At 67.6% G+C, this 111896-nt stretch carries 99 protein-coding genes and 1 pseudogene (2 of these 100 running past the window's edge); 55 read left to right on the top strand and 45 right to left on the bottom strand.

The genetic code is table 11. The features are described from left to right. On the top strand, positions 1 to 528 hold the 3' portion of the coding sequence (locus AC3B6A_RS27485) for a GNAT family N-acetyltransferase (protein ID WP_488400251.1). Its footprint begins 24 nt before the window's first position; only the last 528 of its 552 coding nucleotides appear in the window; the start codon falls outside the window, past its left edge; its stop codon occupies positions 526 to 528. Between the two features lie 24 nt (positions 529 to 552). Here AC3B6A_RS27485 and AC3B6A_RS27480 read toward each other — a convergent pair whose 3' ends face one another. After that, on the bottom strand, positions 553 to 1926 hold the full coding sequence (locus tag AC3B6A_RS27480) for a M16 family metallopeptidase (RefSeq protein ID WP_488400250.1): 1374 nt from the start codon (positions 1924 to 1926) through the stop codon (positions 553 to 555). 199 nt (positions 1927 to 2125) lie between these two features. On the opposite strand from AC3B6A_RS27480, the gene AC3B6A_RS27475 reads away from it, so the two are divergent. After that, positions 2126 to 3082, top strand: coding sequence for an SDR family oxidoreductase (locus AC3B6A_RS27475; RefSeq protein ID WP_488400249.1), 957 nt, complete (start codon positions 2126 to 2128; stop codon positions 3080 to 3082). A gap of 85 nt (positions 3083 to 3167) precedes the next feature. On the opposite strand, the gene AC3B6A_RS27470 is transcribed toward AC3B6A_RS27475, so the two are convergent. Both AC3B6A_RS27470 and AC3B6A_RS27465 read right to left on the bottom strand, forming a co-directional pair. Continuing rightward, the gene (locus AC3B6A_RS27470; protein WP_488400248.1) at positions 3168 to 4202 is read right to left on the bottom strand and encodes an AraC family transcriptional regulator; all 1035 of its coding nucleotides are present in this window, start codon (positions 4200 to 4202) and stop codon (positions 3168 to 3170) included. 94 nt (positions 4203 to 4296) lie between these two features. Then, the gene (locus AC3B6A_RS27465) at positions 4297 to 6009 is read right to left on the bottom strand and encodes a Na/Pi cotransporter family protein (protein ID WP_488400247.1); all 1713 of its coding nucleotides are present in this window, start codon (positions 6007 to 6009) and stop codon (positions 4297 to 4299) included. A gap of 327 nt (positions 6010 to 6336) precedes the next feature. Between AC3B6A_RS27465 and AC3B6A_RS27460 the strand changes: the two genes are divergently transcribed. Further along, positions 6337 to 6819 (top strand): LEA/WHy family protein, encoded by a 483-nt coding sequence (locus tag AC3B6A_RS27460; RefSeq protein WP_488400246.1) that lies wholly within the window; start codon positions 6337 to 6339, stop codon positions 6817 to 6819. Positions 6820 to 6823: 4 nt separating this feature from the next. Here AC3B6A_RS27460 and AC3B6A_RS27455 read toward each other — a convergent pair whose 3' ends face one another. The 3 genes from AC3B6A_RS27455 to AC3B6A_RS27445 all read right to left on the bottom strand — a co-directional run bounded on the left by AC3B6A_RS27455 (position 6824) and on the right by AC3B6A_RS27445 (position 9358). After that, complete coding sequence (locus AC3B6A_RS27455) at positions 6824 to 7432, bottom strand: SEN1982 family lipoprotein (protein ID WP_488400245.1); 609 nt, start codon at positions 7430 to 7432, stop codon at positions 6824 to 6826. Between the two features lie 75 nt (positions 7433 to 7507). After that, the gene (locus AC3B6A_RS27450; RefSeq protein WP_488400244.1) at positions 7508 to 8269 is read right to left on the bottom strand and encodes a TerC family protein; all 762 of its coding nucleotides are present in this window, start codon (positions 8267 to 8269) and stop codon (positions 7508 to 7510) included. 174 nt (positions 8270 to 8443) lie between these two features. Continuing rightward, a complete protein-coding gene (locus AC3B6A_RS27445; RefSeq protein ID WP_488400243.1) occupies positions 8444 to 9358 on the bottom strand; it encodes an AEC family transporter in 915 nt (304 codons plus the stop codon). A 471-nt stretch (positions 9359 to 9829) separates the two neighbouring features. Here AC3B6A_RS27445 and AC3B6A_RS27440 point away from each other — a divergent pair, with 471 nt between their 5' ends. Continuing rightward, positions 9830 to 10030: a hypothetical protein gene (locus tag AC3B6A_RS27440; RefSeq protein WP_488400242.1), complete on the top strand. Its 201-nt coding sequence runs from the start codon at positions 9830 to 9832 to the stop codon at positions 10028 to 10030. Beyond that, entirely contained in the window at positions 10017 to 11642 is a 1626-nt protein-coding gene (locus tag AC3B6A_RS27435; RefSeq protein ID WP_488400241.1) for a GMC family oxidoreductase, read from the top strand. The genes AC3B6A_RS27440 and AC3B6A_RS27435 overlap by 14 nt, the downstream gene beginning before the upstream one ends. Positions 11643 to 11794: 152 nt before the next feature. Here AC3B6A_RS27435 and AC3B6A_RS27430 read toward each other — a convergent pair whose 3' ends face one another. Beyond that, on the bottom strand, positions 11795 to 12265 hold the full coding sequence (locus tag AC3B6A_RS27430; protein ID WP_488400239.1) for a nuclear transport factor 2 family protein: 471 nt from the start codon (positions 12263 to 12265) through the stop codon (positions 11795 to 11797). A gap of 175 nt (positions 12266 to 12440) precedes the next feature. Continuing rightward, positions 12441 to 13394 (bottom strand): GlxA family transcriptional regulator, encoded by a 954-nt coding sequence (locus AC3B6A_RS27425; protein ID WP_488400238.1) that lies wholly within the window; start codon positions 13392 to 13394, stop codon positions 12441 to 12443. Between the two features lie 222 nt (positions 13395 to 13616). Here AC3B6A_RS27425 and AC3B6A_RS27420 point away from each other — a divergent pair, with 222 nt between their 5' ends. From AC3B6A_RS27420 to AC3B6A_RS27385, 8 genes are all read left to right on the top strand, one after another. Further along, positions 13617 to 14555 (top strand): choline ABC transporter substrate-binding protein, encoded by a 939-nt coding sequence (locus AC3B6A_RS27420; RefSeq protein WP_488400237.1) that lies wholly within the window; start codon positions 13617 to 13619, stop codon positions 14553 to 14555. 69 nt (positions 14556 to 14624) lie between these two features. Then, on the top strand, positions 14625 to 15512 hold the full coding sequence (cdhC, locus tag AC3B6A_RS27415) for a 3-dehydrocarnitine:acetyl-CoA trimethylamine transferase CdhC (RefSeq protein WP_488400236.1): 888 nt from the start codon (positions 14625 to 14627) through the stop codon (positions 15510 to 15512). Between the two features lie 125 nt (positions 15513 to 15637). Then, on the top strand, positions 15638 to 16603 hold the full coding sequence (locus AC3B6A_RS27410; protein WP_488400235.1) for an L-carnitine dehydrogenase: 966 nt from the start codon (positions 15638 to 15640) through the stop codon (positions 16601 to 16603). An 82-nt stretch (positions 16604 to 16685) separates the two neighbouring features. Continuing rightward, positions 16686 to 17159: a thioesterase family protein gene (locus tag AC3B6A_RS27405; protein WP_488400234.1), complete on the top strand. Its 474-nt coding sequence runs from the start codon at positions 16686 to 16688 to the stop codon at positions 17157 to 17159. Between the two features lie 6 nt (positions 17160 to 17165). After that, positions 17166 to 18095 (top strand): alpha/beta hydrolase, encoded by a 930-nt coding sequence (locus AC3B6A_RS27400; RefSeq protein WP_488400233.1) that lies wholly within the window; start codon positions 17166 to 17168, stop codon positions 18093 to 18095. Positions 18096 to 18358: 263 nt separating this feature from the next. Further along, on the top strand, positions 18359 to 18607 hold the full coding sequence (locus AC3B6A_RS27395) for a hypothetical protein (RefSeq protein ID WP_488400232.1): 249 nt from the start codon (positions 18359 to 18361) through the stop codon (positions 18605 to 18607). A gap of 334 nt (positions 18608 to 18941) precedes the next feature. After that, a complete protein-coding gene (locus AC3B6A_RS27390; protein ID WP_488400231.1) occupies positions 18942 to 19703 on the top strand; it encodes a Slam-dependent surface lipoprotein in 762 nt (253 codons plus the stop codon). An 81-nt stretch (positions 19704 to 19784) separates the two neighbouring features. After that, positions 19785 to 21194, top strand: coding sequence for a surface lipoprotein assembly modifier (locus AC3B6A_RS27385; RefSeq protein ID WP_488400229.1), 1410 nt, complete (start codon positions 19785 to 19787; stop codon positions 21192 to 21194). 199 nt (positions 21195 to 21393) lie between these two features. Here the strand turns inward: AC3B6A_RS27385 and AC3B6A_RS27380 are convergent, their stop codons facing one another. Both AC3B6A_RS27380 and gbdR read right to left on the bottom strand, forming a co-directional pair. Further along, complete coding sequence (locus AC3B6A_RS27380) at positions 21394 to 22857, bottom strand: cyclic-di-GMP receptor FimW-related protein (protein ID WP_488400228.1); 1464 nt, start codon at positions 22855 to 22857, stop codon at positions 21394 to 21396. Positions 22858 to 23017: 160 nt separating this feature from the next. Continuing rightward, positions 23018 to 24124, bottom strand: coding sequence for a choline metabolism transcriptional regulator GbdR (gbdR, locus tag AC3B6A_RS27375; RefSeq protein WP_488400227.1), 1107 nt, complete (start codon positions 24122 to 24124; stop codon positions 23018 to 23020). A gap of 123 nt (positions 24125 to 24247) precedes the next feature. Between gbdR and AC3B6A_RS27370 the strand changes: the two genes are divergently transcribed. Further along, positions 24248 to 24415: a hypothetical protein gene (locus tag AC3B6A_RS27370; protein ID WP_488400226.1), complete on the top strand. Its 168-nt coding sequence runs from the start codon at positions 24248 to 24250 to the stop codon at positions 24413 to 24415. An 82-nt stretch (positions 24416 to 24497) separates the two neighbouring features. Here AC3B6A_RS27370 and AC3B6A_RS27365 read toward each other — a convergent pair whose 3' ends face one another. Then, the gene (locus tag AC3B6A_RS27365; protein WP_488400225.1) at positions 24498 to 25874 is read right to left on the bottom strand and encodes an L-serine ammonia-lyase; all 1377 of its coding nucleotides are present in this window, start codon (positions 25872 to 25874) and stop codon (positions 24498 to 24500) included. Positions 25875 to 26215: 341 nt separating this feature from the next. On the opposite strand from AC3B6A_RS27365, the gene AC3B6A_RS27360 reads away from it, so the two are divergent. The 4 genes from AC3B6A_RS27360 to choV all read left to right on the top strand — a co-directional run bounded on the left by AC3B6A_RS27360 (position 26216) and on the right by choV (position 30412). Further along, positions 26216 to 27154: a choline ABC transporter substrate-binding protein gene (locus AC3B6A_RS27360; RefSeq protein ID WP_488400224.1), complete on the top strand. Its 939-nt coding sequence runs from the start codon at positions 26216 to 26218 to the stop codon at positions 27152 to 27154. Positions 27155 to 27395: 241 nt separating this feature from the next. Then, positions 27396 to 28334, top strand: a complete 939-nt coding sequence (locus AC3B6A_RS27355; protein ID WP_488400223.1) for a choline ABC transporter substrate-binding protein — start codon at positions 27396 to 27398, stop codon at positions 28332 to 28334. A 54-nt stretch (positions 28335 to 28388) separates the two neighbouring features. Beyond that, the gene (choW, locus tag AC3B6A_RS27350; RefSeq protein WP_488400222.1) at positions 28389 to 29228 is read left to right on the top strand and encodes a choline ABC transporter permease subunit; all 840 of its coding nucleotides are present in this window, start codon (positions 28389 to 28391) and stop codon (positions 29226 to 29228) included. Positions 29229 to 29233: 5 nt separating this feature from the next. After that, positions 29234 to 30412: a choline ABC transporter ATP-binding protein gene (gene choV / locus AC3B6A_RS27345; RefSeq protein ID WP_488400221.1), complete on the top strand. Its 1179-nt coding sequence runs from the start codon at positions 29234 to 29236 to the stop codon at positions 30410 to 30412. Positions 30413 to 30814: 402 nt separating this feature from the next. Here choV and AC3B6A_RS27340 read toward each other — a convergent pair whose 3' ends face one another. The 4 genes from AC3B6A_RS27340 to AC3B6A_RS27325 form a co-directional block, all read right to left on the bottom strand. Continuing rightward, the gene (locus tag AC3B6A_RS27340; RefSeq protein WP_488400220.1) at positions 30815 to 31822 is read right to left on the bottom strand and encodes an alpha/beta fold hydrolase; all 1008 of its coding nucleotides are present in this window, start codon (positions 31820 to 31822) and stop codon (positions 30815 to 30817) included. Between the two features lie 215 nt (positions 31823 to 32037). Beyond that, the gene (locus AC3B6A_RS27335; protein ID WP_488400219.1) at positions 32038 to 32904 is read right to left on the bottom strand and encodes a helix-turn-helix domain-containing protein; all 867 of its coding nucleotides are present in this window, start codon (positions 32902 to 32904) and stop codon (positions 32038 to 32040) included. A gap of 53 nt (positions 32905 to 32957) precedes the next feature. After that, positions 32958 to 34376: an aminotransferase gene (locus tag AC3B6A_RS27330; RefSeq protein WP_488400218.1), complete on the bottom strand. Its 1419-nt coding sequence runs from the start codon at positions 34374 to 34376 to the stop codon at positions 32958 to 32960. Between the two features lie 93 nt (positions 34377 to 34469). After that, entirely contained in the window at positions 34470 to 35573 is a 1104-nt protein-coding gene (locus AC3B6A_RS27325) for a polyamine ABC transporter substrate-binding protein (protein WP_488400217.1), read from the bottom strand. Positions 35574 to 35721: 148 nt separating this feature from the next. Between AC3B6A_RS27325 and AC3B6A_RS27320 the strand changes: the two genes are divergently transcribed. From AC3B6A_RS27320 to AC3B6A_RS27270, 11 genes are all read left to right on the top strand, one after another. Further along, positions 35722 to 36369 (top strand): TetR family transcriptional regulator C-terminal domain-containing protein, encoded by a 648-nt coding sequence (locus AC3B6A_RS27320; RefSeq protein WP_488400216.1) that lies wholly within the window; start codon positions 35722 to 35724, stop codon positions 36367 to 36369. A gap of 109 nt (positions 36370 to 36478) precedes the next feature. After that, entirely contained in the window at positions 36479 to 37210 is a 732-nt protein-coding gene (locus AC3B6A_RS27315; RefSeq protein ID WP_488400215.1) for a response regulator, read from the top strand. Positions 37211 to 37523: 313 nt separating this feature from the next. Further along, entirely contained in the window at positions 37524 to 38312 is a 789-nt protein-coding gene (locus AC3B6A_RS27310; RefSeq protein ID WP_488400214.1) for an enoyl-CoA hydratase/isomerase family protein, read from the top strand. A gap of 18 nt (positions 38313 to 38330) precedes the next feature. Next, on the top strand, positions 38331 to 39491 hold the full coding sequence (locus tag AC3B6A_RS27305) for an acyl-CoA dehydrogenase family protein (protein WP_488400213.1): 1161 nt from the start codon (positions 38331 to 38333) through the stop codon (positions 39489 to 39491). 10 nt (positions 39492 to 39501) lie between these two features. Further along, entirely contained in the window at positions 39502 to 41589 is a 2088-nt protein-coding gene (locus AC3B6A_RS27300) for an acetate--CoA ligase family protein (protein ID WP_488400212.1), read from the top strand. Positions 41590 to 41701: 112 nt separating this feature from the next. Next, positions 41702 to 43312, top strand: coding sequence for a 5-guanidino-2-oxopentanoate decarboxylase (locus tag AC3B6A_RS27295; protein WP_488400211.1), 1611 nt, complete (start codon positions 41702 to 41704; stop codon positions 43310 to 43312). 116 nt (positions 43313 to 43428) lie between these two features. Beyond that, on the top strand, positions 43429 to 44133 hold the full coding sequence (locus AC3B6A_RS27290; protein WP_488400210.1) for an NAD(P)H-dependent oxidoreductase: 705 nt from the start codon (positions 43429 to 43431) through the stop codon (positions 44131 to 44133). Positions 44134 to 44516: 383 nt separating this feature from the next. After that, positions 44517 to 45452, top strand: a complete 936-nt coding sequence (locus AC3B6A_RS27285) for a LysR family transcriptional regulator (RefSeq protein WP_488400209.1) — start codon at positions 44517 to 44519, stop codon at positions 45450 to 45452. A 182-nt stretch (positions 45453 to 45634) separates the two neighbouring features. Then, positions 45635 to 45829, top strand: coding sequence for a hypothetical protein (locus tag AC3B6A_RS27280; RefSeq protein ID WP_488400208.1), 195 nt, complete (start codon positions 45635 to 45637; stop codon positions 45827 to 45829). A 474-nt stretch (positions 45830 to 46303) separates the two neighbouring features. Beyond that, entirely contained in the window at positions 46304 to 47182 is an 879-nt protein-coding gene (locus AC3B6A_RS27275) for an alpha/beta fold hydrolase (protein ID WP_488400207.1), read from the top strand. Further along, positions 47179 to 47532, top strand: a complete 354-nt coding sequence (locus AC3B6A_RS27270) for a DUF7079 family protein (RefSeq protein WP_488400206.1) — start codon at positions 47179 to 47181, stop codon at positions 47530 to 47532. The genes AC3B6A_RS27275 and AC3B6A_RS27270 overlap by 4 nt, the downstream gene beginning before the upstream one ends. On the opposite strand, the gene AC3B6A_RS27265 is transcribed toward AC3B6A_RS27270, so the two are convergent. Continuing rightward, a complete protein-coding gene (locus AC3B6A_RS27265) occupies positions 47529 to 47978 on the bottom strand; it encodes a DUF3301 domain-containing protein (protein ID WP_488403735.1) in 450 nt (149 codons plus the stop codon). The genes AC3B6A_RS27270 and AC3B6A_RS27265 overlap by 4 nt on opposite strands. Positions 47979 to 48126: 148 nt before the next feature. Here AC3B6A_RS27265 and pdxY point away from each other — a divergent pair, with 148 nt between their 5' ends. Beyond that, positions 48127 to 48996, top strand: coding sequence for a pyridoxal kinase PdxY (gene pdxY / locus AC3B6A_RS27260; RefSeq protein WP_488400205.1), 870 nt, complete (start codon positions 48127 to 48129; stop codon positions 48994 to 48996). Positions 48997 to 49130: 134 nt separating this feature from the next. On the opposite strand, the gene ybaL is transcribed toward pdxY, so the two are convergent. The 5 genes from ybaL to AC3B6A_RS27235 form a co-directional block, all read right to left on the bottom strand. After that, a complete protein-coding gene (gene ybaL / locus AC3B6A_RS27255; RefSeq protein ID WP_488400204.1) occupies positions 49131 to 50834 on the bottom strand; it encodes a YbaL family putative K(+) efflux transporter in 1704 nt (567 codons plus the stop codon). Positions 50835 to 51035: 201 nt separating this feature from the next. Beyond that, positions 51036 to 51515 (bottom strand): acyl-CoA thioesterase, encoded by a 480-nt coding sequence (locus tag AC3B6A_RS27250; RefSeq protein WP_488400203.1) that lies wholly within the window; start codon positions 51513 to 51515, stop codon positions 51036 to 51038. A 152-nt stretch (positions 51516 to 51667) separates the two neighbouring features. Then, positions 51668 to 52426, bottom strand: a complete 759-nt coding sequence (locus tag AC3B6A_RS27245) for an SDR family NAD(P)-dependent oxidoreductase (protein WP_488400202.1) — start codon at positions 52424 to 52426, stop codon at positions 51668 to 51670. A 278-nt stretch (positions 52427 to 52704) separates the two neighbouring features. Further along, positions 52705 to 54072 (bottom strand): glutamine synthetase family protein, encoded by a 1368-nt coding sequence (locus AC3B6A_RS27240; protein WP_488400201.1) that lies wholly within the window; start codon positions 54070 to 54072, stop codon positions 52705 to 52707. Positions 54073 to 54210: 138 nt separating this feature from the next. Next, positions 54211 to 55605 (bottom strand): aspartate aminotransferase family protein, encoded by a 1395-nt coding sequence (locus AC3B6A_RS27235; protein ID WP_488400200.1) that lies wholly within the window; start codon positions 55603 to 55605, stop codon positions 54211 to 54213. A gap of 249 nt (positions 55606 to 55854) precedes the next feature. On the opposite strand from AC3B6A_RS27235, the gene AC3B6A_RS27230 reads away from it, so the two are divergent. Beyond that, positions 55855 to 56520 (top strand): GntR family transcriptional regulator, encoded by a 666-nt coding sequence (locus AC3B6A_RS27230; RefSeq protein ID WP_488400199.1) that lies wholly within the window; start codon positions 55855 to 55857, stop codon positions 56518 to 56520. Between the two features lie 73 nt (positions 56521 to 56593). Here AC3B6A_RS27230 and AC3B6A_RS27225 read toward each other — a convergent pair whose 3' ends face one another. The 3 genes from AC3B6A_RS27225 to AC3B6A_RS27215 form a co-directional block, all read right to left on the bottom strand. Continuing rightward, complete coding sequence (locus AC3B6A_RS27225; protein WP_488400198.1) at positions 56594 to 56806, bottom strand: YgdI/YgdR family lipoprotein; 213 nt, start codon at positions 56804 to 56806, stop codon at positions 56594 to 56596. A 107-nt stretch (positions 56807 to 56913) separates the two neighbouring features. Then, positions 56914 to 57315, bottom strand: coding sequence for an SMI1/KNR4 family protein (locus tag AC3B6A_RS27220; protein WP_488400197.1), 402 nt, complete (start codon positions 57313 to 57315; stop codon positions 56914 to 56916). Between the two features lie 183 nt (positions 57316 to 57498). Continuing rightward, the gene (locus AC3B6A_RS27215; protein WP_488400196.1) at positions 57499 to 58371 is read right to left on the bottom strand and encodes a Tim44 domain-containing protein; all 873 of its coding nucleotides are present in this window, start codon (positions 58369 to 58371) and stop codon (positions 57499 to 57501) included. Between the two features lie 241 nt (positions 58372 to 58612). Here AC3B6A_RS27215 and AC3B6A_RS27210 point away from each other — a divergent pair, with 241 nt between their 5' ends. After that, a complete protein-coding gene (locus tag AC3B6A_RS27210) occupies positions 58613 to 60373 on the top strand; it encodes a cation:proton antiporter (protein WP_488400195.1) in 1761 nt (586 codons plus the stop codon). A 123-nt stretch (positions 60374 to 60496) separates the two neighbouring features. Here AC3B6A_RS27210 and uvrD read toward each other — a convergent pair whose 3' ends face one another. Continuing rightward, positions 60497 to 62677 (bottom strand): DNA helicase II, encoded by a 2181-nt coding sequence (gene uvrD, locus AC3B6A_RS27205; RefSeq protein ID WP_488400194.1) that lies wholly within the window; start codon positions 62675 to 62677, stop codon positions 60497 to 60499. A gap of 175 nt (positions 62678 to 62852) precedes the next feature. Between uvrD and AC3B6A_RS27200 the strand changes: the two genes are divergently transcribed. After that, positions 62853 to 65699 (top strand): EAL domain-containing protein, encoded by a 2847-nt coding sequence (locus AC3B6A_RS27200; protein ID WP_488400193.1) that lies wholly within the window; start codon positions 62853 to 62855, stop codon positions 65697 to 65699. A gap of 9 nt (positions 65700 to 65708) precedes the next feature. Here the strand turns inward: AC3B6A_RS27200 and AC3B6A_RS27195 are convergent, their stop codons facing one another. The 7 genes from AC3B6A_RS27195 to AC3B6A_RS27165 form a co-directional block, all read right to left on the bottom strand. Next, positions 65709 to 66230 (bottom strand): nitrous oxide reductase accessory protein NosL, encoded by a 522-nt coding sequence (locus AC3B6A_RS27195; RefSeq protein ID WP_488403733.1) that lies wholly within the window; start codon positions 66228 to 66230, stop codon positions 65709 to 65711. 20 nt (positions 66231 to 66250) lie between these two features. Beyond that, entirely contained in the window at positions 66251 to 67075 is an 825-nt protein-coding gene (locus AC3B6A_RS27190) for an ABC transporter permease (RefSeq protein WP_343452231.1), read from the bottom strand. Further along, the gene (locus AC3B6A_RS27185; RefSeq protein WP_488400192.1) at positions 67072 to 67986 is read right to left on the bottom strand and encodes an ABC transporter ATP-binding protein; all 915 of its coding nucleotides are present in this window, start codon (positions 67984 to 67986) and stop codon (positions 67072 to 67074) included. The genes AC3B6A_RS27190 and AC3B6A_RS27185 overlap by 4 nt, the downstream gene beginning before the upstream one ends. Then, positions 67983 to 69275: a nitrous oxide reductase family maturation protein NosD gene (locus tag AC3B6A_RS27180; RefSeq protein ID WP_488400191.1), complete on the bottom strand. Its 1293-nt coding sequence runs from the start codon at positions 69273 to 69275 to the stop codon at positions 67983 to 67985. Before AC3B6A_RS27180 ends, AC3B6A_RS27185 begins: the two co-directional genes overlap by 4 nt. A 44-nt stretch (positions 69276 to 69319) precedes the next feature. Continuing rightward, the gene (gene nosZ, locus AC3B6A_RS27175; protein WP_488400190.1) at positions 69320 to 71227 is read right to left on the bottom strand and encodes a TAT-dependent nitrous-oxide reductase; all 1908 of its coding nucleotides are present in this window, start codon (positions 71225 to 71227) and stop codon (positions 69320 to 69322) included. A 28-nt stretch (positions 71228 to 71255) separates the two neighbouring features. Continuing rightward, positions 71256 to 73400, bottom strand: coding sequence for a transcriptional regulator NosR (nosR, locus tag AC3B6A_RS27170; protein WP_488400189.1), 2145 nt, complete (start codon positions 73398 to 73400; stop codon positions 71256 to 71258). Between the two features lie 79 nt (positions 73401 to 73479). Next, positions 73480 to 73791 carry a c-type cytochrome gene (locus tag AC3B6A_RS27165; RefSeq protein ID WP_488400188.1) on the bottom strand — a complete coding sequence of 104 codons (312 nt, stop codon included), beginning with the start codon at positions 73789 to 73791 and terminating at the stop codon, positions 73480 to 73482. Positions 73792 to 73988: 197 nt separating this feature from the next. Here AC3B6A_RS27165 and AC3B6A_RS27160 point away from each other — a divergent pair, with 197 nt between their 5' ends. The 6 genes from AC3B6A_RS27160 (at position 73989) to AC3B6A_RS27135 (ending at position 79615) form a co-directional block, all read left to right on the top strand. Further along, a complete protein-coding gene (locus AC3B6A_RS27160) occupies positions 73989 to 74786 on the top strand; it encodes a CbbQ/NirQ/NorQ/GpvN family protein (RefSeq protein WP_488400187.1) in 798 nt (265 codons plus the stop codon). Further along, positions 74770 to 75363 (top strand): cytochrome c oxidase subunit 3, encoded by a 594-nt coding sequence (locus AC3B6A_RS27155; RefSeq protein ID WP_488400186.1) that lies wholly within the window; start codon positions 74770 to 74772, stop codon positions 75361 to 75363. The genes AC3B6A_RS27160 and AC3B6A_RS27155 overlap by 17 nt, the downstream gene beginning before the upstream one ends. Next, entirely contained in the window at positions 75360 to 75608 is a 249-nt protein-coding gene (locus AC3B6A_RS27150; protein WP_488400184.1) for a cytochrome C oxidase subunit IV family protein, read from the top strand. Before AC3B6A_RS27155 ends, AC3B6A_RS27150 begins: the two co-directional genes overlap by 4 nt. 229 nt (positions 75609 to 75837) lie before the next feature. Then, complete coding sequence (locus tag AC3B6A_RS27145; protein WP_488400183.1) at positions 75838 to 76278, top strand: c-type cytochrome; 441 nt, start codon at positions 75838 to 75840, stop codon at positions 76276 to 76278. A 2-nt stretch (positions 76279 to 76280) separates the two neighbouring features. Continuing rightward, the gene (locus tag AC3B6A_RS27140) at positions 76281 to 77699 is read left to right on the top strand and encodes a cbb3-type cytochrome c oxidase subunit I (protein WP_488400182.1); all 1419 of its coding nucleotides are present in this window, start codon (positions 76281 to 76283) and stop codon (positions 77697 to 77699) included. A gap of 68 nt (positions 77700 to 77767) precedes the next feature. After that, on the top strand, positions 77768 to 79615 hold the full coding sequence (locus AC3B6A_RS27135) for a nitric oxide reductase activation protein NorD (protein WP_488400181.1): 1848 nt from the start codon (positions 77768 to 77770) through the stop codon (positions 79613 to 79615). 216 nt (positions 79616 to 79831) lie between these two features. Here the strand turns inward: AC3B6A_RS27135 and AC3B6A_RS27130 are convergent, their stop codons facing one another. From AC3B6A_RS27130 to nirK, 6 genes are all read right to left on the bottom strand, one after another. Then, positions 79832 to 80014, bottom strand: coding sequence for a protein DnrP (locus AC3B6A_RS27130; RefSeq protein ID WP_488400180.1), 183 nt, complete (start codon positions 80012 to 80014; stop codon positions 79832 to 79834). Between the two features lie 3 nt (positions 80015 to 80017). Beyond that, positions 80018 to 80701, bottom strand: a complete 684-nt coding sequence (locus AC3B6A_RS27125) for a Crp/Fnr family transcriptional regulator (RefSeq protein WP_488400179.1) — start codon at positions 80699 to 80701, stop codon at positions 80018 to 80020. 96 nt (positions 80702 to 80797) lie between these two features. After that, positions 80798 to 81469 carry an iron-sulfur cluster repair protein YtfE gene (gene ytfE, locus AC3B6A_RS27120; RefSeq protein ID WP_488400178.1) on the bottom strand — a complete coding sequence of 224 codons (672 nt, stop codon included), beginning with the start codon at positions 81467 to 81469 and terminating at the stop codon, positions 80798 to 80800. Positions 81470 to 81563: 94 nt separating this feature from the next. After that, positions 81564 to 82292, bottom strand: a complete 729-nt coding sequence (locus AC3B6A_RS27115) for a Crp/Fnr family transcriptional regulator (protein ID WP_488400176.1) — start codon at positions 82290 to 82292, stop codon at positions 81564 to 81566. Between the two features lie 65 nt (positions 82293 to 82357). Beyond that, entirely contained in the window at positions 82358 to 83173 is an 816-nt protein-coding gene (locus tag AC3B6A_RS27110) for an SUMF1/EgtB/PvdO family nonheme iron enzyme (protein ID WP_488400175.1), read from the bottom strand. Between the two features lie 61 nt (positions 83174 to 83234). Further along, on the bottom strand, positions 83235 to 84287 hold the full coding sequence (gene nirK / locus AC3B6A_RS27105) for a copper-containing nitrite reductase (RefSeq protein ID WP_488403731.1): 1053 nt from the start codon (positions 84285 to 84287) through the stop codon (positions 83235 to 83237). A 350-nt stretch (positions 84288 to 84637) separates the two neighbouring features. On the opposite strand from nirK, the gene AC3B6A_RS27100 reads away from it, so the two are divergent. After that, positions 84638 to 86821 (top strand): PA5441 family protein, encoded by a 2184-nt coding sequence (locus AC3B6A_RS27100; protein ID WP_488400174.1) that lies wholly within the window; start codon positions 84638 to 84640, stop codon positions 86819 to 86821. A gap of 5 nt (positions 86822 to 86826) precedes the next feature. After that, the gene (locus AC3B6A_RS27095) at positions 86827 to 87540 is read left to right on the top strand and encodes a DUF3142 domain-containing protein (protein WP_488400173.1); all 714 of its coding nucleotides are present in this window, start codon (positions 86827 to 86829) and stop codon (positions 87538 to 87540) included. Between the two features lie 257 nt (positions 87541 to 87797). On the opposite strand, the gene trhP is transcribed toward AC3B6A_RS27095, so the two are convergent. Beyond that, positions 87798 to 89198 carry a prephenate-dependent tRNA uridine(34) hydroxylase TrhP gene (gene trhP, locus AC3B6A_RS27090; RefSeq protein ID WP_488400172.1) on the bottom strand — a complete coding sequence of 467 codons (1401 nt, stop codon included), beginning with the start codon at positions 89196 to 89198 and terminating at the stop codon, positions 87798 to 87800. A 164-nt stretch (positions 89199 to 89362) separates the two neighbouring features. Beyond that, on the bottom strand, positions 89363 to 90838 hold the full coding sequence (gene zwf, locus AC3B6A_RS27085) for a glucose-6-phosphate dehydrogenase (protein WP_488400171.1): 1476 nt from the start codon (positions 90836 to 90838) through the stop codon (positions 89363 to 89365). A gap of 90 nt (positions 90839 to 90928) precedes the next feature. On the opposite strand from zwf, the gene hexR reads away from it, so the two are divergent. The 3 genes from hexR (at position 90929) to AC3B6A_RS27070 (ending at position 92760) form a co-directional block, all read left to right on the top strand. Next, positions 90929 to 91813 carry a transcriptional regulator HexR gene (gene hexR / locus AC3B6A_RS27080; protein WP_152227592.1) on the top strand — a complete coding sequence of 295 codons (885 nt, stop codon included), beginning with the start codon at positions 90929 to 90931 and terminating at the stop codon, positions 91811 to 91813. Between the two features lie 95 nt (positions 91814 to 91908). Further along, positions 91909 to 92472 (top strand): DUF4240 domain-containing protein, encoded by a 564-nt coding sequence (locus AC3B6A_RS27075; protein ID WP_488400170.1) that lies wholly within the window; start codon positions 91909 to 91911, stop codon positions 92470 to 92472. A 72-nt stretch (positions 92473 to 92544) separates the two neighbouring features. Next, the gene (locus AC3B6A_RS27070) at positions 92545 to 92760 is read left to right on the top strand and encodes a PA3496 family putative envelope integrity protein (RefSeq protein WP_488400169.1); all 216 of its coding nucleotides are present in this window, start codon (positions 92545 to 92547) and stop codon (positions 92758 to 92760) included. Here the strand turns inward: AC3B6A_RS27070 and AC3B6A_RS27065 are convergent. Continuing rightward, a complete protein-coding gene (locus tag AC3B6A_RS27065) occupies positions 92714 to 93649 on the bottom strand; it encodes a LysR family transcriptional regulator (protein ID WP_488403730.1) in 936 nt (311 codons plus the stop codon). The genes AC3B6A_RS27070 and AC3B6A_RS27065 overlap by 47 nt on opposite strands. A gap of 227 nt (positions 93650 to 93876) precedes the next feature. On the opposite strand from AC3B6A_RS27065, the gene AC3B6A_RS27060 reads away from it, so the two are divergent. The 3 genes from AC3B6A_RS27060 (at position 93877) to AC3B6A_RS27050 (ending at position 97893) form a co-directional block, all read left to right on the top strand. Beyond that, on the top strand, positions 93877 to 95292 hold the full coding sequence (locus AC3B6A_RS27060) for an acetyl-CoA carboxylase biotin carboxylase subunit (RefSeq protein ID WP_488400168.1): 1416 nt from the start codon (positions 93877 to 93879) through the stop codon (positions 95290 to 95292). A gap of 10 nt (positions 95293 to 95302) precedes the next feature. Beyond that, positions 95303 to 97111, top strand: a complete 1809-nt coding sequence (oadA, locus tag AC3B6A_RS27055) for a sodium-extruding oxaloacetate decarboxylase subunit alpha (RefSeq protein ID WP_488400167.1) — start codon at positions 95303 to 95305, stop codon at positions 97109 to 97111. 155 nt (positions 97112 to 97266) lie between these two features. Then, positions 97267 to 97893, top strand: coding sequence for a c-type cytochrome (locus tag AC3B6A_RS27050; RefSeq protein ID WP_488400166.1), 627 nt, complete (start codon positions 97267 to 97269; stop codon positions 97891 to 97893). Between the two features lie 118 nt (positions 97894 to 98011). On the opposite strand, the gene AC3B6A_RS27045 is transcribed toward AC3B6A_RS27050, so the two are convergent. After that, positions 98012 to 100993 carry an autotransporter outer membrane beta-barrel domain-containing protein gene (locus AC3B6A_RS27045; protein ID WP_488400165.1) on the bottom strand — a complete coding sequence of 994 codons (2982 nt, stop codon included), beginning with the start codon at positions 100991 to 100993 and terminating at the stop codon, positions 98012 to 98014. Between the two features lie 160 nt (positions 100994 to 101153). Here AC3B6A_RS27045 and AC3B6A_RS27040 point away from each other — a divergent pair, with 160 nt between their 5' ends. Beyond that, entirely contained in the window at positions 101154 to 101495 is a 342-nt protein-coding gene (locus AC3B6A_RS27040; protein WP_488400164.1) for a zinc ribbon domain-containing protein YjdM, read from the top strand. Positions 101496 to 101567: 72 nt separating this feature from the next. Here the strand turns inward: AC3B6A_RS27040 and AC3B6A_RS27035 are convergent, their stop codons facing one another. The 3 genes from AC3B6A_RS27035 to AC3B6A_RS27025 form a co-directional block, all read right to left on the bottom strand. Next, positions 101568 to 102407, bottom strand: coding sequence for an acyl-CoA thioesterase (locus AC3B6A_RS27035; RefSeq protein WP_488400163.1), 840 nt, complete (start codon positions 102405 to 102407; stop codon positions 101568 to 101570). Positions 102408 to 102743: 336 nt separating this feature from the next. Further along, positions 102744 to 103772 carry a DUF5924 family protein gene (locus AC3B6A_RS27030; protein WP_488400162.1) on the bottom strand — a complete coding sequence of 343 codons (1029 nt, stop codon included), beginning with the start codon at positions 103770 to 103772 and terminating at the stop codon, positions 102744 to 102746. 123 nt (positions 103773 to 103895) lie between these two features. Further along, positions 103896 to 104804, bottom strand: a complete 909-nt coding sequence (locus tag AC3B6A_RS27025; protein WP_488400161.1) for a LysR substrate-binding domain-containing protein — start codon at positions 104802 to 104804, stop codon at positions 103896 to 103898. Positions 104805 to 105027: 223 nt separating this feature from the next. Here AC3B6A_RS27025 and AC3B6A_RS27020 point away from each other — a divergent pair, with 223 nt between their 5' ends. From AC3B6A_RS27020 to AC3B6A_RS26990, 7 genes and pseudogenes are all read left to right on the top strand, one after another. Further along, entirely contained in the window at positions 105028 to 105825 is a 798-nt protein-coding gene (locus AC3B6A_RS27020; RefSeq protein ID WP_488400160.1) for a carbon-nitrogen hydrolase family protein, read from the top strand. 187 nt (positions 105826 to 106012) lie between these two features. Beyond that, positions 106013 to 107503 (top strand): aldehyde dehydrogenase, encoded by a 1491-nt coding sequence (locus tag AC3B6A_RS27015; protein ID WP_488400159.1) that lies wholly within the window; start codon positions 106013 to 106015, stop codon positions 107501 to 107503. A gap of 5 nt (positions 107504 to 107508) precedes the next feature. Continuing rightward, positions 107509 to 107630, top strand: a pseudogene (locus AC3B6A_RS27010) (hypothetical protein); the annotation flags it as partial. Next, positions 107627 to 109009: an aspartate aminotransferase family protein gene (locus AC3B6A_RS27005; RefSeq protein WP_488400158.1), complete on the top strand. Its 1383-nt coding sequence runs from the start codon at positions 107627 to 107629 to the stop codon at positions 109007 to 109009. The pseudogene AC3B6A_RS27010 and the gene AC3B6A_RS27005, both read left to right, overlap by 4 nt. 230 nt (positions 109010 to 109239) lie before the next feature. After that, positions 109240 to 110292 (top strand): gamma-aminobutyric acid-binding protein, encoded by a 1053-nt coding sequence (locus AC3B6A_RS27000; protein ID WP_488400157.1) that lies wholly within the window; start codon positions 109240 to 109242, stop codon positions 110290 to 110292. Positions 110293 to 110361: 69 nt separating this feature from the next. Then, positions 110362 to 111753: a purine-cytosine permease family protein gene (locus tag AC3B6A_RS26995; protein WP_488400156.1), complete on the top strand. Its 1392-nt coding sequence runs from the start codon at positions 110362 to 110364 to the stop codon at positions 111751 to 111753. Next, positions 111750 to 111896, top strand: partial view of a histone deacetylase-like amidohydrolase gene (locus AC3B6A_RS26990; RefSeq protein WP_488400155.1) — the 5' end (the start) only. Its footprint extends 966 nt past the window's final position; 147 of the gene's 1113 nt are visible here — the first part of the coding sequence; it begins with the start codon at positions 111750 to 111752; the stop codon falls past the right edge of the window. Before AC3B6A_RS26995 ends, AC3B6A_RS26990 begins: the two co-directional genes overlap by 4 nt.

The following is a 111896-nucleotide window of genomic DNA, read 5'->3' as shown; positions in this document are numbered from 1 at the left end:
CTTGCAGCCCTCGGGGCTGTAGGCGCCGATCACTGGATCGAGACCCTCGACGACGGCAGCCACGTGCTGATCCGCCCGCTGCGTTCGGAAGACCGTGAACGCGAACGCCTGTTCCTCGAACGCCTGTCGCCCTTGACCCGCAAGTTCCGCTTCCATGGCGAGGTGAAGATCGACGAGAGGCTGCTCGACCACCTGATGGACGTGGATTACCAGCAGACCATGGCCTTCATCGCGCTGACCCATGTCGACGGCGAGCTGTGTGAAGTCGGCATCAGCCGCTATGCGGCGGTGGATGGCAAGCAGTGCGAGTGCGCGGTGACCGTCGCCGATGGCTGGAAGCAGATGGGCCTGGACGTCGCGCTGATGCGCCACCTGATCGACGTCGCCAAGCGCAACGGCTTCAGCCAGATGTACTCGATCGATTCCTCCATGGACCGCGACATGCGCGACATGGCCCGCGAACTGGGCTTCCACGCCCAGCTCGATCCGGACGACGCCTGCCAGGTGGTCCGTCGCCTGGCCCTGTAAGAAGTCCCCTGGTCCGGCGGGGCCTCAGCCTCGCCGGCGCCACAACGCAAGGCCCAGCAGCACGGCGACCAGCAGCACGGCCACCGCCGCCAGCGGGTAGACCGCGTCGTCGTCCAGCAGCGGCTTCTCGATGCGCAGGTAGCCGTCGTCCTTGAACAGGCGCTGCGCCAGCTCGTTCATCTGTTGCAGGCTGACCTTCGCCAGGCGCTTGTCCTCGTCGGGGAAGCGACCGTCGTCGAAGTCCGCCAGCGCGCCCCAGTAATAGTCCGCCAGCGTCGCATTGCCCGGCGTGCTCCAGGCCAGCTGGGCACGGGCCACGCGCTGGATGCGGCTGAAGCGCGCCGGGTCCAGCCCGTCGTGGCGAATCCTCTCCAGCACCTCGTGCAACGCCTCGAGCGTGGCGTCCTGGTCGTCGCGCTCGATGTCCGCGTTGAGGCTGAGGAAGCCCTGGTTGGCCCAGGCGCTGCGCTCGCTCCACGGGCCGTACGACAGCTCGCGGCGGACCCGCAGCTCGGTGTAGAGCAAATCGTTGAGGTAGGCCTGCAGGAGGTCCAGGGACGCGCTGTCGGCGTCTTCCGGCTCGGGGAATATCCAGTGCAGCACCGCGCTCTCGCCGAACAGGCTGGTGGTCAGCGTGCGCTGGCGCTCGGCCGGCCCCTTCATCACCGGCAGCTCGCGGCGTTCCGGGGTGGCGTGATCGACCAGGGCGCCGTAGGTACGGCCCAGGTACACCGGCAGGTGCGGATCGAGGTCGCCGACGATGATCAGCGTCATGTTGCCCGGCACGTACCAGTCCTTGCGCAGCTGGTCCAGCTGGGCCTGGTTCAGGTGTTCCACCGGCGGGCGTTCGGCGCAGGCCAGCCCCAGCTCCACGGCGAGCTGCTCCTGGCCGGCGCGGCTGACGTTCTGGTGGTCGAGCCAGCGCTGCAGGTGCGAATAGTGGCCGCCGTCCTCGCGCACCAGCACCTGCTTGGCCGAGGCGATCTTGCGGGCGTCCAGCTGCGTGCGGGTGATGGCTTCGAGCAGCAGGTCGAGCACCTGGCGCTGGGTCGCCGCCGGCGACTCGACGACGAAGGCCGTGTCGCCTTCACTGGTATAGGCGTTCCACTGGCCGCCCAGGGCCTGCATGCGCGCTTCCAGGTCGGCCTCGTCGCCGCCGTCCAGGCCGCTGAAGAACAGGTGCTCCATCAGGTGCGGCAGCTGGCGGTCGTGGCAGGAGAAGTCGCTGAAGCCGACGCCGACGATCAGGCGGATGGAGACGTGGCCCTTCTCGCCGGTGGGTTTGAACAGCACGCCCATGCCGTTTTCCAGCTGATAGGCCTCGACCTTCTGGCGCTGGTCGGCGCACGACCAGCCGGCAAGCAGCAGGGACAGCAGGGGGAACAACAACCAACGCATGAACGGGGAGCCTGGACGCAAAGCGATGAGGATAGCGGATCGGGCGCCCCGAACCTACCCGCAATCCGCTCTGCGGCTGGCTGGCTCCTTGCATCATCGCCCACGGGTTCTATCGTCACTGTGGGCGTTCGCGAGGCGGAATAGCCTCGGGCGACGGACGGCGCTGCCGTTCGCCGGGGATGAGCGATTCGGAGGCACCATGCGTGTGCTGATTACCGGTGCGGCCGGTTTCCTTGGTCAGAGCCTGCTCAACGAGCTGGCCGTGCAGCATCTCGACTGGACCCTGATCGCCGCCGATGTCCGCTGCCTGGGTTCGCAGGGGCTGCGCCCGAACATCGAGCCGCTGCAACTGGACATCAGCGTGCCCGCCAAGGTGCGGCACTGCATCGAGACATGGCGTCCCGAGGCCATCGTGCACCTCGCCGCGGTGATCAATCCGCCGCGCGAAATGTCCGAGGCGCAGCTGCACGCCATCGAGGTCGGCGGCACCCGGACGCTGATCGAGGCCGCCTGCGAGGGGGGCGTTTCGCAACTGATCGTCACCAGTTCCGGCTCCGCCTACGGCTACCACCCCGACAATGCCGAGTGGATCGACGAGAGCCAGCCGCTGCGGGGCCATCCGCGCTTCCTCCATGCCCGCCACAAGCAGGAAGTCGAACTGCTCCTGGCCAGCGCGCGGCAGCGTTATCCACAGCTCAAGCAACTGGTCCTCAGGCCGGGCACCATCCTCGGCCGGCGTGTGCATAACCCGCTTATCGAACTGTTCGGCCAGCGCCGCCTGCTGGGCGTCACCGGCCACCCCAGCCGCTTCGTGTTCATCTGGGACCAGGATGTGGTGAACGTGATCCGCCAGGGACTGGAGCAGGGCAGCGAGGGCATCTACAACCTGGCGGGGGATGGCGCGCTGTCGCTGCGCGAGATCGCCGGGCTGCTCGGCAAGCCATACCGCTCCTGGCCGGCGCCCTTGCTGCGCGCCGGCCTCGGGGTGCTCAAGCCGCTGGGGCTGTCGAAGTACGGCCCGGAGCAGGTGGACTTCCTGCGCTACCGGCCGGTGCTGGACAACCGGCGGCTCAAGGAGGAGTTCGGCTACCAGCCGCGCTACTCCAGCCGCGAGGCGTTCCTGGCGTTCCTCGATGCGCGCGGGATGAACGGCTGACGCCGGGCCTGTGCGCCAGTCTGTGGGCAAGCTGTAGACAAGTTTGTGGAAAACCGCTCCGGCGAGGGGCCGGAGCCGTCTGGCCTCAGCTTTCCGCGTGACGGCAGCGCTGCCGGTATTCGCCCGGCGTCAGGCCCGTCCAGTGGCGGAAGGCGCGGAAGAACACGCTGGGCTCGGAGTAGCCGAGCAGCGCGGCGATATCGGTGGCCGACAGGTTGCCTTCGCCGAGATAACGCTCCGCCAGCTGCCGGCGGGTATCGGCGAGCAGCTGTTGATAACTGCTGCCTTCCTCCGCCAGGCGCCGCTGCAGGGTGCGCTCGCTCAGGCCCAGTTCGCAGGCCAGGGCCGCGCGGCCCGGCTCGCCGTGGGCGAGCTGCTTGCCGAGCAGCGCCACCACTTTCCCGCTCACGCTGGCGCTGGGCAGGCGCGCCAGCAGTCCTTCGGCGTGCTGGCGCAGGAGGTCGCGCAGCGGTGCGTTGGCCTGCGGCAGGGCGGTACCGACCATCGCCCCGGGCAGGCCCAGCGCATAGTCCGCCGCGTCGAAGCGCAGCGGGCAGGCGAAGGCGGTTGCGTAGTCGTCGAGGCATTCCGGCTGGCGGTGCATGAAGCGGCAGCCGGCGAACTCGAGGCCGGGCAGCAGGGCCTTGAGCTGGCGCGCCCAGAAGCCCAGCATGGCCAGCGCGCGGGCGCGGCTGGCGGGGCGTTCGGGGTTGAGCGGGCGGTAGGTGATCCAGACCACCTCGGGCTGCGCCTCGACCGCCACCTGGCCGCCTTCGCCGACCAGGCGCTGGTAGCGCAGGGCCGATTCCAGGGCGTCACCCAGGGTCGTGCTGCTCTGCAGCAGGTAGCCCAACGCGCTGAAGGACGCCGGTGACAGCGCGCGGCCCAGCGCGAGGCCGGGTTCGCGGTTGGGCAGGCGGGCCTGGATCGCGTCCCAGAGCGGTTCGTGCCGGGCGAAGTCGATGCGCGCGTCGGGATCGCCGAGCTGGGCTTCGTGCAGGCCGCTGGCGGCGAGCAGGGATTCGCGGTCGAGGCCGAGGCGGGCCGCGGCCAGCAGCACGGCCTGGGTCAGGCTGACGCTGACCGAGGGCGTGCGGTGTGTTTGAAAGCGTTCGTCCATGGCGGCGGATTCTGCCCTAACCCCGGGCCGGGGGTAACCTGTCGTTCGCGGCTTTGCGCGGCGCCCGGCAAGCGCCGCGCGCAATTTCCCGCCGTCATCCCGCGGCGCGCGAGCCCGGTGTCGGGGGCCGTTGCTCCTGCGCCCGCTGCACTTCCCGTTCGACGAAGTCGTCGTCGCCGTCGGCAGCGCCGGGCTGGGCGTCCGGGTCGTCCAGCACCGCGTAGGCGATGGCGCAGAACAGCGAGTTGAGGCGCTTCATGTCGCTGATCAGGTCCAGGTGCAGCGAGCTGGTCTCGATGCTCTGCACCACCTGCTGGCGCAGGCGGTCGACATGGGCGTGGGCATAGTGGCGCTCCTGCAGGCGGAAGCGCTGCTTGGCGCGCCGCAGGCGCCGCGCGCCTTCCTTGTCGCCATTGAGGAACACCGAGAGGGACAGGCGCAGGTTGTCGGCCAGTTGCCCGTGCAGCACGGTGATCTCCTCCAGGCCGTTGTCGGAGAACGAGCGGCTGCGCGAGGTCTTCTTGTCCTGCACGGCGCCGAGCATGTGCTCGATGATGTCGCCGGCCTGTTCCAGGTTGATCGCCAGTTCGATGATCTCGGCCCAGCGGCGGCTGTCGCGCTCGCCCAGGTCCTCGCGGGGCATGCGCGCCAGGTACAGCTTGATCGCGGTGTAGAGCGCGTCGACGTCGTCATCCTGCTTGCGGATCTGCTTGGCCAGCAGCTGGTCGCCGCTGTGGATAACCCGCATCAGGCTGTTCAGCATCTGTTCGACGATGTCGCCCATGCGCAGCGTCTCGCGCACCGCGTTGACCAGTGCCAGGCTCGGCGTGTCCAGCGCCGCCGGGTCGAGGTGGCGGGGCCGCACGGTGTCCTCGGGGGATTGCCGGTCCGGCAGCAGCCGGGTGCACAGCTGCGCCATCTGCTCCGTGAGCGGCAGGCAGGCGAGGCAGCGGGTGGCGTTGTAGAGCACGTGGAAGGCGATCACCAGTTCCTGGGTGCGGAACGGCCAGTCGTCCAGCCAGTGGGCCACCGGCCCCACCAGCGGCAGCACCAGCAGGCAGCCGGCGAACTTGAACAGCAGGCTGCCCAGGGCCACGCGCCGGCCGGCGGCGTTCTGCGAGACCGAGCTGATCAGGGCGAGGATGCCGCTGCCGAGGTTGGCGCCGACCACCAGGCACAGCGCCACCTTCAGCGAGATCACCTTGGAGGTGGCGAGGGTCGCGGTGAGCAGCACGGCGGCCAGGCTGGAGTAGGAAATCATGGCGAACAGCGCGCCGGTCAGGGCGTCGAGCATCACGTCGCCGGTCAGGCTGGAGAACAGCACCTTCACGCCCTTGGCCTGGGTCATCGGCTCGGCGGCGGTGACGATCAGCTGCAGCGCCAGGATGATCAGCCCCAGGCCGATGAACACCCGGCCGAGCTGGCCGGCGCGGCTCTGCTTGCGGCTGAGGAAGAGGATCACCCCGAAGAAGATCAGCAGCGGCGAGAGCCAGGACAGATCCAGGGTCAGCACCCGCGCCATCAGCGCGGTACCGACGTCGGCGCCGAGCATGATCGCCAGGGCCGGCGCCAGCGCCATCAGGCCGGTGGCGACGAAGGAGGTGGCCAGCAGCGCGGTGGCGTTGCTGCTCTGCACCAGCGCCGTCACGCCGATGCCGGCGGCGAAGGCCAGCGGCCGTTTCCGTACGCTGTGGCTCAGCACGCGGCGCAGGTGGGTGCCGTAGACCCGGAGGATGCCGGTGCGGACGATATGCGTGCCCCACACCAGCAGGGCGACGGCGGAGAGCAGATCGAGCAGTTTGAGCATGTCGGGCCCCCTCTCGCTTTCGGGGTCGCTGACCTCAACGGCCCCCGACGACCTTGCCCGCAACCCGGAAGCGCGGGAGGCCGATAAGGACACGGCAGCGTGCAGGCGTTGTCATCTAACTGTCTTGGTAGACCCCCGTCCGTCCCTGAGGGTTCGCCAAATGCCTGATTCGCTGGGGTTCCTGTGCTTGAGTAAAGCCGATCCGGGCGGGATGTGGCGGCGCGCCAGCGAATTTCCCGCAACCCGCGCGGACGGGATGCCCTGTGGATAGAATCACGGGGAACAGAGTCACTGCCGGGCATGCGGCCCGGCGAGCGAGGAGTGTGCATGGGATATGTGCGAGCGCGCGTTCTGCGGGCCGGCCTGATCGCCCTGCTGCTGGCGCTGGGGGCGTGCAGCAGCCTGTTCGGCCGCGATCCGTTGCGGGTCGACCTGGTCGGGCTGGAACCGTTGCCCGGGCAGGGCATGGAGGCGCGCTTCCTGGTGAAGCTGCGGGTGCAGAACCCCAACGAGCGGGCCATCGACTTCAACGGCATCGCCCTGGACCTGGCGGTGAACGGCCAGCCGCTGGCCAGCGGGGTGAGCGATGCCAGCGGGCAGGTGCCGCGCTTTGGCGAAAAAGTGATCAGCGTGCCGATCAGCATCTCGGCGTTCTCCGCCTTCCGCCAGGCCTGGGGCCTGTCCGGCGGGCCACCGCGCCAGGGCATGCCCTACGAGATCAACGGCAAGCTGGCCGGCGGGCTGTTCGGCACGGTGCGCTTCAACGACAAGGGCGTGCTGAACTGGCCGGAGCCGGTCGCACGCCCTTGAAGGTCTACCAACTGCGGCTGAAATAAATGCCGCGATCAATGGACAACCACGGCGCGCTTACCTTGAAGCCGTCCTCGCCGCGGAGTTTGAGGAGGTTCACGCGCTCAATCTGTGGAGCACTGATCTTTTCCAGTGATGTGCGCTCGGCGCTAGCCAGCAACTCAGGACTTTTCACCCAGTCCTGAAGATTGCGGGGTGTCAGCTCCAAGGTCACCAGCCAGCCTTTTTCTACCGCTGGGCCAAACTCATCTTTGCCCAGCTCCGAGACGTCCTTGATCTGGACATTGAACCCATCGCTATAGCAGAAGCCCTTGTATTCGGGCTTATAGGCGCTCTTGCCGGCTGCCGTAAGGGTATAGGTCAGCCCGTCCTTGTTCAGTAGGCCGACCTTCACGAGGGCATCGAAAGACTTTGCATCGTCTTCGCCTGGCGCACCTTGAGTACCGAGCGTGACGGGGATTTGCTCGAACATCCCGGTGGCGCAGGCAGGCTCATCCAGCTTGAGGGAGGCCAGCTGATTAAGGATTTCATCGTTGGAGGGTTTTCCGCCGGAACAGGCGGCGAGCAGGAGCGATACCGACAGTACGCCGGCTACAGAGAGCTTTCGGGGCATGATCTTTCTCATCCTTGGAAATGAACGCGGCCCTCTATCTCGGGCCGCGCAGATCATAACAGTGGATGAGGCCGGTTATTGGCCGGGGATGTCTTTCCGAAGTTTCACCGGGTCCGCTTCCTTCTTTCCCAGCGCGGTGCGCATGCGGATGTTCAGCGCTTCCACCGCCAGCGAGAAGGCCATGGCGAAGTAGACGTAGCCCTTGGGCACATGGACTTCGAAGGCCTCGGCGATCAGCACGGTGCCGACCACGATCAGGAACGACAGCGCGAGCATCTTCAGCGACGGGTGCTTGTCGATGAAGTCGCTGATGGAGCCGGCGGCCAGCATCATCACCAGCACCGCGGCGACGATCGCGGCGACCATCACCGGCACGTTGGAGACCATGCCCACCGCGGTGATCACCGAGTCCAGCGAGAACACGATGTCGATGATGGCGATCTGGACGATGGTGCCGAGGAAGCCGCCCATCATGCTCTTGGGTTCGCCCTCGGTGTCGTCTTCGCCTTCCAGGCCGTGGAAGATCTCGGTGCTGCTTTTCCACAGGAGGAACAGGCCGCCGAAGAACAGGATCAGGTCGCGCCCGGAAATGCCCTGCTCGAACAGGTGGAACAGGTCGGCGGTGAGGCGCATGACCCAGGTGATCGACAGCAGCAGCATGATGCGCGTGATCATCGCCAGCGCCAGCCCGAAGAAGCGCGTGCGCGGCTGCATGGCCTTGGGCATGCGGCCGACCAGGATGGAGATCATGATGATGTTGTCGATGCCCAGGACGATCTCCAGGGCAGTCAGGGTGAAGAACGCAATCCAGATTTCAGGGCTGGTCAGCCATTCCATTACGGGTTTCTCGAGTCAGTCGTTGAACAGGGAAAACAGGTCCGGCGCCGAGTGCGGGCCATTGCCGGCGTGCGCGGCGGCCTGCGAGAGTACCGGGAGCTCGCCGCGGGAGAAAGCGTCAATCGACGTGAGGCACGTGAGTGGCCCGCCTGTCGGCGGCCAAAGTGGGGCGTTTCAGGCGAGCGCCTGGATCGCCCCCATCACCAGCAGCAGGCTGGCGCCGGCCAGCAGCGTCTGCAGGGTGATGATCCCCGCCATCAGGTGGCTCTCGCCGCCCAGCTGGCGGGTGAGCACGTAGGCCGTCGGGGCGGTGGGCAGGGCGAAGAACAGCACCAGCAGCGCGCTTTCCAGCGCCGGCAGGGCCAGCAGGCGGGCGATGGCGAAGGCCAGCAGCGGCATCCCCAGCAGGCGGACCACGCAGTTCCAGCCCAGCGCCGGGACCTCCGCGCGCAGCTCCTGCGGCTGCAGCGCCGCGCCCACGCAGAGCAGGCCCAGCGGCAGGCTGGCCACCGCCAGCAGGTTGAACAGCCGGTCGCTGCCGCCGGGCAGGCCGATGCCGCTCAGGTTGAGCAGCGCACCGGCCAGGCAGGCGAGGATCAGCGGGTTGCGCACGATCGGCAGCAGCAGCGCGCGCAGGCTGATGCCGCGCTCGGCGGTGAGCGCCCAGACCGACATCACGTTCACCGTCGGCACCATCAGCGCCAGCATCAGCGCGGCCAGGGTCAGGCCGGGCTTGCCGTACAGGCTGCCCACGGCGGCCAGCCCCAGGTAGGTGTTGAAGCGCAGCACGCCCTGGGCGATGGCGCCGAAGCGCGCCGCGCTCCAGCCGCGCAGGCGCTTGGCGATCAGCAGGGCGACCCAGGCCACGCCCAGGCCGAGCATCACCGCCAGCGCCTGGCGGGCCAGGCCCGGGTCGTCCAGCGGCGCACTGGCCAGGCTGCCGGCCAATAGCGCTGGAAACAGGATGAAATAATTCAGTCGCTCGGCGGCGGGCCAGAAGGCCTCGCCGGGGAATCCCCTGCGACGCAGCACATGGCCGCCGACGATCAGCGCGAACAATGGCCAGAGGGCCTGGAACAGAGCGGTCACGGCGACCCCGCGATGGTGGAGGAGCCGGCATCTTGCCTAGTCGCGCGCGCCTGCGGCAAGGTCTGTGGATAATTCCTTGTTCCGCCCTGGCGGGGTTTTCCACCGTGGAATCGCCCTGTGGAAAGCTTTTCCACAGGGCGCCGGGCGCAACCGCGTGGCTGTTCGCATGCAGGCGCCAGGCGCTCCCCGCCCAGCCGCGGCGATCAACCGGCGCGCACGCCCCGGCTGCGCTGCACCGGACGGGTGCGATTTCGCTGGCAAGGCAGCTTTTTCTTATGACGCAACGACATATTTAATAATTTTCCGAGCCTCCCCCTTCGGCCACCATCCCTGGGTCGCATGCCGCCGGCGAGCGCGTTCCAGACGCCTGCGCCACAGAGCCCAAAGCCCGCGCATGTCCCGGTTTCCCCGGCCTCCTGGCCACTGCCGCAGTACATCGACAAAAAAGCCAAACGGCTGTGGGAGTGCTTAATGATCAAGTTCTTGCCCGCGCGCTACAGCGCGGATTCCGGCATGGCCACCGACGCCGTTTCCAACGCGCGGGCCGGCACCCTGTATCCAGCCCGTGACCCGGGCAACGTCAAGGAACAGGCCCGCCGCCGCGCGATGGGCGCTGTGCGGCGCTACCCGACACTTCCCACGCCAATCGGTAACGACCATGTCTTCCACTGAGCAAACCTTCGATTACCTCATCGTCGGCGCCGGCTCCGCCGGCTGCGTCCTGGCCAACCGCCTGAGCGCCGACCCCTCCGTGCGCGTCGGCCTGCTGGAGGCCGGCGGCAGCGATGCCAGCCCGCGCGTGCAGACCCCGGCCGGCACCATCACGCTGTACAAGAGCAAGGTGTTCAGCTGGAACTTCTACTCCGCGCCGCAGAAGCGCCTGAACAACCGCTCGCTGCATTGCCCGCGCGGCAAGGCCCTCGGCGGTTCGAGCTCGATGAACAGCATGATCTACATCCGCGGCCACGCCTCGGACTACGACCGCTGGGAAGCCGAAGGCTGCCCCGGCTGGGGCTGGAAGGACGTGCTGCCGTTCTTCAGGAAATCCGAACGCAACCTGCTCGGCCAGGACCCGGCCCTGCACGGGACCCTGGGCGAGCTGATGGTGGACAAGCCGCGTGACCCCAACCCGCTGTCGCACCTGTTCATCAAGGCCGCCGAACGCCTCGGCCTGCGCCGCAACGACGACTTCAACGGCCGCGAGTTCGAGGGCGTCGGCATCTACAACGTGACCCAGAAGGACGCCAGGCGCCTGAGCAGCTACCGCGCCTTCGTCGCGCCGCTGCAGCGCCCGAACCTCAGCGTGCTGACCGGCCGTCAGGTGGGCCGCCTGCTGCTGGACGGCGGGCGTGTCACCGGCATCGAGCTGCGCAGCGGCGAACGCCTGCAGGCGCGCCGCGAGGTGATCCTGTCCGCCGGTTCCCTCGGCTCGCCGCAGATCCTGCTGGCCTCCGGCATCGGCCCGGGCGCCGAGCTGAAGGCCGCCGGCATCCCGGTCAAACACGACCTGCCGGGCGTGGGCAAGAACCTCCAGGACCATCTCGACGGCCTGGTCACCGTGCGTTCGCCCAGCCCGCTGAGCCTGGGCTTCTCCCTTGGTTCGCTGCCGCAGATTCTGCTCTCGCCGTTCAAGTACCTGCTGGCGAAGAAAGGCTGGCTGACCACCAACTACGTCGAGGCCGGCGGCTTCGCCCGCACCCCGCTGGCGGAGGGGCTGGCCGACGTGCAGTTCCACTTCGTGCCCGGCTATCGCAGCCACCGTGGCCGCCTGTTCGAATGGGGCCATGGCTACGCCGTGCACACCTGCGTGCTGCGCCCGAAGAGCATCGGCGAGTTGCGTGTGAAGCCCGGCGGCGACATCGAGATCGACTACAACTTCCTCGCCAACGAGGAAGACGGCCGCGTGCTGGTGGAAGGCGTCAAGCTGGCGCGCAGGATCCTCGCCCAGCCGGAGTTCGACAGCCTCCGTGGCGCCGAGATGCTGCCCGGCCCGCAGGTGCAGACCGACGAGCAACTGCTCGAACACCTGCGCGAATACGCCGCCACCGTGTTCCACCCGGTGGGCACCTGCAAGATGGGCGAAGACCCCATGGCGGTGGTCGACCTGCGCCTGCGCGTGCACGGCCTGAAGGGTCTGCGCGTGGTGGACGCGTCGATCATGCCGACGCTCATCAGCGGCAACACCAACGCGCCGTGCATCATGCTCGGCGAGCGCGCGGCGGCGATGATCCTGGAGGAGAGCCGCACGACATCTGCCGCACCGGCCCAGGCCGTCCCGGCCTGATATCAAGGGCGCCCTTCGAGCGCCTTTCGCGGACAAGGTCCGCTCCTACGGTTATCCACAGCGCTGGATTGGCTCTCGTAGGAGCGGATCTATCCGCGAACCGACCGGCAGGCCGGTGTCCGTTCCGATAATCCCAGGTTGTGGATAAACCCCTACAACCCCAGCTCGCTCAGAGACGGGTGATCGTCCGGCCGGCGCCCCAGGGGCCAGTGGAACAGGCGCTGGTCCTCGCTGATCGGCAGGTCGTTGATGCAGGCGTGGCGTTCATACATCAGGCCGTTCTCGTCGAACGCCCAGTTCTCGTTGCCGTAGGAGCGGAACCAGTTGCCCGAATCGTCGTGCCACTCGTAGGCGAAGCGCACGGCGATGCGGTTGTCGGTGAAGGCCCAGAGTTCCTTGATCAGCCGGTATTCCTGCTCGCGGACCCATTTGCCGGTGAGGAACTGGACGATCTGCTCGCGGCCCTGGACGAAGGTCGCGCGGTTGCGCCAGCGGCTGTCGGGGCTGTAGGCCAGCGATACGCGGTGGGGATCGCGGCTGTTCCAGCCGTCTTCGGCGAGGCGGACTTTCTCGATGGCGGTTTCCCGGGTGAAGGGCGGGAGAGGGGGACGGACTTCGCTCATGGTGGCCTCCGATAGGCGGGTGGTGAGGAACCTGGTGCCCATCCTCCGCCCGACCCGGCAATGGGTAAATGACGGTGACCCCACAGATATTGCCAATCGCCGCGCGACGCTCTTGCTCGCGAACAGAGTCAACCGGCGACTCAAGAGCTGGGCGGGTTCGCGAGCAAGCTCGCTCCTACAACAGCCTCTTGTGCAATCCGCCCCGGTCCTGGCTCGGGCACACGCCGAACTTCGCCCGGTAGCTGCGCGACAGGTACGAAGGCGTCTCGAAGCCGCAGGCCACGCCAATTTCCAGCACGCTCATGTCGGTCTGGCGCAGCAGCTGGCGCGCCTTGTCCAGGCGCAGGCCGAGATAGAAGTTCGATGGCGTGTCGTGCAGGTGCAGGCGGAACAGGCGCTCCAACTGGCGCCGGGTGACCTGGATGTGCTCGGCCAGTTCGAGGGTGGAGAGCGGCGGCTCGGTGTGGCGCTCCATCTCGCCGATCACCCGCACCAGCTTGCGGTTGTTCACCCCGTAGCGGCTGGCCACCTGCAGACGCTGGTGATCCTGGCGGGTGCGGATGCGCCCGACCACGAACTGCTCGGAGACCTGCACCGCCAGCTCCGGGCCGTGGGCCTGGGCGATCAGGTCGAGCATCAGGTCGATGGACGCGGTGCCGCCGGCGGAGCTGATGCGCCGGCCGTCGATCTCGAACAGTTCCTGGGTCGCCTGCACCTGTGGATAAGTCTCCCGGAAGGCCTCCAGCGCCTCCCAGTGCACCGTGCAGCGCTGGCGCTGCAGCAGCCCGGCCTCGGCCAGCACGAAGCTGCCGGTGTCGATGCCGCCCAGGGTCACGCCATCGCGGTCGAGCCGGCGCAGCCACTGCAGCAGCGCCGGAGTGCAGGCGCGCAGCGGCTCGAAGCCGGCCACCACCAGCAGGGTATCGCCCGGTCCGAGCGCTCCCAGGCCGCCGTCGGCATTCATCGACATGCCGTTGCTGGCCAGCACCGGCCCGCCGTCCAGGCTGAGCAGGTGCCAGCGATACAGCTCGCCGCGGAAGCGGTTGGCCACCCGCAGCGGCTCCACGGCGGAGACGAAACCCATCACGGAAAAGCCGGGCAACAGCAGGAACCAGAAGTCTTGGGACATGGCGGGTACCGTGCGATTCGGGGGCGGCCGGGTGGCGTTCGATTGGCATAGTGCAATTGGCCGGCGCTGGCAATCGGGGTGGTCGCTGCTGTGCAAGAGCTGGTCGCCGCAGTGCGATTCGCCCCGCCTGCGGCTGCGTAACGTGAACACCAGTCCCCGCAAGGGACCGCATGACAAAACAACAACGATAACCAACGCCGCAAAGGCCTTGTGGGAGATGTCATGAAGCAATCGATCAAAGCGCTCTGCTGTGCCGTGCTGTCAGTCGCCGCCAGCACCACCTGGGCCGCCGAGCCCGCGCAGTGCCGGGACGTGCGCATGGGCACGGTGAACTGGACCGACGTGGTGGCCAGCAGCGCCATCGCCGAAGCCGTGCTCGACGGCCTGGGCTACAAGGTCAAGCAGACCAGCGCCTCGCAGCAGATCATCCTGGCCGGCATGGCCGACAAACAGCTGGACCTGTTCCTCGGCTACTGGCAACCGACCATGCAACCGGTCGCCAGGCCCTACCTGGAAAAGCAGCAGATCGACGTCATCACCCCGCCGACCCTGGCCGACGCGCAGTCCACCTACGCCGTGCCGACCTACGTTTACGACGGCGGTCTGAAGACCTTCGCCGACATCGCGAAATTCCGGGACCAGCTGGGCAACAAGATCTACCTGATCGAGCCGGGCAGCGGCTCCAACCGCATCACCGCCGAGATGATCACCCAGGACAAGTTCGGCCTGAAGGGCTTCCAGGTCGTCGAGTCCAGCGAGGCCGGCATGCTCACCGCGGTCAAGCGCGCCATCAAGCGCAAGCAGTGGGTGGTGTTCTTCGGCTGGAAGCCGCACCCGATGAACCTGCAGATCGACATGAAATACCTCACCGGCAGCGGCGACGTGTTCGGCCCCGACGAAGGCTCCGCCACCGTCTCCATCATGACCGCCGGCGGCTACCAGCAGCAGTGCGGCAACGTCGCCAGGCTGCTGCACAACCTGAGCTTCACCAGCGAACAGGTCAGCCAGGTGATGGAGCCGATCCTCGACCGCACCCAGCCGGTGGACGCCGCCAGGGCCTGGCTCAAGGCGCACCCCGAGTCCCTGCAGAAGTGGCTCGACGGCGTGACCACCTTCGACGGCAAGGACGGCCTCGGCGTCGTCCAGGCCTCGCTCAAGTAACTCCCTCTACAGGACACCCTGCGCCTCGCCGCGCAGGGGTTCCGTTCGCCCGCAATAAGGAGTGCCACCGTGAACCATGAAGTCATCGTCACCTGCGCGGTGACCGGCGCCGGCGACACCGTCGGCAAGCACCCGGCCATCCCCGTCACCCCCAAGGAAATCGCCGCCGCCGCCATCGAGGCCGCCAAGGCCGGCGCCACCGTCGCCCACTGCCACGTGCGCGACCCGCAGACCGGCAAGCCGAGCCGCGACGTGAACCTCTACCGCGAAGTGGTCGAGCGCATCCGCGAGAGCGACACCGACGTCATCATCAACCTCACCGCCGGCATGGGCGGCGACCTGCAGATCGGCCAGGGCGAGCAGCCGCTGGAGTTCGGCGCCGGCACCGACCTGGTCGGCCCGCTGGAGCGGCTCAAGCACGTCGAGGAACTGCTGCCGGAAATCTGCACCCTGGACTGCGGCACCCTCAACTTCGGCGACGGCGACTTCATCTACGTCTCCACCCCGGCCCAGCTGCGCGCCGGCGCCAAGCGCATCACCGAGCTGGGCGTGAAGGCCGAGCTGGAAATCTTCGACACCGGCCACCTCTGGTTCGCCAGGCAGATGCTCAAGGAAGGCCTGCTGGAAGACCCGTTGATCCAGATCTGCCTGGGCATCCCCTGGGGCGCGCCGGCCGACACCACCACCATGAAGGCCATGGCCGACAACATCCCCGACGGCCTGACCTGGGCCGGTTTCGGCATCGGCCGCTCGCAGATGCCCATGGTCGCCCAGGCCATGCTGCTGGGCGGCAACGTGCGGGTCGGCCTGGAGGACAACATCTGGCTCGACCGTGGCGTGCATGCCAGCAACGGCCAACTGGTCGAACGCGCCATCGAGATCATCGAACGCCTCGGCGGCCGCGCCCTGACCCCGGCCGAAGGGCGCAGGAAGATGAACCTCAAGCCCCGTACCTGACCGCAACGCTTTTCGTAGGAGCGAGCTTGCTCGCGAACCCGCCCCGCTGTGGGCTCATGTTCGCGAGCAAGGGCTAGGCGCCCCCTCGGTCCTACAGGTAACCCCCATTCCTGCTGGAGTCTTCCATGTCCTTCATCACCCACATCAAGAGCTTCGCCGCCCTCGGCAGCGGCGTCATCGGCAGCGGCTGGATCGCCCGCGCCCTGGCCCACGGCCTCGACGTCATCGCCTGGGACCCGGCTCCCGGCGCCGAAGCCGCGCTGCGCGCACGCATCGCCAACGCCTGGCCGGCGCTGGAGAAGGCCGGCCTCGCCCCCGGCGCCTCGCCCGATCGCCTGCGCTTCGTCGCCACCATCGAAGAATGCGTGCGCGACGCCGACTTCATCCAGGAAAGCGCCCCCGAACGCCTCGACCTGAAATGCGAGCTGCACGCCAGGATCAGTGCCGCCGCCAAGCCCAACGCGCTGATCGGCTCCAGCACCTCGGGCCTGCTGCCCAGCGAGTTCTACGCCGATGCCACGCACCCCGAGCGCTGCGTGGTTGGCCACCCGTTCAACCCGGTCTACCTGCTGCCGCTGGTGGAAGTGGTGGGCGGCGAGAAGACCGCGCCGGAAGCCGTCCAGGCCGCCATCCAGGTCTATGAATCCCTCGGCATGCGCCCGCTGCACGTGCGCAAGGAAGTCCCCGGCTTCATCGCCGACCGCCTGCTCGAAGCCCTGTGGCGCGAGGCGCTGCACTTGGTCAACGACGGCGTTGCCAGCACCGGCGAGATCGACGACGCCATCCGCTTCGGCGCCGGCCTGCGCTGGTCCTTCATGGGCACCTTCCTCACCTACACTCTGGCCGGCGGCAACGCCGGGATGCGCCACTTCATGGCCCAGTTCGGTCCGGCGCTGCAACTGCCCTGGACCTACCTGCCCGCCCCCGAGCTGACCGAAACCCTGATCGACCGCGTGGTGGAAGGCACCGCCGAGCAGCAGGGCACGCGCAGCATCGCCGAGCTGGAGCGCTACCGCGACGACTGCCTGCTGGCGGTGCTCGGAGCGATCAAGGAGACCAAGGCGAAACACGGCTTCGCCTTCGCCGACTAACCTCTTCCGTTCACCACCCGCTCCGAACCACCCCCTCTCCCCCTGGGAGAGGGCCGGGGTGAGGCCTCACGGACACGCCGCCATGCACGCCCTGAAAACCTACGAAACCCCCATCCTCGCCGAGTGGACCGACTACAACGGCCACCTGCGCGACGCCTTCTACCTGCTGCTGTTCAGCTACGCCACCGACGCCCTGATGGACCATCTGGGTCTTGATGCGGACAACCGCGCGGCGACCCACAACTCGCTGTTCACCCTCGAAGTCCACCTCAACTACCTGCACGAAGTGAAGGAAGGCGAACCGGTGGAAGTACGCACCCAGCTGATTGCCCACGACCGCAAGCGCCTGCACGTTTTCCACAGCCTGCACCGCGCCGGCGAAGCCCTCGCCCTGGCCGCCAGCGAGCAGATGCTGCTGCATGTGAACCTGGATGGCGGCGCGCACTCGTCGCCCTTCGACGGCGTAGTGCTGGAACGTGTGCTGGCGCTGGCCGAGGCGCACCGCAGCCTGCCGCGCCCGGAGCATGTCGGGCGCACCATCGGCCTGCCGGGGTGAGCGCCAGTGATGGGGCGCTACCCGCTGTCCGCCGCCATGCAGGCCTTCGTCGCGCAGACCCAGGCCTTCGCCACAAGCGATCCGTCCATCGCCGCCCAGCGCCTGGCCTATGAGCGCATGGCGGTGACCTTCACGCCGCCGCGCCCGCCGGGCCTGCGCATCAGCGAGCTGTGCCTGGATCGCCTGCCCACGGTCCGCCTGTGCCGTCCGGCGGGTACCTCGCCGGACGCCGGCTGGCCCACCGTGCTTTACCTGCACGGCGGCGGCTGGATGCTGGGCGGCATCGGTTCCCACGAGTTCATCACCGCCGAACTGGCGCTGGAGCTGGGCGCGCTGGTGGTCGCGGTGGACTATCGGCTGGCGCCGGAGCACCCGTTCCCCGCCGCGTTGCACGACTGCCTCGCCGTCTGGCGCCGCCTGTACGCCGGCACCCTCGGCGAGCCCGTGGACAGGTCGCGGCTGCTGGTGATGGGCGACAGCGCCGGCGGCAACCTCGCCGCCGCACTCTGCCTGGCCCTGCGGGAGGCGGGCGAGCCGCCGCCCGCAGGGCAGGTCCTGATCTACCCGGCCCTCGGCAACGGCGAAACACCCTCGCGGGCGGCCTGCGCCGATGCTCCGCTGTTGTCGCGCGCGGACCTCGACGCCTGCCTGGCCGCCTACCTGCCCAATGCCGGGGATCGCCGCGATCCATTGGCGCTGCCGTTGCGGGCGGGTGACTTCAGTGGTCTTCCGCAGGCCTTCATCGCCGTCGCCGAGTTCGATCCGCTGCGCGACGACGGCGCGCTCTATCGGGACCGCCTGCGCGAGGCGGGGGTGGCCGTCGAATATTTCCCGGGGGCAGGGCTGGTCCACGGCTGCCTGCGGGCGCGCGACGCGGACGAGGTCGTGCAGCTGCGCGCCGCGCTGCTGGAGACGCTGCGCCGCTGGCTGCGCTGAGGACAAAAAAATCCCCTGGGACGCCCGACGCGTGACAGGGGAGAAAGCGAGCCGATATCGGCCTCTCAGTGTGCTCGAAGCCCGGGCCGGCAAGGCTTCCGGGTTCGGTATGGATTTCAGTCTGCCGATTTGCCTGTGTACGCGATTAGCCGAAAACGACCTGCGCGTGCCCGTTGCGGACATTCCGTCGGCCGGGTGCTTGCCGCCCTCCGCCGGGCTTACCAGAATCGATGGAAACCCAAGCCGTTTCCAGGAGAACCGCCATGATGCACGCCGACCTGATCGACCAGGACGATTTCCGCGAGCGCCTGCAGGCGCTGGGCTTTGCCGTGCCGCCGGACGTCACCGCGGAACAGGCTTGCGAATACGCCGTGCGTGCCCTGACCCCGGAGCGCTCGCTGGCCCTGCGCCGCCTGGTGGAAGAAATGCTCGCCGGCAACGCCACCCTGCTGCCCGCCGTGCGCGAGGCGATCTCCCGCCAGCTGCTGCCGGCGCTGGTGCCCCGGCCGTAACCGTTGGGCGCACGGGAGAGCCGCTCCCGTGCGCCGTTTTCTATCGGGAACGGGAAACGGCCCACGTTCCAGAATGCCCGCGACCAATCCGTGCTGCCCCGGCAGGTATCGGCGTTTCCTTAAAGCATTAGTTTTCCATTTCATTGCAACTATTATCCTGCGTAACAAGCGCGATTTCTTTCCTCTTATTACCTGCGATGTAAGAACTTTCTTTACTGATGGGTGAAGTTATCCATCCGCCCCAAACTCCATTGATTTGATTTCTGACGAGCGGCAAATATTCATATTCGCCGCGAGCATGCGGTTATTTCTGGATAACGGGGAAAGTGAACGAATGGAAATCACGAACTTTGGAAAGTTGTTTGCGGCGGCTGTAGTGACCAGCCTGGTTGTTGGTTGCTCCTCTGGCGGAGGGCATCATAATAATTACACTGCGGCTGCTACCGAAAAGCCTTCCACGAACCCGGGTGACACCGGAAACTCTGGTAGCACGGGAAATACAGGCGGCACTCCCACGGCCATCCCTGTCAGCGCCGCAACCGCAGGTACCGCTTCGGGGCAAACCTATGTAACGCCTGGCGGCGTTACTTATACGCTGACTGGCACTCCGGGTGTCAGCATGAGCAGTGGTTCCAATGGCTCCATGAACTATGCAAGCAATGGCTCCGCCGGCTACGCACGTTATGGCGCGTGGTACTCGAAGGCCCACACGACCACCGTGTACTTCTACACCGGCAATAACCCGACGGAGGCAGGCCAGGTGCCCACCACGGGTACCGCTACCTATGTGGGTAAAGCGATCCGGACCAATACCAGCGATGGCACCTCCGTCACCGGCGGCAGCACGTCGGTCAACTTCAATGTCGACTTCGGCGCGAAGACCATCACCGGTGCGACCGAGAAGAATGCCGTTATCAATGCGGTGTCCATGAAAGGCACCATCAACGGCGGCGGCTTCAGTGGTGGCGCCACTTCCGGCGCGGCGAACGGCAACTTCTCCGGGCATTTCTATGGCCCTGCCGCTCAAGAACTGGCCGGCATCGCCACCTTCAAGGATGCCAAGCAGAATCTGGCGTTTGGTGCAGCCAAACAATAAGCAACTGCGACGTACAGGATGGAAGGGGAAAGACAAGTCTTTCCCCTTCTTTTTTATCCGCATCAGAAATTGCCTGTCTCCATGAATGTAACTCACGTTGCTGCTTGTCTGGCCGCGATTACGCCTGCCGCTGTGTTCGGGGCTCCGCCGGAAAATACTCCCCTCCCGGCCTCTGTTGATATTCACCCGGAGGATCATCGCCAGGTGCAGACCCGGGTCTCCATCAATCCTATTACCAACGAGCAACTCAAGAACGATCCTGTACTGGCCGGTCGCTTTCTCAGCCAGGCCGTGGACGATGAACGATGGGATGTGGTGCGCAGCCTGTTGCCTGTCTATCGGGCCACTCCGCAGCATGACCCGATACTGCTGGCATACGCGGACGGTGCTCTGGCCCGGCAGGATGGCGATTACGCGAGGGCCATCGCTGTATACCGCGAGCTGCTGGCGGCCAATCCGAACCTGACGCGTATCCGGCTGGATCTGGCACGCATGTTGTTCGAAAACCGCCAATATGACGCTGCCCGTTTTCAGTTCGAAAAAGCGAGATCCGAACATCTGCCAGATGCGGTCTCGGAGAACGTACAGCACTATCTGGCGGCGATCGATCGCGCCGCCGGCTGGTCGGGCTCGCTGGAGCTGAGCTATCTGAACGACGACAACGTCAATAACGCCTCCAGTGGAAAGTACATCAGGATCGGTGATCGGCAGCTTGCGCGAAGTGCAGACTCCTATCCGCAACATGGACATGGGCTGGATTACGCAGCGTCATTACTGCGTGATTTTTCACTGGCCGATCATCACGGCATCAGGTTCCAGGGGCAGGTCGCCGGCAGAAGCTATTGGGACAACCATCGGTTCGATGATGTGACAGTGCGAAGCTATCTTGGCTATTCATACTCCGATGCCCAACAGCGTCTGTCGCTCCTGCCGTTCTATGAAAAGCGTTGGTACGGCACGGAGCCCTATTCGGCCGGTGGAGGATTGCGTACGGAATACAGCCGGCTGTTATCGCCGAACTGGCAGTCCGGTACGGCTCTCGAATACCAGCGTCTGCGCTACGACAATCCAGGATATGACTACCTCGACGGGCATGACCTGCTGCTCTCGTCGACGTTGGGCTATGCGTTCAGCAGCCGATTGGCCATTTATGGTGGCGTAGATGCTGGTAAGCAATTTACTCGCTCCGACGCGGACACCAACCATCTTGCGGGAGTCAGATTGGGATTCGAGGCTGAGCTGCCTTATTCCCTGGGGGCATCGCTATCACTCGGAGAACTTCGGCGAGTCTATGAGGCGGAGAATGATATTTTCTCCGTTCGACGCAGAGATACAGAAGAGAACTACCTGCTTTCGTTCTGGCATCGAAATATCTATTTCTTGAGCGTGATGCCGAAGCTGAACTTTTCCTATCGGCGAGTCGACAGCAACATTGGCTACTACAGCTACGAGCAAAAGCGGGTTTATCTGAGTGCTACGCGCTCTTTCTGAAGCCAGGTGTTCGAAAAAGACGAGTAGATCCGGTGACTGCAATGGCTGCGAGCAGTTGCCAGCTATTAATGCCAGCAATGACTCAGGGATCAGTTCATGATCGGGCGTTGTTTGTTCAGTAGCGGTGCATTGCATGAGAACGGGAGGCTGATGGCCTCCCTTTTTCTGTTTCTGGTGCATGAGGGTCGTGAATGCGGGCTCAGGCCGATGACAGCAGGTCGGGCTCCAGTTCCAGTGGGGTGAGCGGGAAGATACCCTCCACCGCCTCACCCAGCAGGGCGACGTAGCGGCGGTCCTGGTCTTCCACCGTCACCTTGCGGCCGCTGTCCAGCGGCAGGGACGGGCAGAGGATGCGCGGCCCGTCCGGCTCCTGCAGCAGCAAGGCGGGGTGGGTGGCGCTGGCTTGGGTCTTGCCGCGCAGGGTGAGGCGGCAGGGGGTTATTTGTTGCGATAGCCAGATGCCGCGCAACTCGCAGTCGCCGCTATCTGTCGTTTCCACACTCGCCACGCGCGCCAGGCACCAGGGCCCGGCGGGAGCCGTGCGGACGCCGAGCCATTCACCGTTGGCAGGGGGAGGCGAGTCGCTCCAGCACCCGCTGAAGTGTCGCTCGGTGGTGCGCACCCATGTCAGCGGGAAGGTTTCCGGCAGCGCGGAAGGGGCCTGGGTGAATTCGATGTCATCCAGATGCGTCAGCGGTTCGTCGAGCCGGTCGCGACCATTGGAATGCCGGGACCAGATGTCGCTCTCCTGCGGCTGGCGCAGGAAATGCCCGGCATCGAGCCTGGTGTCCTGGTGCACGCCGAGGTGGGCGAGCAGGGCCTGGACGCCGCGGCAGATTTGCCAGGGTTCGACGGGGGCGCCGGCTTTGCCTTCCCAGCAGGCGAGCAGGTGGGCATTCAGGTCGAAGCCTTCAGTGCTCGCGCTGGCGGAGGTGAAGCACGTCAGCATGCCGAGGAGTTCGTCCAGTTCCAGGGCGAGGCCGCTGCCGTCGGAGGCGGCTTCGCGGAACGGGCGGTCCTGGTTGTGGGCGAGCCGCCAGAAGCTGTTCGCCTGTTCCGGGCCGATGCGCACGATGGAGGAGAAGGCCTGGGCGGATTCGATCAGCGCCGGCAGGCTGGATGGTGGAATCTCCAGCGGTCGCGAGCCGGCGACGAGCAGGGTGTGCAGGTAGCCGCCGCCGACGGTCTGCTCACGCTGTTCGAAGGACTCGCCGTCGCCCACCGGCAGGTGCTGGACATCGAGGTGGGTGGCGCGCCGGTAGAGCTGGTGGAGCAGGGTCCACAGGCCGGCGGGGGCGTCGTGCTGGTTCAGCAGGCGGCTGAAGTAGATTTCCTGGGCGCTGCGCAGCATGCGCTGCATCAGCAGGGACGTGGACTTGAGCTCGGTCTGCCGGGTCCGCAGGAGGAATCCGTAGCCGATCAGCAGGCGCCGGTGCAGGGCGAGGATGAGTTGCTCGGCCCTGTCCGCGCGGGCTTGTTCGAGGATGGTGCTGCGTTCGGCGAAGAGGTCGGTGAGGTTGCGGCTGACATCGAAGATTTCCGGCCGCAGGCGCTCCAGCTCGCGGTAGAACTGGGTGCCGGTCAGGCGCTGGTGCTCCAGTTCGTCGGCCGTGCGGTAGAGCTTCTGCGTCCGTTTTGCCAAGTATTCAAGGGTGGTGCGCATGTCTCCTGTACCTCTGAAATATGCTGAGCCCAGCGAAATTTCAGAGGCTGCGGGATTACCTGGCGCTTGCGATTAGGATGAGTCTGAAACAGACGGGATGCTGGACGGCGTCACGAAAAAGGGAGGCCGAGGCCTCCCTTTTTACGGTCGCGGCTTGCGCTTACAGCACGCGCACGCTGGCGAAGGTGGATTCGCCCTGGGCCTGGCTGAGGGCGGAAATCGCCGAGGAGTTGGGCATCAGGGCCAGGTCCTGCGGGATGGGCATGACCATGACCGGTTGGCCGATGGGCTGGCCCTGGCGTTCGTCGCGCGGCGGGATGCCGAAGTATTCGCGGTAGCACTTGGAGAAGTGCGGGGTGGAGACGAAGCCGCAGACCGAGGCGACTTCGATGATCGACATGGAGGTCTGCTTGAGCAGCTGGCGCGCGCGGATCAGGCGCAGCTTGAGGTAGTAGCGCGACGGCGAGCAGTGCAGGTACTTCTGGAACAGGCGCTCGAGCTGGCGGCGCGAGACGTTGACGTAGACGGCCAGTTCGTCGAGGTCGATGGGCTCCTCGAGGTTGGCTTCCATCAGCGCGACGATTTCCTGCAGCTTCGGCTGGTTGGTGCCGAGCATGTGCTTGAGCGGCACGCGCTGGTGGTCCTGCTCGTTGCGGATGCGTTCGTAGATGAACATCTCGGAGATGGCGGCGGAGAGTTCGCGGCCATGCTCGCGGCCGATCAGGTGCAGCACCATGTCCATCGGCGCGGTGCCGCCGGAGGAGGTGAAGCGGTTGCGGTCGATGGAGAACAGGCGGGTGCTCATGGCCACGCGGGGGAAAGCTTCCTGCATGGCGGCCAGGCATTCCCAGTGCACGCTGCAGTCGTAGCCGTCGAGCAGGCCGGCGCGGGCCAGGGCCCAGCTGCCGGTGCACACGGCGCCAAGCTTGCGGCCGTGGCGGGCCTGGGCCTGGAGGAAGGTGACGTGGTCGCGGGTGACGCTGCGCTGGATGCCGACGCCGCCGACCACGATCAGGGTGTCCATCTGCGGGGCGCTGTCGCAGGCCGCGTCGGGGGTGATCTGCAGGCCGTCGCTGGCCCAGACCTGGCGGCCGTCGAGGCTCAGGGTGTGCCAGCGGTAGAGTTCGCGACCGGAGAGCTGGTTGGCCATGCGCAGCGGTTCGACCGCCGAGGCCAGGGAGATCAGGGTGAAGTTGTCCAGCAGCAGGAAGCCGATGGACTGCGGAGCTCGGTTTTGCGGCGCAGCTCCGGGGTTGAACGCGTTCATTCGATCACCTCACGCTAGTCACAGTCGCCTCTATGGAGGCGTTTCTTATGCTTGTTGTCTGCTCGGGAAATCCGCCCTGGGCGGTCCCCTGGCTGTTCCTCTACCTATTGCAAGGCAAATGCCATGCCTGCATTGATTGATCGTTCAATAAAAAAAGAAAACGGCATGAATATGCCGTTTTTGAGGGATCGGATTGCGACTTGCCGCAAGTCGCAAATACGCATGGGGAAAGGGCTGGGGATTTTGGTAGCACTCACCGCTCAGCCGGTCGGCGACGCGATGCACCAATAGGTAACGCTCGGCGGGGAGTCGGTACGTGCGTACCGCTGCGCCAGAATGTGGCGTAGCGGCGGCAGCGTGGTCGATTTCGGGCTCAGCATTCGATGCTGCTGACGGCCAGGCCGCCGCGCGAGGTTTCCTTGTATTTGTCGTGCATGTCGGCACCGGTGTCGCGCATGGTGCGGATCACCTGGTCGAGGCTGATGAAGTGCTGGCCGTCGCCGCGCAGGGCCATCTGGGCGGCGTTGATGGCTTTCACCGCGGCGATGGCGTTGCGTTCGATACAGGGCACCTGGACCAGCCCGCCGACCGGGTCGCAGGTCAGGCCGAGGTTGTGTTCCAGGCCGATCTCGGCGGCGTTCTCCACCTGCTCGGGGCTGGCGCCGAGGACTTCGGCGAGGCCCGCCGCGGCCATGGCGCAGGCCGAGCCGACCTCGCCCTGGCAGCCGACCTCGGCGCCGGAGATGGACGCGTTCTTCTTGCACAGGATGCCGACGGCGGCGGCGGCCAGGAAGTAGTCGGTGACGTCGCTCTCGCGGGCGTCGGGGTTGAAGCGCATGTAGTAGTGCAGCACTGCCGGGATGATCCCCGCCGCGCCGTTGGTGGGCGCGGTGACCATGCGTCCGCCGGCGGCGTTTTCCTCGTTCACCGCCAGGGCGAAGAGGTTGACCCACTCCATGGCGCTCAGGGTCGAGCCGATGACGTTGGGCTTGCCGATTTCCTGCAGGTTGCGGTGCAGGCGTGCGGCGCGGCGTTGCACGTTGAGCCCGCCGGGGAGGATGCCTTCCTGGCTGAGGCCGTTGTTCACGCAGTCGCGCATGGCCTGCCAGATGCTCTTCAGGCCCTCGCGGATGTCGGTCTCGCCGCGCCACATGCGCTCGTTGGCCATCATCAGCTCGGACACGCGCAGGCCGTGGCGGCGGCACAGGGTGAGCAGTTCGGCGGCGCTGGAGAAGTCGTAGGGCAGGACGGTGTCGTCCGTATCCAGGCTGCCGGAAGCGGCCTGGCGCTCGTCGACGACGAAGCCGCCGCCGATGGAGTAGTAGGTATCGCCGTGCAGTTCGCCGTCGTTGTCGAAGGCGGTCAGGCGCATGGCGTTGGGGTGGTAGGGCAGGTTCTCGTCGAGCAGGCGCATGTCGCGCACCCAGTCGAAGGGCACGCGGTGGACGCCGGCCAGCGACAGTTCGCCGGATTCGCGCAGGGCCGCCATGCGCGGCTCGATCTGCCGGGGGTCGATGCGGTCGGGCCATTCGCCCATCAGGCCCATGATCACCGCGCGGTCGGTGCCGTGGCCGACGCCGGTGGCCGACAGCGAGCCGTACAGCCGCACTTCGATGCGGCGGGTGCGTTCGAGCAGCTGGCGCTCGCCCAGGACGCCGACGAACAGCGCCGCGGCGCGCATGGGGCCGACGGTATGCGAGCTGGAGGGGCCGATACCGATCTTGAACAGGTCGAACACACTGATTGCCATGCCGGACTCCGAGCGGGCTGCGCATCCTGCGAGGGTGGGGGAAGGGGCGCGTCCCTGCGCCCGTGTTGCCTGCCCATCATCGACTCAAGCGCCTGCGCGGCCCCCTCCGGCACCGACCCGGCCATGTCCAAAAGCGCCGCGGGCGCTCCGCGACGGAGCACGCTGGCGCCGACAGGCGGCGCCGGTGTTCCCATGCCGACGAAGGCGTGCCTGCCCACGACATATCGGGGGCGGACATCGACTGGCCGATAGGCGCGGGAATCCGGCTTGCTCCATGATCCTGGCCCGACGAACGGTATCGGACCGTGCGCGCCCCCTTCCCGCAGTCAGAGGCTGGTCTCATGAAGAGTCTTGTGTCGTCGCTGTTGGCGTTATCCGTGGTACTGCCGGGCGTCGCCCGGGCTGCCGAGCCGGAATCCTGTGCCGTCGTGCGTTTCGCCGACGTGGGCTGGACCGATATCACCGTCACCACCGCGGTCGCCCGCCAGGTGCTCAGCCGCCAGGGCTACCGCACCCAGGTGGTGCGGCTGTCCGTGCCGGACACCTACAGGGCGCTGGCGGAGCAGAAGATCGACGTGTTCCTCGGCAACTGGATGCCGAGCATGGCGGGCGACATCAAGCCCTACACCGACAAGGGCACGGTGGAAACCGTGCGGGCCAACCTCGAAGGCGCCAAGTACAGCCTGGCGGTGCCGCGCTACGCCTATGAGGCGGGGCTGAAGAGCTTCGCCGATATCGCCAGATTCAAGGAGCAGCTGGACGGCCGCATCTACGGCATCGAGCCGGGCAACGATGGCAACCAGCTGATCCGCAGGATGATCGCTGACAAGGCCTTCGGCCTGGGCGACTTCAAGCTGGTGGAGTCCAGCGAGGCCGACATGCTGGCCTCTGTGCGGCGCGCCGGAGCGCTGAAACAGCCGATTGTGTTCCTCGGCTGGGAACCTCACCCGATGAATACGCGTCTTCAGATGATGTACCTGGACGGCGGCGACGACTATTTCGGACCCAACTATGGCGGTGCCACGGTCTTCACCAACGTCAGAGCAGGCTATCTTCAGGAGTGCCCGAACGTCGCGCGGTTGCTGAAGAACCTGAAGTTCGACCTGGCGATGGAGAACCAGCTGATGGACGCGGTGCTCAACGAGCGGCTCAATCCGCGCCAGGCCGCGAAGGGTTGGCTGAAGGCCAATCCGCAGGTGCAGGAGGTCTGGTTGCAGGGTGTCGCGCCCCGTGTTCCCGGCGCTGCGGCGCAGGGCCCGAAGTCAGGCGAAACGGACTGATCGCGACCCGTGCAGGTCGCCTGCGGCGGGCCTTGCGATTGGATGCGACATGCCTGGTGCTGAATGCGACTTCGCCTGCACTGGTTGCGACTTACCCGGTATGCGGCGAATTTTTCCTGTTCCATGATCGATTACGAAATGACAACGAAAGGGCCTGCAATCGGCCCCACCAATAAAACAAGAGACCGTCGCGCCCCACGCGGGAAGCGCCGGCCGCCCCACCCCGCAGAGGAGTACGCTCATGAAAGGTTGCAAGTCTTTGCTGCTGGCTGTGTCCATTTGTGCGCCGCTGGCGGTTCAGGCCGCTGAACCTGAGTCGTGCGGCATGGTTCGCTTCTCCGACGTCGGTTGGACCGACATCACTGTGACCACCGCTACTACCCGCCAGGTGCTCGAATCGCTTGGCTACGACACCAAGGTGACCATGCTGTCCGTGCCGGTGACCTACAAGTCGCTGGCGAACAAGGACCTCGACGTGTTCCTCGGCAACTGGATGCCGAGCATGGCCAACGACATCAAGCCCTACGCCGACAATGGTTCGGTGGAGACGGTGAAGGCCAACCTCGAAGGCGCCAAGTACACCCTGGCGGTTTCCCAGGCGGCCTATGACGGCGGGCTGAAATCCTTCGCCGACATCAGCAAGTTCGCCGACAAGCTGGATCACAAGATCTACGGCATCGAGCCGGGCAACGACGGCAACCGCCTGGTCCAGGGCATGCTCGACAAGAACCAGTTCGACCTGGGCAAGTTCAAGCTGGTGGAGTCCAGCGAAGCCGGCATGCTCTCGCAGGTCGGACGCGCCGACCGCCGCAACCAGTGGATCGTGTTCCTGGGCTGGGAGCCGCACCCGATGAACACCCGCTTCAAGATGAAATATCTCGAAGGGGGTGACGAAGTATTCGGCCCCAACTACGGCGGCGCGACCATCTACACCAACGTGCGCAAGGGCTACGCCCAGGAATGCCCGAACGTTGGCAAGCTGCTGAGCAACCTGACCTTCACCCTGGACATGGAAAACAAGCTCATGGACGCCGTGCTCAACGGGGGTAAGAAGCCCGAAGAGGCGGCCAAAGCCTGGTTGAAGGACCACCCGGAACTGCTCGACGCCTGGCTCGCCGGCGTGACCACCCGTGACGGCAAACCGGCCTTGGCGGCAGCCAAGGTGGCGTTCTCGAAATAAGAGCCGAAGTAATTGCCGTTGGCCGAATCCCTTAGCTTCTGATGGGCCCGCATTATGTTTCTGACTGACCACAAGCTCCCGCTGGGCGAACATATCGCCGCCTTCGTCGATTGGCTCACCCAGCATGGCGCCGCTGTATTCGACAAGATCTCCGACACCCTCGAGTTCCTCATCCACGGTGTCACCAACAGCCTGCTCTGGTTCAACCCACTGGCGCTGATCGCGCTGATGGTCATCCTGGTGTTCTACATCCAGCGCAGTTGGGGGCTGGCGGCGTTCGCCCTGGCCTCGCTGCTGCTGATCCTCAACCTGGGTTACTGGCAGGAGACCATGGAGACCCTGGCGCAGGTGATCTTCGCCACCGTGGTATGTATCGCCCTCGGGGTGCCGCTGGGCATCCTGGCGGCGCACAAACCCTGGTTCTACACAGCGCTGCGGCCGTTGCTGGACCTGATGCAGACGGTGCCCACCTTCGTCTACCTGATCCCCACCCTGACCCTGTTCGGCCTGGGTGTGGTGCCGGGCCTGATCTCCACGGTGATCTTCGCCATCGCCGCGCCCATCCGCCTGACCTGCCTGGGCATCCAGGACGTGCCGGCGGAGCTGATGGACGCCGGCAAGGCCTTCGGCTGCTCGCGCTGGCAGCTGCTCACCCGTATCGAACTGCCCCACGCCATGCCCAGCATCGGCGCCGGGATCACACAATGCATCATGCTGTCGCTGTCGATGGTCGTCATCGCCGCGCTGGTGGGTGCCGATGGCCTCGGCAAGCCGGTGGTCAACGCACTCAACACGGCGGACATTTCCCTCGGCTTCGAGGCCGGTCTGGCCATCGTCCTGCTCGCCATCCTGCTCGACCGGGTGTGCAAGCAACGTTCGCTGCGGGGGAGGTAAGCACTATGTCGGCGATTCGATTCGAACATGTGGATGTGATCTTCGGCACCCACACCAAGGAGGCCCTCAGGCTGCTGGACCAGGGCATGGGCCGCGAGGAAATCCTCAAGCGCACCGGCCAGGTGCTGGGAGTGGAGGACGCCAATCTCGACGTCAACCGCGGCGAAATCTGCGTGATGATGGGTCTCTCCGGCTCGGGCAAATCCAGCCTGCTGCGCTGCATCAACGGCCTCAACCGGGTCAGCCGCGGCAAGTTGCTGATCGAGCACGAAGGCCAGCAGGTGGACATCGCCAACTGCTCGCCGGCCACCCTCAAGACCATGCGCACCAAGCGCATCGCCATGGTGTTCCAGAAGTTCGCCCTGATGCCCTGGCTGACCGTGGCCGAGAACATCGGCTTCGGCCTGGAGATGCAGGGCCGCCCGGCCAGCGAACGGAAGAAGGTGATCGACGAGAAGCTCGAGCTGGTCGGCCTGTCGCAGTGGCGCGACAAGCGTCCGGACTCGCTCTCCGGCGGCATGCAGCAGCGCGTCGGCCTGGCCCGCGCGCTGGCGATGGATGGCGACATCCTGCTGATGGACGAGCCCTTCTCCGCGCTGGACCCGCTGATCCGCCAACAGCTGCAGGACGAACTGCTGGTGCTGCAGCGCCAGTTGCACAAGACCATCGTCTTCGTCAGCCACGACCTGGACGAGGCGCTGAAGATCGGTACGCGCATCGCGATCATGAAGGACGGCCGCATCATCCAGCACGGCAAGCCCGAGGAAATCGTGCTCAGCCCGGCGGACGACTACGTGCGCACCTTTGTCGCCCATACCAACCCGCTCAACGTGCTGTGCGGCTCCAGCCTGATGCGCGGCCTCGACCAGTGCCGCCGCCAGGCCGACGAAGTGTGCTTCGACCAGGGCCGCGACTGCTGGCTCGGACTGACCGAGGGCAACCAGATCAAGGCCGTCCGCCAGGGCAGCAACATCATCGACCTGCAGCAATGGCGCCCGGGCGACCCGGTGGAGAAGCTCAAGCACGAGCCGACCCTGGTGGACGTCAACATCCGCATGCGCGACGCCCTGCAGATCCGCTACCAGACCGGCCATAAGCTGGTGCTGCAGGAACAGAACCGCGTGGTGGGCGTGCTCGGCGACAGCGAGCTGTACCACGCGCTGCTGGGCAAGAACCTGGGCTGACGGGGCCTGGGGCACTCGACGCCGGCTCGCCGCGAGGGGAGCCGGCGTTTTTGTTTGTTCGTTTGCGCAGGCGTGCCCAACGGGCGCACTGATCGCAGGCAAGGCCTGCTTGTGCCGGCGGGGGTCGTGTAGGAGCGGATCTTATCCGCGATGCTCTTGGGCCCGGCGTTGCCGGGATTCGCGGACAAGGTCCGCTCCTACGAGCGCGCGGTGTGGCGGCTTTTCGTAGGAGCGAGCTTGCTCGCGAACGGATTTCCCTGCGGCTCAGGTGCTGGGTGGTTCGCGAGCAAGCTCGCTCCTACAAGGGCCGACGCCCAGCGCCGGGTAGATCGATAAACCGTAGGAGCGGACTCCGTCCGCGCTAGCCCTGCACGGGGTCAGGATCGCGGACGGAGTCCGCTGTCAGTGCTTGAGCTCGGCCAGCCCCTTGAGCAGCGCTTCGTGGAAGCGCTTCGGGTCCTGGATCTGCGGCGCGTGGCCCATGTCGTCGAATTCCACCAGGGTGGCGTTGGGGATCGCCTTGGCGGTCTGCTTGCCCAGCTCGGCGTAGTTGCCCAGCCTGGGCTTGAGCTCCGCCGGGGCGAGGTCCTTGCCGATCGCGGTGTTGTCCCGGGTGCCGATCAGCAGCAGGGTCGGCATCTTCAGCTGGCCGAATTCGTAGACCACCGGCTGGGTGAAGATCATGTCGTAGAGCAGCGCCGAGTTCCACGCCACGCGCTCGTGGCCGGCGCCGTTGAACAGGCCGGCGAGCATGTTCACCCACTTGTCGTACTCGGGCTTCCATTGCCCGGCGTAGTAGGTCGCCTGCTCGTACTGGCGGATGCTCTCGGCGCTGGTCTTGAGCTCGCGCTCGTACCACTGGTCCGGGGTGCGGTAGGGCACGCCGAGGGCCTTCCAGTCCTCCAGTCCGATGGGATTGACCATCGCCAGCTGCTCCACCTGCTGCGGGTACATCAGCGCATAGCGGGTGGCCAGCATGCCGCCGGTGGAGTGGCCCAGCAGGGTGACCCTGCCGACCTTCAGGTGCTCCAGCAGGGCGTGGGTGTTGCTCGCCAGCTGCTGGAAGCTGTACTGGTAGCGCTCGGGCTTGGTGGATTTGCAGAAGCCGATCTGGTCCGGCGCGATGACCCGGTAGCCGGCCTCGCTCAGCGCGGTGATGGTGGTTTCCCAGGTGCCGGCGCAGAAGTTCTTGCCGTGCAGCAGCACCACGGTGCGGCCGTTGGGCTGCTTCTTGGGCTTCACGTCGATGTAGGCCATGTGCATGTGATGGCCCTGGGAGGCGAAGCTGAAGTGATCGACCGGAAACGCGTACTGGAAGCGCTCCAGTTCGGGGCCGTAGGTGGGCCGGGTTTCGGCGGCGTGCAACGGCAGGGCGGCGGCCAGTAGCAGGGCGGGTAGCCAGCGGCGCATCGGGGAATTCTCCAGGTGGTGGGGCACAGGGGGAAGGCAATAGGGTGTCAGATTTTTCGGCCGGACGCCCGCATCGGCAGTCTTCCCGGGTTTTCACCGCGCGATCGGGCCGGAGATGAAGTCGTAGGATGGCATGGAGCGCAGCGATACCCATCGCCCCGCACACCATCAGCATGGGTATCGCTGCGCTCCTCCCATCCTACGCAGAGCAAGGGTCAAGCGGCCGTGACGCCTGCGGTGAGCCAGTCGATGAACAGCGAGAACAGCTCCGCCTGGGAGTTGATCGCCAGCTTGGTGTAGAGGTGCTTGCGGTGCATGCGCACCGTCTCCGGGGAGATGTCCAGCACCCGCGCGCTGGACTTCACCGAATGGCCGCGCAGCAGCAGGTGGGCGATTTCCCGTTCGCGCTCGGTCAGCAGGTCGCTGCCGAAGTTCATGAAGGCCGCGCGGATGTGCCGGTTCAGCGGCGCCTGGGCCGCCGGCGCGCTGCCGTCTCCGCGCCCGGCGAGCAGCAGGTCGAGGCCGCCGTTGCGCTCGAACTGGCGGACCAGCTCGCGCACCAGCGGCAGCGCCGTGGCCAGCAGGTCCAGCTGGGTCTCGCTGAAGCGCGCGCCGCTGTGGCCCTGGTAGAGGCACAGGGAAACCTTGCGCTGCTCGCCCAGGTCGACGATGAAGTGGCAGTCCTCGGTGCAGCCGCACCTGAGGTAATAGGTCTTGTAGTACTCGCTGGCGAAGAAATCGTCCGGGGCGATGTCGGCCAGCGGGTAGAAACCTTCGACGAGGCCGTCTTCCATGGCCAGGCAGAAGGGGTCGAGCAGGTAGCCGCGGGCGTAGTAGCGGTCGATCAGCGCCTCGTGGTGCGCCGGGGCGATGCCGCGCTGGTACAGCGGCTGCGGTGGTTGCCCGCGCTGTTCCAGGCCGAGGATCAGCGATTCCACCGGCACCAGGCAGGCCAGCGCATCGGCCAGGCGCTCGACGAACACCACCTCGCCGACACTGGCCATGGCGCGCGCCAGCCCCGCATGCCAGGCATGCAGGGCCGGTGCGTCGGACGATTCGCTCAAAGCCTGGGGTTCGCTCATGCCCGGCAGTCTAGAGGGCTGCCGGGGGGCAGGCAAAATCCTCGGATCGCTCATCAGTGCCCCGCGTAATCACCGCTGCGCCGCAGGTCCTCGGCGGCTTCGAGGATGGATTCGCGCAGGGTGTCGACGATCTCGTCGACCTGCTCGCGGGTGATGGTCAGCGGCGGCGACATCACGTTCAGGTGCACGATCGGCCGCACCAGCAGGCCGCGCTTCTGCGCGCGCAGGTGGATCTTCTCGCCGATGTTCAGCGCCTCGGGGAACAGCGCCTTGCTGCGCTTGTCGGCGACGAACTCGACGCAGGCCATCAGCTTCTGGCAGCGCACGCTGCCCACCAGCGGCAGGTCGGCCAGCTCCTGCAGACGCCGCTCCAGGTAGGTGCCGACATCGTTCACGTGCGCCAGCAGGTTCTCGCGCTCGATGATCTCGATGTTCTTCAGCGCCGCCACGCAGCTCACCGGGTGCCCGCTGTAGGTGAAGCCGTGGGCGAAGCAGCGGCCCTGGTCGGCCTCGGCGATCACCTTCCAGATGCGTTCGGAGAAGATGCACGCGCCCAGCGGCAGGTAGCCGGAGGTCAGGCCCTTGGCGGTGGTGATGATGTCCGGCTGCATGCCGAACACCTCCTCGGAGGCGAAGAAGGCGCCGAGGCGGCCGAAGGAGGTCACCACCTCGTCGGCGACGTAGAGCAGGTCGTACTTCCGGCACACCTCCCACATGCGCTGGTGGTAGCCCTTCGGCGGGATGATCACCCCGCCCGAGCCCATGATCGGCTCGGCGAAGAACGCCGCCACGTTGTCGGCGCCCAGCTCCAGGATCTTGTCCTCGAATTCCCTGACCAGGAATTCGAGGAAGTCGCCCTCGGTCATCCCCTCCGGCGCGCGGTAGGGATTCGGGCAGGAAACGTGGTGGATGACGTCCTTGAGGAAGTCGAACTCGGCCGGGTGGTCGGCGGCCTTGCCGCCGAGGGACATGGTGAGGAAGGTCGAGCCGTGGTAGGCGTTGACCCGGCTGATGATGTGCTTCTTGGCCTGCTTGCCGCGGCAGTTCTGGTAGTACTGGATCAGCCGGTAGGCGGTGTCCACGGCGGTGGAGCCGCCGGTGGTGAGGAACACGTGGTCCAGGTCGCCGGGCGCCAGTTCGGCGAGCTTCTCGCAGAGCTGGATGGCGCTGACGTTGGCCATGTCGCAGAAGGGGTTGGAGTAGGCCAGCCGGCGCACCTGCTCGGCGATGGCGTCGGCCATTTCCGCGCGGCCCAGGCCGATGTTGGTGCACCACATGCCGCCCACGGCATCCAGGTAGCGGTTGCCCTGGGTGTCGTAGATGTAGGCGCCCTCGCCGGCGGCGATGTTCAGCGCACCGTTCTCGCGGTGGTCGTCGAACAGGTGGAAGCCGTGCACGTAGTGGGCCTTGTCGGCGGTGACCAGCTGCTCGTCGTTGAACTGGGCGAAGAAGGCCGGGGTTGGGGTGGTCATCGTCTGTACCTTTCGTATTTCGGTTATTCGTGTGGGGGAGAGCCTTCTCCCCGTGCCCCCGCCGTTAAGGCAGGGGGCGTTCATCTCGATCCATCAGGAGCCGGTCTTCACCGCATTCCAGGTGCGGGTGATCAGCCGGGTGGCCTTCGGGCCCTGCACCTTCTGGGTGAACAGCCGGGCGCGGGTCTCGGCGTCGGGGTAGATCGCCGGGTCGTTGCGCACTTGCGCGGCCAGCAGCGGGGTGGCGGCGGCGTTGCTGGAGGCGTAGCGGATGAAGTCGCTGACGTCGGCGGCGACCCTGGGCTGCAGCATGTACTCGATGAATTTGTGGGCGTTCGCCACGTGCGGCGCGTCGGCCGGGATGTAGAAGTCGTCGAACCAGATCAGCGAGCCTTCCTGGGGCACGAAGTAACCCAGCTTGACCTTGGCCCCGGCCTCGTCGGCGCGGGCCTGGGCGGTGGCGTAGTCGCCGGACCAGGTCATCGCCATGCACTGGTCGCCGTTGGCCAGGCCGTTGAGGTAGCCGGTGGAGTCGAACTTGCGGATGTACGGGCGGATCGACTGCAGCAGGTCCTGGGCGGCCTTCAGGTCCTCGGGCGAAGCGCTGTTCGGGTCGCGCTTGAGGTAGGCCAGGGCCAGCGGGAGCACGTCGGTGGGCGAATCGATGATGGTCACCCCGCAATCGGCGAATTTCGACACGATCTTCGGATCGAACAGCATCGCCAGCGAGCCGATCGGCGCGTCGGGCATGCGTTGCCTGATCTTGTCGACGTTGTAGGTGATGCCGTTGCTGCCCCAGGTGTAGGGCGCCGAGTACTTCACCCCCGGATCGTAGTGCTCCAGGTGCTTGAGCACGTCCGCATCGAGGTTGTTCCAGCTCGGCAGCTTCGACTTGTCCAGCGGCTGGAACACCCCGGCCTTGAGCAGCGGCGGCACCAGGGCGGCGTTGAGCACCACCAGGTCGTAGCCGGAGCGGCCGGGCAGCAGCTTGCCCTGCACGGTCTCGTAGGAGTCGAAGGTGTCGTAGACCACCCTGATGCCGGTGGCCTTCTCGAAGTCGGCGACGGTGTGCTCGCCGATATAGTCCGACCAGTTGTACAGCCGCAGCGTGTTGGCGCCGGCGCTGTCCTCTGCGTGACCCACTGCCGGCAACGCCAGCAGTGCCGCGCCGAGTACTGCAGCGAGGGTTTTCTGCATGTCAGTCCACCTGTTGTTGTTGTCTTCGCGGTTGTCCCCACTGTCGGCCAGCCCCGGTCGGCGGGCCATTCCCCGAACGGGTAGGTAGGGCTGGCATCCAGTCGAACAATCGTTCAGATTGGCCGCCTGAGATGTCCGGAGCCCGGCAATGACCCAGGAAGTCCGCTTTTCCCGACTGGAGCCCGAGCAGCGCAAGGCGCTGCTGATCGAGGCGACCCTCGCCTGCCTGAAGCGCCACGGCTTCCAGGGCGCGTCGATCCGCAAGATCTGCGCCGAGGCCGGGGTCTCGGTGGGGCTGATCAACCACCACTATTCGGGCAAGGACGAACTGGTCGCCGAGGCCTACCTGACCGTCACCGGGCGGGTCATGCAGCTGCTGCGCGAAGCCATCGCCGAAGCGGCGCCGGATGCCCGCGCGCGGCTCTCGGCGTTCTTCCGCGCGTCGTTCTGCGCCGAGCTGCTCGACCCGCAGCTGCTGGACGCCTGGCTGGCGTTCTGGGGCGCGGTGAAGACCGCCGAAGCCATCAACAAGGCCCACGACCATTCCTACGGCGAGTACCGCGCGCTGCTGGCGCAGGCGCTGGACGAACTGGCGCAGGAACAGGGCTGGGCCGACTTCGACGCGGACCTCGCCGCCATCGCCCTCAGCGCGCTGCTCGACGGCCTGTGGCTGGAGTCCGGCCTGAATCCCAACACCTTCACCCCGGAGCAGGGCGTGCAGATCTGCGAAGCCTGGGTGGATGGCCTGCAACAGGGCGGCCGGCGGCGCTTCAGCCGGGCCCCGGCGGTATGTTGATCGGTCGTTCAACCAACGATAATCTGCCGCCTGCGCAGGCCCGCTCCTGCAGACCTTTCTAGACTGATAACAGGATGCCCCGCCGCGAGCGCGGTGGCCTCAGCAGGGTATGGCGATGACTTCCCGTGTATTGATCGTCGACGACGATCCGCTGGTTCGCGAGCGCCTCCAGGCTTACCTGGGCGAGGAGGGCTACGAAGTGCTCTGCGCCGGCACCGCCGAACAGGCCGAGGCGATCCTCGCCGAGGCCGGGCAGCCCATCGACCTGGTGCTGCTCGCCATCCGCCTGCCCGGCAAGGACGGCCTGACCCTGACCCGCGAGCTGCGCCTGCGCTCGGAGGTCGGCATCATCCTGGTCACCGGGCGCGACGATGACATCGACCGCATCGCCGGCCTGGAATGCGGCGCCGACGACTACCTGGTCACGCCGCCCAACCCCCGCGAGCTGGTGTCGCGCGCGAAGAACCTGATCCGCCGCGTGCGCCACGCCCGCCAGGGCTCCGCCGCCCCGCCGGCGCGGCAGAACCGCAAGCGCTTCGCCCGCTGGACGCTCGACCCCGACCGCCGCCGCCTGATCGACCGCGACGGCAGCGAAACCCTGCTGACCCACGGCGAGTTCCAACTGCTCGGCGTGTTCCTGCGCAACACCGGCCACACCCTGAGCCGCGACCAGCTGATGGACCAGATCCGCAACCGCGAATGGTTGCCCAACGACCGCTCCATCGACGTGCTGGTCGGCCGCCTGCGCCGCAAGCTGCGCGACGACCCGGCCGAACCCGAGCTGATCATCACCATCCACGGCGCCGGCTACCTGTTCACCGCCACGCCCGTCGACGCCTGAGGCTCGTTCCTGTCCTCGCCTCGAGGACCGAGCGAACCTGCATAACGCCGTAGCCGCCGGGGAAATCCGTTCGCGAGCAAGCTCGCTCCTACAGGGGCCGAGCCCGCCTGCTGATTGTTCGAAGTTGTAACAACGCTGGCCGCGAAGCGCCTGGAATCCCCCGTAACCCCCGCGCCACGCGGCCTTCCCGCTGCTGCCGGGGGCTTTGCAAGCCCCCCTTCCGGGTGGATTGCCGGCTTGCTGAACAAGTGTTTAGTATTGGCTCCAGCGCTTCATCCGCCTCAGCACAATCGACTACAAGAACGAGGGCAGCATGACTCAGCCATCCCCGCTCAGCCGGGTCCAGGACGGCATCGCCTGGATCACCCTGAACCGCCCCGGGCAGCGCAACGCGCTCGACGTCCCCACGCTCAACAACCTGCTGGCCCTGCTCGACGCCCATGAGGCCGACGCGGCCGTGCGCGTCATCGTCCTCACCGGCGAGGGCCGCAGCTTCTGCGCCGGCGCCGACCTCGCCGAATGGGCCGAGGCCGAAGCCCGTGGCGAGCTGGAAAGCTACGGCTGGACCGAAGCCGCCCACGCCCTGATGCGCCGCCTGCACGGCCTGGACAAGCCGACCATCGCCGCCGTCAACGGCACCGCCGTCGGCGCCGGGATGGACCTGACCCTGTGCTGCGACTTCCGCATCGCCGGCGCCTCCGCGCGCTTCAAGGCCGGCTACACCGGCATGGCCTACTGCCCGGACGCCGGCGCCAGCTGGCACCTGCCGCGCCTGATCGGCAGCGAAGCGGCCAAGCGCCTGCTGTTCCTCGACGAGCTGTGGCACGCCGAGCGCGCGCTGCACGCCGGGCTGGTCGGTGAAGTGGTCGCCGATGACCGGCTGCTCGCCCACGTCGGCGAATTCGCCGCGCGCCTGGCCGCCGGCCCGACCTTCGCCTTCGCCCAGACCAAGCGCCTGATGCGCGACGGCGCCGCCCGCAGCCTGGCCCAGCAACTGGAGGCCGAACAGGCCGCCGGGCTGCTCTGCGGCCGCAGCGAGGATGCCGCCGAGGCGCTGCGCGCCGTGGCGGAAAAACGCTCCCCCCAATTCAAGGGCCGCTGAAGGCCGGCAGGTGACGTGATGGATTTCCAACTGACCCAGGAACAGGAAATGCTCGTCGAGGCGGTCAAGGCCTTCGTCGAGAAGGAACTGCTGCCCTACGAGGAAGAAGTCGACCGCGCCGACGCGGTGTCCCCGGAGCTGGCCGCGCGGATTCGCGGCAAGGCCCTGGCGGCCGGCTTCTACGCCTTCAACATGCCCGAGGAGGTCGGCGGCGGCGGCCTCGACTACCTGTCCCAGGCGCTGGTCGAGCGCGAGCTGTCCAAGGTCTCCTGGGCGCTGCACGTGTTCGTCGCGCGGCCCTCGAAGATCCTCATGGCCTGCAAGGGCGAGCAGGTCCAGGACTACCTGCTGCCGTGCGTGCGGGGCGAGAAGATCGACTGCTTCGCCCTCACCGAGCCGGGCGCCGGCTCCGACGCCAACTCGATCAAGACCCGCGCCGTGCGAGACGGCGACGACTTCGTGATCAACGGCGCCAAGCACTTCATCAGCCACGCCGGCCACGCCGACTTCGCCATCGTCTTCGCGGTGACCGACACCTTCGAGCGCAACGGCAGGAAGCGCAACGCCGTGACCGCCTTCCTGGTGGACAAGGGCACGCCGGGCATGACCGTGCGCCGCGGCCCGAAATGCGTGAGCAACAAGGGCTACCACACCTACGAAATCTTCTTCGACGACTGCCGCGTGCCGGCCTCCAAGGTCCTCGGCGAAGTCGACAAGGGCTGGGACGTGGCCAACGCCTGGCTCACCGCCGGCCGCGTGATGGTCGCCGCCAACTGCGTCGGCCAGGCCCAGCGCGCGCTGGACCTGGCGCTGCAATGGTCGGCCGATCGCAAGCAGTTCGGTGCGCCCATCGGCAGCTACCAGGGCATCGCCTTCAAGCTCGCCGACATGGCCACGCAGATCCGCGCCGCAGAGCTGATGACCCTGCACACCGCGTGGAAGATGGACCGCGGCAGCATGACCGATGGCGAAGCCGGCATGGCCAAGCTGTTCGCCAGCGAAGTGCTGGGCAAGGTCGCCGACGAGACCGTGCAGATCTTCGGCGGCATGGGCCTGATGGACGAAGGCCCGGTGGAACGCATCTGGCGCAACGCGCGGATCGAGCGCATCTGGGAGGGCACCTCGGAAATCCAGCGCCACATCATTTCCCGCGAACTGCTGCGGCCGCTGCTGCGTTGAGGCCCCTGCGATGAAACGCGAAAACCTCCAGCGCCTGCTGGCGCCCCGGCACCTGGCCTTCATCGGCGGCCGCAGCATGGCGCGCGCGCTCAAGCGCTGCGCCGAAGGCGGCTTCCCCGGTGCGATGTGGCTGGTCAACCCGCAATACGACGAACTCGAAGGCGTGCCCTGCGTGCGCAGCATCGCCGAGCTGCCCGAGGGGCCGGACGCGGTGTTCGTCGCCACCAACCGCGACCTGACCTTGCAGGCCGTCGCCGAACTGGCCGCCAGGGATGCCGGCGGCGCCATCTGCTACGCCTCCGGCTTCGCCGAGACCGGCGCCGAGGGCGAGGCGCTGCAGCGCCGCCTGCTCGCCAGCGCCGGCGACATGGCCCTGCTCGGCCCCAACTGCTACGGCCTGCTCGACTACCTGCACGGCGCCGCGCTATGGCCGGTGGCCCACGGCGGCCACCTCGTCGAGAAAGGCGTGGCGGTGCTGACCCAGAGCGGCAACTTCGCCTACAACCTGTCGATGAGCGACCGCTCGCTGCCCATCGCCTACATGGCCTCGGTGGGCAACCAGGCGCAGCTGGGCGTGGCCGAACTGATGGACGTGCTGCTCGACGAGCCGCGCGTCACCGCCATCGGCCTGCACCTGGAGGGCCTGAAGAACGTTCCCGGCTTCGCCCGCGCCGCCTTCAAGGCGTTGCAGAAAGGCATCCCGGTGATCGCCCTGAAGACCGGCGTGTCGCAGATCGGCGCCGAACTCGCGCTCAGCCACACCAGCTCCCTGGCCGGCTCCGACGCGCTGTACGACGCACTGTTCGAGCGTCTCGGGGTGATCCGTGTGAGCGGCCCGGTGAGCTTCATCGAAACCCTGAAAGCCGCCGCCTGCGGCAACCTGCCGGCCGGCCCCAGTCTTGCCGCGCTGGCCTGTTCCGGTGGCGACGCCGGGCTCATCGCTGACTACGCCGAGCGCAACGGCCTGAGCCTGCCCAAGCTGGTCGACGCGCAGCGCATCGAACTGGCCCAGGTGCTGCCGGACTACGCCAACATCGCCAACCCGCTGGACTTCACCACCGCCATCTGGGGCGACGGTCCGGCGCTGGAGAAGATGCTCGACAGCGCCCTGCAAACGTCCGCCGACGCCGCCCTGCTGGTGCTGGACTACCCCGGCGAGGAAACCGGCGAGCGCCCGCAGTGCGACCTGCTGCTGCAGCTGTACTGCGCCGCGCTGGAGCGTCACGGCAAGGTCGGCTTCATCGCCTCGGCGCTGCCGGAACTGCTGCCCGCACATGCCCGCGAACGGCTGCACGCCCGGGGCGTCGCCGCGCTGCAAGGCGTGGAAGACGGACTCGCCGCGTGGAGCCGCATCGCCCATTACCGCCAGCGCCGCGAAGCGCTGCTGGCGCGTGGTGAAGCCGCGCTGGTGCCGCTCTGCCCGCAGGCGCTGGGCGGCGAAGGCCGGCTGCTGGACGAATGGCAGTCCAAGCAGGCGCTGGAACCCTTCGGCCTGCCGCTGCCGCGCGCCGCCCTGAGCACGCCGGCGCAGGCCCGCGAAGCGGCCGCCGATCTCGGCTTCCCGCTGGCGCTGAAAGTGGTCAGCGCCCAGCTGCCGCACAAGACCGAAGCCGGCGGCGTGGCGCTCAACCTGCGCAACGCGGCGGCGGTGGAAGCGGCGCTGCTCGACATGCGCGAAAGCCTCGCCCGCCACGCGCCCGGCGTGCCCTTCGAGCAGGTGCTGCTGGAGCGCATGGCCAACCCGCCGCTGGCCGAGCTGATCGTCGGCATCAAGCGCGAGAACGGCTTCGGCCTGGCGCTGGTGCTCGGCGCCGGCGGCATCCTCGTCGAGCTGCTCAAGGACAGCCGCAGCCTGCTGCTGCCGACCACCGACGCGGCGATCCGCGCCGCCCTGCTGGGCCTGCGCAGCGCGCCGCTGCTCACCGGCTTCCGTGGTCGCCCGGCGGTGAACCTGGAGGCGCTGGTGGAAGCCATCCGCGCAGTGGCCGACTACGCCTGCGAGCATGTGGACAACCTGCTGGAACTGGACGTGAACCCGCTGCTGGCGGACGCCGACGGCGCCGTGGCGGTGGATGCGCTGATCCGCACCGCCGAATGAAACGCACAGACTTGTAGGAGCGAGCTTGCTCGCGAACCTGGCCCCGCGCGGGATTCGTTCGCGAGCAAGCTCGCTCCTACAAGGTCATGCCATAGCCTTGGGGAGAAACCTCATGCAAGAGAACAAGCACCTCACCGGCGGCCAGGCCCTGGTCCGCCTGCTGGCCAACTACGGCGTCGACACCGTGTTCGGCATTCCCGGCGTACACACCCTGGAGCTGTACCGCGGCCTGCCCGGCAGCGGCATCCGCCACGTGCTGACCCGCCACGAACAGGGCGCCGGCTTCATGGCCGACGGCTACGCGCGCGTCAGCGGCAAGCCGGGCGTGGCCTTCATCATCACCGGCCCGGGGGTGACCAACGCCGCCACCGCCATCGGCCAGGCCTACGCCGATTCGATCCCGATGCTGGTGATCTCCAGCGTCAACCACAGCGCCAGCCTGGGCAAGGGCTGGGGCTGCCTGCACGAGACCCAGGACCAGCGCGCCATGACCGCGCCGATCACCGCGTTCTCGGCTGTTGCCTTGAGCCCGGAGGATTTGCCCGAGCTGATCGCCCGTGCCTACGCCGTGTTCGACAGCGAGCGTCCGCGTCCGGTGCACATCTCCGTGCCGCTGGACGTGCTCGCCGCGCCCATCGCCCGCGACTGGACCCACGACGTCGTACGCCGCGCCGGCCGTGGCCAGCCCAGCGCCGATGCGCTCCAGCAGGCTGTGGATAAGCTCAAGGCTGCCCGGCGGCCGATGATCATCGCCGGCGGCGGCGCGCTGCATGCCGCGCAGGCGCTGGCCGCGCTGAGCGAGCGCCTGGCCGCGCCGCTCTTCACCAGCGTCGCCGGCAAGGGCCTGCTGGCGCCGGACGCGCCGCTGTCCGCCGGCGCCAGCCTGTGCACCCAGGCCGGCTGGGACATGATCGCCGAGGCCGACCTGATCCTCGCCATCGGCACCGAGATGGCCGACACCGACTTCTGGCGCGAGCGCCTGCCGCTGACCGGCGAGGTGATCCGCGTCGACGTCGACGCGCGCAAGTTCAACGACTTCTACCCGAGCGCCGTGGCGCTGCTGGGCGATTCGAAAGCCACCGCCGAAGCGCTGCTCGCCGCGCTGCCAGGCGCTGCCCGTGAAGCCGACAGTGCCCGCGCACGCATCGAGCGTCTGCGCGCGCAGGTCGACGCCGGCCACGCGCCGCTGCAACTTATCCACAAGTCGATCCTTGAGCGCGTCGCCAGGGCCCTGCCGGACAACGCCTTCATCGCCAGCGACATGACCCAGCTGGCCTACACCGCCAACTACCTCTACCCGAGCCAGGCGCCGCGCGGCTGGCTGCACCCCACCGGCTACGGCACCCTCGGCTACGGCGTGCCCGCCGGCATCGGCGCCAAGTTCGGCGCGCCGGAGCGTCCGGGGCTGGTGCTGGTGGGCGACGGCGGCTTCCTCTACACCGCGCAGGAACTGGCCACCGCCACCGAGGAGCTGGACAGCCCGCTGGTGGTGCTGCTGTGGAACAACGATGCGCTGGGGCAGATCCGCGACGACATGCTCGGCCTCGACATCGAGCCCATCGGCGTGCTGCCGCGCAACCCGGACTTCGCCCTGCTCGGCCGCGCCTACGGCTGCGAGGTGCGCCAGCCGCAGAGCCTGGACGAGCTGGAGCGCGACCTGCGCGCCGGCTTCGCCCACCCGGGCGTGACCCTCATCGAACTGAAACACGCCTGCGCCAGGTAGGTCCGTCGTACCCGCCGGGGCCGCGCAAGGCCCTGCGCCATCCCGCGATGCTGTGAACAGCCGCCGCCCTTCCGCCTGGAGAGCGGCGGGTTCGAACCTTCAGGAATCCCCACGACATGAACGTACTGATCGTCCACGCCCACAACGAACCGCAATCCTTCAGCACCGCGCTCTACCGGCTCGCCGAGGAAACCCTGCGCGGGCAGGGCCATGAAGTGCAGGTCTCCGACCTCTACGCGATGAACTGGAACCCGGTGGCCAGCGCCGCCGACTTCGGCGCCCGCGCCAATCCCGAGTACCTGGTCTACGCCCTGGAGCAGCGCGAAGGCGCCAAGGCCGGGACCATCGCCGCCGACATCCAGGCCGAGCTGGACAAGCTGCTCCGGGCGGACCTGGTGATCTTCAACTTCCCGATCTACTGGTTCTCCGCGCCGGCCATCCTCAAGGGCTGGTTCGACCGCGTGCTGGTCTCGGGCATCTGCTACGGCGGCAAGCGCTTCTACGACCAGGGCGGGCTGGCCGGGAAGAAGGCGCTGGTGACCGTGACCCTCGGCGGGCGCGACCACATGTTCGGCGACGGCGCCATCCACGGCCCGCTGGAAGACATGCTGCGGCCGATCCTGCGCGGCACCCTGGCCTACACCGGCATGAGCGTGCTGCCGCCCTTCGTCGCCTGGCACGTGCCCTACATCGATAACGAGGCGCGCCAGGGCTTCCTGCGCCAGTACCAGCAGCGCCTGCAGCATCTGGATCAGGACCGGCCGCTGGAATTCCCGCGCCTGGAGCAGTTCGACGAGCGCCTCTACCCGCTGGCCCGTTGAAGACTCTGTGCAGGATGGCGTGGAGCGAAGCGATGCCCATCGGTGGCGATGGGGGCGGCGGCATGGGTACCGCTTCGCTCCACCCATCCTACGGTGGTGATCAGAGCCGATCGGCCTTGAACGAAAAAGGGCGGCCATCCGCGGATGGCCGCCCAAGGAGAAAGAGTCAGTCGCTGCAGCCAGGTATGCGCGGGGGAGTTGGCCGTCGATTGGTGTATCGGCGGCCGTACGATGAGCCTGGTATGCCCAACGTTGCTGCAGCGACTTGGCCGGCACTATACGTGGTAACAATTGGTAAAAAACGACCCTATACTGCGATTCAGTTTTGCGGCTTGGACAACAATTGCCGCAGTGTCCAACCGGGTGGATCAGCAGGGGGAACCATGGACGTACTTCACGCGATGCGCGCTTTCGTCCGGGTGGTGGACACCGGCAGCTTCACCGCCGCCGCCAACGCCCTGGGGTTATCCACAGCCCAGGTCTCGCGCGTGGTTTCCGACCTGGAGTCGCAGCTCCAGGCCCGCCTGCTGCACCGCACCACCCGCCGCCTGGCGCTCACCGAGACCGGCGAGCGCTACCTGCAGCGCTGCCGGGAAATCCTCGCCGACGTCGACGAAGCCGAGGCCGAGGCCAGCGGCGCGCACCTCAGCCCGCGCGGCCGCCTGCGCGTGCATTCGCTCAACGGCCTCGGCCAGCGGCACCTGGTCCCGCTGATCTCGCGCTACTGCGAGGCCTACCCCGAGGTCTACATCGAGCTGACCCTGGCCCAGCGCCAGCCGGACATCCTCGAGGAAGGCCAGGACGTGGTGATCACCCGCGACCGCGAACTGCCCGACTCCGAGTTCGTCGCCCAGACCCTCGGCACCATCTACAGCGTGCTCTGCGCCAGCCCCGGCTACCTCAAGCGCAGGGGCGTGCCGCAGAGCGTCGCCGACCTGCGCCAGCACCAGTGCCTGCGCCTGCAGGACCCGACCTTCCCAGAAGGCTGGGCCTTCGAGGAAGGCAACGACGAGAGCGTGATCCACCCGCGCGATACTTTCATGGTCAACGTCGCCGAGGCGCTGACCGGCGCCGCCAGCGCCGGCATGGGCATCTGCCTGCTGCCCAGCTACGTGGCCGCGCCGGCGCTGCGCCAGCGCAGCCTGGTGCGCGTGCTGCCGCGGCACAGCCTGCATGTGCGGCAGATCTTTGCGCTGTACCCGTCGCGGCGCTTCCTCGACGCGAAGATCCGCACCTGGGTCGAGTTCCTCAAGGAGGAACTGCCCAAGGCCTTCCAGGCCGACGAAGAAGTGCTCAACGATCCTGTCAACTGGGCCTGAGGCACATCGCCAGCGCGGCGGATCGCCGCGGAGCGCTCTGGATCGGGTTTTTCCGAGGACTTTCGGCGATTGTTGTCTTTTAGACAATGATCTGTTGGTTAGCCGGCTATTTTTCTGCCCACTGTTGCGCCGTAACCTTTCTCCAACCCCGACCAATCGGGTGTTCTGAAAGGATCCACACCATGTCCCGTTCGCTTTATGCCGCTGCCCTGCTGTCTGTTTGCACCCTGTCCTTCGCCCAGCTGAGCTTCGCCGAAGAATCGCGCCTGATGACCGACAAGATGGTCAAGGCCAACGCCGCTGCCATTGCCCAGCAGCAGGCCCCGTCGTCCGAGCGGACCGTCAAGGCCGCCGCCGGCAGCCGCGCCGATTCCTGATCGGCCAATTCCCCCGGGAGGTCCGGAGCGTGAGCCGGACTTCTCAACACCTTGCGCCGCATACGAGATGCGGCGTTTTTTTTGCGCGCGCGAAATTCGACTATTGCAGCGGCAGTAACAGTCTTTCGTCGCTGCCGGCCTGTATTTCTGTCTGATAGGTCAATATCATTGACCCAACGACGCGTCCCCCGGGCAGCGTCGTTCCCGGCCGGTGTGCCGGCAAGCTTCCCGACGCCGATCCTGATTGCTCCAAATCGACGTCTACCTCAAGGCCGCTGCTTTCAGCGGCCTTTTTTTATACCCGGGCAGCGCATCCGTGGCCTGCCTGCAAGCCGTCCGTTCCGGCAGGATGCTCCCGGGAAAGCGGCATGTTCGAAGCAGGTCGGGCCAGGATGGCGGTAGCAGCATCTTGTCGCACTGGCCCGGCGCCCGGCCGCCTAGCTACACTGCAGGCGTCCTGACGGAGAGGAATCCATGCAGCTGTCGTCCTGGACCCATGAAGGGTCCGCCGGTTTCACCCTGCGCGGTTGGCGCAGCGAGCCCAGCGGCAAGCCGCTGTTGCACTTCCTGCATGGCAACGGCTTCTGCAGCCGCGCCTACGAGCCGCTGCTCAAGCTGCTGGCGAAGGATTTCGACCTCTGGCTGTGCGACGTCCAGGGCCATGGCGACAGCGACCACGGCGGGCGTTTCCACGGCTGGAACCGCAATGCCGAGATGGCGGTGGAAGCCTTCGAGGCCGGGCGCGGACTGTTCGGCGAGGTGCCGCGCTACGCCTGCGGCCACAGCTTCGGCGGGGTGCTGAGCAGCCTGATCCTGGCCCGGCATCCGCCGCTGTTCCAGCGCGCCGTGCTGCTCGACCCGGTGCTGTTCACCCCGGCGATGATCGGCGTGATGGCGCTCTCCGAGGTCCTCGGCCTGCACCAGCGCCGCACCATGGTGCAGAAGGCGCGCGCGCGGCGCAGCCAGTGGCCGGACCGCGAGGCGGCCTACGCCGGCCTGCACGGCCGCGGCATTTTCAAGGGCTGGACCGACGCCGCGCTGTGGGCCTACGTGGAGCACGCAATGAAGCGCAGCGAGGCGGGCGTCGAGCTGAAATGCCGGCCCAGCCGCGAGGCGGAAATCTTCAGCTCCTTCCCCAAGCGCCTGTGGCCGTCGCTTAACAAGGTGGTGACGCCGACCCAGGTGCTGTTCGGCGAACGCACCTACCCCTTCGTGCCCAAGGCCGTGGCGCGCTGGTGCGCGATGAACACGGCGATCAGCGCGCAGTGCGTCGACGGCGGGCACTGCTTCATGCAGGAGTTCCCCGACGACAGCGCCGAGCGCGTGTCGCGCTTCCTGCTCGGGCACGAATGAACGATCCGGCCCGGGAGTCCGTCTGGCTGGCGCTGTCCGAGCTCTGGCTGGACACCAGGCTGGACGACGACGATCTGGCCGCGATCGCGCGGACCCTGGCGATCAGCGGGTTTTCCCGAAGGGAACTGAAGGCCATCTACCGCCTGGAAGTGGCGCCGGTGCTCTGGGGCAATAGCCGGGTGGCGGCGGGCGTCTGGGAGGGCTTCGATCCCGACTGGCTGTTCGAGGCCTGCCGCTGCAACCAGCAGCGCCGTCATTCGCTGCGCCATCGGCTGCGTTGCCGGCTGCTCCGGCGGGCGATGACCGCGGCGGTGGACGAGGACTGGCGGAAGATCCTGGCGCAGCTCTAGTCGCCGACCTTCTTGTCCTGGTGCGTGCGGCGCCATTCGTCGAGGCGCACCACTTCGGCCCTGGGGCGCGGCGGCGGGGTGTCGTCGAACACGGCGTCGACGATCTCGTCGTCCGCCGGGTTGAAGGTCGCCACCGGCGCGACGCTGGCGCGCGGCTCGGGGGCCATGCGGAAGGGCGCCAGCTCGATGCGGCCCAGATACTGGCCGAACATGCGGATGCTGCCGGCGTAGCGCTCCTGCCCGGTGGCGGTGAATTCGAAGCCATACTCGCGGGCCAGGCGCAGATGGTTGCGGCCATCGCGGCGCAGGCGGATGCGCTGCAGGGCCATGGCGTCGTCGAGCAGCTCCACGCCCTCGCGCGCGCAGTGCTGCTTGGCCAGGACCAGCGCGCGCTCGCGGATGCCGTGGGCGCGCCACCACCAGGCGGCGGCCGCGACAACCAGCATGAAGACGAAAAGATTGCCCAGGTCCACGTAAGCTTCCTCGGAGTCGGCGCACCAGCTTACTCACTCCGCCGCCGGGCGGCGAGGGGGCGGATGTTCACAGCCTGCGAATTGCGCCCCATACTGCCCCATTCCGTAGCAGGACACCGTTATGTCGCGCACTCCCCACGTTCTCGCCATCCAGTCCCATGTCGTCTTCGGCCACGCCGGCAACGGCGCCGCCGAGTTTCCCATGCGTCGCGTCGGGGTCAACGTCTGGCCGCTGAACACCGTGCAGTTCTCCAACCATACCCAGTATGGCCACTGGACCGGCCAGGTGCTGCCGCCGGAGCAGATCCCCGCGCTGGTCGACGGCGTCGCCGCGATCGGCGAACTGGGCAACTGCGACGCGGTGCTGTCGGGCTACCTGGGCAGCGCGGCGCAGGGGCGTTCGATCCTCGAGGTGGTGCGCCGCATCCGCGAGGCGAACCCGCGCGCGGTGTACCTGTGCGACCCGGTGATGGGGCATCCGGAGAAGGGCTGCATCGTCGCCCCGGAAGTCGGCGATTTCCTGCTCCACGAGGCCGCCGCCGTGGCCGACTACCTGTGCCCGAACCAGCTGGAGCTGGACAGCTTCTGCGACCGCCAGCCGACCTCCCTGGAGGACTGCGCGGCCATGGCCCGCGGCCTGCTGGTGCGCGGCCCCAAGGCGATCCTGGTGAAGCACCTGAATTACCCGGGCAAGCCGGCGGACGCCTTCGAGATGCTGCTGGTGACGCTCGAACAGACCTGGCACCTGCGCCGTCCGCTGCTGGCCTTCCCGCGCCAGCCGGTGGGCGTGGGCGACCTCACCTCCGGGCTGTTCCTGGCGCGTCTGCTGCTGGGCGACGACCTGCGCAGCGCCTTCGAATTCAGCGCCGCCGCCGTGCATGAAGTGCTGCTGGAAACCCAGGCCTGCGGCAGCTATGAGCTGGAGCTGGTGCGTGCGCAGGACCGTATCGCCCATCCGCGGGTGAAGTTCGAGGCGGTGCAGCTGGGGTGATTGCGCGGCGGTCGTGATGGGGCGTGCCGCGGCTGTTCGCGAGCAAGCTCGCTCCTACAGGTCTGCGCCGGGCTGCTTTTCGTAGGAGCGAGCTTGCTCGCGAACCTGCCCAGGCGCGGTTGAGACGCCGTGCCTCAGGCCGATTGCGGCAGCGGGTCGTCGTCGGACGCCGCCACGGCGGCCTGCCGCTCCACCTGTTCGAGCATGCCCCGGGCGATTTCCCGTTCGCCCATGATCACCAGGTTCGCGCCGTTCTGCTCCAGGTAGTCCACCTCGGCATCGAAGTGCGCGCGGGCGATGATGTTCAGCCCCGGGTTGAGCGCCCGTGCCTGGCTGGCGATCTGCCCGGCCTCGAAACCGTTGGGGATGGCGATCAGCAGCCAGCGCGCGACGCCGATGTTGGCCTGGGCGAGCACGTCCGGATTGGCGGCGTTGCCGACCACCACCTGGAGGCCGTATTCGCGCAGTTCGGCGGCCTTCTCGCGCTTGTCCTCGATCACCACCAGCGGCACCCCGCCCGTGCGCAGGCGTTCGCTGACCCGCGCGCCGACGCGGCCGTGGCCGATGAGGATCGCGTGGTCCCGCTCCAGCACCGGCGGCGGCAGGTCCTGGGCTTCGCTGTGCGCCACGCCCGGCTCGCGCTCGGCCTTGCGCGCGAGACGCGCCTGCAGGCGGTCGATGGCGATGAACAGCAGCGGGTTGACCAGGATCGACAGGATCGCCCCGGCCAGGATCAGGTCGCGGCCCGCCTCCGGCAGCAGCTGCAGGCTGACGCCCAGGCCGGCGAGGATGAAGGAGAACTCGCCGATCTGCGCCAGGCTCGCGGCGATGGTCAGCGCGGTGCTGTTGGGATGGCCGAACAGGCGCACGATGATGTACGCCGCCACGGATTTGCCGAGCACGATGACCAGGAAGGTGGCCAGCACCGGCAACGGCTGGTGGATCAGGATCGCCGGGTTGAACAGCATGCCCACCGAGACGAAGAACAGCACGGCGAAGGCGTCGCGCAGCGGCAGCGAATTCTCCGCCGCCTCGTGGCTGAGCTCGGATTCGTTGAGGATCATCCCGGCGAAGAACGCGCCGAGGGCGAAGGACACGCCGAAGACCACCGCCGAGCCGTAGGCGATGCCCAGGGCGATGGCCAGCACGGCGAGGGTGAACAGCTCGCGCGAGCCGGTCTTGGCCACGCGCTCCAGCGCCCAGGGCACGATGCGCCGGCCGCCGAGGATCATCACCGCGACGAAGGCGGCGACCTTGCCCAGGGTCAGCAGCACCGGCAGCAGCAGGCTGCCTTCGTTGCCGTCGCCCCGGCCGCCCAGCGACCCGGCCAGCGCCGGCAGCAGCACCAGGGTGAGGACCATCGCCAGGTCCTCGACGATCAGCCAGCCGATGGCGATGCGGCCGCGCCTGGTGTCGATCAGCTGGCGCTGCTCCAGGGCGCGCAGCAGGACCACGGTGCTGGCCACCGACAGCGCCAGGCCGAACACCAGGCCGCTGCCGAAGGTCCAGTCCATCGCCCACGCCAGGCCCATGCCGAGCAGGGTGGCCACGCCGATCTGCACCACCGCGCCGGGAATGGCGATGGATTTGACCGACAGCAGGTCCTTCAGCGAGAAGTGCAGGCCGACGCCGAACATCAGCAGGATCACGCCCAGTTCGGCGATCTCGCCGGACAGCGCCTGGTCGGCGACGTAGCCGGGGGTGAAGGGGCCGGCCAGCACGCCGGCGACCAGGTAGCCCACCAGCGGCGAGATGCGCAGACGGTTGGCCAGGGCGCCGAGGACGAAGGCCAGCACGAAGCCGACGGCGAGGGTGGTCAGGAGCGGGGTGTGATGCATGGTCTGGCCTCCGGGCACTCAGGGAGCGGCCGGCCGGGGCCGGGTCGCTCGACGGTGGGTCACGGGGGCAAACCCGCGCATGAAAAGTCTAGGCGTGGCAAGCAATTCCTACCTTGCTTCCGCGCAAGGGTAACCTGTTGACGCAAAGGGGAATTTCCGCGACACGCGGCATTTCTTATCAAGAAATGTCGCGATCGTCCGTCATTCGTCGCGAAGCTCCTTGTAGCGCTGCTCCAGCTCCTGGCGAATCTGCCGGCGCTGCTGCGCCTGGGCGAAGCGGCGCTTCTCGTCCCGGGTCTGCGGCTCCAGCGGTGGCACGTTGGTGGGTTTGCGCTCGTCGTCCAGCGCCACCATGGTGAAGAAGCAGCTGTTGGTGTGGCGCACGGATTTCTCGCGGATGTTCTCGGTGACCACCTTCACGCCGATCTCCATGGAGGTGCGGCCGGTGTAGTTCACCGAGGCGAGGAAGGTGACCAGTTCGCCGACGTGGATCGGCTCGCGGAAGATCACCTGGTCCACCGACAGGGTGACGACGTAGTGGCCGGCGTAGCGGCTGGCGCAGGCGTAGGCGACTTCGTCGAGGTACTTGAGCAGGGTGCCGCCGTGGACATTGCCGGAGAAGTTGGCCATGTCGGGGGTCATCAGGACGGTCATGCTGAGCTGGTGGTTGCCGGGTTCCATGGGGTTCTCTGTGGCGAGTGGGAAAGGGACCCACTCTGGACGAACCGGGGTGGGGCTGGCGACACAGTTTTTTCTATACAGCCCATTGGCGAGGACCGCCAGGGGATTCCGCCGGAAGCGGGCGGCCTTGCGCCGCCCGTCCGTTGCGCCGGTCAGCGGCCGGCGGAGAGGCCGAAGTCGATGGCCAGGTCGGCGCCGGTGATGGCCTCGGACTGCGGGGTGCAGAGGTACCAGACCAGCTCGGCGACTTCTTCCGGGCGGATGAAGCGCGCCACCTTGCCCTGTGGATAATCCTTCAGCAGCGCGCGCTTGTAGCCGTCCGGGTTGCCCTGGCCGTAGCGCTCGGCCTGGTAGTCGAGCATCGGCGTGGCGATGTCCGCCGGGGAGATGGCGTTGACCCGCACGCCCTGTTCGGCCAGTTCCAGCGCCAGGGTGCGGGTGAGCATGGTCAGCGCCGCCTTGCTCGCGCAGTAGGCGGCCGAGCCGCGATAGGCCTGGCGGCCGGAGTCGCTGGAGATGTTGACGATGCAGCCGTGGTTTTCCTTGAGGTAGGGCGTCGCGGCCTGGCACATGTAGAAGGCGGCCTTGAGGTTGACCCCCAGGACCAGGTCGAAGTCGTCCTCGTTGAAGTCTTCCACCGGGCCTTCGCGCCAGACGCCGGCGGCGTTGACCAGGGCGTCGAGGCGGCCGGTGCGGGCGAGGATGTCGGAGACCAGGCTGCGGCAGTTGTCGGCGCGGCGCAGGTCGCCCACCGCGGTGGCGTCCAGCGGCACCTGGGCGTTCAGTGCGTGCAGGCCGGCGCGGTCGACGTCGGTGGCGGCGATGCGCCAGTGACTCTGGGCGAAACGTTTGGCGATGGCTTTTCCGAGGCCACCGGCGGCGCCGGTGATCAGTACGACAGGAGTGCTCATTGTCTACGGGTTCTCCCTGCCTGAGAGAGGACGGCGGCCGGCAGGCAGTTCCGGCGGGCGCCGTATCGACCACTGGGACGCACCCGCGCCCCATGGAATTACAGACCAAGAAAAGACCAGATTCTTCACCCTGGCAGGGTAAATTTTTCGTAAGTCTTCCGTGTGTCGGCGGGTGAGCCGGGAGCGGGATTCCCGGGGGCGCGGATCATGCGCCCCGCGGAAGGTCGTGCGGAGTTATCCACAGGCGCTCGCGGTCATCCGTCGTTTCGCCGTGTCGATCAGGCGTGGTGCAGATACCAGCGCCAGTCCTGCTCGCCCACCTCGCCCATGAACTGGCGGTATTCCTCCCACTTGATCGCCAGGAACACCTTGAAAAATTCCTCGCCCAGCGCCTCGCGGGCCCAGGCGGAGGACTCCAGCGCGCGCAGCGCGGTGAGCCAGTCGGTGGGCAGGAACTCGGTGGCCTGCTCGTAGCCGTTGCCGACGATCGGCGCGCCCGGGTCGATCTGCTCGTGGATGCCTTCGTGGATCGCCGCGAGGATCGCCGCCGCCGCGAGATACGGGTTGGCGTCGGCGCCGCAGATGCGGTGCTCGATGTGCCGGCTCTTGGCCGGGCCGCCAGGGACGCGGAAGGACACGGTGCGGTTGTTCACTCCCCAGCTCTTGGCCAGCGGCGCGTAGCTGTTGGCCTGGAAGCGGCGGAAGGAGTTGGCGTTGGGACAGAAGATCGCCAGGGAGTCGAGCAGGCGCGCCATCATGCCGCCGATGGAGTGGCGCAGCAGCGGGGTGCCGTGGATGTCTTCGCTGGCATAGAGGTTGTTGCCCTCGGCGTCGGCGAGGCTGACGTGCAGGTGCATGCCGCTGCCGGCGCGGTCGCCGAACGGCTTGGCCATGAAGCAGGCCTGCAGCCCGTGCCTGTTCGCCACGCCCTTGACCAGGCGCTTGTAGCGCACGCCTTCGTCGATGGCCTGCATGACGTCGAAGCGGTGCTCCAGGGTCAGCTCGACCTGGCCCGGCGCGTATTCGGAGATCGCCGTGCGCACCGGCAGGCCCTGGGCCTCGCAGGCGGCGTAGAGGTCGTCGAGGAACGGCTGCAGCTGCTCCAGCTCGTAGACGCCATAGACCTGCGGCGCCTCCGGACGGACGCCGTTCATCTGCACTGCCGGCTGCGGGCGGCCGCTGGCGTCGCGCTGCTTGTCCAGCAGGTAGAACTCCAGTTCCACCGCCATCACCGGGTGCAGGCCGTCGGCCTTCAGCCGGTCGACCACGCGCAGCAGCGCCTGGCGCGGATCGGCCGGGGTGGCCGGCAGGCCCTGGGTCGGGTGCATGCTCACCTGCAACTGGCCGGTGGGGCTGGCGCGCCAGGTCTGCAGGGTCAGGCTGCCGGGCAGCGGGTAGGTCCAGCAGTCGGCGTCGGCGACTTCCCAGACCAGCCCGGTGCTTTCGACGTCCTCGCCCTGCATGGTCAGCGCGAGGATTGAGCTGGGCAGCGGGCGGCCGTTGTCGTAGATCGCCAGCAGCTCGTCGCGGTGCAGCAGCTTGCCGCGCGGGATGCCGTTGGCGTCGATGATGAAGAGTTCGATGCTGCGCACTTCCGGGTGGGCGGCGAGGAAGTCTTCGGCTTCCTTTCGATCGGCGAATTGCATGATGGTCCTCGCGTAGGGTGGATGGCGCTTCATCCATCCACCGGGATTGTGTGGGTGGATGAAAAGAGCGTCATCCACCCTACGGGTCTGGGCTCCGGCGTTCGTAGGGCCCAGAAGCCGGGGTAGGGGTTGTTTTGATCAGGCCTCGCGCGCGCCGGGGATCGCCAGCAGCTCGGTGATGCCGGCATCGAGGGTCTCGATCAGGCGGTCGACGTCGGCGGCGGTGGTGTCCGGGCAGCACAGGGTCATGTTGTGGAACGGCGTGATCAGGATGCCGCGGTTGATCAGGTACAGGTGCAGGGCCATCTGCAGCTCGTCGTGGAACGCGGCTTCGGCCTCGGCGCCGGTGCGCGGCGAGACGGCGCAGAACTGGAACTCGCTGCGCGCGCCGAGCTCGGTCACCGACCACTTCAGGCCGTGCTTGGCGATCAGCCGGCGGAAGCCGTCGGCCAGGCGCTTGGCCAGCGGCAGCATGTGGTCGTAGGCCGCCTGGGTCATCACCTGTTCCAGGTTGGCGCGCATGCAGTGCATGGCCAGGGCGTTGGCCGAGAGGGTGGTGCCCATGCCGCTGTGACCGTGGCCGTGGCTGTCTTCCTGCGCCTGCTGGCGCGAGGCGGCCATGCGCTCGGCCATCTCCGCGCTGCAGCCGAAGATGCCGCAGGGCACGCCGCCGGCGATCGGCTTGCCGACCACGAAGAAGTCCGGGTCGAGGTTCCACAACTTCGTGCAGCCACCGATGTTGGTGGAGATGGTGTGGGTCTCGTCGATGATCAGCAGCGCGCCGTACTTGCGGGTCAGCTCGCGGCACTTCTGCATGAAGCCCGGGTCGGGCAGGACCATGCCGATGTTGGTCATCGCCGGCTCGCACAGCAGGGCGCAGACGTCCCCCCGGGCCAGCGCGGCTTCCAGCGCCGCGACGTCGTTGAAGGGGATGGAGCGGCTGTGCTGGGTCAGGTCGTAGGCCTGGCCGACCAGGCCGGAGCGGTGCACGGTCGCGCCGTCGCGGTGGCGCACCATCACGTCGTCGACGGTGCCGTGGTAGCAGCCGTCGAACACCAGCAGGGTCTTGCGCCCGGTGACCGCGCGGGCCCAGCGCAGCACGTAGCGGTTGGAGTCGGTGGCGGTGGCGGTCACCTGCCAGAACGGCAGGCCGAAACGCGCGGCGAGCAGTTCGCCGCAGACCACCGCGTCTTCGCCGGGGAGCATGGTGGTCAGGCCGTTGGCACCCTGCTCGGCGAGGGCGCGGGCGATCGGCGCGGGGGAGTGGCCGAACATGCTGCCGGTGTCGCCCAGGCAGAAGTCCACATAGTCATGGCCGTCCACGTCGTGGAAACGGGCGCCCTGGGCACGCTCGACGAACAGCGGGCAGGGCGTCGACCAGTCGGCCATCCAGTGCATCGGCACGCCGGCGTACAGCGACTGGCGCGCGCGCTCGGCGAGGGCGACGGACTTGGGGTTCTGTTCCAGGAAGCGCTGGCGCTCGCGGGCGGTGAAGAGATCCACGGCCTGTTGGGCGATTCCGCTGGCGGTCATGTTGCACACCTCGTTTGTTTTTTTGCACATCTTCTATTTGTGATCACAAAAAAGTCAATACACTGGATATGCAGCCTGATAATCTGCGCTGCGAAGAATTTTGTGATCACAGATTGTGGTTATCCACATGACAGACGTGCTGTCGGTGGATGGCGGCAATGCAAACAGGGGATACGCGAGATGATGCACGACTGCAGCCTGACCTTCGCCCAACTGCCGGCGCCACCGGCCGGCCGGGAGTGATGCGCGATGGCCGACAACCTTCAGGAACAGCTGTACCAGAACCTGCGCCAGGCCCTGCTGAGCGGGCGCTTCCAGCCCGGCGAGCGGCTCAAGATCCGTGACCTGGCGCAGGAGTGGGGCACCAGCCCGATGCCGGTGCGCGCCGCCCTGCAGCGGCTGGTCGCCGAGGGCGCGCTGGAAGGCGAGCCGCAGCGCTCGCTGCGGGTGCCGGTGATGACCCGCGAGCGCTACCTGCAGATCCTGCAGGTGCGCCAGTCGCTGGAGGGGCTGGCGGTGGAGGATGCGGCCCGGCATCTGCAGCCCAGCGACATGGAGCTGCTGCGCGACTGCACCGCGCGCATGGAAAGCGCGCTGAACGCCCGCGACGTCCAGGGCTATCTGGACGCCAACAGCCTGTTCCACCTCACGCTCTACAGCGCCTGCGGCAACCCGACCCTGCTGCGCATGATCGAGGCGCTCTGGCTGCAGGTCGGGCCGTTCTTCAACCGCCTGTTCACCGAGGCCGACCTGTCGCTGCGCCTGAACGACTTCCACGAAGACGCGCTGCGCGCCCTGGAGCGTGGCGATGGCGCGGGCGCGCGCAAGGCCATCGAGCAGGACCTGGGCTATTGCGGCCAGTACCTGCTCAATCTGCTCGAACTGGAGAGCGGGGGGCTGCTGGGGGCGCGTTAGGCCCCGCAGCGCTGCAGATGAGGCCGGTCAGGCGCGCAGGTTGCGTTCGCCTGACCGCGATCGGCGTCTCGGCTCAGGGCGTCTTGATGAAGCGGACGTTGTCCTTCTTGATCAGGATGGTGTCGCCATTGAGCTGCTCGAACTCGTAGTAGTCATTGTATTTGTCATAGTCGGAGTGATCCTTCACCAGTATTTCGCTGCCATCCTGCAGCGTCACCACGGCCTTGTCGGCGCATCCGGCGAGACCGAGCAGCAACAGGCTGGTGAACAGGGCTTTGAACTTCATAGCGTCTCCACAACGAGGCATCGTGCCCGGCCTGTGAAGCAAGGGCCAAAGGTACGGTGAGTTGCCAGTGAGACCATCGAAGTGTCAGGAAATTCCGAAGCCCCGCTTCAGGTGTCGAGCCATACGTCGCGTGCCCAGGTCCACACCGAGTCCCAGGTTTCCTCGGTGAGCTCGCCGTCGGCCCAGAGCACCACCTCGCCATCCTCGGCCACCGCATAGTAGTCGTCACCATCGGCGCAGAGCGGTATCAGCTCGCGCGGCAGGCCCATCGACCAGGCCACGGCGGCCACTTCCGGCAGGTAGGTATGGGAGTGCGGATCGGTCACGGTGACCGGCTCCAGGCGGCCATAGATCACGTCGCTGACTTGAAGAAGAAACTCACGGAATTCCGACGGAATGCCGATCAGCAGGGCTTCTTCGATCTCCACCAGCAGTTCTTCGTCCGGCAGCTCCAGCGGGACGGGAACCGGCTCGTTCGCTTCACGCAGTTTCTCGATCACATCTTCCACAGGCGGGGGCCTCTCTACGCTGGATGGTGGCGCGCTTTATACAGTAGTAGCCGGCACTTCGCGCAAGACCAACGCCGTGGCGCCGTCCGGACGGGCGGCCCGCCCGGTGGGGCGCAGCGGAGGCACATCCCGCGGAAACGAAAAAGCCCGGCCGGGGCCGGGCTTTTCCAGTGTCGCGCGGGATCAGTTCTGGCGGATGCCCGCGACCAGCCAGGGCTGGTTCTCGCCCTGGGCGCGCTCCATGCGCCAGCTTTCGCTGAAGGCTTCGCCCTGGTCGAAGCGCGAGGACTTCGACACGCCGCTGAAGGTCAGGGTGGCGATGGTCTTCTCGGCGGTGTCGTCCACGCCTTCGAGCTGCACGTCGAGGTTGTCGATGTAGGTCGACTGGTAGCCGTCGCCCAGGTCGGCGCGCTCCTGCTTGAGGAACTGCAGCATCTGCGGGGTGACGAACTCGCCGATCTTGTCCATCTCGTTGGCGTCCCAGTGCTGCTGCAGGGACATGAAGTGCTCGCGGGCGGCGCCGATGAAGCGGGCTTCATCGAACCAGCTCGGCGCGTTGATCACCGGGCGGGTGTCCATCACCGGGCGCGCGGCACCGCCGAAGACCGACGGCTGGGCCGGCATTTCGCGCTGCATCGGCGCGTGGCCGTGGCCGGCCATGGCGGGCTGATGGCTCTGCTGCTGGCGGCGACGGGACGCGATGAAGCGGAAGGCGATGAAGGCGATCAGCGCGATGATCAGGATGTCGAGGAACTGCATGCCCTGGAAGCCGTCGCCCATGAACATGGAGGCGAGCAGGCCGCCGGCGGCCAGGCCGGCCAGCGGGCCGAGCCAGCGCGAAGCGCCACTCTTGGCGGCGGCACCGGCAGCGGCGCCGGCGGCCGGAGCGGCGGCGGTGGAGGTATTCGGGGCGGTGCTGGGCTGTACCTGGCGGGTCTGGTGGCTCGGCGCCGAGCCCAGGCTCTTGCCGCCACCGAAACGTTTGGCGGCGTTGACGTCGAGGCTGAGCGTCACGGCGACACAGAAGGCCATGGCAAGGCTGAGAAAGCGCTTCATCGTTGTCATTCTCTTGGTGGGTATACGACGCGCGTCATGTTGCCGAGCATCGCCGCCTTCGACCAGCCGGATTTTGTTTCGCGCTGTTGCCTTGCCTCCAGGTGACGGGATTTTCCTTCCGAATCAGTCTGTTACTGATTCTTTCAGGACCGCCCGGGGGCCAATGCGGGTGTTAGGCTGCGCTGAGCGAGGCCGTCAGCCGCGCGATCCCCCTGATCCCACGCCGCGAGGACCGCCGACCATGCATGCCATCGATTTCGTCCAGGATCTGGCGGTGATCATGCTGATCGCCGGCTTCGTCACCATCCTCTGCCACCGCTTCAGGCAGCCGGTGGTGCTGGGCTACATCATCGCCGGGGTGATCATCGGCCCGCACACCCCGCCCTTCGCCCTGGTGCACGACGAGGGAAGCATCAGAACCCTCGCCGAACTGGGGGTGATCTTCCTGATGTTCTGCCTGGGCCTGGAATTCTCCCTGCGCAAGCTGTTCCGGGTCGGCGCCACGGCGTTCATCGCCGCCTTCCTGGAGATCACCCTGATGCTCTGGGCCGGCTTCGAGATCGGCCGGCTGTTCGACTGGGGCACCATGGATTCGCTGTTCCTCGGCGCGATCCTGGCGATGTCCTCGACCACCATCATCATCAAGGTACTCGGCGACCTGAAGCTGAAGAACGAGCGCTTCGCCCAGCTGATCTTCGGCGTGCTGATCATCGAGGACATCCTCGGCATCGGCATCATCGCGCTGTTCTCCGGCATCGCCGTGAGCGGCGCGGTGGAGGCCGGCCAGGTGTTCGCCACGGTCGGCAAGCTGAGCCTGTTCATGGTCGTCGCGCTGGTCGTCGGCATCCTGCTGGTGCCGCGCCTGCTGGCCTACGTGGCGAAGTTCGAGAGCAACGAGATGCTGCTGGTGACGGTGCTCGGCCTGTGCTTCGGCTTCTGCCTGCTGGTGGTCAGGCTGGAATACAGCATGATCCTCGGCGCCTTCCTGATCGGCGCGATCATGGCCGAGTCGCGCCAGCTGGCGCAGATCGAGCGCCTGATGGAGCCGGTGCGCGACATGTTCAGCGCGATCTTCTTCGTCGCCATCGGCCTGACCATCGACCCCCGGGTGTTGGTGGAATACGCCGCGCCGATCCTGGTGATCACCCTGGTGGTGGTGCTGGGCAAGCTGGTGTCCTGCGGCACCGGCGCCTTCATCGCCGGCAACGGCGGGCGCACCTCGATGCGCGTGGGCATGGGGCTTTCGCAGATCGGCGAGTTCTCCTTCATCATCGCCGGGCTGGGCATGAGCCTGGGCGTCACCAGCGACTTCCTCTACCCGGTGGTGGTGGGCGTCTCGGCCATCACCACGCTGCTCACGCCGTACCTGATCCGCTCCGCCGACCCGCTGGCGCTGTACCTGGGGCGCAGCCTGCCGTCGCCGATGGTGCGGGTGTTCAGCCTGTACGGCGAATGGCTGCGCAGCATCAGGCCGCGCGGCGACAAGGCGGTCCTCGCCGGGATGATCCGGCGCATCCTGCTGCAGGTCGGGGTGAACCTGACGCTGGTGATCGCCATCTTCTTCGGCCTGGCCTACTTCGCCGGGACCCTTGCCCAGTGGCTGGCCGATGTCGTCGAGCACGAAGCGCTGCACAAGGCGCTGATCTGGGGCGCCGCGCTGCTGCTGTCGCTGCCCTTCCTGATCGCCGCCTACCGCAAGCTCAAGGCGCTGGCGATGCTGCTGGCGGAACTGGGCGTGAAGGAGGAAAGCGCCGGCCGCCATACCGCGCGGGTGCGCCGGGTGATCGCCGAGCTGATTCCGCTGCTGTCGCTGGGCGGGATGATGCTGCTGCTGGCGGCGCTCAGTTCGAGCATCCTGCCGCCGGGCGAGCTGCTGGTGGTGGTGGCGCTGATCGCAGCATTGGTGATCGCGGTGTTCTGGCGCTGGTTCATCCGCGTGCATTCGCGGATGCAGGTGGCGCTGATCGAGACCCTGGAGCAGGGTGGCGACGGGCAGCACTGAGCCGGCCTACTGAGCGGGTGGGAATGGCGTGTAGGAGCGAGCTTGCTCGCGAACCAGCCCCGCGGCGGAGTCGGTTCGCGAGCAAGCTCGCTCCTACGAAGAGCAAAAAACTGCGCTGGCGCGTCAGATCGCTTCCAGCTTCGCGTACCCCATCATCAGCCACTTGCTGCCTTCGCTGTCGAAGTTCACCTGCACCCGCGCCTGGGCGCCGGAGCCTTCGAAGTTGAGGATCACGCCGTCGCCGAACAGCGGGTGGCGCACGCTCTGGCCGAGGCTGAAGGGGGTGTCCGGGACGTTGGCGCCGCTGAACAGGTTGCCGCTGCGCTGGCCGCCGGCGAGCGGGCGGCTCACCGAGTTGGACAGGCGCACTTCCTGGATCAGGCCCGGCGGGATTTCGCGGACGAAGCGCGAGACCTTGTTGTAGGTCTCGCTGCCGTACAGCCGGCGGGTCTCCGCGTAGGTCATGACCAGGCGCTGCATGGCGCGGGTGATGCCCACGTAGGCGAGGCGGCGCTCCTCTTCGAGACGGCCGGGTTCTTCCAGGCTCATCTTGTGCGGGAACAGGCCTTCCTCCATGCCGGCGAGGAACACCAGCGGGAACTCCAGGCCCTTGGCGCTGTGCAGCGTCATCAGCTGCACGCTGTCCTCGAAGGCGTCGGCCTGGGTATCGCCGGATTCCAGCGCGGTGTGGTCGAGGAAGGCCACCAGCGGCGGGGTGTCCTCGTCGTCCGGGGTCTCGAAGGCGCGGGCGGCGCTGACCAGTTCTTCCAGGTTTTCCACCCGGGCCTGGCCTTTCTCGCCCTTTTCTTCCTTGTGGTAGGTGATCAGCCCGGACTGCTCGATGACGATCTGGGTCATCTGGTGCAGCGGCAGGCCTTCCACCTTCAGCGCCAGCAGGTCGACGGTCTCGAGGAAACCGTTCAGCGCGCTGGCGGCGCGGCCGGCCACGGCCTTGGCGGCGATCACGTCGTTGATCGCCCGCCACATCGAGGTGCCATTCAGGCGCGCGGCGTTGCGGATCGCCTCGACGGTCTTCTCGCCGATGCCGCGCGGCGGCACGTTGATCACCCGCTCCAGCGCGGCGTCGTCGTCGCGCAGGCGGATCAGGCGCAGGTAGGCCAGGGCGTTCTTGATCTCGGCGCGCTCGAAGAAGCGCTGGCCGCCGTAGATGCGGTAGGGAATCTTCTCGCGCAGCAGTGCCTCTTCCAGCACCCGGGACTGGGCGTTGGAGCGGTAGAGGATGGCGATTTCGCTGCGCTTGAGGCCGTCCTTGCGCAGGGCGTCCTCGATGGTCTCGACGATGTAGCGCGCCTCGTCGTGCTCGTTGAAGCCGGCGTAGAGGGTGATCGGCTCGCCGTCGGCGCCGTCGGTCCAGAGTTCCTTGCCCAGGCGCCCGCTGTTGTTGGCGATCAGCGCGTTGGCGGCCTTCAGGATGGTGGCGGTGGAGCGGTAGTTCTGCTCCAGGCGGATGTCCTCGGTGCCGGCGAAGTCGTCGGCGAAATGCTGGATGTTCTCGATCTTCGCGCCGCGCCAGCCGTAGATCGACTGGTCGTCGTCGCCCACCACCATCAGGCTCTCGCCGCCCTTGGCGAGGAAGCGCAGCCAGGCGTACTGCACGGCGTTGGTGTCCTGGAACTCGTCCACCAGGATGTGGCGGAAGCGCCGCTGGTAGTGCTCCAGCAGGCTCGGACGGTTGCGCCAGAGGTCCAGCGAGCGCAGCAGCAGCTCGGCGAAGTCGACCACGCCGGCGCGGGCGCAGGCCTCTTCGTAGGCCTGGTAGATGCTGACCATGGTCGACAGGTAGAGGTCGCCGCTGGCCTGGATGTTCTGCGGACGGTTGCCCTCGTCCTTCTGTCCGTTGATGAACCACTGCGCCTGGCGCGGCGGCCAGCGCTGCTCGTCGAGGCCCAGCTCGCGGACCACGCGCTTGACCAGGCGCAGCTGGTCGTCGCTGTCGAGGATCTGGAAGTTCTCCGGCAGCCCGGCTTCCTGCCAGTGCGCGCGCAGCAGGCGGTGCGCCAGGCCGTGGAAGGTGCCGACCCACATGCCGGCCGGATTGATCCCCAGCAACTGCTCGATCCGCGCGCGCATCTCGGCGGCGGCCTTGTTGGTGAAGGTCACGGCCAGGATGCTGTGCGGCGAGGCGCGCTCCACCTGGATCAGCCAGGCGATGCGGTGCACCAGCACGCGGGTCTTGCCGGACCCGGCGCCGGCGAGCACGCGCTGGCGCCCCAGCGGCGCGGCCACGGCCTGGCGCTGCGGGTCGTTGAGGGAGTTGAGCAGGAGGGAAAGGTCGTCGTTCATGGGACGGCATTCTACCGACGGGCGGTTTTCCCCGGCAAACCGGCCCGCCGTCCGGCGCAGTCCCGACGAAAGTTGGGCAGGCAGCCGGCCAAATGCCATCTGTCATGCTTGGGTGGGGCTGCCTCCTCGGTTATGCTCCGCCGACGCCTAGGCCAGACAACTAGAAAAACCGCCTATGACCGCTTATGTAGAGCCTTCGGCGATCCCGGTGAGCCATGCCGAGATTCGCCAGCAGTATGCTCACGAGATCGCCGTCGAACGCACCCGCCTGCTCTACCAGGGGTCGCGGGTGCCGACGCTGCTCATGCTGCTCAACGGCCTGGCCTGCGCCGGCCTGCTGTGGGACCAGGTATCCGCCGGGCTGCTTTCCGGCTGGCTGGTGTCGCTGGTATTGCTGGCCGTGCTGCGGCTGATCCAGGTTTCCGCCTTCCACGCCGCTTCCGCCGAGCGCCAGGCCAGCCGCCACTGGCAGCGCGCCTTCCTGTTCGGCGCCGGGGCTTCCGGCCTGACCCTGGCTTTCGCCGCCATCGCCCTGGTGCCGGCGGACGCCTTTCTCCAGCAGTCCCTGGTGTTCGGCCTGATCGCCGCCGCGATCCTTTCCGCCAGCGTGGCCTACGCAGTCAGCCTGCCGGCGTTCCTCACCTTCGCCTTGCCCTGCCTGTTCCCCTCGATTGCCTACCTGCTGCTCAGCCAGAACCCGCTGCAGCAGGGCTGGGGGCTGCTCGGGGTGATCCTCCTGGCGGCGCTGCTGGTGGTGGCCTGGCAGATTCACCGGCTGGTCCACACCAGCCTGCTGCGGCGCTTCCAGGCCCAGGCGCTGGTGGCGCACCTGGAGCGCGCCAACAGCCAGGCCGAGGCGCTGAACCACGACCTGGAGCGCGAAGTCGAGCAGCGCCGCCGCGCCGAGCGCGAGCTGTGCCGCGCCCGCGACGCCCTGCAGGCGCGGGTGGAGGCGGGCAGCGCGCAGCTCAGCCACACCGAGGCGCGCCTGGCGCTGGCGCTGGAGGCCAGCGAGCTGGGCCTGTGGGACTGGAACCTGCTGACCGACGAGGTGCACCACTCGCACCTGGAGGAAATCTTCGGGCTGACCCAGGCGGCGGTGAAGAGCGTACGCAACGACCTGCGCCCGCGCCTGCACCCGGACGACCTGCCGCTGCTGCGCCGGGCGCTGGTCGAGCACCTCAAGGGGCGCACCGACGGCTACCGCATCGAATACCGCGTGCGCCACGCCGACGGCCACTGGGTCTGGGTGGAGGACCGCGGCCGGGCGATGGCGCGCGACGCCCGCGGGCAGGTCACGCGGATGGTCGGCACCCGCGCCGACATTTCCGCCCGCAAGCTGCGCGAGGAAGAACAGCACCTGGCCGCCACCGTGTTCGAGGCGGCCAGCGAAGGCATCGTCATCCTCGACCCGGACTACCGCCTGATCGCCCTCAACGAGGCCTTCATCCGCCTCACCGGCTACCGCCGCGAGGAGCTGCTGGGGTGCAACGCCAGCCGGCTGATGGGCTCGGCGGAAACCCTGCGCCGCTACCAGGGCATCCGCGCCGAACTGGAGCGCAACGGCACCTGGCAGGGCGAGCTGATCGACACGCGCAAGAACGGCGAGCTGTACCCGCAGTGGCTGCAGCTCAACGTGGTGCGCGACGGCCGCGGGCAGGTGACCCATGTGGTCGGCTTCTTCGCCGACCTCACCGCCCGCCGCGACGCCGAGGAGCGCCTGCGCTACCTGTCGCACTACGACGAGCTCACGGGCCTGGCCAACCGCACGCTGTTCAAGGAGCGCCTGCACGAGGCCGGCCAGCGCGCCCGCCAGGATGGCCGCACGGCGGCGCTGCTGCTGATCGACCTGGACCGCTTCAAGCTGCTCAACGACAGCCTCGGCCACGAGGTCGCCGACCAGTTGCTGCGGCAGATGGCGCGGCGCATGACCCAGACGGTGCCCGAGGCGGACACCATCGCCCGGCTGTCGAGCGACGAGTTCGCCGTGCTGATCGACTCCTACGCCAGCCTCGCGGCGCTGGCGCGCCTGTCCAGCCGCCTGCTGGCCAAGCTGCGCACGCCAATGACCGTGGGCGGCCACGAACTGGTGATCAGCGCCTCGGTGGGCATCAGCCTGCTGCCGGACAACGCCTGGGAAATCTCCGCGCTGATGAGCCAGGCGAACATGGCCATGCAGCACGCCAAGCACCTGGGCGGCAACACCTTCCAGTTCTTCACCGACAACCTGCAGGCCTGCACCCTGGAGCGTCTGCAGCTGGAAACCCGGCTGCGCAAGGCCATCGACGAAGGCCAGCTGGACGTGCACTACCAGCCCAAGCTGAACCTCGCCAACGAGCGCCTGGACAGCGCCGAGGCGCTGGTGCGCTGGCGCCACCCGGAGATGGGCATGGTGCCGCCCGGCGACTTCATCGGCCTGGCCGAGGAGACCGGGCTGATCGGCGCCATCGGCGAGTTCGTCCTGCGTCGCGCCTGCCAGCAGGCCCGGGCGTGGCAGCGCCAGGGCCACGAATTGCGCGTCTCGGTGAACCTCTCGGTGCACCAGCTGCGCACCGGCAACCTGGTGGAGCTGGTGCGCGCCGTGCTCGACGAGACCGGCCTGCCGCCGCGCCTGCTGGAACTGGAGCTGACCGAAAGCCAGCTGCTGGACAACGTCGAGAGCGTCACCACGACCTTCCGCCAGCTGCGCGAGATGGGCGTGACCCTGGCCATCGACGACTTCGGCACCGGCTATTCCTCGCTCAGCTACCTCAAGCGCTTCCCGGTGGACTACGTGAAGATCGACCAGACCTTCATCCGCGACCTGTCGCAGCAGGGCGAGGACGCGGCCATCACCCGGGCGATCATCGCCATGGCGCACAGCCTGGAACTGAAGGTGGTGGCGGAGGGCGTCGAGCAGGCCGAGCAGCTGCGCTTCCTGCGCGCCCACGGCTGCGACGAGATCCAGGGCTTCCTGATCAGCCCGCCGCTGCCGGCCGAGGGCGTCCTCGACCGATTGCAGGCGGGCGTCCCGGCGCCCTGAGCCGCGGGGTTACTGGTGCTGGTGCTCGTGGTCGGCGGAGATGCCCTGCAGCACGTTCTGGTCGATCTCGCTGAAACTCAGCACGCGGCCGCCCTCGGCACTGGCCATGCGATCGGCATCCGCCCGCTGGGCGAACGACGCGAGGGTGGCGCCCATGCCCCCCGGACGCTTCACGCCGACCACGTAGAAGGCGCTGGTGGCGTCGACCAGGTGCCGGTCATCGGGATGGTTCCAGTCGCTGCGGGCCATGTCGTGCACGTACAGGCGCGCGCCGCTGTGCTGGTTTTCCGGCTGCAGCCACCAGCCGAGCAGTTCGGCGGTGGAGCAGAACTTGTGCACCGCGCCGGGGGCGACCGCTTCGCCCTTGGGCCCGGGGAAGTCCTCGATGAGCATGCCGCAGACGTGGCATTCATCGCCCTTCTGGAACGGCACCGGGGCCAGGTTCGCGGTTTCCTCGGCGGCGTTGTCGCAGCCGGCCAGGAACAGGCTGAACAGGCCGGCCAGCAGGCCGAGGCGGAGGTGACGGGACAACAGCATGGTGATTCCTCGTGTCAGAGCGGGCGCCGGCGGAACAGCGCGTAGGCCAGGGCCAGCGCCGCCAGGGTCCAGCCGCACAGGGCCAGCCACAGCACGGCGGGCGCTACCGGCAGGTCGTTGCCCAGGGACAGGACGCCGCCCAGCTCGGCGCCGAAGCCGGGCAGGTTGATCAGGCGGTACAGGTCGGTGGGGTTGAGCATCAGCAGCCAGGGCAGCAGGTTGGCGCTGATCTGCCCCTTGCCGATCACCAGCAGCGCCAGCAGGGCGAGGTCGAACAGCAGCACGAAGAAGAACCACACGCCCAGGGCCAGGCCGGCGGCGGTGGATTTCTCGCTGACCCGGCTGCTCAGCGCGTAGGCGATGGCCAGGAAGGTCCAGCCGAGCAGGCAGGACGACAGGATGAAGCGCCCGAAGGAGGCCAGCAGCTGCCCCAGCGGGATGTCCTGGACCAGCACGGCGATGGCCAGCGCGGCGGCGGAGAAGCCCAGCAGGGTGGCCAGGCCGAGGACCATGCCGTGGCCGAGGAACTTGCCCAGCAGCAGCTGGCCGCGGCTCAGCGGGTAGGTCAGCAGGAGCATCAGGGTGCCGCCTTCCTCCTCGCCGACGATGGCGTCGTAGGCCAGCAGCAGGGCGATCAGCGGCATCAGGAAGGTCGCAAGGCTGGTCAGGCTGGCGAGGGTCGCCGGCAGCGAGGTGAAGCCCACCTGGCCGCTGGCGGCGGCGCCGAGCCAGGCGATGCCGACGGCCAGCAGGGCGAACAGCAGGCTGATGGCGAGCAGCCAGCGGTTGCGCAGGCCATCGGCCAGTTCCTTGCGGGCGATGTTCCAGAGCGGATTCATGAGTGTGTTCCCGTGGCGGGGTGGTTGTCGCCCATGTGGTGGCGATAGAGGTCTTCCAGCGACGGCGGCAGCACCTCGAGTTCCTGCGCCCGGCCTGCGAGCAGCTCGCTGAGCACCTCGTGCTGCCGGCTTTCGCTGACGCGCAGCTCCAGGCGCCGTCCATCCAGGGCCTCGACGCCGTGGCCGGCGGCCCGCCAGCGGTGCGAGCGGTCGTCGTTGGCCGCGCCGGCGAAGCGGATGCGCACCGGCAGGCCGGCGTCGCGGCGCAGTTCGGCCAGGCTGCCGACCTTCAGCAGGCGGCCCTTGGCGAGGATCGCCGCGCGGTCGATGTGCGACTCGACGCCCGGCAGCACGTGGGAGCAGAGGATGATCCCGGTGCCCTGCGCGCGCAGGCGGTCGAGCCACTGGTACAGCTCGATGGTGGCGATGGGGTCGAGGCCGACGGTGGGTTCGTCGAGCAGCAGCAGTTGCGGCTGGCCGAGCAGGGCCTGGGCCAGGCCGAGGCGCTGGCGCATGCCCTTGGAGTAGGTCTTCACCCGGCGCCCGGCGGCGTGGTTGAGGCCCACCTGTTCGAGCAGGTCGTCCACCTCGTGGGCGGCGGCGCCCTTGAGCCGGGCGAAGTGCTGCAGGGTCTCGCGGCCGGTCAGCTGCGGGTAGAAGGTCACGTTCTCCGGCAGGAATCCGGTGCGGCGGCGCACCGCCGGGTCGCTCGGTTCCTTGCCGAACACCCGCACGCTGCCGCGGGTCGGTTGCAGCAGGCCGAGGATCAGCTTGATCGTGGTGGTCTTGCCGGCGCCGTTGTGGCCGAGCAGGCCGAGCACCTCGCCGGCGCCCAGTTGCAGGTCGAGGCCGTGCAGGGCGGTGAAGCCGCCGTAGTCCAGGGAGGCCTCGCGTATCTCGATGGGTTTCATGACCGTGGTTCCTGGTCCGGGGCCCGCATCAGCGGGAAACTGTCGCGCACGCCGGGCGGGCGGGTGACGGGGAAGGCGCGCTGGACCCAGCGCAGCAGCTCGATGGCCGGGCTGGTCATCAGCAGTTGCACCTGCGGGTACATCCACAGCAGCTGGTCGACCTTGTCGTTGGGTTCGTAGGCGACGTCGCCGATCCCGTCGGCGTTGCGGTCCCAGCCCAGGTAGTCGCTCCAGAAGTTGCCGCGGCCGTCGGCCGACCATTCCTGGGTCCGGCTGGCCACGTACTTGACCTGCTGGCGGTTGCCGATGAAGACGTTGCCGGCGATGCGGTTGTCCTCGGAGCCGGCGGTCAGGTGGATGCCCAGGGCGCTGTTTTCGAAGCGGTTGTTCTCGATGCGGTTGAACAGCGAGTTGTAGATGAACAGGGCCTTGCCTTCGGCGCCGGAGATCATCGCGTCGCCGCCGCCATCGCCGCTGCGCACACTGTCCACCTGGTTGTCGGTGAGGGTGGAGTAGGTGATGTAGTTCATCAGGATGCCGTAGTTCTGGTCATCCACCGAGCGGTTGCCGACCACGGTGAGGTGGTGGCTCTGCATCAGCGCGTAGCCGGTGCGCGTATGCCGGGTCAGGTTGCCGATCACGCGGCTGTTGTTGGTGAACATGTAGTGCACCCCGTAACGCAGGTCCTCGAAGCGGTTGTCTTCGATGGTGCTGTCGTTGGAGGTGTCGATGTAGACGCCGTCGCGGGTCTGGTGCACCTGGTTGCCGCGCACCAGGGCGTTCTTCACCGCGTAGAGGTGGATGCCGTTGCCACGGTCCTGGGAGCGCACGCTGGGGTCGCCCTGGATGTGGTTGTCGAGGATCTGGACATCCTGGGTGGCGTCGAGCCAGATACCGAAGCCGATGCCTTGCAGGTCATTGCCGCGGACGATGGTGCCCTTGGCGATCTTGTCGACGAAGATCGCCGCGTCCATGGCCGTCAGGTCATGGCCCCAGTTGCGCAGGGTGCAGCCTTCGACGGTGACGCCGGGGACCCGGACGTGCAGCGTGCTGCCCTGGCCCAGGCCGTCGATCAGCGCGCCGGGCGCGCAGCGCAGGTGCAGCGGTTGGTCGATGGTGTAGTTGCCGGTGTAGTTGCCGGCCGGCAGGGTGCGGATTTCCCCATCGGTCTGCAGCGGCAGCTGGTCGATGGATTGCGGCTGCGCCTGGGCGCCCGCCGCGGACAACAGTAGCGGCCACAGCAACAGGGCTAGGCTTGGCCTCGTGGGTAACATGCAACACCTTCTCATCAATGGCCCCGCCGGCGGCTGCCGGCGGGGCCAGGGGCCTGGAATCAGGCCTTTTCCACCAGCATGCGGCCGACCATTTCCATGTGCAGCGCATGGCAGAACCAGCTGCAGTAGTACCAGTGCAGGCCGGGCTTGTCAGCGGTGAAGGTGATGGACGAGGTCTGGTGCGGGCTGATTTCCATGCTCGCGCCATGGTTGACCATGACGAAGCCGTGGGTCACGTCCTCGATCTCGTCGATGTTGGTGATGGTGACGGTGACTTCGTCGCCCTGCTTCACGGTGAACTCGGTGATGCCGTAGGTGGGCGCCGACGAGGTCATGTACACGCGCACCTTCTTGCCGTCGCGGATGACCTTGTTGTCCTTCATCAGGTCGATGCCGTCGGCCTTGGCCCGTTCCACCGTCGGGGCGAAGAACGGATCGTTGCGGTCCCAGATCTTCTTGGTCTTGATCTGGTCGCGGCGGGCCAGGATGCAGTCGTGCGGCTCGGCGAAGGTGGGGCCGTCGTGGAGCACCTTCATCTCGTCGCCGGAGATGTCGATCAGCTGGTCGTTCTCCGGGTGCAGCGGGCCGGTCGGCAGGAAGCGGTCCTTGGAGAACTTGCTCAGCACGATGACCCACTTGCCGTCGGCTTCGCTGGTCTCGGTCAGCGAGGCGTGGTTGTGGCCGGGCTGGTACTGGACGTCGAGCTTCTGGCGGATGTAGTCGACCTTCTCGCCCTTGTAGGCGCGGCGGGCGTCTTCCAGGTTCCACTTGACCAGCTGGCTGTCGATGAACAGCGTGGTGTAGGCGTTGCCGCGACCGTCGAAGGTGGTGTGCAGCGGGCCGAGGCCCAGTTCCGGCTCGCCGACCACCACGTCACGCGCGTCCTTGAGCTTGCCGGCGAACAGGTCGGGCAGCTTGTCGATGGCGATCATGGTGCAGGTCGGGGACAGCTTGCCGTTGGCGATGAAGTACTTGCCGTCCGGCGAGGTGTTCAGGCCGTGCGGGTTCTTCGCCACCGGGATGTAGCGGGTGACGGCGCTGTCCTTGCCGTCCTTCTTGCGGCCATCGACCACCGGCACCTTGCTGTCGCCGAGGGTGATGAAGCGCTTGGCCTTGATTTCCTTCTCGATCGCCGGGATGTCGAACACCACCACCCAGTCGCGCTCGTTGCGCATCATGCCGGCCAGGTCGGTGGCCTTCTCCGAGTTGTAGCAGGTGGAGGCGGAGAAGCGACCGGTGTAGTCCGCGTCGGTGTTGTCGAGGTTGCCGTCGACGATCACCTGCCAGGCCACTTCCATGGTCTCGGCGTCGACCGCGTTGTACATGGTGAAGGCGTTTTCGCCGGTGATGTCGAAGCTCGATCCGTCATTGGGATGCGGGATGACGAATTCGGCGTTGCAGAGCACGTACTTGGTGTGCGGCACCTTCTGCAGGCGCAGGCCGTGGATCGCCTGCACGTTGGGGATGGTGGTGATCTTGTCGCACTTCATGATGTCCAGACGGATACGTGCGATGCGGCTGTTGGCCTTGTCGTTGATGAACAGGTACTTGCCGTCGTACTTGCCGTCGGTCATCGAGATGTGCGGGTGGTGGCAGTCGCCGTTGTGGAAGCGCGCGCCCTCGCCGAGAACGTGCTTGCTCTCGTTGGTCAGGCCCCAGCCGGTGGCCGAGTCGGTGTTGAACACCGGGATGCGCATCAGTTCGCGCATCGACGGAACGCCCATCACCCGCACTTCACCCTGGTGGCCGCCGCTCCAGAAGCCGTAGTAATCGTCCAGCTCGCCGGGGGCGACGTGGATCTTGTCCTGGGCCGATTTCACCGCTTCCGCCCAGGCTTCGCGGGAGGTGAACGCGCCCATCGAGCCGGCGGTCACCAGTGCCGCTGCGCCGGTAACCGCGGAGGCGCCGAGGAAGCCCCGGCGGCTGAGGCCGGTCGATTCTTCCTGCTGCTGTTTCTTCTCAGTCATGGTTTGCTCCTTTCCATAAGGCGACAATTCAGATTTCTTGCACCGCAATCAGCTCGGGCTCGCTCGTGGTCGCGCGTTTGCCACGTTTCTTGCGCTTGTTCACCAACGGCGGACACTTGTTCTCGTTGTGATAGGTCATCTGGCAGTCGAGGCAGTAATGGCACTCGTTGGCGTTGATCCGGCCGTCCGGATGGATCGCCTGGATCTCGCACTCCTTGGCGCACAGCTGGCACGGCTGGCCACACTCCTTGCGGCGCTTGAGCCAGTCGAACAGCCGCGCCTTGCCGGGAATCGCCAGCGCCGCGCCGAGCGGGCAGACGTAGCGGCAATAGACCTTGCGGCTGAACAGGTTGACGATCAGCAGCACCGCGACATAGGCGACGAACCACCACTGGCGGTCGAAATGCAGGGTGATGGCGGTCTTGAACGGTTCCACCTCGGCGAACCGCTCGGCGCTGGACAGCGATTCCAGGGAGACGCCGAACAGCACCATGAGGACGATGTACTTGATCGCCCACAGGCGTTCATGGACCGCGAAGGGCAGCTCGAACTGCGGCACCCGGAGCTTGCGCGCGAGCTCGTTGAGCAGCTCCTGCAGGGCGCCGAAGGGGCAGAGCCAGCCGCAGAACACGCCGCGTCCCCAGAGCAGGACGCTGGCGGCGGTGAAGGTCCAGAGGATGAACAGCACCGGGTCGATGAGGAACAGTTCCCAGCGGAAGCCTTCGAACAGCGAGTGGACGAAGGTCAGCACGTTGACCACCGAGAGCTGGCCCAGGCAGTACCAGCCGATATACACCAGGGTGAACATCAGGTAGCCGCGGCGCAGCCAGTGCAGCATGCGCGGCCGGCGGGTCAGGTTGTCCTGCAGGAAGAGGATGACCGCGAGCAGGCCCAGGGCGCCGACCAGCACGCTGATCTGGAAGCTCTTCTGGTACCACACGCGCAGCCAGATCGGCCGCTTGGCGTCTTCCAGCGCTTCGAGTTCCTCGGCGGTCGGCTGCGGACGGTCCAGGTAGGCTTCGGGCGTCTGGTAGGACAGGTTGAAGGTGGTGAACAGGCTGGCCACCGGGCCGGTCTGGCGACGCACCAGCAGCTCCAGGTCCCAGGGAGTGCCCGGGTCGAAGCGCTGCGCCGCGCGGACGATGAAGATCGCCATCTCGGGGAAGTGCGGCATGCCGGTGGCGTAGGTGTCCGAGAGGCGGATGTAGTCGAGGTCGCGGAAGCTCATGATGTCGCCGAACTGGCGGATCTGCACCCGGTCGAAGATGCCGCCGCGCACGTAGCCCGAGCCCTTGAACGAGTACTGGCCGTCGCCCATGACCACCACGGCGTGCTCGCCGGGCTTCAGGCTGTCCATCAGGTCGCGGTACTGGCGCTCGCCGAGCAGGTTGCGGCCGATGCTCGGCGGGTTGAGCAGCGCGGTATAGAGGTCGATGAAGGTTTCCCCCCGCTGCTGCGGGTCGTTGGCCTTGCCCACCTTCTCCGCCTCGGTGCCCTTGAAGGCGTCGTCGATCTGCCCGCGGGTCAGCGTCAGGCGGCGGATGGCGCCGCTGCCGAGCATTTCGTCCCAGCTGGCGCCCTGGAACAGGTCGGCGCGCACGTTGGCGGGCTTGGGCCGGACCTTGCCGGTGTCCTTGATCAGGCCGAGGGAGACCGCCACGGTGCTGGCGGCGCGCATGATGATCTCGTTGACCACCATGACCGTCACGGTGGCGCCGGCGACGGCATCCACGGTGACCGTCTGCGGATCGCCGGAGCGGCCCACGGCGACCCGCTGGTCGGCGCGCAGCCCGGAGTAGCCGCCGGTGAAGGCGTGCAGTTTGGCTTCGGGAATGCCGATCAGCAGGATCGGCTCATGGTGTTCGAGGACGTAGGCGTCGCGGATCACGGCTTGCGGATCGAGGATCAGCTGAACGTTGATCGGCTTGCCGGAGTAGGCCGGCATGCGGGTGACGCTGAAGCTCTGGAAGGCATAGCCGAGGAGCTTGTCGCCCTGGGACAGGCGCCGTACGCCATATTCGCCTTCGGGCTCGCCGATATGATCGGCCTGGGGGAACACTTGCAGGATGCGGGTACGTTCCAGGGCGCTGAGTTCCGCCCCATGGGCGACCAGGCCGGCCATCAGCAGCAGACAGCCAAGCAGTGCCCCGAACACATTGCGAACGCGGACCATTGGGGCCCCCTTCCACCAATCGCCGCTAGAAAAGCTGCGCTACGTCAGGGAACGGCGGCCTCTGACGTAGCGCATGGCATTACTTGAGGGTGACGATCCACTCGGCCAGGGCCTTGGCCTCTTCCGGGGTCACGTTGTTCGGCGGCATCTGCATCTGGCCCCACTTGCCTTTGCTGCCGGTGGTGATGCTCTTGACGATCTGGTCAACACCGTCCTTCTGCGCGGCGTACTTGGCGCCGACCTCCTTGAGGGCCGGGCCGACCAGCTTCGAGTCGACGGTGTGGCAGCCCACACAGGGTTTCGACTTGAACAGGTCTTCGCCGGGACTGGCCATTGCAGTGGCCTGGAACGCCAGACCGCCGAACAGCACGGCAAGCAGGGCTTTGTTCATGTACACATCTCCTCATTGGCTTGGCGTCTCAGCGCCGATTGGGTCCGGCGGAGTCTAGCCGGCATTGGCGGCAATTCTAGGAGGACGCGCTCGGCTTCCGCTTGATACCAATCAAGAACTCCCGGCGCTGCGCTTGAGACGAGGGGCCTCAGTGGGTAGTTTGCCCAGCCATAGCTTTCGACGGAGACCCACACGCCATGAACGCCCCCGCTCAGAACATCCCGCCGCTCTTCTACCAGGCGACCGGCAACGAGGTGGCGCTGTTCACCGAGGCTTCCGCGCAGGGCATGCCGGTGCTGATCAAGGGCCCGACCGGCTGCGGCAAGACCCGTTTCGTCCAGCACATGGCGCAGCGCCTGAACCTGCCGCTGTACACCGTGGCCTGCCACGACGACCTGTCGGCGGCGGACCTGGTCGGCCGTCACCTGATCGGCAGCGACGGCACCTGGTGGCAGGACGGCCCGCTGACCCGCGCGGTGCGCGAGGGCGGCATCTGCTATCTCGACGAGGTGGTGGAGGCGCGCCAGGACACGGTGGTGGTGCTGCACCCGCTGGCGGACGACCGCCGCGAGCTGTTCATCGAGCGCACCGGCGAAGCGCTGGTGGCGCCGCCCGGCTTCATGCTGGTGGTGTCCTACAACCCCGGTTACCAGAACCTGCTCAAGGGCATGAAGCCCAGCACCCGCCAGCGCTTCGTCGCCCTGCGCTTCGACTACCCGGCGCCGGAGGTGGAGGCCGGGATCATCGTCCGCGAGGCCGGCGTTTCCGCCGAGCTCGCGCAGCGCCTGGCGCAACTGGGCGTGGCCCTGCGCCGGCTGGGCCGGCAGGAGCTGGAGGAAGTCTGCTCGACGCGCCTGCTGGTGCTCACCGCGCGCCTGCTGCAGGCCGGCGTGGCGCCGCGCGACGCCTGCCGCGCCGGACTGGCCGAGCCGCTGTCGGACGACGAAGCCACGGTCGCCGCACTGATGGACCTGGTCGATGTCCACTTCGCCTGAGGTTTCGCTCGCTGCCCGGCGCCTGCCGGGCGACCTGGCGATGTGGTTCTTCATCCTCGCCGAGCTGACCGTCTTCGCCATCCTGATCATCGTCTTCGCCGTGGCCCAGCACCTGGACGGCGCGGGCTTCCGCGCCGGGCGCGCGGAGCTGGACCTGTCCATCGCCCTGGCGCTGACCCTGACCCTGCTCACCGCCGGCTTCTGCGCGGCGCTGGCGGTGGAGCAGGTGCGCCGCCGGCGCCAGGGGCGCGCGGCGGTGCTGCTGGGCGTCGCCCTGCTGCTGGGGCTGGCGCATGTGGCGCTGAAGTCCGGCGAGTACTACCACCTCGCCGCGCGCGGGCTGGACCTGGAATACAGCACCTTCTTCACGCTGTTCTGGCTGATCACCGGCTTCCACTTCCTGCACGTGTGGCTGGGGCTGGTGATCCTCGGCTGGATGATGCTGCGCTGCCTGCGCGGCGCGTACCGCGGCGATGCGCTGGGCGGGCTGGAATCCGGCACGCTGTACTGGCACATGGTCGACCTGGTCTGGGTGGTGCTGTTCCCCTTGGTCTACGTATTGGCGCCCGCATCATGAAGACATTGCTCATCGCCTGGCTGCTGATGCTGCCCATGTCCGTCGCCGGGGTCTGGCTGGGCCATCATGCGCCCGATGCGTTGCTGCCGGTGGCGGTGATCCTCGCCCTCGGCCTGGGCAAGGCCTGGCTCATCGCCCTGCGCTTCATGGAACTCGGCCACGGCCCGCGGCTGTGGCGTTCGCTGCTGCTCGGCTGGCCGCTGGTGGTCACCAGCGTGATCCTGGCGCTGCACGCGACCCACTGAGTTTCCAGCGGGGAAATATCCGGCCTTCGGGCACTCCATGACGCCACGCCACGCCCCTCGGCCGTGGCGTCCGCCGCCGCCTGCGTCATCCTGGCGCATTGCGCAACGCACTGATTTACCTACGAAAAAAATACCTGACTTAAAGCATTGGTCTTTCTTGATCGCCATCAAGCGGGTTCATTCGGCGCCCTTCCTAAAATGGCATCGGACCGTGACCTAGGAGGGCCCCATGTCAGAGACATTCACCAAAGGTATGGCGAGGAACATCTACCTGGGAGGAGGCGTGTTCTTCTTCCTGGTGTTCCTCGCCCTCACCTATCACACAGAGAAGAAGTTCCCCGAACGCACCAACCAGAGTGAGCTCACCGAGTCGGTGGTGCGCGGCAAGCTGGTCTGGGAGCAGAACAACTGCATCGGCTGCCACTCGATCCTCGGCGAAGGGGCCTACTTCGCACCCGAGCTGGGCAACGTGGTCGTCCGCCGCGGCGGCGACGCGGCCTTCGACACCTTCCTCGCCGCCTGGATGAAGATGCAGCCGTTGGGCATCCCCGGCCGCCGGCAGATGCCGCAGTTCCACCTCAGTGACCAGGAGGTCTCCGACCTCGCCGCGTTCCTGCGCTGGACCTCGAAGATCGATACCAACAAATGGCCGCCGAACAAGGAGGGTTGATCATGACCCCGAGCAATCCGCATCTGAAATTCGCCTCGCAGGCAGTGGCCAAGCCGTACTTCGTGTTCGCCCTGATGCTCTTCGTCGGGCAGATCCTGTTCGGTCTGATCATGGGCATGCAGTACGTGGTCGGTGACTTCCTGTTCCCTGCCATTCCCTTCAACGTCGCCCGCATGGTGCACACCAACCTGCTGATCGTCTGGTTGCTGTTCGGCTTCATGGGCGCGGCCTACTACCTGATCCCCGAAGAGGCCGACCGCGAGCTGTACAGCCCGAAACTGGCCATCGTGCTGTTCTGGGTGTTCGCCATCGCCGGCGTGCTGACCATCCTCGGCTACCTGCTGGTGCCCTACGCGGGCCTGGCGAAGCTGACCCACAACGAGCTGCTGCCGACCATGGGCCGGGAGTTCCTCGAACAGCCGACCATCACCAAGATGGGCATCGTGGTCGTGGCGCTGGGCTTCCTCTTCAACATCGGCATGACCATGCTCAAGGGTCGCAAGACCACCGTCAGCGTGGTGATGATGACCGGTCTGGTGGGCCTGGCGGTGTTCTTCCTGTTCTCCTTCTACAACCCGGAGAACCTGGCGCGTGACAAGTACTACTGGTGGTGGGTCGTGCACCTGTGGGTGGAAGGCGTGTGGGAGCTGATCATGGGCTCGATGCTGGCCTTCGTCCTGATCAAGGTCACCGGCGTCGACCGCGAAGTGGTGGAAAAGTGGCTGTACGTGATCATCGCCATGGCCCTGATCACCGGCATCATCGGCACCGGTCACCACTTCTTCTGGATCGGCGCACCGGGCGTCTGGCTGTGGCTGGGCTCGATCTTCTCCGCGCTGGAACCGCTGCCGTTCTTCGCCATGGTGCTGTTCGCCTTCAACATGGTGAACCGTCGCCGCCGCGAACACCCGAACAAGGCCACCGCGCTGTGGGCCCTGGGCACCACCGTGACCGCCTTCCTCGGCGCCGGCGTGTGGGGCTTCCTGCACACCCTGGCTCCGGTGAACTACTACACCCACGGTTCGCAGCTCACCGCCGCCCACGGTCACCTGGCCTTCTACGGCGCCTACGTGATGATCGTGCTGACCCTGATCAGCTACGCCATGCCGCGTCTGCGCGGGATCGGCGAAGCGCCTGACGCCCGTTCGCAGAGTCTGGAAATCTGGGGCTTCTGGCTGATGACCATCTCCATGCTGCTGATCACCCTGATGCTCACCGCCGCCGGTGTGGTACAGGTCTGGCTGCAACGCCTGCCGGCTGACGGCGCGGCACTGCCGTTCATGGCCACGGTCGAGCAACTGAAGATCTTCTTCTGGCTGCGCCTGTACTCCGGCTTCGGCTTCCTCATCGGGCTGGTCTGCTACCTGTTCAGCTTCCGCCAGCGCGGTCGCCTCCCGGTAGCCGTCGCCCAGGTGGGCTGACGATCCTTCCACCCGGGGGCCCGTCCGCGCTGCGGCGGGCCCCTTTTTCGTTTTTTGCAGGGGGCGCCATGACCATCCACATCGAAATCGAAGAAGGCTTCGGTCGCGTCTGGCACCGCTTCATCACCCGCCACGCCAGCCCGGAGTTCGAGGAGGCCGCGGTCTCCCTCGACGAAGTACGCCGCAGCCTGCTGCTGCTGTTCCGCGGCACCGGCGGCGAAGCCGGGGTCGGCGTGGAGGCGGCCAGCGCCCGCGAGCTGCTGGTGCGCCGCAGCCTGCTGCAGCAGGTCGCCGGCACCTGCCAGCAATTGCCGGTGGCCTGGTTCGACGCCGACTCCCTGCGCCTGCCCGCGCAGCTGGCGGTATTCCCCGACGCCGAGCTGAACCGCGAGCTGTACCGCTGGCTGGCGCTGCTCGCCGCCCACAGCCAGCCGATGCGCCACTGGGCGCGGGACAACCAGGCCTGGACCCTGGCCGTGCTCGAACGCTATCCGCTGCTGCGCCCGCGCTACCACCGGCTGGTGGACGGGCTGCTCAGCCTGCGCCCCGATCCCGCCGCGCTGCCGCCCGCCGAGGCGGCGCTGGAGCGCGTGCTGCGCCAGGCCCTGCACGAGCCGGGCAGCGTCCAGCAGTTGCCGCGCAGCGAGAAGGCGCCCTGGCCGCTGCCGCTCTGGCTCTATCCGCCGCAACGCCTGTCCGCGCCGCAACACGCCGAACTGGTGGACGGCGAGGAGCAGGGCCGCTCCGCCCACAGCGAAGCCAAGGGCGTGGCGCGCAAGCGCGCCGAACGCACCGAGCAGGACCCCGGCCGCGGCGGCCTGCTGCTGTTCCGCCTGGAAAACCTGTTCAGTTGGTCCGAGCACGTCGAACTGGACCGCGCCGGCGACGACAGCGAAGACCTCGATGCCGCCCGCGTGGCCAACGATCTGGATCACCTCAGCCTGTCGCGGCAGCGGCAGAAGAAGGGCGGCGGACTGAAGTTCGACCTCGACCTGCCGGCCGCCGATTACGACGACATACCGCTGGGCGAGGGCATCCGCCTGCCCGAGTGGGACTACCGCCGCCAGCAGCTGCTGGCCGACCACGTCTGCGTGCAGCCGATGCTGCCGCGCGATGCCGTGCCGGCGCCACTGCCCGACGCCCTGGCGCCCGTCGCGCGGCGCCTGCGCCGGCAGTTCGAGAGCCTGCGCCTGCAGCCGCAGTGGATGCGCCGCCAGCCCCAGGGCGCGGAACTGGACCTGGAAGCCTGGCTGGATTTCAGCGTCGAACGGCGCCTGGGTTCCTGCAGCGAGCCGGGCCTGTTCATGGAACACCGGCAGACCCGCCGCGACCTGGCCTGCCTGCTGCTGGCCGACCTGTCGATGTCCACCGACGCGCACATCGACAACGACCACCGGGTCATCGACCTGATCAGCGACAGCCTGCTGCTGTTCGGCGAGGCCCTGCAGGCGGTGGGCGACCGCTTCGCCCTGTACGGCTTCTCCTCGCTGCGCCGCCACCAGGTGCGCCTGACCCAGCTGAAGACCTTCGACGAGCGCCACGACGACAACGTCCGCGGGCGCATCCGCGCACTGCGCCCGGGCTACTACACGCGCATGGGCGCGGCGATCCGCCAGGCCACGCAACTGCTGCTGGAGCGCAAGGAGCACCAGCGCCTGCTGCTGATCCTCACCGACGGCAAGCCCAACGACCTCGACCTCTACGAGGGCCGCTACGGCGTCGAGGACACCCGCGAGGCGGTGCTCGAAGCGCGCCGCGCCGGGCTGCTGCCGTTCTGCATCACCATCGACCGCGAGGCGGCGGCCTACCTGCCGCACCTGTTCGGCAGCCAGGGCTACCTGCTGCTGAACGACCCGGCGCAACTGCCGGTGCGCCTGCCGCAGCTGTACCGGCAACTCACCCGGCGCCAGGGTTGACGCCGGAATCCTGATCCCGCTCCTGCGGGTGTTTCAGGACAGATCGAGGGGGTAATGCGCAGGCCGCCCAGGTGCGCGACTCATCCTGCGAGGCTGAAGGGAGAGGAATTCTTGTAGGAGCGAGCTTGCTCGCGAACCGGAGCCTGCTGCGGGTCTGTTCGCGAGCAATGACGATGGCGTCCCCCTCGCTCCTACGAAAAGCAGTTCAGTGCGGGACTAGCGCGGCAGCCAGAACATCATCACCACGCAGAACACCAGCAGTGCCGCGCAGAACCAGCGGAAGCGCCGCAGCCGGCGCTGCCGCGCCAGCTCCTGGTCGGCGGGCAGCGGCATGCCGCATTGCGGGCAGTCGCTGTGCGCGTCGGGGCTCTGGTGCTGGCAGTACAGGCATTGGCGCATGGTTTACTCGAACTGTTCCAGGCGGGCGGTATCGAGCACCTGCACGGTGCGCCCGTCGAGGTCGATGATGTGCTCGTCGATCAGCCGCCGCAGCACGCGGGAGAAGGTCTCCGGCTGGATCGACAGGTGCCCGGCCACCAGTTGCTTGGCCATCGGCAGCTCGAAGCGCCGGTTATCGCCGCCCTGGTGGTTCAGCAGCGTCAGCAGGTAGCGCACCACGCGGTGGGTGGAGTTCTTCAGCGACAGCGTTTCGATCTCGTTGATCCGCCGGTGCAGGCGTACGCAGAGGGTGGCGAGCAGGGAGAAGGGCAACTGCGGGTTGCTGTGCAGCAGCTCCATGTAGGTGCGGTTGGTGAAGCGGTAGACCTGCGTGGGCTCCAGCGCCTGGGCCGAGGCCACGTAGTTGGGGGTGTCCATCAGCATCATGGCTTCGGCGAAGGTCTGCCGGCTGCCGACGACCTCCAGCACCTTCTCCTGGCCTTCCGGGGTCAGGCGGTAGATCTTCACCGCGCCGGAAATCACGAAATAGAAGGCATGCGCCGGCTCACCCTGGAGGAACAGCTTGTCGCCTTTCTCCAGGTTGAGCAGGGTACTGGTGGCCAGCAGCTGCTCCAGCTGTTCCTCGTTGAGCACGTTGAACAGGTGGTGGCCGCACAGAATCTGGTGGTGGACGCGATGCGCGAGCATGGCGGAGAACTCCTGGGCGGGGACAATCCTCCCAGTATGCGCGCCATCGCCCGGCAATGCGATGAGACATGCTGTCATTAGCGGGGCTCGCGTCGGTCAGGCCGCCTTGTTCGCCCCGATGAACAGCAGGTTGTTCTCCAGGTGGATGTGCTGCATCAGGTCGCGGCGCAGCTCCTCCAGCCCGGCGTAGAGTGCGCGCCAGCTGTTGCAGGCATTGCCCGGCGCGGTGATGTCGTCGGTCAGGTCGGCCAGCACCGCCAGCGATTGCGCGTGCTCGTCGTGCTCATGGCGCATCACGCCGATCGGCCCCTGCACGTGGGTCAGCGGGATGCCCTGGCGCAGCCAGGGAAACAGCACGCTTTCCTCCTTGCACATGTGCCATTCGAGCTCTTCCATCATCTTCTTCAGGTGCGCGGCCAGGCCGGCGGGGCACTGCGGGTGCGCGGCATGGGTGCGTTCCACCCGCTCGGCCAGCGGGATCAGCGCCGGCAGCTGCTGGCGATGCACCTGGTGGTAGCGCGCGAGGATGTGGTCGATCAGCTGGTCGTTGCTGGACTGCCGCCAGTCGTGCTCATCCGCCCCGGGGTTCAGCGTCCGGAGTGCCTCGGCGATGTGCTCGACGTCCAGCCCCAGCTCGGTGGCGGCGTCGCGCAGGCTGCGCTGGCCGCCGCAGCAGAAGTCCAGCTTGTAGTCGTGGAACAGGCTGATGCTGCCGGGCAGGCTGCAGGCCAGGTCGCTCAGGGTGCGTTCGGTGAGGTTTTCGTTCATGGCAGGCCTCGGGTGGCATGGGCACGGCGACTACCTTCGCCGTAGCGGTCGGGCCAGTCTATGGAGGCAGGGGCGCCGGGCACCTTGATTGCAGTCAAGCGCCTTCGTGGGCGAGTTCCTGCTCGTCGCCGCCGGCGATCCGCATCAGCTCCTGCGGGCTGCACACCAGCAGTTTCTGCCGGCCGCCGCGAACCAGGCCGCGTTCTTCCCAGGCGCTGAGGATGCGCGAGACGGTGTGCAGGGTGGTGCCGGTCATCTCGGCGATATCCTGGCGGGTTACCGGGAAATCGATGCGGATGCCGTCGACTTCCGGCGAGCCGGACTGCTGGATCAGACGCAGCACGGTATGCGCGACGCGCCGCTCGACTTCCTCGGTGGCCAGCTCGCAGAAGCGCACGTGGGCTTCCTGCAGGCGCACGCCGATGGCCTGCACGGTGTTCAGCGCGAAACCCGGATGGCGCGCCAGCATGGATTCCCACTGGCTGGTCGGCCAGGACAGCGCGAGGCTGTCCAGGGTGGCGGTAGCGGTGGCGGGGTAGTCCTGCCGGGCGAGGGCGCGGACGAAGCCGAACAGGTCGCCCGGATTGACCATGCGCACCAGCACGCGCTGGCCGTCGCCGGTCAGCTGGGTGGCTTTCAGGCGGCCATGGATCAGCAGGTAGAACGCGTCGGCCGGCGCGCCCTGCTCGAACACGGTGGTACCGCTGCGCAGGCGCAGCACGCTGGCCTGGCGCAGAAGAGCGTCCTGTTCCTCGCGGCTACTGTTGGCGAACGGTGGAAGGTTCGCCAGCCAGGCGCGGTTGAGGGAGAGATTGGCGGTCACGGCAATGATTCCCTGGGTCCCGCCGCAGCATAACCGTGATGACTGCTGGCGAAACTTGAGGGGGATCAAGGGATATCTCTGACCAGGCGGAATCCCAGGTTGTCCGGCGGCTGGCCGGCGGCGCAGCCGCCGCCGCGGGCGTCGCGGACGAAATCGTTGATCGCCGCGCGGTGTCGGCCTTCGGCGATGCGGATCGAGCAGGCCTCGATGCGGCTGAGCTGCGCGCCCTGGCCGTCGAGGTTGACCCGCTGGTGGCAGCTCCGGGTCCATTCCCAGACATTGCCGCCCAGGTCCGCTACGCCGAATTCGTTGACCCCGTGGCTGCCGCGGGGCTGCGCCTGCGCCGGTGCGCCGGTGCGCGTCTGCGCCTCGAAGCTGTAGCGCGCCAGCCAGCGCCGCGCCGGGTTGCTGCCGTCGTCGCCGTCGATGCGCAGGGCGTCGTCGGCCCAGCGCGAGCCGGCGAAGAAGGCCCATTCCTGGTCGGTCGGCAGGCGCCAGTCCTGGCCGGTGCGGCGCGACAGCCAGTCGGCGTAGAACTGCGCGTCCAGCAGGCTGGCGCCGGTGATCGGCAGGTCGTCGGCGGGCGTGTCGCCTTCGCCCAGGGACAGGCAGTCGCCGTCGGCCACGCAGCGGGCATATTCGGCCTGGCTGACCTGGTACTTCATCACCTCGAAGCGCGGCTGCAGGTGTTCGACCCGCGCCGGTGCGTCGATGGCGCGCTTGTCCTGCCAGTAGTCGCCGGCCGGGCGGAAGGTGAACTCCCGCGCTTTCAGGCGCACGGTTTCCGGCGCCAGCCGGGGGTCGTTGGTGGGGCTCAGGAGCAGGACGGCGGCGCCGAGCAGAAGCGCGCCGGGCAGGCCGATCAGGGTTGTCTTGCGCATGGGCTGCGGTGTCCGGAAAGTCGCCGGGGCATGGCCGGCCCTCGCGGGCCGGCCGGTGGTGTTACTTGATCGGCGTTGGCGGCTCGATCTGGCTCATCAGGTCGGAGTTCCACTGGCCCTCGACCTGGAAGTGCGCGGTGGCGCCCAGCAGCACGCCCTCGATCAGGTTGTGGTTGAGGTAGGCGTACAGGCCCGGCTGGAGGAAGGTGTAGAGCGCCGCGCCGGCCGCCCCGCCCGGGATGAACCAGGTTTCCAGATCCTCCTCCGGCGGGTTCTTGAACTTGCCGCTGGCCCAGACGTGGTCGCCGTGGCCGCCGATCAGGTGCGGGCGGGTGTCGCGGTTGGCCTGGGAGTGGATGATCAGCACGGTCTCGCCGACGTTGGCCTTGAGGGCGTTCTTGCCGGTCAGGGCGCCGACCTTGCCGTTGAACACGATGTGGCTGGGGATCAGCCCCTTCATGACGCCCTGCATGTCCATGAAGCCGTCCATCGGGCTTGCGTACTGCTTGAACTTGCCGTCCTTGTCACGCGGGACGTAGAAGTCCTGCTCGCCGATGTAGAACACCTTGTCGTACTTCAGCGGCTTGCCCGCGCGGTCCTTCAGGCCGTCGCGCGGCAGCACCATGAGCGCGCCGTTCATGCCCGACACCACGTGCCAGGGGATCATCGCCCCGCCCGGGGCGCAGTGGTAGACGAACACGCCGGGGCGGGTCGCCTTGAAGCGCAGCTTGACCTGCTCGCCGGGGCCGACGATGGTCAGCGCGCCGCCGCCCAGGGCGCCGGTGGCGGCGTGGAAGTCGATGTTGTGGGTCATGCTGTTGGTGGCCGGGTTGACCAGGGTGAGTTCGACGTAGTCGTCCTGGTGCACCACCATCAGCGGCCCGGGCACCGAGCCGTTGAAGGTCATGGCGTGGACCTTGGTGCCGTCGTCGTCGAGGACCAGGGTCTTCTCCTGGATGACCATGGTGAACTCCACCACCTTCGGCTTGCCCGTGGCGCGCAGCTCGTGGGCGTGGACGAAGGGCGGGGTCAGCAGTTCGACCTTGGTGCGCTCCAGCTTGGACAGGTCAGGCGCCGGTCCCATGTTCTTCGGTGCCGGTTCCGCGCTGGCCATAGCCTTGCCACTGCCGAGCATGGTGCCGGTGACGCCGAGAACCACCGCGCCAGCCAGCAGGGTGCGACGGGAAAGGGACATCTCTTCCTGATCATGCATGGGGTACTACTCCGAATTGGACAAAACTGTCGTTGGATACAGAAAACCCCGACGGACGTTCGTCTTCTTTGAGCCGGAACAAACAAGCCCCCAGCTGGACAACGTGTCGCAGGCCCTGATGTGCGCCAGCTCGCGTTTCCCCTCCGCTGGCGACGGAAGCGGGCAAGTCGGGGGAGGGCGAGGTAAGATTCCCCCCACTGATCCACCCCTCCCGCACCCGGCGTGCGGGCTCCAACGGACAAGGACCCTTCATGCGTCTGCACGGATTCACCCTGCTGGCCCTGACGATCGGCTGCCTCGGCGTGCAGGAAGCGCGCGCGAGCAGCGACGACGCCTGCTACCCGAGCTGGAACCTCAAGCGCGACTCGCTCGACGGCTGCAACAGCCTGCCGTTCCTGAGCCCGGGCAATGACAGCCGGGTCAACCTGCAACTGCTGCTGGCCGACGCCGGGCAGGCGGCGATTGCCGACCGGCCGCTGTCCGACGACGAGCAGCAGCTCGGTTACGCCAAGGTGCCGTTCCCGCTGGCGCGCCTGCTCGACGACGGACTCTCCGGCGACACCGAGGGGCCGGCCGGCGGCACCCAGGCCTCCGCGCCGCTGGCCGACCTGGTGGCGCGCATCGGCCTGCCGGCGGACAGCCTGGCGCAAGCTGCCGACAGCTTCGCCAGCGGCGAAGGCAGCCGCTGCCGCAGCAACAACGCCGGCACCGCCCAGGACTTCCTCGGCCAGCTGCTGGTCGCCGAGGGTGTGCCGGCCGAAGAGCGCAAGAGCCTGGCGCGCGGCCGCCTGAGCCTGCTCGGCGCCTGCCAGTGGGACGACACCCACCTCGCCGTGATGCTGCCCGCCGACCTGCAATCCGCGCCGGGCAAGGCATTCGCCACCTACCTCCGGGGCGCGGCGGAGTTCTACAGCGGCCGCTTCGGCGAGGCGCTCAAGGCCTTCCGCGCGCTGCAGAACAGCGACCAGCCCTGGCTGCAGGAAACCGCGCGCTACATGGTCGCCCGCAGCCAGCTCAACGAGGCCCAGCAGAACGCCTTCGACGACATGGGCTACCCCGACCTGCGCAAGGTCGACAAGAACGTCCTGAAGAGCGCCGAAGCGAGCCTGGGCGACTATCTCAAGCGTTATCCACAGGGCCGCTACGCCGCCTCGGCCCGGGGCCTGCAGCGCCGCCTCTACTGGCTGATGGGCGACGAGGGCCGCCTGGCCGGGGAGTACGCCGGACTCTTCGCCCGCCGCGACGCCGACGCCGACCTCGGCCCGTTGATCCAGGAAGTCGACAACAAGCTGCTGGTCACCGCCCACCCGGCGGACGTCCGCGACCCGCGCCTGCTGGCCGTGCTCGACCTGATCCAGATGCGCCACCACGAGCCGAACGAGCCGCGCGCCCTCGACAGCGCCGCCCTGGCCGCGCAGAAAGCGCTGTTCGCCGAGCAGCCGGCGCTGCACGACTACCTCACCGCGGCCTACCGCTTCTACGTGGAGGACCAGCCGGCCGAGGCGCTGAAGAGCCTGCCCGGGGACATCCCCGAGACGCTCGACTACCTCGCCTTCAGCCAGCAGACCCTGCGCGGCTTCGCCCTGGAGGCCGGCAACGACTGGCTGGGCGCCGAGAAGCTCTGGCTGCACCTGCTGCCGCGGGTCCGCCAGCCGCTGCAACGCGACCAGCTGGAACTGGCCCTGGCGTTCAACTACGAGCGCAGCGACCGGCTGGTGAAGGTCTTCGCCGAGAATTCACCGGTGCAGACGCCGATCATCCGCGAGACTCTCCTGCGCCACGTCGCCGGCCCCGAGCTGCTGCGCCAGCAGGCGCGCGCCGCCTCGGTCTCGGTCGAGGAGCGCGACACCGCGCTGTTCGCCCTGCTCTACAAGGACCTGCTGCACGGCCAGTACCAGGCCTTCATCGACGACCTCGCGCTGCTGCCCGCCGAGCCGGCCGGCAAGCCGCTGGGCGCCAGCATCGGCTACCTCTACGGCAGCCTGCCGCTGAGCCTGTTCCAGTGGCCGGGCGGCAAGAACGACAGCGGCTACGAGTGCCCGGCGATCGCCGACGTGGCCCGCGACCTGCTGCAGAACCCGCAGCCGCCGAAGGCGCTGAACTGCCTGGGCGAGTTCATCCTGCGCAACGGCCTGGACGGCTTCCCGCTGGACAACCCGCCGGGCGCGCGCGAGCTGGGCGGCAGCGAGTCGCTGTTCCCCGGCAGCGCCTATTCGCGCATGGACGGCTACCTCAAGGTCATCGCCGACCCGCAGGCGGTAGAGGACGACCGCGCCTATGCGCTGTTCCGCGCGATCAACTGCTACGCGCCCAGCGGCTTCAACGGCTGCGGCAGCCAGGACATCGCCCCGGCCCAGCGCAAGCAGTGGTTCCGCACCCTCAAGAGCCAGTACGCCGCCACGCCCTGGGCGAAGGCGCTGAAGTACTACTGGTAAGCCCGATGCTGCGCAGCGTCGCGGTCGGACTGGCGCTGCTGCTGGGCAGCGCCGCGGCCGGCGCGGGCGAGGTGGATGCCGCCGACCACGATGCCTTCTGGCTGTGGAGCGGCGTCGCCGCGCAGCCGGTGCTGGCCCGGGCGCGCACCCTCTACGTGCTGCAAGGCCAGGTCAGCGCGCCGCGCTACAAGGACGGCAACGCCCGGCTGATCGCCCAGGGCATCGCCATTCCGCGGCTGTCGAGGGGCGAGGTCTGGGTGGTCTACCGCGCCCATACCCTGCACTGGCACGAGGACATCTACCGCACCCTGCTGGCCCAGCTGCGCCGCTGGCGCGAGGCCGGCAATCCGGTGGTGGGCGTGCAGATCGACTTCGACGCGCGCACGCGCTACCTGGGCGAGTACGTCGACTTCCTCGAGGACCTGCGCAGGCGCCTGCCGGCGGACTGCCGGCTGAGCATCACCGGGCTGATGGACTGGGGCAGCAACGCCGCGCCGGAAACCCTCAACCGCCTGGCCGGTGTGGTGGACGAGGTGGTGGTGCAGACCTACCAGGGGCGCCGGACCATTCCCAACTACGCGGCGTACCTGCCGCGGGTGGCCCGGCTGCAGCTGCCGTTCCGCATCGGCCTGGCGCAGTACGGGGAGTGGCAGGCGCCGGACTATCTGGCGAAGAGCCCGTGGTTCAGGGGGTATGTGGTGTTTCTGCGGAATCCCTAGCCCATGCGGGCTGACAGGGACTGCTTCCGTAGGATGGCGTGGAGCGAAGCGATACCCATCGATCCGTGCGCAGGCAGCATGGGTATCGCTTAGGCTCCACCCATCCTACGTTCGTGTCGGATGGTTGCTCCGGCGTCAAGCACTCTGCCGTTGTTCCTGCGTGTGCTGGAACGCTGATCGCGGACAAGGTCCGCTCCTACAAGTGCCGCGCTACCGTGCTTTCCGTAGGAGCGGACCTCGTCCGCGATGCTTTCGGGTCAGCCGCCGCACCCGCCCTTGCCGCACCCGCTCCCGCAACCACCCGCCGCCGCCGGCTCCCGCGCATCGCGCGTGGTGCCGCCGTTCAGGTTGCGCATCAGCAGCGCGTACTGCAGGTCCAGCTCCCCGGGCACCGGGATGTAGACCACATGGCCGTCGCCGGGCGCGACGCCGATGGCTTCGCCGCGGTTGTTCTCCAGCGCGTGCAGGCGGAAGGTGCGGTTGCCGGCCGGGGTCATCAGCTCGACGCTGTCGCCCACCTCGAAGCGGTTCTTCACCCGCACCTCGGCTAGGCCGTGGCGGCGTTCGCCGGTGAACTCGCCGACGAACTGCTGGCGCTCGGAGAGGGAGTTGCCGTACTGGTAGTTCTGGTACTCGTCATGCACGTGGCGGCGCAGGAAGCCTTCGGTGTAGCCGCGGTGGGCGAGGGACTCCAGGGTGTCCATCAGGCCGAGGTCGAAGGGGCGGCCGGCGACGGCGTCGTCGATGGCCTTGCGGTACGTCTGCGCGGTGCGCGCGACGTAGTAGTGGGACTTGGTCCTGCCCTCGATCTTCAGCGAATGCACGCCCATCTGCGCCAGACGCTGCACATGCTGGATGGCGCGCAGGTCCTTGGAGTTCATGATGTAGGTGCCGTGCTCGTCCTCGAAGGCCTCCATCAGCTCGCCGGGGCGGTTGCCTTCCTCCAGCAGGAAGATGTCCCTGGTCGGCGCACCGATGCCCAGGGTCGGCTCGACGTTGCGCACCGCGTGGCCCAGTTCGTCCTCGTGGGCGGCGTGGGTCTGGTACTCCCAGCGGCAGGCGTTGGTGCAGGTGCCCTGGTTGGGGTCGCGGTGGTTGATGTAGCCCGACAGCAGGCAGCGGCCGGAGTAGGCCATGCACAGCGCGCCGTGGACGAAGACTTCCAGCTCCATGCCCGGCACCCGCTCGCGGATCTCGCCGATTTCCTCCAGCGACAGCTCGCGGGACAGGATCACCCGCTTGAGCCCCTGCTGGCGCCAGAACTCCACGCTGGCCCAGTTCACCGCGTTGGCCTGTACCGACAGGTGGATATCAACCTCGGGGAAATGCTGGCGAACCAGCATGATCAGGCCGGGATCGGACATGATCAGCGCATCCGGCCCGAGGGCGATCACCGATTCCACGTCGTGCAGGAAGGTCTTCAGCTTGGCGTTGTGCGGGGCGATGTTGACCACCACGTAGAGGCGCTTGCCCTGGGCGTGGGCCTCGTTGATGCCGATGGCGAGGTTGGCGTGGTCGAATTCGTTGTTGCGCACCCGCAGGCTGTAGCGCGGCTGGCCGGCGTAGACGGCGTCGGCGCCGTAGGCGAAGGCGTGGCGCAGGCTCTTCAGCGAGCCGGCGGGGCAGAGCAGTTCGGGGGAAAACGGAGTGTGGGACATGGTGGCGCGGCGGGTCGTGGGAAAAGGCTGCCAGTCTAGGAAATCCGCGGCCTGCGCGTGCTGAGCGAAGTCAACGGATCATGCGCCCGCACCCCGCGACGTCATGCCCCGGCGTGCTCTTCGTAGGATGGGTGGAGCGCATCCTGTGATATCCGGTGACGGCATCACTCCAGCCAGCGCCGTCCCTGCAATTCCAGCAAGGTCTGCGCCTGCTCCGGCCCGTTGCTGCCGGCGGGGTAGGGGCGCGGGCTCTGGTAGTGCTCGTGCCAGCCCTTGATGATCGGGTCGACCCAGCGCCAGGCGGCTGCCACTTCGTCGCGGCGCATGAACAGGGTCGAGTCGCCCTCGATCACGTCCAGCAGCAGGCGCTCGTAGGCGTCCCAGCGGCGCTTGTTGTGGCTGAAGGCCTGGGCCAGGTTGAGGTCCAGTTCCACCGGTTCCAGCTGCATGCCCTTGCCCGGCGCCTTGGCCATCAGCTGCACGCTGATGCGCTCTTCCGGCTGCAGCCTTATCCACAGGCGGTTGGCCGTGCTGGCGGCGCCGCCGATCAGGCCGTTGGGCACCGGCTTGAACTGGATGACGATCTCCGAGCACTTCTTCGCCATGCGCTTGCCGGTGCGCAGGTAGAACGGCACACCGGCCCAGCGCCAGTTCTCGATCTCGGCCTGTACGGCGACGAAGGTCTCCGTATCGCTGTCGTTGTCGACATTTTTCTCGAACCAGTAGGCCGGCACCTCCTGCCCGCCGATGTGCCCGGCGGTGTACTGGCCGCGCACGGTCTTGTCCTGCACGTCCTGCCCGGAAATCGGCTTGAGCGCCTGCAGGACCTTTACCTTCTCGTTGCGCACCGCCTCGGCGTCGAAGCGCACCGGCGCTTCCATCGCCACCAGGCAGAGCAACTGCAGCAGGTGGTTCTGCACCATGTCGCGCATGGCGCCGGCGTGGTCGTAGTAGGCGCCGCGGTTCTCCACGCCGAGGGTCTCGCTGACGGTGATCTGCACGTGATCGATGTGGCCGTTGCGCCACACCGGCTCGAACAGGGTGTTGGCGAAGCGCAGGGCCATCAGGTTCTGCACGGTTTCCTTGCCCAGGTAGTGGTCGATGCGGAACACCCGCGATTCGTCGAACACTTCGCCGATCGCCTGGTTGATCGCCAGCGCCGATTCCAGCGAATGGCCCAGCGGCTTCTCCAGCACGATGCGCGCCAGCGGCCCGGCCAGCCCGGCGACCTTCAGGTTCTGCGCGATCGGCGCGAACAGGCTCGGCGCGGTGGCCAGGTAATGCACCAGCACGCGGCCTTCGCTGCGCTTGAGCGCCTTGGCCAGGCGGCCGAAGTCGGCGCTTTGCGAGGCGTCCATCGCCAGGTACTCCAGGCGCTGGGCAAAGCTGCGCCAGGCCTCGGCGGAGAAGTCGTTGCGCGCCACCTGGGCGCGGCAGTTGCGTTCGGCCAGGGCGAGGTAGGCGGCAGTGTCGCGGTTGCCGCGGGCGAGGGCGAAGATCCGCGTGTCGGCCGGCAGGCGATTCTCCCGGTGCAGGTGGTAGAGCGCCGGCAGCAGCTTGTGCAGGGCGAGGTCGCCGCTGCCGCCGAACACCAGGATGTCGCAGGAACCGGGAAGACTAGGACTGGCGGGCGTATTCAAGACTTATTCCCTGGGCGTGGCGAGTCGATTTGTAGTATAATTACAACAAGACTACAGAATTCTCAGACAATCACCACCGAGCCTACCCCTGTGAACCTTTTGCAGCACATTGCCCAGTCGCGTCATCTGCTCCGCAAGTCGGAGCTCAAGGTTGCCGATCACGTGATGCAGGACCCTGCATCGGTCATGCACAGCTCCATGGCGGACCTCGCCCACGGCGTCGGCGTCAGCGAGCCGACCATCGTGCGCTTCTGCCGCGCCATCGGCTGCAGCGGTTTCCAGGACCTCAAGCTCAAGCTGGCGCAGAGCCTGGCCGCCGGCGCCAGCTTCGGCCAGTTCTCGATCAACGAGACCGACTCGGTGGCGGACTTCAGCCTGAAGATCTTCGACACCACCCTGCACTCGCTGATGGAGGTGCGCGAGCACCTCGACACCCACGCCCTGGAGCGCGCCATCGCGGCCATCGCCCATGCCCAGCGCGTGGAGTTCTACGGCTTCGGCGCCTCCGGCGCGGTGGCGGCGGACGCCCAGCACAAGTTCTTCCGCCTGCTGCTGTCGGCGGCGGCCTATTCCGACCCGCACATGCAGGCCATGTCGGCGGTGACCCTGAAGCCCTCGGACGTGGCCATCTGCATCTCCCAGTCGGGCCGCTCCAAGGACCTGCTGGTGACCGCCAACCTGGTGCGCGAGGCCGGCGCCACGCTGATCACCCTGTGCCCGAGCCAGACGCCGCTGGCGGACCTGGCCACGGTGAACCTGGCGGTGGATGTGCACGAAGACACCGACATCTACACTCCGTTGACTTCGCGTATCGCCCACCTGGTGGTGATCGACGTGCTGGCGATGGGCGTGGCCATGGCCCGCGGCCCGGACCTGGTCAACCACCTCAAGAGCGTGAAGCGCAGCCTGCGCAGCCTGCGCCTGTCGCCGAAAGTGGTGAAGAGCCACGAGGAGCGCCCGGAAGAGGCGTCCTGATCCGGCAGGCCGGCGATACGTGATTCCCTCGTACGGGCTGCTTCGGCAGCCCGTACGCTATCCCGTGCGGTGCTGTGCCTGACGGAGAACCTGTGATGGATCATGTGCAATTCTGGACGCTGATCGACGACGCCCGTGCCCGTGCCCGCGCCGCGTCGCCCGCCGATGTGGCGGCGCAGCTGGTGGAGCTGCTGGCCGGGCGTGATGAGCGCGACATCCTGCTGTGGGGGCAGATCTTCGGCGAGTACCAGCGGCTCTCGTACAAGAACCGGCTGTGGGCCGCCGCCTACGTGATCAACGGCGGCTGCAGCGACGACAGTTTCGACTACTTCCGCGCCTGGCTCACCGCCCAGGGCCGCTACGTCTTCCTCGATGCCCTGGCCGATCCCGAGAACCTCGCCGAGTTCGATGACATCGAGCCGTACGAGTCGTTCGACGAGGCCATGCTGGACGTCGGCTGCGCCGCGTATTTCAGGAAGCACGGCATGGCCCGGCGCGACTACGAGCGCTTCGATGCCGCCCTCGATGCCCATCCGCTGGACGCGCGGGTGAAGGCGGCGATGCTCGCCGAGATTCGCTACGCGGCGGATATCGATGCCGAATGGGACGAGGATGAACTCGACGCCCTGCTGCCCAGATTGAGCCAGAGGTTCGCCTGACGGGGTTCCTCAAAACGTCATCTTCCGTGGCCATTCTCGTGTCTCCAGCCCTTCGGCCTTGGGAGATGCGAGATGCCCCGCCATATCGACGATACCCAGCTCCAAGTGGACAGCAAGACCCGCCGCAAGCTTGAAGACCAGCGGCGCATGCAGTTCCGCCGCGCCATCGAAGACCGTATGGAGGCGCAACGCCTCGCCGTGGAAACCTCCGATTACCCCGATCTGATCGCCGTCGCCTACCTCACTTCTGCGCGGGCGGGCCGGCGAAGCGCTCGGCCAGCTGGCTGATCAGCGCCCGCTCTTCACGGATGAAGGCGACGAACGCCTGGGCCACCGGGCTCAGGCGCTTGCCGCGGGCGTGCACCAGGCACCAGCTGCGGTAGAGCGGCAGTTCCTCCACCGGCAGCTCGTGGAGCATGCCGGTGTGCAGTTCGCGGCTCACCGCATGGCGCGGCAGCAGCGCCAGCCCCAGCCCCGCCAGCACCCCTTCCCGCGAGCCCTCCAGCGAAGCGAACTCCAGCGTCTGCGGGAAGTGCGCGCGTTTCTGCTGGAAGTGTTCCTCGCAGGCCTTGCGCGTGCCCGAGCCGGGCTCGCGGATCAGCAGCGGGTAGGGCTCCAGGTCCTTCAGCGACAGCTTGGCGGCATTGCACAGCGGATGGCCCGGCGGCGCCACGGCGACGATCGGGTTGTTCAGGAAGGGCAGGAATTCCAGCGCCATGTCCTGCGGCACCAGGGACATGATCACCAGGTCGTCGCGGTTGTCGGAGAGGCGCTTGATCACCTGGGCGCGGTTGACCACCGTGAGGTTCAGGCTGACGTCCGGGTGCTGCGCCTGGAACGCGGCGAACAGGTGCGGGGTGATGTACTTGGCGCTGGACTCCACCGCCAGGCGCAGCTGGCCCTGCAGCGAACCCTTGAGGTCGGAGAGGTTCATGTCCAGCACTTCCAGGCGCTGGAAGATGTCGTTGGTGGCGCGCAGCAGCGCGTCGGCGGCGTCGGTCTGGTAGAGCTTCTTGCCGATGTACTCGAACAGCGGCTGGCCCACCAGCTCTTCCAGCTGGCGGATCTGCAGGCTGACCGCCGGCTGGGTCAGGGCCATTTCCTCCGCCGCGCGGCTGTAGGAACGGCTTTCGCACACCGCGCGGAAAACCTGCAGCTGGCGAAGGGTCATTCGCATCAATGACTTGCGCATCGAGGGCGGCTCCCTGGCGGTATTTTTCGGCAACTATAAGTCATTTTTTATGGCTACCCCAATAATTATTGATTTTGGTTAATCCTCCTTCCCGCGCTAGGGTAAAAAAACGCCGGAACCCGCTCCGGCCCACAGGTCCCGCCGCCAGTACCGGGGCTGCCGATTGGTTTTTACGCCGGGGTCCACAAGGCCCGGGCCGAGGGAAAGCCGCAGTGATCAAGAAAATCCTGATCGCCAACCGTGGGGAGATCGCTGTCCGGATCGTGCGCGCCTGCGCCGAGATGGGCATCCGTTCGGTGGCCGTCTATGCCGACGCCGACCGCCACGGCCTGCACGTCAAGCGTGCCGACGAAGCGCACAGCATCGGCACCGACCCGCTCGCCGGTTACCTCAACCCGCGCGCCCTGGTGAACCTGGCGGTGGAAACCGGCTGCGACGCGCTGCACCCGGGCTACGGCTTCCTCTCCGAGAACGCGGAGCTGGCGGAAATCTGCGCCGAGCGCGGGATCAAGTTCATCGGCCCGAGCGCGGAAGTGATCCGCCGCATGGGCGACAAGACCGAGGCCCGCCGCAGCATGATCGCCGCCGGCGTGCCCTGCACCCCCGGCACCGAAGGCAACGTCGCCGACCTCGCCGAGGCCGTCTCCGAAGCCGAGCGCATCGGCTACCCGGTGATGCTCAAGGCCACCTCCGGCGGTGGCGGCCGCGGCATCCGCCGCTGCAACTCGCGCGCCGAGCTGGAGCAGAACTTCCCCCGCGTCATCTCCGAGGCCACCAAGGCCTTCGGCAGCGCCGAAGTCTTCCTCGAGAAGTGCATCGTCAACCCGAAGCACATCGAGGCCCAGGTGCTGGCCGACTCCTTCGGCAACACCGTGCACCTGTTCGAGCGCGACTGCTCGATCCAGCGCCGCAACCAGAAGCTCATCGAGATCGCCCCCAGCCCGCAGCTCACCCCCGAGCAGCGCGCCTACATCGGCGACCTCGCGGTGCGCGCGGCCAAGGCCGTGGGCTACGAGAACGCCGGCACCGTGGAGTTCCTGCTCGCCGATGGCGAGGTGTACTTCATGGAAATGAACACCCGCGTGCAGGTGGAACACACCATCACCGAGGAAATCACCGGCATCGACGTCGTCCGCGAGCAGATCCGCATCGCCTCGGGCCTGCCGCTCTCGGTCAAGCAGGAAGACATCCAGTACCGCGGCTTCGCCCTGCAGTTCCGCATCAACGCCGAGGACCCGAAGAACAACTTCCTGCCCTCCTTCGGCAAGATCACCCGCTACTACGCCCCCGGCGGCCCCGGCGTGCGCACCGATACGGCGATCTACACCGGCTACACCATTCCGCCTTACTACGACTCGATGTGCCTGAAGCTGATCGTCTGGGCACTCACCTGGGAGGAGGCGCTGGACCGGGGCCTGCGCGCGCTGGACGACATGCGCGTGCAGGGTGTGAAGACCACCGCGGCGTACTACCAGGAAATCCTCAAGGACCCGGAATTCCGCAGCGGCCAGTTCAACACCAGCTTCGTCGAGAGCCACCCGGAACTGACCGAATACTCCATCAAGCGCAACCCGTCGCACCTGGCCATCGCCATCGCTACCGCCATTGCCGCCCACGCTGGCCTGTGAGGATCATCGAATGAGCAAGAAAGTCACCGTCACCGATACCATCCTGCGCGACGCCCACCAGTCGCTGCTGGCGACCCGGATGCGCACCGAGGACATGCTGCCCATCTGCGACAAGCTCGACCGGGTCGGCTACTGGTCGCTGGAAGTCTGGGGCGGCGCCACCTTCGACGCCTGCGTGCGCTTCCTCAAGGAAGACCCGTGGGAGCGCCTGCGCAAGCTCAAGGCCGCGCTGCCCAACACCCGCCTGCAGATGCTCCTGCGCGGGCAGAACCTGCTCGGCTACCGCCACTACAGCGACGACGTGGTGCGCGCCTTCGTGGCCAAGGCGGCGGTCAACGGCATCGACGTGTTCCGCATCTTCGACGCGATGAACGACGTGCGTAACCTGCGCGTCTCCATCGAGGCGGTGAAGGCCGCCGGCAAGCACGCCCAGGGCACCATCTGCTACACCACCAGCCCGGTGCACACCATCGACGCCTTCGTCGCCCAGGCCAGGGCCATGGCCGCCATGGGCGTGGACTCCATCGCCATCAAGGACATGGCGGGCCTGCTGACCCCCTACGCCACCGGCGAACTGGTCAAGGCGCTGAAGGCCGAGCTGAGCCTGCCGGTGTTCATCCACTCCCACGACACCGCCGGCGTCGCCGCCATGTGCCAGCTCAAGGGCATCGAGAACGGCGCCGACAACATCGACACCGCCATCTCCAGCATGGCCTGGGGCACCAGCCACCCGGGCACCGAGTCGATGGTCGCGGCCCTGCGCGGCACCCCGTACGACACCGGCCTGGACCTGGAGCTGATCCAGGAAATCGGCGTCTACTTCTACGCCGTGCGCAAGAAGTACCACCAGTTCGAGAGCGCGTTCACCGGCGTGGATACCCGCGTACAGGTCAACCAGGTGCCGGGCGGGATGATTTCCAACCTGGCCAACCAGCTCAAGGAGCAGGGCGCGCTCAACCGCATGAACGAGGTGCTCGAGGAAATCCCGCGGGTGCGCGAGGACCTGGGCTTCCCGCCCCTGGTCACCCCGACCTCGCAGATCGTCGGCACCCAGGCCTTCTTCAACGTGCTGGCCGGCGAGCGCTACAAGACCATCACCAACGAAGTGAAGCTGTACCTGCAGGGCCGCTACGGCAAGGCGGCGGGCGCGATCAACGAGCAACTGCGCCGCCAGGCCATCGGCAACGAGGAAGTCATCGAGGTGCGCCCGGCCGACCTGCTCAAGCCCGAGCTGGACAAGCTGCGCGGCGAGATCGGCGCCCTGGCCAGGACCGAAGAGGACGTGCTGACCTACGCCATGTTCCCGGACATCGGCCGCAAGTTCCTCGAGGAGCGCGCCGCCGGCACCCTGAAGCCCGAAGAGCTGCTGCCGATCCCCAACGGCAACGGCGTGGCCGCCGCCGGCGGCGAGGGCGTGCCGACCGAGTTCGTGGTCGACGTGCATGGCGAGAGCTACCGCGTGGACATCACCGGCGTCGGCGTGAAGACCGACGGCAAGCGCCACTTCTACCTGTCCATCGACGGCATGCCCGAGGAAGTGGTGTTCGAGCCGCTCAACGAGTTCGTCAGCGGTGGCGGCGACAAGCGCAAGCAGGCCAGCGGGCCGGGCCACGTCACCACCACCATGCCGGGCAACATCGTCGATGTGCTGGTGAAGGAAGGCGACAGCGTCAAGGCCGGCCAGGCCGTGCTGATCACCGAGGCGATGAAGATGGAAACCGAGGTGCAGGCGGGCATCGCCGGCACCGTGAAGGCCATTCACGTGGCCAAGGGCGACCGGGTCAACCCCGGTGAGATCCTGGTGGAAATTGAAGGCTGACCAAGGACAGACGGGTCTTTGAGGTTCAGTCCCCGGGGGAGCACGATGCTCCCCCTTTTTTTGTCCGCGCGAAGGGTTTGTTTGATCTGCGTCGGAGACTTTCCGCGCAAACCCTCCTAACGTTCCACGCTGGAAAAACTGACCAGGGTGCGGCGATGGGGAAAGTCGTTCTGTTGTGGGTGTTGCTGTGCGCCAGCGCACAGGCATCGGAGATGATGGATCGGCTCGCCGCTCTGGAGAAGGACCCCGCCAAGCGCGAGCAGGCCTATGCCGCCGCGGAGGACCGCATCCTGCTGTGCAGCAAGTGCCACGGCAAGGACGGCAACAGCAAGCGCGACTACATTCCCAACCTGGCCGGACAGAATCCGCAGTACCTGTTCGATGCCTTCGAGAAGTACGTCGACGGCCAGCGCACCGACTTCGTGATGAACCAGGCGGCCAAGCTCCTGACGGTCAACGAGCGGGTCAACATCGCCTTCTATTTCAGCCAGCAGAAGGTCCTGCCCAAGCCCGAGGCCGCGGCCCTGGACAAGGCGCTGGTGGCGCAGGGCGCGGAGCGCTTCGGCGGCGTCTGCGTCACCTGCCACGGCACCGCCGCCCTGGGGCACGACGGCATTCCGCGCATTGCCGGCCAGCCCCGGCAATACCTCAACCACGCCCTGCAGCGTTACCGGGACAAGGACCCCAGCCGGGCGAATTCCCCCATGCTCGGCGTGGCGGCGCTGCTCAGCGACGAAGACATCGCCTCGCTGACCGCCTATCTCAGCCAGTTGCAGCCCTGAGGGCGCGCCCCCGCGAGAAGCGACCCGGCGCAGAGCGGCCGGACGCGCACCCGAGGAAACCCACGGCTGAACGAAACAGCCCGGCGAGTGCCGGGCTGGTCCGAACGGTCGCGGCGACTCAGAAGGCCATCTGCCACTGCGCGATCAGCGCGTGGTTCCGGGCGTTGTCCCCCAGCTGCCCGCTGTAGCCGAGGCCCAGGGTGTTGCGGGCCGACACGCCGACATCGAAGCCGACATCCAGCAGCAGGCTGTCGCGATCCAGCGCCGCGCCCTGGACGCTGAAGGCGCTGCCGCCGGCGAGGAAGGACTGGCGGGTGTCGCTGTCCACGTCACCGAAGGTGTGGCGCCAGCCCATGCCCAGGCGCGGGGTGAAGGTCATGCCGTTGCTCAGCGTATCCAGGTGGGCGATGCGCAGACCGAGGGTGCTGCTCAGGTTGTCCTGGTCCTGCGAGTCGACGTGCAGCGCGGCGGCGCCGCCCTTTTCGTCGTAGGAATCACGCTCGTAGCGCTGGTAGTCCAGGCGCACGTAGGGCTCCGCGCTCAGGCGGCCGCTGCCCATGGCATAGCCGGTCTCGGCGAAGGCCTGCCAGCTGTCGGCGTCGTAGTCGCCCTTGGGACGATCGCTGAAGCCGTCGAACTCGACGCGGCGCTTGCTCTCGCCGTCGTGGCGGCTGTAGGCCGCGCCCAGGCGCAGGGCCAGCGGGCCGCTCTGGTGCAGCGCGTAGGCGCCCAGGTGCCAGCTGTCGATGTCGCCGGAGACGCCGTCGTGGCCGTCCAGGTCGGTGTGCGAGTAGCCGCCGAGCACGCCCAGGCGCCAGTCCGGGGTCACCGCCCAGTCGGCGCCGAGCAGGGCACCGCCGGTGTCCTGCTGCAGGTCGCCGCTGTCGCCGTCGTCGCCATCGAGCTCGCCGTGACCGCCGATGCCCTGCAGCCAGAGGCGGCCGGCGGCGTTCGGGTCGTTCAGGTTGCGCGCTTCGCTGGGCACGCCGGTGGCGGCGAGCAGCGGCGCGTCGCCCTGTTCGGTGGCGGCCAGCAGGCCGCTGCTGCCCAGCTGGCGCACGGCGCCCAGCATGGCGCCGCCGACCAGCTGGCTGCTGGCCAGGGTGGCGGCGGAGAGGCTGGCGTTGCTGGCGCCGGCCAGTTGCTCCAGGGCCCGGGTGGCATTGCCGGCATCGCTGCCGAGCAGGGCGTTGTACAGCGCGCCGCCGCCCTGGCTCTGCAGCGCGGCGCCGACGTGGCGGCCGTTGCTGCTCTGCGCCAGGTCGCCGAACTGCACGTCATTGCGGGTCAGTTGCAGGTCGACGCTGTTGCTGCCGTAGCTCAGCGTCGGGGTGAGGAAGGCGAAGTTGCTCTGCACGTCGGCGAACTGGCCGTTCACCCCGCCGGCGGCGTTGAGCACCTGCACGCTGCTCTGCCACGGCCAGTTGCCCTGGCCGGCCTGCACGGCGAGGTGCGCACCGTCCAGGGACGCCGTGCCATCGACCTGCAGGGTGGCGTGCTCGCCGCCGGGCTCCACGCCGAAGGACAGGGTCGACCCGCTGCGCAGGTTCAGGTCGCCGGTGACATGGGCGGCGCCCAGCGCGGAGGAGGTGACCAGGTTGCCGGAGATATCCAGGCCGCCCACGCTGCCGCTGCCGGCGTAGGTGGCGCCCTGTTCGACCTGCAGGGTGCCGAGCAGGCTGCCGTCGTTGACCAGGGCGGCGCCGCTGCGGACGCTGCCGCCTTCGCTGAAATCGTTCTGGCTGGAGAGGGTCCAGAGGCCCTGCTTCACGTCCAGCGCCTCGAAGTTGGCGCTGTTGCCGAAGCTGCCGCCGGCGGCATCGTCGAGGATCAGGCTGTCGCGGCCCGCGCCGCCGTCCACCAGGCCGACGAACTGGCTGCCGCTGAGCAGGGTCAGGCTGTCGTCGCCGCCGCCCATGTCCAGGGCGACGCCGCCGTTGCTGCTGATCAGGCCGCCGTTGACCACGCTGTCGGCCTGGGTGCCGATGATGCGCACGGCGTTGCCGCCCTGGCCGATGATCTGGCCGTAGTTCTCCAGGTGGGTGGCGTAGGGCGCGTCGCCGGTGGCGCTGTCGTCGATGAGGATCGCGTTGGCGGCGCTGCGGATGGTGGCGCCGGTGCGGTTGATGATGCTGCCGCCGCCCATGGCGATGCCTTCGGGGCTGTTCGGCGCGCCGTCCTTCTCGCCGGCGGCGCCGGTGCCTTCGATGATGCCGTGGTTGTCGATGTTGCCGAGGCCGTCGATGTCCACGCCGTCGCCGTCGCCATTGGGCGCCAGGCCGTTGTAGGAACCGGTGATGCGCCCGTAGTTGGTCACCGTGCCATCGCCGTCGGAGCCGAAGCCCGAGCCGTTGCGGCCGATGATCACGCCGTCCGCGTAGTTGACCAGGGTGGCGCCGACGTCGGTGGTGATGCCGTGGCGGCCGCCGCTGATCAGGCCGTGGTTTTCCACGCGGCCGCCCGAGGCGCCCTGGAAGTCGATGCCGTCGTACTTGGCATCGTCGTCGGTCATGTCGGCGCTGCTGATTTCGCCGTAGTTGATGACGGTGGCGTTGCCGCCGGGACGGATGCCGTCGTTGCCGTCGCTGTGGATGACGCCGGTCGCGCGGTTGATGATGGTGCTGGCGACGTCGCTCTGCAGCGCGTCGATGTCCAGCGCCTGGCCGGTCTGCGAGGTGATGCGGCCGGCGTTGTCGATCAGCAGGCTGCCGCCGGTGAAGGCGTTGTCCATGCGGATGGCGTCGTCGAAGCCGAGGATGCGCCCGCCTTCGCGGTTGATGATCTGGTAGAAGCGGGTGGTGTCGTCGTCGCCGCCGGTGTCGACCACCCGGCCGGTGGTGGACTGCATCAGGCCGCTGTTGTCGATGACCACCCCGGCGCCTTCCGCCGCGCCCTTGAGGTTGACGCTCTTGCCGCTGGTGACCAGGCTGCCGTTGCCGGTGACCTGCAGCGTGGTTTCGTTGCTCAGGGTCAGGCCGGTGGTCGAGGCGCTGTCGATGGTAATGGTGGTCGGCGCGATGGTCGCGTGGGCCGACTCGGCAGCGAGGGCGCTCACCACCAGGGCGATGCGCAGGGCCAGGGGGGACGGCTTGTGCAGCATGGCTGAATCCTTTTCTTATCGGGTGGCCGATTTTTATAACGACGGATTCTTACGCTTTTGTAACCATGCTGGCCTTGTGCCCTGCCTGCGTGCCCGGCGGGAATTCGAGAAACCCTATATACTTTGCTGTCTTTCTACCGTTTCCGATGTGAGAACCGCCGTGAGCCAACTGCCTCCCTGCCCGAAATGCAACTCCGAATACACCTATGAAGACGGCTCCATGCTGGTTTGCCCGGAGTGCGCCCACGAGTGGTCCGCCGACGGCGCGGCCGAGGCCGATAGCGATGCCCGCGTGATCAAGGATTCCGTCGGCAACGTGCTGCAGGACGGCGACACCGTCAGCGTGATCAAGGACCTGAAGGTCAAGGGCTCGTCCCTGGTGGTGAAGGTCGGCACCAAGGTGAAGAACATCCGCCTGGTGGACGGCGACCACGACATCGACTGCAAGATCGACGGCATCGGCGCGATGAAGCTGAAGTCGGAGTTCGTGAAGAAGGTCTGAGCCTTCTCGCAGCCAATGAAAAGCCCGGCCATGTGCCGGGCTTTTTTGTTTCCTATGTGCCGCGCGGTGGCGCTATTCCTTGTAGTAGACGATCTGGTTGCTGGTCGCCAGCAGCTCGCCCGACTCGCTCCACAGCTCCGCCGCCTGGTCGAAGAAGCCGTTGCGGAAGGCCTGGCCACGGGCGTCGCCGAGCAGGTAGCCGGTGCCGGCCTCGGCCAGCTGCGCGGCGTCGGTGTGGAAATAGGTGGTGATCGACACGGTGCCCGCCGGCACCCGGGTGGCGCGGCGCAGCCAGATGCGCGGGTAGAAGATGTCGCTCATCGCCGCCAGGGACAGGAAGTCCAGCGGGCGGGCTTCGGCGTCGCGCAGCCAGAGCTGGCTGCGGCTGTGTTCGCCGCTGCCGTCCCACTGTTCCGGAAGGGCGCCGCTGATGGCGCGCAGCTCGTATTGCTGGATCCAGGCCACGCCCTTGCCGAGGTGGGTCATCCGCGCCAGTTCGGCGGCCGGCGGCACCTGCGGCATGTGCAGGTCGGAGTGGCTCCAGGTCTCGCGGCGCAGGGCGGTGACCAGGGTGGCGGTGGTGGTGACCTGTGCCTCGCCGTTCTCGTCGGCCTGCAGCAGCTGCAGCAGCCAGTGCTGGGTGGAACGGTTGGTGCGCACCGGCGTGGCCTGGACCTGGAAGGCCCCGGCGACCACGGCGCTGGCGTAGTTGACCGTCAGCGACAGCGGGCTGCCGAGCAGCTGCGGATGGCGCAGCGCGCCCTGCAGGAGGATGGCCGCGGTGACGCCGCCGAAGGGGCCGACCATGTTCCAGTAGTCCTGGCTGGTGTGGCCGTCGTAGAGGCCGGGTCGGCCTTCCACGGGTTGCAGGGCGACGGCGCGGTCGAACGGGTGCAGGGTGGTAGCGGTCATGACTCTCTCGGCGCTTCTTGTTCTGGGAAGAGGGTCTTGTAGGGGAAAGCGCCGAGGTGGGTCAAGCGAACCCAGGGGCAGCCCCCGTTTCGGCGCGAACCGCGTTGCTGCGCCAAATCGCGCCAGGCTAGACGCGGGACGACGGCAATGGCATTCCCTTGTCTAGTCCCGCAACGACGCATGGCGTGATTTGCCGCGCAACCCGAAGGGACGGAGCGTATTTTGCGCAGCCTCGTTGCGCCGAAATACCAGCTGCAGGAGGTGCCAACGCACACACCGGACCTGCGCGGAATACGCTTCGTCGCGGTCGTGACGGAACGGGGGCAGCCCTTGACGTCAGGGCGTGACCTCGAAACGCAGCGTGCCGATCACCTGCCCGGCTTCGGTGAGCACCTGCACCTGCCAGCGCCCGGTGGGATCGCCGGGGAAGTTCTGCTTGTGCGTCCAGGCGCGGTAGCCGGCCTCGCGGCCGCCCCGGATGTCCAGGGCGATGCGGTCGACTTCCTGGCCGTTCAGGCGCCAGGCGTGGTAGATGCGCTCGTTCAGCCCGCGCGGGGCGCTGATCGCGGTGTAGGCGTAGAGGCCCTGGCTCCTGATCTGCGCGGCGCTGACCGTTTCCAGGCCGTCGCCGGGGGTGCGCTGGCTGTTGTCGAAGCTCTCGGTCACCGCCATCTCGGTCATCCACAGGGTCGACGGCGGCACCCAGGCGCGGGCGAACCAGCCCACCGCGCCGATCGACAGGGTCAGGCCGACCAGGGCGAACCAGCGCCACCATTTGTGGATCTTCACCGTCACCGCCAGGCTCGGGAAGGACAGCAGCACGGCGATGCCCAGCGCCAGCCGGTAACTCTGCGGGGTGCTCAGCTGGAGGAGGATCGGCAGCGCGGTGAGCAGCACCGCGAACAGCGTCAGGGTGTGGTAGCCGAGGAAGGTCCAGCGCCGCACCGAGAGGAACCTGTAGTAGATCGGGTCGGTGATCGCCATCAGCCCGGCCAGCGCCAGCGCGCCGGTGAACAGCGCCTGGCCGCTGTTCCAGGTGGTGGTGACGAAGAAGAACGGCAGGCAGAAGAACAGGCTTTCCTGGTGGATCAGCTGGGTCGCGTAGCGCAGCAGGCCCGGCGGCACTTCCCAGCCGAAGCGGCGCTTGAAGCGGTCGGTGAGCAGGTTCTCCAGCATCAGCCAGACCCAGCTCACCAGCATGACGATGGCCATCACCCGGGCGAAGCCGGCGCGGTGGCGGTCCACCATGATGAAGCTGAACACCCCGGAGCAGAAGCCGAACAGGGCGACCAGGTGCGGGTAGCGCTGCAGCAGGCCGAGGACGAGGGTGATCAGGCGCTGCACGCGCGCTTTCCAGATGAGCATGGGGCGGGGCGGGATAACGAAAGCGAAAGGAGGCGGGATTGTAACCCCAGGGGTCGGGCCGAGGGGAGGACCACCGCGGCCGAGGCCGGTTCGCCCGCAGGCCCGCTCCCGCGCCGAGGCGCCTCAGCGCTTGCCGCTCAGCTCCTCCCGCGCGTAATCGACGAACAGCTGCGCCGGCTTGGTCAGCTGGGCGCGCTTGAGCCAGGCGGCGACCAGCCCGGAGGCGCTGACGTCCTCGGCGATGTTCACCATCACCACCTTCCGGCCGTCGTAGGTGCATTCCGAATGCGGGCGGGTCACCAGCACCGAGAAGCCGAAGCCCTGGCCGACCATGCCGCGCACCATCTCGATCGACGGCGAGCTGAAGGCAATGTGCGGGTTCAGCCCCAGTTCCTCGAAGATGCTCACGAAATAGGTGCGACTTGGCTGCACATCGAGCAGGATCATCGGCTCCAGCGCCAGGTCGCGCAGGGACACCTTGTCCTGCCGGGCGAAACGGTGATCCTCCGGCAGCAGCGCGTAGGGGCGCTGCGGCGGCATCAGCGGATCGGTGGCGATGGTGGAGTCCAGGTCGTGCTCGTAGAGCAGCGCCAGGTCGAAGCGGCCGGCGGTGAGGCCCTGCACCAGCTCCTGCTGCTCGCCGTCGCTGATGCGGATTTCCACGCCCGGGTAGCGCTCGCGGAAGCCCGCGATCAGGCGCGGCAGGTAGAGCGGGGCGACGGTCTCGAAGCAGCCGATGTCGATCTGTCCGGCCACCACGTCGTTGTCGGCCAGGGCGTTCTGCTCGAACTCGTGGGCCATGCGCAGCAGCTCCTGCGCCTTGCGGTAGAAGCGCGCGCCGCTGGGGGTGAGGGAGACGCCCTGGGCATGGTGGCGGATGAACAGCTGTACGCCGAAGCTCTCCTCCAGGCCCTTGATCGCCGTGGAGATGGACGGCTGCGCGATGTACAGCTTGCGCGAGGCCTCGGCCACGCTGCCGCATTCCACGGTGGTCACGAAATACTTCAGTTGCCGCAAGGTATAGGACGCCACTGCACGCCTCGTTGGTGTTTTTTTATACAGTTGATGTTTTTTTATACAAGATACCGCGTCGGGCCGGCCGGCGGTGGCGGCCCGTGGCGAAGATTTTCCTCGCCGGAGACCACATTTTTCATGGCCTTGGCCGCCTGCTGCGTCCCTCCGGGCGCGGGCATACTCCCACGCAGCCCCCGAAGGCACCCTGCAATTCCCGTACACGCAGCCCGGAGTAAAGCTCATGCGCATGGCCCTATGGCAGACCTGCGGCCTCCCCGGCGACATCGCCGGCAACCTCGACCAACTGCAGCGCCAGGCCGGTGCCGCGGCGGCCGCCGGCGCGCAGCTGCTGCTCTGCCCGGAGCTGTGGCTGGGCGGCTACAACGTGCCGCAGCGCATGCACGAACTGGCCGAGGCGGCGGACGGCCCGTCCGCCCGGCGCATCGGCGAGCTGGCGCGGCGCTTCGGGCTGGCCATCGCCTACGGCTACGCCGAACGCCATCCCGCGGGCGGCAAGCCGTACAACGCGGTGCAGGTGATCGGCCCGTCCGGCGAGGCTCTCGGTCACTACCGAAAGGCGCACCTGTTCGGCGCCATGGAACGGGAAGTGTTCAGCCCGGGCGATGTGCTGGAAACCCCGTTCGACTACGCCGGCTGGCGCATCGGCCTGCTGATCTGCTTCGACGTGGAGTATCCCGAAGCGGTGCGCAGCCACGCGCTGAACGGCGCCGGGCTGATCCTCATCCCCACCGCGCTGACCCCGGAATACGGCGCGGTGCCGGGCCTGATAGTCCCGGCGCGGGCGGTGGAGAACCAGCTGTTCGTCGCCTACTGCAACCACTGTGGCGTGGAGGACGGGCTGGCCTTCCTCGGCGGCTCCTGCATCGTCGCGCCCGACGGCGAGCGCCTGGCCGCGGCCGGGCCCGCGGAGAGCCTGCTGATCGTCGACCTGGACCCCGGGCAGCGCGCGCGCCAGGCCGGCACCTTCCCCTATCTGCCGTGCCGCCGGCCCGAGCTGTACGCCGCGCTCGCCCGCTGAGAGGCCGGCCCGGAGCCGTGCACCGCGAGCGGGCAGGGTGCTCCGGGGTGGTGCGGGGCTGACCAGCTTTTTCATATATCCCGAAGACAAATTTAATAATTTTCCTTGGCCGGGGCTTGGGCGACCATCGATCGCACTTGCAGAACAACAAGGTCGCCGTTCGAGCGACTGAAACAGGAGCGCCTTGGTGCACGAGCTCAACGACTGGCGGCAGCGCGCTGCCCGGCAGACCTTCATCGACGCCGCCCTGATCGGCGGCCGCCGCGTGGCCGCGCGAGACGGCGCCACCTTCGCCTCCATCGACCCGGCGACCAACCGCCTGCTGGCCAACGTCGCCGCCTGCGGCGAGGCCGAGATCGACGCCGCCGTGCGAGTCGCCCGCCAGGCATTCGAACAAGGTCCCTGGGCGCGCATGGCGCCGCGCGAGCGCAAGGCCGTGCTGCTCAGGCTCGGCGAACTGATGCTGGCGCACCGCGACGAGCTGGCCCTGCTCGACAGCCTGAACATGGGCAAGCCGGTGATGGACGCCTGGAACATCGACGTGCCTGGCGCCGCCGGCGTGTTTGCCTGGTACGCCGAAAGCCTGGACAAGCTCTACGATCAGGTCGCGCCCACCGCGCAGGACGCCCTGGCCACCATCACCCGCACCCCGCTGGGCGTGATCGGCGCCGTGGTGCCGTGGAACTTCCCCCTCGACATGGCCGCCTGGAAGCTGGCGCCGGCGCTGGCCGCCGGCAACTCCGTGGTGCTCAAGCCCGCCGAGCAGTCGCCGTTCTCCGCCCTGCGCCTGGCCGAGCTGGCGCTGGAAGCCGGCCTGCCCGAAGGCGTGCTGAACGTGGTGCCGGGCCTGGGCGAAACCGCCGGCAAGGCCCTCGGCCTGCACCCGGACGTGGACGCCCTGGTGTTCACCGGCTCGACCCAGGTCGGCAAGTACTTCATGCAGTATTCCGCGCAGTCCAACCTCAAGCAGGTCTGGCTGGAGTGCGGCGGCAAGAGCCCGAACCTGGTGTTCGCCGACTGCCGCGACCTCGATCTTGCCGCCGAGAAGGCCGCCTTCGGCATCTTCTTCAACCAGGGCGAAGTCTGCTCGGCCAACTCGCGCCTGCTGGTCGAACGCTCGATCCACGACCAGTTCGTCGAGAAGCTGATCGCCAGGGCCCGCAACTGGGCGCCGGGCGACCCGCTGGACCCGGCCAGCCGCGCTGGCGCCATCGTCGACGGCAAGCAGACCGCCGGCATCCTGCGCTTCATCGACGAGGCCGCCAGCGACGGCGCCCGGCTGGCCTGCGGCGGCCGCCAGCTGAGCTTCAACGGCTCGGGCAACTTCATCGAACCGACCATCTTCACCGGCGTGCGCCCGGACCAGCGCCTGGCCCGCGACGAAGTGTTCGGCCCGGTGCTGGCGGTCATCCCGTTCGACAGCGAAGACGAAGCCGTGCGCCTGGCCAACGACAGCCCCTACGGCCTGGCCGCCTCGCTGTGGAGCGACGACCTGCACCGCGCCCACCGCGTGGCGCGCCGGCTGAACGCCGGCACGGTGTCGGTGAACACCGTGGACGCCCTCGACCCGGCGATCCCGTTCGGCGGCGGCAAGCAGTCAGGCTTCGGCCGCGACCTGTCGCTGCATTCGTTCGACAAGTACACCCAGCTCAAGACCACCTGGTTCCAGCTGCGCTGAATCGGATTTTCGCAACCGAACCGCTCGAGACGGCCGGTGAGACTGCCCAGGTAAGTCCGTCGCCCTCGATCCCCTGCAATCCCCGGTGGCCCGATGTACGCCCCGGGAACCTGGAGAATATCGATGACCGACCCGACCCGACCGCAACGTGACACCCGCGATTACCAGCAGGCGGACGCGGCCCACCACATCCACGCCTTCCTCGACCAGAAGGCGCTGAACGCCGAGGGCCCGCGCGTGATGGTGCGCGGCGAAGGCCTGTACCTGTGGGACAACGACGGCAAGCGCTACCTCGACGGCATGTCCGGCCTGTGGTGCACCAACCTCGGCTACGGCCGCAAGGACCTCACCGCCGCCGCCACCGCGCAGCTGGACGAGCTGCCGTACTACAACATGTTCTTCCACACCACCCACCCGGCGGTGATCGAGCTGTCCGAGACGCTCTTCAGCCTGCTGCCGGACCACTACAGCCACGCGATCTACACCAACTCCGGCTCCGAGGCCAACGAGGTGCTGATCCGCACCGTGCGCCGTTACTGGCAGGTCGCCGGCAAGCCGCAGAAGAAGATCATGATCGGCCGCTGGAACGGCTACCACGGCTCGACCCTGGCGGCCACCGCGCTGGGTGGCATGAAGTTCATGCACGAGATGGGCGGGCTGATCCCGGATGTCGCGCACATCGACGAGCCCTACTGGTTCGCCGCCGGCGGCGAGCTGACCCCGGCCGAGTTCGGCCGCCGCTGCGCGCTGCAGCTGGAGGAGAAGATCCTCGAACTGGGTGCGGAGAACGTCGCCGGCTTCATCGCCGAGCCGTTCCAGGGCGCCGGCGGCATGATCTTCCCGCCGGAAAGCTACTGGCCGGAAATCCAGCGCATCTGCCGCCAGTACGACGTGCTGCTGTGCGCCGACGAAGTGATCGGCGGCTTCGGCCGCACCGGCGAGTGGTTCGCCCACCAGCACTTCGGCTTCCAGCCCGACACCCTGTCCATCGCCAAGGGCCTGACCTCCGGCTACATCCCCATGGGCGGCCTGGTGCTGAGCAAGCGCATCGCCCAGACCCTGGTCGAAGAGGGCGGCGTGTTCGCCCACGGCCTGACCTACTCCGGCCACCCGGTGGCGGCGGCGGTGGCGGTGGCCAACCTGCGCGCGCTGCGCGACGAGGGCTGGGTCGATCAGGTGAAGAACGACACCGGCCCGTACCTGCAGCAGTGCCTGCGCGAAGTCTTCGGCAAGCACCCGCTGGTGGGCGATATCCAGGGCGCCGGCTTCGTCGCCGCGCTGCAGTTCGTGGAGGACAAGGCCACCCGCAAACGCTACGACAACGAGAACGACCTGGCCTGGCGCTGCCGCACCATCGGCTTCGAGGAGGGCGTGATCATCCGCTCGACCCTCGGCCGGATGATCATGGCCCCGGCGCTGGTGGCCGGCCGCGCCGAGATCGACGAGCTGGTCGACAAGACCCGCCGCGCGGTCGACCGCACGGCCGAGGAAATCGGCGTGCTGTAACGGCACGACCTGTAGGAGCGAGCTTGCTCGCGAAGCTCTTTCGCCGGAGTGATTCGCCAGCAGGCCTGGCTTGGGGTTCGCGAGCAAGCTCGCTCCTACGAAACACCGGAACACCGAACAACAACGCCGCGGGCGCGAAGACGCCCGCGCGATGGAACCCTTTTGGCCGGCTTCTGGCCGGCTGCTGCCCAGCAACACAACAACGCCAATCGGCTGTGGGAGTCTGTTCCATGTATTCGTCCTTGCTCAAGCACACCACCCTGACCTGCGCCCTTCTGGCCACCGCCGTCGCCGGCGGTGCCCAGGCGCAATCGCAGAACCTGACCGTGATCTCCTTTGGCGGCGCCACCAAGGCGGCCCAGGAGCAGGCCTATTTCAAACCCTTCGAAGCCAGCGGCGCCGGGAAGATCGTCGCCGGCGAGTACAACGGCGAGATGGCCAAGGTGAAAGCCATGGTCGACGTCGGCAAGGTCACCTGGGACGTGGTCGAGGTGGAAAGCCCCGAGCTGCTGCGCGGCTGCGACGAGGGCCTGTTCGAGCGCCTCGACCCGGCGGTCTTCGGCGACGAGAAGCAGTTCGTGCCCGGCACCCTGAGCGAATGCGGCGTCGCCACCTACGTCTGGTCCATGGTCATGGCCTACAACGGCGCCAAGCTCGCCAAGGCGCCGGCCTCCTGGGCGGACTTCTGGAACACCGCCGAGTACCCGGGCAAGCGCGGCCTGCGCAAGGGCGCCAAGTACACCCTGGAGATCGCCCTGCTGGCCGACGGCGTGAAGCAGGAAGACCTGTACAAGGTGCTGGGCACCAAGGCCGGCGTCGACCGCGCCTTCGCCAAGCTCGACCAGCTCAAGCCGAGCATCCAGTGGTGGGAGGCCGGCGCGCAGCCGCCGCAGTGGCTGGCCGCCGGCGACGTGGTGATGAGCGCCGCCTACAACGGGCGCATCGCCGCCGCCCAGAAGGAAGGCGTGAAGCTCGGCATCGTCTGGCCCGGCAGCCTCTATGACCCGGAATACTGGGTCGTGGTGAAGGGCTCGCCGAACAAGGCGCTGGCCGAGAAGTTCATCGCCTTCGCCAGCCAGCCGCAGACCCAGAAGACCTTCTCCGAGAACATCCCCTACGGCCCGGTGCACAAGGGCACCCTCGACCTGCTGCCGGAGAACGTGCGCGAGGCGCTGCCCACCGCGCCGGCCAACCTGGAAGGCGCCCGCGCCGTCGACTCCGCCTTCTGGGTCGACCACGGCGAGGAACTGGAACTGCGCTTCAACGCCTGGGCGGCGCACTGATCTCCCTTTCCTGATCCGGGCCCGGCGTTCGCGCCGGGCCTGCCTTGCCAACCTCGCGTGAGAATCATAATGACAACGACGCAAAACCAGGCGGCGACCCTGGAGCTGAGCACCATCCAGCCCATCGCCGCACATGAACGACACGGCCGCGCCCGTGACCTCTTCACCATCTGGTTCGGCAGCAACATCATGCTGCTCACGGTGGTGACCGGCGCCCTGGCGGTCACCGTGTTCAAGCTGCCGTTCTTCGCCGCGGTGCTGGCGCTGGTGCTCGGCAACTTGGTGGGCGGCGTGTTCATGGCGCTGCACTCGGCCCAGGGCCCGCAGCTGGGCGTGCCGCAGATGGTGCAGACCCGCGGCCAGTTCGGCTCCTTCGGATCCTTGCTGGTGGTCGCCCTGGTGGTGATCATGTACCTGGGCTTCTTCGCCTCCAACCTGGTGCTCGGCGGCCAGGCGCTGCACGCGCGCTTCGAGGTGATCGGCACCAACACTGGCATCCTGATGGTGGGCGCGATCAGCGTGATCGCCACGGTGTTCGGCTACCGCCTGATCCACGGCTACACCCGGGTGATGTCCTGGCTGTCCGGCGCGGTGCTGCTGGTCAGCTTCGTCTGGCTGGTGTTTGTCCACGGCCTGCCGGCGGACCTGCTCGAACGCAACGAGAACAACATTCCCGGCTTCCTCGGCGCGCTGTCGATCGCCGCGCTGTGGCAGCTGGCCTACGCGCCCTACGTGTCCGACTACTCGCGCTACATGCCACAGGGCACCGGCGCGCGCACCGCATTCTGGTCCAGCTACTGGGGCTGCTGCCTGGGCTCGATCCTGCCGATGCTGCTGGGCGTGCTGGTCGGCCTGTCGGTGGGCGAGGGCGACGTCATCGCCGGCCTGATCGAGATGACCGGCGGCTTCAGCGCCGTGATGGTCGCGGTGTTCTCCATCGGCATCGCCGCCACCAACTCGATGAACCTGTACTGCGGCACGCTCTCGGCCATCACCGTCGGCCAGACGCTGATCCCCGCCTGGACTGCCCGCGCCGGCTGGCGCGCGGTGATCGCCCTGGTGCTGTTCGGCGGCTCGCTGGCCATCGCCCTGCTCGGCCAGGACAACTTCATGGCCAACTACACCAACTTCATCCTGCTGCTGCTCTACGTGCTGGTGCCCTGGAGCGCGATCAACCTGGTCGACTACTACCTGGTGGCCCACGGCGAATACGACGTGCTGTCGTTCTTCCGCCGCGACGGCGGCATCTACGGCACCTTCAACTGGACCGCGGTGAACTGCTACATCCTCGGCATCCTGGTGCAGATTCCGTTCATGTCCACCGCGCTCTACACCGGCGCCGCCGCCCAGGCCATGGACGGTGCGGACATCTCCTGGGTGGTCGGCCTGGGCGTGGTCTCGCCGGTCTACTGGCTGTTCAGCCGCAAGCGCCAGCGCAGCCTGAAAGGCGCCCGCGCATGAGTCGCCGCACCGGGTTCTTCTTCGATGAGCGCTGCTTCTGGCACGCCACCGGGCTGCACGCGCTGATCCTCCCGGTCGGCGGCTGGCTGCAGCCGCCGGTGGGCGCCGGCCATGCCGAATCGCCCGAGAGCAAGCGCCGGCTG

The sequence above is a fragment of the Pseudomonas sp. B12(2026) genome, from assembly GCF_057767015.1.
The sequence above is the reverse complement of the archived record's forward strand: the minus strand, read 5'-3'. Positions and strand labels throughout refer to the sequence as shown.

What these genes read in the sequence shown, in the direction of transcription:
- AC3B6A_RS27480 (WP_488400250.1), bottom strand. Translation starts at nt 1,926, where the DNA reads ATGCGTTGGTTGTTGTTCCCCCTGCTGTCCCTGCTGCTTGCCGGCTGG.
- AC3B6A_RS27475 (WP_488400249.1), top strand. Translation starts at nt 2,126, where the DNA reads ATGCGTGTGCTGATTACCGGTGCGGCCGGTTTCCTTGGTCAGAGCCTG.
- AC3B6A_RS27470 (WP_488400248.1), bottom strand. Translation starts at nt 4,202, where the DNA reads ATGGACGAACGCTTTCAAACACACCGCACGCCCTCGGTCAGCGTCAGC.
- AC3B6A_RS27465 (WP_488400247.1), bottom strand. Translation starts at nt 6,009, where the DNA reads ATGCTCAAACTGCTCGATCTGCTCTCCGCCGTCGCCCTGCTGGTGTGG.
- AC3B6A_RS27460 (WP_488400246.1), top strand. Translation starts at nt 6,337, where the DNA reads ATGGGATATGTGCGAGCGCGCGTTCTGCGGGCCGGCCTGATCGCCCTG.
- AC3B6A_RS27455 (WP_488400245.1), bottom strand. Translation starts at nt 7,432, where the DNA reads ATGCCCCGAAAGCTCTCTGTAGCCGGCGTACTGTCGGTATCGCTCCTG.
- AC3B6A_RS27450 (WP_488400244.1), bottom strand. Translation starts at nt 8,269, where the DNA reads ATGGAATGGCTGACCAGCCCTGAAATCTGGATTGCGTTCTTCACCCTG.
- AC3B6A_RS27440 (WP_488400242.1), top strand. Translation starts at nt 9,830, where the DNA reads ATGATCAAGTTCTTGCCCGCGCGCTACAGCGCGGATTCCGGCATGGCC.
- AC3B6A_RS27435 (WP_488400241.1), top strand. Translation starts at nt 10,017, where the DNA reads ATGTCTTCCACTGAGCAAACCTTCGATTACCTCATCGTCGGCGCCGGC.
- AC3B6A_RS27430 (WP_488400239.1), bottom strand. Translation starts at nt 12,265, where the DNA reads ATGAGCGAAGTCCGTCCCCCTCTCCCGCCCTTCACCCGGGAAACCGCC.
- AC3B6A_RS27425 (WP_488400238.1), bottom strand. Translation starts at nt 13,394, where the DNA reads ATGTCCCAAGACTTCTGGTTCCTGCTGTTGCCCGGCTTTTCCGTGATG.
- AC3B6A_RS27420 (WP_488400237.1), top strand. Translation starts at nt 13,617, where the DNA reads ATGAAGCAATCGATCAAAGCGCTCTGCTGTGCCGTGCTGTCAGTCGCC.
- AC3B6A_RS27410 (WP_488400235.1), top strand. Translation starts at nt 15,638, where the DNA reads ATGTCCTTCATCACCCACATCAAGAGCTTCGCCGCCCTCGGCAGCGGC.
- AC3B6A_RS27405 (WP_488400234.1), top strand. Translation starts at nt 16,686, where the DNA reads ATGCACGCCCTGAAAACCTACGAAACCCCCATCCTCGCCGAGTGGACC.
- AC3B6A_RS27395 (WP_488400232.1), top strand. Translation starts at nt 18,359, where the DNA reads ATGATGCACGCCGACCTGATCGACCAGGACGATTTCCGCGAGCGCCTG.
- AC3B6A_RS27390 (WP_488400231.1), top strand. Translation starts at nt 18,942, where the DNA reads ATGGAAATCACGAACTTTGGAAAGTTGTTTGCGGCGGCTGTAGTGACC.
- AC3B6A_RS27385 (WP_488400229.1), top strand. Translation starts at nt 19,785, where the DNA reads ATGAATGTAACTCACGTTGCTGCTTGTCTGGCCGCGATTACGCCTGCC.
- AC3B6A_RS27380 (WP_488400228.1), bottom strand. Translation starts at nt 22,857, where the DNA reads ATGCGCACCACCCTTGAATACTTGGCAAAACGGACGCAGAAGCTCTAC.
- gbdR (WP_488400227.1), bottom strand. Translation starts at nt 24,124, where the DNA reads ATGAACGCGTTCAACCCCGGAGCTGCGCCGCAAAACCGAGCTCCGCAG.
- AC3B6A_RS27370 (WP_488400226.1), top strand. Translation starts at nt 24,248, where the DNA reads ATGCCTGCATTGATTGATCGTTCAATAAAAAAAGAAAACGGCATGAAT.
- AC3B6A_RS27365 (WP_488400225.1), bottom strand. Translation starts at nt 25,874, where the DNA reads ATGGCAATCAGTGTGTTCGACCTGTTCAAGATCGGTATCGGCCCCTCC.
- AC3B6A_RS27360 (WP_488400224.1), top strand. Translation starts at nt 26,216, where the DNA reads ATGAAGAGTCTTGTGTCGTCGCTGTTGGCGTTATCCGTGGTACTGCCG.
- AC3B6A_RS27355 (WP_488400223.1), top strand. Translation starts at nt 27,396, where the DNA reads ATGAAAGGTTGCAAGTCTTTGCTGCTGGCTGTGTCCATTTGTGCGCCG.
- choW (WP_488400222.1), top strand. Translation starts at nt 28,389, where the DNA reads ATGTTTCTGACTGACCACAAGCTCCCGCTGGGCGAACATATCGCCGCC.
- choV (WP_488400221.1), top strand. Translation starts at nt 29,234, where the DNA reads ATGTCGGCGATTCGATTCGAACATGTGGATGTGATCTTCGGCACCCAC.
- AC3B6A_RS27340 (WP_488400220.1), bottom strand. Translation starts at nt 31,822, where the DNA reads ATGCGCCGCTGGCTACCCGCCCTGCTACTGGCCGCCGCCCTGCCGTTG.
- AC3B6A_RS27335 (WP_488400219.1), bottom strand. Translation starts at nt 32,904, where the DNA reads ATGAGCGAACCCCAGGCTTTGAGCGAATCGTCCGACGCACCGGCCCTG.
- AC3B6A_RS27330 (WP_488400218.1), bottom strand. Translation starts at nt 34,376, where the DNA reads ATGACCACCCCAACCCCGGCCTTCTTCGCCCAGTTCAACGACGAGCAG.
- AC3B6A_RS27325 (WP_488400217.1), bottom strand. Translation starts at nt 35,573, where the DNA reads ATGCAGAAAACCCTCGCTGCAGTACTCGGCGCGGCACTGCTGGCGTTG.
- AC3B6A_RS27320 (WP_488400216.1), top strand. Translation starts at nt 35,722, where the DNA reads ATGACCCAGGAAGTCCGCTTTTCCCGACTGGAGCCCGAGCAGCGCAAG.
- AC3B6A_RS27315 (WP_488400215.1), top strand. Translation starts at nt 36,479, where the DNA reads ATGGCGATGACTTCCCGTGTATTGATCGTCGACGACGATCCGCTGGTT.
- AC3B6A_RS27310 (WP_488400214.1), top strand. Translation starts at nt 37,524, where the DNA reads ATGACTCAGCCATCCCCGCTCAGCCGGGTCCAGGACGGCATCGCCTGG.
- AC3B6A_RS27305 (WP_488400213.1), top strand. Translation starts at nt 38,331, where the DNA reads ATGGATTTCCAACTGACCCAGGAACAGGAAATGCTCGTCGAGGCGGTC.
- AC3B6A_RS27300 (WP_488400212.1), top strand. Translation starts at nt 39,502, where the DNA reads ATGAAACGCGAAAACCTCCAGCGCCTGCTGGCGCCCCGGCACCTGGCC.
- AC3B6A_RS27295 (WP_488400211.1), top strand. Translation starts at nt 41,702, where the DNA reads ATGCAAGAGAACAAGCACCTCACCGGCGGCCAGGCCCTGGTCCGCCTG.
- AC3B6A_RS27290 (WP_488400210.1), top strand. Translation starts at nt 43,429, where the DNA reads ATGAACGTACTGATCGTCCACGCCCACAACGAACCGCAATCCTTCAGC.
- AC3B6A_RS27285 (WP_488400209.1), top strand. Translation starts at nt 44,517, where the DNA reads ATGGACGTACTTCACGCGATGCGCGCTTTCGTCCGGGTGGTGGACACC.
- AC3B6A_RS27280 (WP_488400208.1), top strand. Translation starts at nt 45,635, where the DNA reads ATGTCCCGTTCGCTTTATGCCGCTGCCCTGCTGTCTGTTTGCACCCTG.
- AC3B6A_RS27275 (WP_488400207.1), top strand. Translation starts at nt 46,304, where the DNA reads ATGCAGCTGTCGTCCTGGACCCATGAAGGGTCCGCCGGTTTCACCCTG.
- AC3B6A_RS27270 (WP_488400206.1), top strand. Translation starts at nt 47,179, where the DNA reads ATGAACGATCCGGCCCGGGAGTCCGTCTGGCTGGCGCTGTCCGAGCTC.
- AC3B6A_RS27265 (WP_488403735.1), bottom strand. Translation starts at nt 47,978, where the DNA reads ATGCTGGTTGTCGCGGCCGCCGCCTGGTGGTGGCGCGCCCACGGCATC.
- pdxY (WP_488400205.1), top strand. Translation starts at nt 48,127, where the DNA reads ATGTCGCGCACTCCCCACGTTCTCGCCATCCAGTCCCATGTCGTCTTC.
- ybaL (WP_488400204.1), bottom strand. Translation starts at nt 50,834, where the DNA reads ATGCATCACACCCCGCTCCTGACCACCCTCGCCGTCGGCTTCGTGCTG.
- AC3B6A_RS27250 (WP_488400203.1), bottom strand. Translation starts at nt 51,515, where the DNA reads ATGGAACCCGGCAACCACCAGCTCAGCATGACCGTCCTGATGACCCCC.
- AC3B6A_RS27245 (WP_488400202.1), bottom strand. Translation starts at nt 52,426, where the DNA reads ATGAGCACTCCTGTCGTACTGATCACCGGCGCCGCCGGTGGCCTCGGA.
- AC3B6A_RS27240 (WP_488400201.1), bottom strand. Translation starts at nt 54,072, where the DNA reads ATGCAATTCGCCGATCGAAAGGAAGCCGAAGACTTCCTCGCCGCCCAC.
- AC3B6A_RS27235 (WP_488400200.1), bottom strand. Translation starts at nt 55,605, where the DNA reads ATGACCGCCAGCGGAATCGCCCAACAGGCCGTGGATCTCTTCACCGCC.
- AC3B6A_RS27230 (WP_488400199.1), top strand. Translation starts at nt 55,855, where the DNA reads ATGGCCGACAACCTTCAGGAACAGCTGTACCAGAACCTGCGCCAGGCC.
- AC3B6A_RS27225 (WP_488400198.1), bottom strand. Translation starts at nt 56,806, where the DNA reads ATGAAGTTCAAAGCCCTGTTCACCAGCCTGTTGCTGCTCGGTCTCGCC.
- AC3B6A_RS27215 (WP_488400196.1), bottom strand. Translation starts at nt 58,371, where the DNA reads ATGAAGCGCTTTCTCAGCCTTGCCATGGCCTTCTGTGTCGCCGTGACG.
- AC3B6A_RS27210 (WP_488400195.1), top strand. Translation starts at nt 58,613, where the DNA reads ATGCATGCCATCGATTTCGTCCAGGATCTGGCGGTGATCATGCTGATC.
- uvrD (WP_488400194.1), bottom strand. Translation starts at nt 62,677, where the DNA reads ATGAACGACGACCTTTCCCTCCTGCTCAACTCCCTCAACGACCCGCAG.
- AC3B6A_RS27200 (WP_488400193.1), top strand. Translation starts at nt 62,853, where the DNA reads ATGACCGCTTATGTAGAGCCTTCGGCGATCCCGGTGAGCCATGCCGAG.
- AC3B6A_RS27190 (WP_343452231.1), bottom strand. Translation starts at nt 67,075, where the DNA reads ATGAATCCGCTCTGGAACATCGCCCGCAAGGAACTGGCCGATGGCCTG.
- AC3B6A_RS27185 (WP_488400192.1), bottom strand. Translation starts at nt 67,986, where the DNA reads ATGAAACCCATCGAGATACGCGAGGCCTCCCTGGACTACGGCGGCTTC.
- AC3B6A_RS27180 (WP_488400191.1), bottom strand. Translation starts at nt 69,275, where the DNA reads ATGAGAAGGTGTTGCATGTTACCCACGAGGCCAAGCCTAGCCCTGTTG.
- nosZ (WP_488400190.1), bottom strand. Translation starts at nt 71,227, where the DNA reads ATGACTGAGAAGAAACAGCAGCAGGAAGAATCGACCGGCCTCAGCCGC.
- nosR (WP_488400189.1), bottom strand. Translation starts at nt 73,400, where the DNA reads ATGGTCCGCGTTCGCAATGTGTTCGGGGCACTGCTTGGCTGTCTGCTG.
- AC3B6A_RS27165 (WP_488400188.1), bottom strand. Translation starts at nt 73,791, where the DNA reads ATGAACAAAGCCCTGCTTGCCGTGCTGTTCGGCGGTCTGGCGTTCCAG.
- AC3B6A_RS27160 (WP_488400187.1), top strand. Translation starts at nt 73,989, where the DNA reads ATGAACGCCCCCGCTCAGAACATCCCGCCGCTCTTCTACCAGGCGACC.
- AC3B6A_RS27155 (WP_488400186.1), top strand. Translation starts at nt 74,770, where the DNA reads ATGTCCACTTCGCCTGAGGTTTCGCTCGCTGCCCGGCGCCTGCCGGGC.
- AC3B6A_RS27150 (WP_488400184.1), top strand. Translation starts at nt 75,360, where the DNA reads ATGAAGACATTGCTCATCGCCTGGCTGCTGATGCTGCCCATGTCCGTC.
- AC3B6A_RS27145 (WP_488400183.1), top strand. Translation starts at nt 75,838, where the DNA reads ATGTCAGAGACATTCACCAAAGGTATGGCGAGGAACATCTACCTGGGA.
- AC3B6A_RS27140 (WP_488400182.1), top strand. Translation starts at nt 76,281, where the DNA reads ATGACCCCGAGCAATCCGCATCTGAAATTCGCCTCGCAGGCAGTGGCC.
- AC3B6A_RS27135 (WP_488400181.1), top strand. Translation starts at nt 77,768, where the DNA reads ATGACCATCCACATCGAAATCGAAGAAGGCTTCGGTCGCGTCTGGCAC.
- AC3B6A_RS27130 (WP_488400180.1), bottom strand. Translation starts at nt 80,014, where the DNA reads ATGCGCCAATGCCTGTACTGCCAGCACCAGAGCCCCGACGCGCACAGC.
- AC3B6A_RS27125 (WP_488400179.1), bottom strand. Translation starts at nt 80,701, where the DNA reads ATGCTCGCGCATCGCGTCCACCACCAGATTCTGTGCGGCCACCACCTG.
- ytfE (WP_488400178.1), bottom strand. Translation starts at nt 81,469, where the DNA reads ATGAACGAAAACCTCACCGAACGCACCCTGAGCGACCTGGCCTGCAGC.
- AC3B6A_RS27110 (WP_488400175.1), bottom strand. Translation starts at nt 83,173, where the DNA reads ATGCGCAAGACAACCCTGATCGGCCTGCCCGGCGCGCTTCTGCTCGGC.
- nirK (WP_488403731.1), bottom strand. Translation starts at nt 84,287, where the DNA reads ATGGCCAGCGCGGAACCGGCACCGAAGAACATGGGACCGGCGCCTGAC.
- AC3B6A_RS27100 (WP_488400174.1), top strand. Translation starts at nt 84,638, where the DNA reads ATGCGTCTGCACGGATTCACCCTGCTGGCCCTGACGATCGGCTGCCTC.
- AC3B6A_RS27095 (WP_488400173.1), top strand. Translation starts at nt 86,827, where the DNA reads ATGCTGCGCAGCGTCGCGGTCGGACTGGCGCTGCTGCTGGGCAGCGCC.
- trhP (WP_488400172.1), bottom strand. Translation starts at nt 89,198, where the DNA reads ATGTCCCACACTCCGTTTTCCCCCGAACTGCTCTGCCCCGCCGGCTCG.
- AC3B6A_RS27075 (WP_488400170.1), top strand. Translation starts at nt 91,909, where the DNA reads ATGGATCATGTGCAATTCTGGACGCTGATCGACGACGCCCGTGCCCGT.
- AC3B6A_RS27070 (WP_488400169.1), top strand. Translation starts at nt 92,545, where the DNA reads ATGCCCCGCCATATCGACGATACCCAGCTCCAAGTGGACAGCAAGACC.
- AC3B6A_RS27065 (WP_488403730.1), bottom strand. Translation starts at nt 93,649, where the DNA reads ATGCGAATGACCCTTCGCCAGCTGCAGGTTTTCCGCGCGGTGTGCGAA.
- oadA (WP_488400167.1), top strand. Translation starts at nt 95,303, where the DNA reads ATGAGCAAGAAAGTCACCGTCACCGATACCATCCTGCGCGACGCCCAC.
- AC3B6A_RS27050 (WP_488400166.1), top strand. Translation starts at nt 97,267, where the DNA reads ATGGGGAAAGTCGTTCTGTTGTGGGTGTTGCTGTGCGCCAGCGCACAG.
- AC3B6A_RS27045 (WP_488400165.1), bottom strand. Translation starts at nt 100,993, where the DNA reads ATGCTGCACAAGCCGTCCCCCCTGGCCCTGCGCATCGCCCTGGTGGTG.
- AC3B6A_RS27035 (WP_488400163.1), bottom strand. Translation starts at nt 102,407, where the DNA reads ATGACCGCTACCACCCTGCACCCGTTCGACCGCGCCGTCGCCCTGCAA.
- AC3B6A_RS27030 (WP_488400162.1), bottom strand. Translation starts at nt 103,772, where the DNA reads ATGCTCATCTGGAAAGCGCGCGTGCAGCGCCTGATCACCCTCGTCCTC.
- AC3B6A_RS27020 (WP_488400160.1), top strand. Translation starts at nt 105,028, where the DNA reads ATGCGCATGGCCCTATGGCAGACCTGCGGCCTCCCCGGCGACATCGCC.
- AC3B6A_RS27005 (WP_488400158.1), top strand. Translation starts at nt 107,627, where the DNA reads ATGACCGACCCGACCCGACCGCAACGTGACACCCGCGATTACCAGCAG.
- AC3B6A_RS27000 (WP_488400157.1), top strand. Translation starts at nt 109,240, where the DNA reads ATGTATTCGTCCTTGCTCAAGCACACCACCCTGACCTGCGCCCTTCTG.
- AC3B6A_RS26995 (WP_488400156.1), top strand. Translation starts at nt 110,362, where the DNA reads ATGACAACGACGCAAAACCAGGCGGCGACCCTGGAGCTGAGCACCATC.